We start from the raw sequence: 110,808 nt of genomic DNA, 5'->3' as shown, positions 1-110,808 counted from the left end.
CGTCGGCGGCGCCGCTTTCCACCAAGGGCAGCGCCTGCATGGCCTTGCAGGCCGAGCGCGGAAACACCGGGCGATCGATTTCACCCAGCGAGAACACGACCTTGCCCTCGCCATCGACCACAGCGACCATGCCGCGATGGCGGCTCTCGACGAGATCGCCGCGCGTGACGTCCACCAACACCGGATTGGTCATGATTCCACCCTCAGAAAGCCGAAATTCACTTGGAAAACTAAACTCGCGTGAGGGCATGGCAAAATTTGAAGGGGAAATCAACGCGGATGAGAGGCCTCAAGCATGTGTCGCTCGCAATCGCCGCGCTTTATCTGCTGCCGAGCCTGGCTTCTGCCGGCTATTGGGCGGCGCGAGAGCGACCCGCCAACTGGCGCGCGGCCGATTGGGGCGCGAGCGGCGTTCTCCCCTCGCCCGCAAGCGACGCCCGCGCCCGCGTGGCGGTGCTGGCGGCGCGAACCGGCGGGCTCAAAGGCGCTTTCGCCGTCCATAGCTGGATCGTGGTCAAGCGCGAGGGCGCGGACGCCTATGACCGCTACGACGTGGTCGGCTGGGGCAATCCGGTCAGGAGGAACGGCTATCCCGCCGATGGGCGGTGGTATTCGAATGCGCCCGACATCGTCTGGCAGGCCGAAGGCGATCGCGCCGAGGCGCTGATCCCGAAGATCGAGGCGGCGATCGCCGCCTATCCGCATGCGGCAGCCGGCAGCTATCGGCTGTGGCCCGGGCCGAACTCCAACACCTTCGTGGCGGGAATCTTACGCTCTGTGCCCGAGATCGACGCGGTGTTGCCGCCCAATGCCGTGGGCCGGGATTATCTGCCCGGCGGCGATTTCATCGCCTATGACGCCGCCGGCGACCTGCATTTGACGCTTTACGGGCTCGCGGGACTATCGGTGGGCGTCAAGAGCGGCGTGGAACTGCATCTTTTCGGGCTGGTGGCGGGGCTCGATGTGATGAGGCCGGGGGTGAAGATCCCGGCGTTGGGTCGAATTGGGGTTTGATCGTCTTCCCGTCGCGCTTTGCTGCTCATGAGATATATTAGTGCACAAAGTGCACTCTTCTTGGTCGGAAAACGCGGCTCAATGAGCGATGACAGGATCCGGATAGGCGCGCCGTTGCCGCGCATCATCAAGGCGCATCCCATCGAGGGGCGTGAGGTTGAAATCACCTTCGACGGCGGCCGGCCCAAGCGCGTCGACCTCAGGCCAGTCCTGGAGAGCCGGAAGTCCTTCATTCCGCTCCGCAACGACGATGACGCCTTTCGACGTTTCAACGTTTCCGACTATGGCGATGCCCTGGAATGGCCCGATGGCGTCGAGCTCAGCGCGCTTTGGCTCGAGCGCCTGCCGGATATCGACTTCAGCAACGCGGATTTCCGCCACGCCATGCAGCGGCTCGGGCTCAGCCTCGGCGGCATGGCGGCAGCGCTCGGTCTCTCCCGTCGTCAGATCGCCCATTATCGCGACGACAAGCACATTCCTCGCCATGTCGCGCTCGCGACACGCTACCTGATGGAGCGCGCGGGAGCAGACGCGGCGGAGTAACCCGCAATCTGGCCGCTACGCTGCGGCTACTCCGGCGATCTGAAGCGGCGCAGTTGCGGCGCGGGCGCGGCTGGTGAGCGTTTTCAACGCCACCGCGCGTTCCAGACCCTTGATGTGGAATTCGCCGCAATGGGCGGCTTCGGCGTGATCGGGCAAGGAAGCCAGCGCCAGCGCATCCTCGGTGACGAAAATGCCGGGGCCGAGCGGCTTGATCTCGCCTTCGAGCTTGCCGACCATGTTGATCGTGTCGCCGAAATAGGAAATCTTGTGATGGTCGACGCCGATTTCGGCCCGCACCACCGGTCCCGCATGAATGAGGATGCGGACTTCCGGCGCCTGTCCGAAGCGGCGAACGGTGTCTGGCGTATGTTTGTCGAGCTTGCGAATCACATCGAAGGCGCATTGCAGGCAGCGGGCGCCATTGAGCGGATCGCGCATCGGCCAGGACACCAGCGCGGCGTCGCCGATATAATCGTCGATCGCGCCGCCCCAATCCTGCACCGGCTCCGACATGATCTTGAAGATGCGGCCGATATAGCTCGCCGCCGCCGTCGGGCCGTTGCGCTGGGCATAACCGGTCGAGCCGGTAACGTCGAGAAAGAGGAAAATGCGATCCTCCTCCACCGGCCGCCGGTAGCGGCCGAGCACGATATCGGTGAAGATGCCGCGCCCGAGCAGTTCGCGCACCCTCAGCGCCGCGCTGAGCACCAAGGCCACGACCATGCCGTACAGCCAGGCCGTCAAGGGCGGCGCGTGCTGACGGATGCTGATACGCGGATCGGCCCCATCGATCCACCAATGCAGCAGCGAGGCGCAACGCGAGCCGATGATGAACAGGACGGTGAAGAACAACACTTTGGTCAGGACATAAGCGGGCGTCGACAGCGATGTCGTCCATTGCCTGAGGCGATTGAGGAACATGCCGCGTTCGAAGAGAATAGTCGGCATGATGCTGAAGGGCGCGTAAAGCGCCCCCATCATCAAGTTATTGAACGCCACATAGCTGTAGAGCATGCCGGCCAGCGCCGTGCCGACAAGGCCGATCACCCAGATCAGCGCTTCCCTGTGAAGTCTTTTCGGAGGCGTAATGTCCATGATCCCCTCGCGCCGGCTCCCTGGGCTGGCGCTCTCCTTTCCGTCGCGCTCCGCTATTTCGGCGAACGCAGGCGTCGGCGATGTGCTTCCGCGCAGCAAAGCTTGTACGGAAATCCGAAACCGCGTCAACTCGGCGACTTGATCAGAACCTGTTTGTCCAGATCGCGCTTAAGGCATGATCTGGCCGCCGTTGACATCAATGGTCTGGCCGGTGACATAGCCCGACAATAGGGCGGAGGCGAGGAAGAGATAGGCGCCGACGCAATCTTCCGGCGCGCCCGGACGTCCCAACGGCACGGCGGCGGCGACCTTCTCGCTCTGGCCCGGCAGCGCGTATTTTTCCTGGAACGGCGTTTCGATGAAGCCGGGCGCGACCGCATTGACGCGCACGCCATATTTGCCGAATTCGAGCGCCAGCCCCTTGGTGACTGCGCCGACAAAGGCTTTCGACGAACCGTAGACGCCGGAGCCTGCCGTGCCGCCGGTGCGGGCGGCCACCGAGGTGGTGTTGACGATGAAGCCGCCGTCTTTCTTGAGATGGGCGATCGCCGCCTTGGAGGCAGACACCACGGAACGGGCGTTGAGATCCATCACCGCGTCATAATAGTCGTCGGTCATGTCTTCATAGAGCGTGCGGGCGACCATGGCGCCGGCATTGTTGATCAAACCATCCAGACGGCCGAAGGCGCTTGCGGCTTCGTCCACGACGCGGGCGATTTCCGCTGATTTCGAGGCGTCGCCGCGCGCCAGCGCCGCCTCGCCGCCCGCCGTCCTGATATCAGCGGCCACGCGTTCGGCCGCGTCGGCGCTCGAATTGTAATGGACGATCACCTTGGCGCCCTGCGCGCCAAAGGCGCGGGCAAGCGCCGCGCCGATGCCGGTCGATGCGCCGGTGATCAAGACCGCCTTGCCGGCGAGATCGGGTATAGTCAGCATGGATTTCCTCCCTCGGCGGCCACGCCGCATCCTCTGCGGCCCATAGGTAGGCGCAGAGAAAGGGCCTGTCCAGAGCCAATGAGGAACGTCCCTCAGGCGGAAGCGCATGGACGCGGCCCAGGCCAACATCAAGGAACCGGCGAAATCCGTCAGGGCTTGGCGGCTGATGTGCCCGCTTCGGCGGCCTTTGGGGTCGGGGCCTTGGCGAGCAGCGGCTCATAGCGCTTGTCGGTCAGCGTCTTCAGGAAGGCGACAAGCGCATCAATGCGCTTGTCGTCGAGGCCGGGGCCGGTCTCCAGTTCCTTGGTCGCGAGATTGCCGGCGATTTCGGGGTCGGCCCAGCGCTGACCGGTTTCGGGATTGATCTGTCGGCTCTTCTTCTTGGAATTATACTTGTTGTAGAACAGGATGACCGTGCGGAGATCCTTGAAGACGCCATTGTGCATATAGGGGCCTGTGACCGCGATATTGCGCAGCGTCGGAACCTTGAACTTGCCCTTCTCAGCCGGATCGCCGGCCACTTCGGGATTCGCGGCCAGGCCGATATCGACATAGCCAGGCTTCACGCCGTTCCTGGCGCGGGCGGCGGTGTTGGCGGGCACGCCGATGTTGAAATATTTGTGGCTCGAAAAGGTCGAGCTCTCATAGCGGCCGTCCATGCCCTTGATGTCGTGGCAGAGGCTGCAATTGGCGAATTGGGTGGAGAAGAACAGCGTGCGGCCAAGCTCTTCTTGCTCGGTGAACTTCTCCTCGCCGCGCAGATAACGATCATAACGGGAATCGAAGGGCGAAACGTCCTTGGTGCGCTCGAAGGCGGCGATGGCGCTGGTGACCGAGGCGAAGGCCTTGTCATCCGTCGACAGCGCGTCCTTGCCATACAAGCGCTTGATGGCGTCGACATAGCCTGAATTTTCCTGGATGCGGGCGGCGACGGTCTTCTTGTCGGGCATGCCCATTTCGATCGGGTTGAGCGGCGGCCCGCCGGCCTGATCCTCGAGCTTGCCGGCGCGGCCATCCCAGAACTGGCCGCCCTGCCAGACGCCGGTCGCCTTGTCCTTGTGGAAGGCGGGGCTGAAGGCGGCATAGGCCACCGAAGGCGCATTGCGATCGCCGAAGGACTTGCTGTCGTCGCCGCGCGAGACGGCGGCGCCGCCCGGCTCGTTGTGATCGGTGAAGCCCATATCGGGCATATGACAGGTCGAACAGGCCTGCGTGCGGTTAAACGACAGGGTCTTGTCGTGAAACAGCGCCGCGCCCAGGCTTTCCGGCGTCGGATAGGCGTTGGCGCCGGCCATGCGAAGCGCGACTGCGCCAACGGGCAGCGAGAGCAGAAGAGCGACGGAAAGGATTTTCAGTTTACGCATGATGATCGTGCCGCAATGAGAAAACGCCCGTCGTTACCGCCGACGAACGGCCCTGTCCCTGACAACGGTCAAGGAACCAAGAAGATGAGCGTCTTTCTCACATTTTTGCGGCGGCGCGAAGACCTCACAGCGGATGATAGCAGAAAAACCGGTGCGACGCCTCGCCGCTCTCCGCCGGGAAGGCCTGACGACATTCATCGGTGGCGCGCGGGCAGCGCGGATTGAACGGACAGCCCGGCGGCGGATTGAGCGGTGACGGCAATTCGCCGGTCAGCTGGATGCGGGTCTTCTTGCGAGTGGGATCGGCGATCGGCGTGGCCGACAGCAGCGCCGCCGTATAGGGATGGCGCGGATGGGCGAAGACATCCTCGACCTTGCCGATTTCCACCGGCTTGCCGAGATACATGACCATGACGTCGTCGGCGATGTGACGAACCACCGACAGGCCGTGCGAGATGAACAGATAAGCGAGCCCCATCTCCTTCTGCAGGTCCATCAGCAGATTGAGCACCTGCGCCTGGATCGACAGATCGAGCGCCGAGACCGGCTCGTCGAGCACCAGCACCTTGGGCCTGAGCATCAGCGCGCGGGCGATGGCGATGCGCTGGCGCTGGCCGCCTGAGAACATATGCGGATAGCGATCGTAATGTTCGGGGCGCAGACCAACGCGGGTCATCATGTCCACGGCCTTGGCCTTGCGGGTCGCCGCGTCGTCGCTCGTGTTGATCTTGAGCGGCTCCTCAAGGATCGCGCCGATCTTCTGGCGCGGATTGAGCGAGGCGTAGGGGTTCTGGAAGACGATCTGCACCATGGCGCGCAATTCGCGATCGGCGGCGTTGGCCGGGCGGCCGGCGATTATCAGTTCGCCTTCGGTCGGCGTTTCGATCATGGTCACGAGCCGGGCGAGCGTGGACTTTCCGCAGCCGGATTCGCCGACGACGGCGAGCGTCTTGCCTTCTTCGAGCGAGAAACTCAGGCCATTCAGCGCCTTGACGGTGGCAGGCTTTCTGAATGCGCCGCCGCCGACTTCATAATAGCGCTTGAGATCGGTACCCTGGATGATGGTCATGCGAAGGCCTCCTCCTTGCTCGGATGGCCCTGAGGCATGCCGTGGATGAGCGGATAGTTGCAGAGCGCCGAGCCGAGTTCCGGCCCCTGGCGCTTGGCGGTCTGGCGACAGAGATCGGTGGCGAATTTGCAGCGCGGCGAGAACAGACAGCCCGTGGGCCTGTCATGCGCGCCGGGCACGACGCCCGCGATCGACGGCAGGCGTCCGCCGGCGACGGCGCGTTCCGGCAGCGCCGACAAAAGCGCCGCCGTGTAGGGGTGATGCGGATCGGCGAAGAGCTCGATCACCGGCTGCTCCTCGACCTTCTGACCGGCATATTGCACCTGAACGCGATGGGCGGTTTCAGCGACCACGCCCATGTCATGGGTGATCAACACCAGCGCCATGCCCTCTTCCTCCTGCAGGCGCACGAGGAGATCGAGGATCTGCGCCTGAATGGTCACGTCGAGCGCGGTGGTCGGCTCGTCGGCGATCAGCAGTTTCGGATTGCAGGCCAGCGCCATGGCTATCATCACGCGCTGGCTCATTCCGCCCGACATCTGATGCGGGAAATTGCCGAGCCGGCTTTCGGGCGCGGGAATGCCGACCTTCTTGAGAAGCTCGATCGAGCGGGCGCGGCGTTCGGACTTCGACAGGTCCAAATGGGTCTTGAGCGCCTCGTCCAGCTGGAAGCCGACGGTGAAGCACGGATTGAGCGAGGTCATCGGCTCCTGGAAGATCATCGCCACATCCTTGCCGATGATCTTGCGCCGCTCCGCCGGCGTGAGCGAGCGCAGGTCCTTGCCGTCAAACAGCATGGCGTCGGCGGAGATCCTGGCCGTCCACGGAAGAAGCCCCATCACCGCGAGCATGGCCACCGACTTGCCCGATCCGGACTCGCCGACCACCGCGAGGATCTCGCCGCGATCACAGGCAAGCGACACGCCGTCGACGGCGCGAAACAGGCCCGACGTCGTCTCGAACTCGACGGTGAGATTTCGTATGTCTAGCAAGGGCATTGTATTCGCCTCTTTCAGATATTATTATTCCAAGTCTAACAGGAGCAGGCGCCATGCGTTCATACACGCCGAAACCATCGAAGCCGATCCCGCCCTACAACACGACACCCCTTGATGGCCCGACAGGGCCCCAGCCCGGCTACTGACGCCGGGCTGTGAATTCGAGGGACGCTTCCAGCACATCGCGCGCCGCCCGCGCCAATGAGTGCTCCACTTTCTTCATATTGATGAAGTCAGCATACATCTTCATCTGCAGTTCCTTGTCGCGTTTGGCGAAGTCATCGCCCCTGATGTCATCGACGAACAACTCGATCGCCGTCTTCTGTCGAACATAGAGTATGACCGCGTCGATGACCCAAGACGGCAGCAATTGAACATCCGACTTCAGCAGCCCCTCCAGAAGCAAGGGCGGAGACCGGCTCGGCTTGGGGACATAGCCCGGTATCGTCCGATAACGCTCCATCACCAGTTCCAGATGCCCGTCCAAATCGAAGAACCTGAGATTGTGGATGTCGGCGCGGATTTCCGCCAACAGGGCAATCTGCACGTCCCTGACCTTTTCCAGCCGCCGGGTCCGGTCCAGTCTGAGCGTCAGCCAGGCATTGAGGTAGAGGCTCAAGACGCCGATGACGCTCGATATCGCCGCTGCGACAATGGCCGGACCGACCCAGGCGTTCATGCCATCACGACCTCTTCAGCTTGGGATCGAGCGCATCGCGCAGGCCGTCGCCCATCAGGTTGATTGCGAGCACCGTGATCAGGATCGCGAGCCCCGGGAAGGTGACCACCCACCAGGCGCGCTGGATGAATTCGCGGGCTTCGGCGAGCATGGTGCCCCATTCCGGCGTCGGCGGCTGCGCGCCCATGCCGAGAAAGCCGAGCGCGGCCGCATCCAGGATCGCCGCCGAGAAGGCGAGCGTGGCCTGGACGATCAGCGGCGCAAGACAGTTGGGCAGGATGGTCAGGAACATCAGCCGCGCCGTGCCGGCGCCCGCAACCCGCGAGCCGACCACATAATCCTTGCCGCGTTCGATCATCACCGCAGCGCGCGTCAGGCGCACGAAATGCGGCTGGTTGACGAGCGAGATCGCGATCATGGCGTTGACGAGGCCAGGCCCCAGCACCGCCACCAGCACCAGCGCGAGCAGCAGCGACGGAAACGCCAGGATGATATCCATGATCCGCATGATCACCGTGTCGACCTTGCCGCCGAAATAGCCGGCGACAAGGCCGATCAGCACGCCAGAGATCACCGAGATCGACACCACGACCACGCCGACGAACAGCGAGAAGCGCGCGCCGAAGATCAGCCGCGAAAGGATATCGCGGCCGACAGCGTCGGTGCCGAGAAGGAAGAGCGAAGAGCCCTTGTCCATCCACACCGGCGGCAGCAGCAGGACCGAACGATCCTGCGCATCCGGCGCATGCGGGGAGACCCATGGCGCAAAGATCGCCATCAGCAGAATGATGGTGAAGATGATGAGGCCGATGACCGCGCCCTTGTTGCGGGAGAAGTAGAACCAGAATTCGCGGAGCGCCGAAGGCGGCGCGGCGGCGATGGTCTTTGTGTCTGTCAAAGCCATGTCCCCTCTCCTATCTCGCGATGCGCGGGTTGAGGAAGCCGTAAAGCAGGTCGACGATCAGGTTGACCAGCATGATCACGGCGGCGATGAGCAACAGCCCGCCCTGAACGACGACATAGTCGCGCTTGAACACCGCATCGACCATCCATTTGCCGATGCCCGGCCAGGAGAAGATCGATTCCGTCAGGATCGCGCCGGCCAACAGCACGCCCACTTGCAGGCCGATGGTGGTGACGACGGGGATCATCGCGTTTCTGAGCGCGTGCACGCCGACCACGCGGAAGGGCGTCAGCCCCTTGGCGCGGGCGGTGCGGACATAATCCTCGCCCAGAACTTCCAGCATGGCCGAGCGCGTCTGCCGCGCGATCACCGCGAGCGGGATCGTGCCGAGCACGATGGTCGGCAGGATGAGATAGCTGACGGCGGACTGGAACGCGCCTTTCTGGCCCGACAGCAGGCTGTCGATCAGCATGAAGCCGGTGACCTGCGGGAAGAAATACATCAGCGAAATGCGGCCCGACACCGGCGTCCATTGCAGATAGCCGGAGAAGAAGATGATCAGCAGCAGGCCCCACCAGAAGATCGGCATGGAATAGCCGATCAGGGCGACCCCCATTACCGACTGGTCGACCCAGGTGCCGCGCTTGATGGCGGCGACGACGCCGGCCGGCACGCCGATGGCGACCGCGAGCAGGATGGCGCAGAGAGAGAGTTCGACGGTGGCCGGAAACAGCGCGAAGAACTCATCGAGCACCGGGCGCTTGGTGACGATGGAGGTTCCGAGATCGCCGGTGACGACGCCGCCGAGATAATCGGCGAATTGGGCGTAGAAGGGCCTGTCGAGGCCGAGATCCTGCATGATCTGGGCGTGCCGTTCGGGATCCATCACACGCTCGCCCGACATCAGCATCACCGGATCGCCGGGCAGAAGACGGATGAAGGAGAATGCGATCAGGGCGACGCCCACGAAAGTGGGGATCAGCACAGCCAGCCTGCCGATAAGAAACCGCAGCATGGGCTCTTTCCATTGTTCGAAAGCGGGGAGGCTTACGCTTCCCCGCTCATCGCCCTCCCGTCATGGGAGGGCAGTTTCAATTGTGACGAATTATTCCGCGATGTCCACGCCGTCGAAACGGTGGATGCCGAGCGGATCCATCTGGTAACCGGAGACCTTCTTGGACACGGGCGTGAAGCCGACCGAATGGTCGATGGTGGCCCAGGGCGCCTCGCGCTTGAAGACGACCTGCGCCTCTTCATAGAGCTTGGTGCGCTCGGCGATGTCGGAGGTGATCTTGGCCTTCTTCACCAGATCGTCGAACTCCTTGTTGCACCACTGAGCGCGGTTGTTGCCGCCCACGGCGTTGCAGCCGAGCAGAGTGTCGAGGAAGTTGTCCGGATCGCCATTGTCGCCGGTCCAGCCGAGCATGACGGCGCCGTCGCGGTCCTTGGCCTTGGACTTGTCGAGATATTCGGCCCATTCATAGGAGACGATCTCGACTTCCACGCCGATCTTGGCGAAATCGGCCTGCATGATCTCGGCCGCGCGGCGGGCGTTGAGCATGTAGGGACGCGACACCGGCATGGCCCAGATCTTCATCTTCAGACCCGTGACGCCAGCCTTTTCGAGCGCGGCCTTGGCGGCGTCGACGTCGTATTTGTCGTCTTCGACCTTGTCGTTATAGGACCACATGGTCGGCGGGATCGGGTTCTTGGCCGGCTGGGCCGCGCCCTGGAACACGGCGTCGACGATCGCCTGCTTGTTGATCGCCATGTTCAGCGCCTTGCGCACTTCAGGCTTGTCGAACGGCGCCTGGGTGGTGTTGTAGGCGAGATAGGCGACGTTCAGGCCTGGCTGTTCGATGACGTTGAGATTCGGATCAGCCTTGAGGTCCGCGACATCGGCGGCGTTCGGATAGGGCATCACATGGCATTCGCCGGCCTTGAGCTTCTGAGCGCGCACGGCGGCGTCGGTGGTGATCGCGAAGACGAGATCGTCGATCTTTTCCTTGCCCTTGAAATAGGTGTCGTTGGCCTTGTAGCGGATCACGGCGTCGGCCTGATAGGCCACGAAGGTGAAGGGACCGGTGCCGAGCGGCATCTGGTTGAGCTGGCCCATCTTGCCATCGGCCTGCAGCTTGTCGGCATATTCCTTGGACAGGATCGAGGCGAAGTCCATGCCGAGATTGGCGAGGAACGGCGCTTCCGGCTTGTTCAGCACGAATTTGACGGTGAGGTCGTCGACCTTTTCAACAGCCTTGACATTCTCGGGCAGGCCCATGCCGGCAGCGTATTCCCAAGCCGCGCCTTCGACATATTTGTGCCAGGGATGATCGGCCTTGAGCTGGCGCTCGAAGGAGAAGATCACGTCATCGGCGTTGAGGTCGCGGGTGGGGGTGAAATATTCTGTGGTCTGGAACTTGACGCCTGCGCGCAGCTTGAAGGTGTATTCAAGGCCGTCGGGCGAAATGGTCCAGCTTTCGGCGAGGCCGGGCTCGAGTTCCGTGCCGCCATGCTTGAATTCGACGAGGCGGTTATAGGCGGTGCGCGAAGAGGCGTCGAAGGTCTGGCCGCCGGTGTACAGCGCCGGATCGAAGCCTTCCGGCGACGCTTCGGAGCAATAAACAAGCGTCTTGGCCTGGGCGGCGAGCGCAAAAGTGGACACGAGAGCGGTCGCTGCAAGCAGCGTGGCGAGCTTCTTCATCTTGGTTTTCCCCTTTGGTTTATCCCCGCCAGCACAAACCGGCGTGGTTGAGGCAAAAATGAGCGTATCCTTTTCTAAAATGCAAGCGGTTCCGAGAAATTATTTTCCAAAAGGTCAAAAAGCATACAATTCCAGCAAGCCCGATAAATTTCCGCGGGCAATTGAAAATTCCCGTTCCGTTTTGCACAGGCTCGCGCTAGAGCGAAACCGCAGCAAAACAGCGCGCGCCGCGGACTCCTCCCCTGATTTTCATCCCGCGTCGCCCAGTTCAAGGACATCGAGCTCAATGACCCTCCGCCTCGCGTTTGCCGCCGTCGTCACGGCGCTTCTCGCATCCTGCACCACGACCGGCGTCGTCTCTTCCGATCCGCTTTCCCAACGGTGGGTTGGCGCCGAAGCCGGCAAATTCTTCGCCGCCTACGGCCCGCCCGCTAGCGACGAAGACAGCGGCTCGACCTCGACCTATGTGTGGAAGGGCGGCTACAAGACCGTGCGCGTGGCCGCACAGGGCAAGGCCAAGAAGAAGACGACCACCCGCTACCTGTCCTGCACGGTCAGGCTGACGGTCAATGATTCCTACAAGATCAAGTCGATCACCGCGATTTCGGACCGCGCCGGCCTCGACGGCCAGCCGAGCTGGTGCGCGCAGTTCCTGGACGCCGGTCCCAAGAAGGGCTGACCGGGCCAGACGTCGACCAAACAACGCTCGCCGCATGGCGGGCGTTGTTTTTCGGAACCATTTGCCGCGCCCTTGATTTTCTTTGGGGGAATCAGGCGCGCGCGCAGTCTCGCCATATTCCGCTGTTAAACTTCGCATCTCATGGAGATGCGGGCGTTGGCGGCGCCGATGAGAGGGGGGCTGATATGCGGTATCTACTCGACGGTCAGGACATCGGCATGTTCGGCCCCGACGATATGGACCGGTTGGCCCAGGCTTATGCAAGTCTTTGCGGCGAGCATCACATTTCCGACAATGAAGAAGCCTGCCAGCGTCTCGCCCGCGCCCTCATCCAGCTCTATCGTCACGGCGTGCGCGAACCGGGTCAACTGGTCACCGCGCTGCGGATGAGTCCCGCCGCCTGATCCCTGACAGACGCGCCAGATCCCCTCGCCTCCTTCCTGCGTAGGAAGGGGAAAAGGAGACCGGCATGGCGCGATTTCTTATCATCGCCGCATCGAGCGGCATCGGACAGGCGACCACAGGACTGCTCAGCGCGGCTGGGCACGAGGTGGTGACCACTGCCCGCGATTCGACCAAGATCACCCCCGACATCATCCTCGACGCCAGTGATTTCGACGCCGTCGACCGCGCGTTCCAGACGGCGGGCGACATACAGGGCGTCGTCAATTTTTCGGGCTCGCTTCTTCTCAAGCCCGCGCATCTGACCACCCGCGAGCAATATGACGCGGTGATCTCGGCCTCGCTGACCACCGCTTTCGCCACCATGCGCGCCGCCGGCAAGCATATGAAGCAGGGCGGATCGGTGGTGCTGGTCTCCTCGGCCGCCGCTATGGAAGGGCTTGCCAATCACGAAGCGATCGCCGCCGCCAAGGCCGGCGTGATCGGCCTGACGCTGGCGGCGGCGGCGAGCTATGCCGGACAGAAATTGCGCGTCAACGCCGTGGCCCCCGGCCTCACTGAGACGCCGCTGACGGCGGGCGTGACCGGCAACGAGCTGTCGCGCAAGGTGTCGGAGGCCATGCATGCGCTGGGCCGGATCGGCACGCCCGGTGATGTGGCGCGGGCGGTGGTGTTCCTGCTCGACCCCGCAAACGACTGGATCACCGGTCAGACTCTGGCCGTCGACGGCGGCCTCTCGCGCGTTCGGCCAAAGATGAAGGCATGAGCGCTCTCCGCCTGATCCTGGGCGACCAGCTCAGCCGGTCGATTTCCAGCCTGGTTGGCGCCAACAAGGGCGCCGACACGGTGCTGATCGCCGAGGTGATGGAGGAAGCCAGCTATGTGAAGCATCACAAGAAGAAGATCGCCTTTCTCTTTTCCGCGATGCGCCATTTCGCCGAAAGCCTGAAGGCGGAGGGGTTTAAAGTCCGCTATGTCAAGCTCGACGCAGCCGGCAACAGCGGCAGCCTGGGTGGCGAGGTCGAGCGGGCGCTGAAGGACACTCACGCCGATCGGATCGTGATCACCGAACCCGGCGAGTTGCGGCTGGGCCGCGAGATGCGCAGCTGGAAGGATCGCTTCAAGACCGAGGTCGAGATCCGCGGCGACGACCGCTTTCTCTGCAGCCATCGCGAATTTCGCGATTGGGCGGCGGGCCGCAAACAGTTGCGCATGGAGTTCTTCTACCGCGACATCAGGCGAAAGACCGGCCTGCTGATGGAGGCCGACGGCGAGCCTGCCGGCGGCCAGTGGAATTACGACAAGGACAATCGCAAGCCGCCCAAGGAAGGCCTGCGCTTTCCCAAACGCATCGCGCATCAGACATCGCCGATCACCCGTGAGGTTCTCGATCTGGTGTCGGAGCGCTTCGACGATCATTTCGGCGATCTCGAACCGTTTCACTACGCCGTCACCCATAACGAGGCGATGATCGAGCTTGATCATTTCATCGAGACCTGCCTGCCGCGCTTCGGCGACTATCAGGACGCGATGGTATCGGGCGAACCCTATCTCTATCACTCGCTCATCTCGTCCTATCTCAATGCCGGCCTGCTGACGCCGATGGAGATCTGCCAAAAGGCCGAAGCCGCCTATCGCAGGGGCCACGCGCCGCTCAACGCCGTGGAGGGCTTTATCCGCCAGATCATCGGCTGGCGGGAATATGTGCGCGGGATTTACTGGCTGCATATGCCGGATTACGCAACACGCAACCATCTCGACGCCAGCGAGCCGCTGCCCTGGTTCTACTGGTCGGGCGAGACGCGAATGCGCTGCATGGCCGAAGCGATCGACCACAGCCGCAAGCACGCCTATTCGCACCATATCCAACGGCTGATGGTCACCGGCAATTTCGCGCTGCTGGCCGGACTGCTGCCGAGCGAGGTCTGCGACTGGTATCTCGCCGTCTATTCCGACGCCTATGACTGGGTGGAATTGCCCAATACGCTGGGCATGGCGCTTTATGGCGATGGCGGGCTGATGGCGAGCAAGCCCTATGCGGCCAGCGGCGCCTATATCAACCGCATGAGCGACTATTGCGGCGGCTGCGCCTATGATCCCAAGGAGGCGCTGGGCGATAAGGCATGTCCCTTCAATGCGCTCTACTGGGATTTCCTCGCCCGCAATCGGGACCGGCTGAAAGCCAATCCCCGCATGGCCATGCCCTACAAGAACTGGGAACGCTTCTCTGATGACAAGCGCAAGGCGCTGCGCGGCAAGGCCAGGGAAACGCTCGACGCAATGCGCGAGGGCCGGCTGTGATGGCCAAGATGAAGAAGAAGCAGGATCTGCCGACCAAGACCTGTCCCCGATGCCGGAAGCCGTTCGCCTGGCGCAAGAAGTGGGAAAAGGTCTGGGACGAGGTGAAATATTGCTCGGAGCGCTGCCGGCGGGGGTAATTGACATTCGCTATGCTTGCCCGTGTGCCGAGCATCTACCGCCGAAATTGGCGAGAATTCCGGGCCAAAGCGCCCTGTGTAGACCCTCGGGACAAGCCCGAGGGTGACGATGCCAGAGGAGAGACATCCGCGAAAAGCGAGCGTCTTACTTCTTCCCCTTCTTCGCCGGCTTCTCCTTCTCCTCGTCCTCATCGTGCTCGTCATTCGCCTGGACAGGATCCAGCCGGTGCTTGATGGCCAGCGCGTAGATGGCTTCGAGGATGGCGGCGTCCTTGAGGTCGGGGTCGGAGAGAGCGAGCAGCGAGGCGCGGACGATTTTCTTGCTGGAGGCCTTGGAGCACTGGTCGACGACATAGGCGTAAAGCGCCTGATCCTTGAGCCCGTCGCGCGCGCCCTCGAGCAGGGCCTCGTAGATTTTCTTGCGTCCGCTCATACGTCCAATTTCCTTGCTTTACAAATTTTACACCAACCAAGGATTTGAGGTCGCTGGCGTTTTACGCCGCGTTCACAGAGCCTCGGGTTCACGCAAGGGGAAGCGGAGCCTGATGTCACAATCAAGCGTCATATTATGACAATAAAAAAGCGCGGTTTGTGACAGGTCAGACGGGCATGTCGAGTTTCAAAGTGACGCGATCCGCCGCAAAACAGGTTACCGCGTATTGTATCGGCGCGCCGTCTGGCAAAGCATTGACGGCGCGGGCCTCCATCACCACGGCGCCGGGCTTCAATTCCAGCAACAAACGCTCGCGTTCATCGGCGAGGCGGGCGGTGAGATCGGTGGTCAGGCGGATATAATCGGTGACCCCGAGCATGGCGTAGGCGCGGGTGATCGAGCCGGTTTCGCGCACCGCCGCCGCCATGCCGGAGAAACGCGCGGCGTTGAAATAATTGATCGAGGTGGAGACGGGCACGCCGTCGGCGCGCGACACCAGCGTGAGCTTCAGAAGCTCTGCGCCCGGCTCCAGCGTGAGCGCCGCAGCGATGACAGGATCGGCTTTGATGCGCTCTTCCGCCACCAGACGGATGTCGCGGTCGCGCGACTGGCCAGCCAGGCCTTCCGAAAAGCGCGTGCGGCGGGTGATCGGGAAGGTGAAGCGGGTCTGGCGACGGATCAGCGTGCCGCGGCCCTGGACGCTTTCGAGCAGCCCCTCCTCGACCAGCGCGGCGATGGCCGCGCGCACCGTATGCCTGTTAACGCCAAAGCGGGCGGCGAGCGCGATCTCGCCCGGCATCATGCCTTCGTATTCGCCATCGGCGATCGCTTGCCGGATGGCGTCGGCGATCTGCCGCCAGAGTGCGACGCCCGAGCGGCGCTCGACCGCGCCCGATGATTTTTCCTCGCTCACCCGTCTCTCCCGTCACAAGCTTGTCATGGTGCAAGGATACACAGCGCTTATCGAACTTGTCTAGTTAAATAGACAAATGGAGAGCGATCCATGACACAATCCCCAGCCTCACCGGCCCATGAAGCCCAGACGGCGCCGGCGCGCAAGCGGCGAATGGAGGCGCTTGCCCGCGCCCGCCGCGACGAGCTCGAACACTTTCTGTCAGAGCATGCCGGCGATGTCACGGTCTCGCCGGTGCGCGGCCCTGAAACCGGGCTGGTGATGGTGCGCGGCAAGATCGGCGGCGGCGGCTCGCCCTTCAATCTCGGCGAAGTGAGCGTCAGCAGGGCGAGCGTCCGGCTGTCGACCGGCGAAATCGGCCATGGGCAACTGCTCGGCGGCGACAAGGCGCATGCGCGGCTCGCGGCGATTATCGATGCGCTTGGACAGCGCGACGAGTTTTCCGCCGCGGTGGATGGGCTGGTCGCCACGATCGAGGCGCGCACAGCGGAAGAGGACGCGGCGCTCGCGGCCGAGACGGCGGCGACGAGAGTGGATTTCTTCACGCTGGTGCGTGGGGAGGATTGAGATGGGCTTTGCGAGAGCAAGGATAAAGATCCCCTCCCCAACCCCTCCCCACAAGGGGGAGGGGCTCGAACGCAGCGCCGTTTTGCCTCCATCAGGCATCCCCACACGCGACAACGCTTCGGTCTCGCTCAGAGCAGGCGCCGGGGTAAGCCCCTCCCCCTTGTGGGGAGGGGTTGGGGAGGGGTTCTTAAACCACGTAACAGCATCCGAAGGGGCGCAATCATGACAACCGCCACAGACACCTACACCGGCGCCTTCACAGACCCCGTGCTCGATGCGCAATCGGCGTTTCGCGTGGTGATGGACTGCATGGCGCGGCCCGGGACGATCGGTTGGATCGAGGGCGAGGCCAAGGGGCCGAAGCCACTGGGACGGGCACAGAGCGCGATTGCGCTGACACTCGCGGATCAGGACACGCCCGTCTATCTCTCGCCCGCTCTCGTGAAAGCTGGCGCAGCAGCCTGGCTGGGGTTCCAGACCGGCGCCGCCGTGACCGACATCAAGAGCGAGGCGCGGTTTGCGTTCGTCGAGGCTGGAGCGCCCTTTCCGGCGCTCGCCTCCTTCGCCCGCGGCAGCCAGGAGTATCCCGACCGGTCGACCACGGTGATCGTGGAGCTGGACAAGCTCGAAGGCGGCGAGGAACTGACGCTCATTGGCCCCGGCATCCGCGACCGCATCGCCATTTCGCCCAAGGGCCTGCCGAGCCTGTTTCCGGCGCTCTGGGCGGAGAACCACGCGCTCTATCCGCGCGGCGTCGACCTGATCCTGACGGCGGGCCGCGCCTGCCTTTGCCTGCCGCGCTCCGCGCGCATCCTCGCCGCCACGCCCGTTACGAATGGGGAGAAAGCCTGATGTATGTCGCCGTCAAGGGCGGGGAAGCCGCCATCGCCAATGCCCATCGCCTGCTCGCCGACCGCCGTCGCGGCGATCGCAGCCTGCCCGGCGTGACGCTCGAGCAGATCATCGCCCAGCTCGGCCTCGCCGTCGACCGGGTGATGGCCGAAGCGTCGCTGTATGACCGGACGTTGGCCGCGCTCGCCATCCGCCAGTCGCGCGGCGACATGATCGAAGCGATCTTCCTGTTGCGCGCCTATCGCACCACGCTGCCGCGCTTCGCCTCCTCCGTGCCGGTCGACACCGGCGCGATGAAGATCGAGCGTCGCGTATCCGCGACCTATAAGGATCTGCCGGGCGGCCAGTTGCTCGGGCCAACCTTCGATTACACCCATCGCCTGCTCGATCCCTCGCTCGCAGAAGACGGCGCCGTCGAGGCGCCGGCGCGGCGGGAGGCGTCGCCCGAACGGGTGATGCGCGTTTCCGACATTCTCGACGGCGAAGGGCTGATCGAGGGTGACGGCGATCTCGGTCCTGACCATGTCGCGGGCGACATCACCCGCGAGCCGCTGGAATTCCCGATGGCCCGCGATATCCGCCTGCAGGCGCTGGCGCGCGGCGACGAGGGCTTTCTTCTGGCGCTCGCCTATTCCACCCAGCGCGGCTACGCCCGCACCCATCCCTTCGTCGGCGAAATCCGCATCGGACTGGTGGAGGTCGAGATCGACATGCCGGAACTGGGCTTTGCCGTCTCGCTCGGCCGCATCCGCGTCACCGAATGCCAGATGGTCAACCAGTTCAAGGGTTCGGCCAAGCAGCCGCCGCAATTCACGCGCGGTTACGGCCTGGTGTTCGGCCAGTCCGAGCGCAAGGCCATGGCCATGTCGCTGGTCGACCGGGCGCTTAGGGCCCAGGAATTCGGCGAGGACGTGGTCGCCCCCGCCCAGGATGAGGAATTCGTGATTTCCCATTCCGACAATGTCCAGGCGACCGGCTTCGTCGAGCACCTGAAACTGCCGCATTACGTGGATTTCCAGGCCGAACTCGGCCTCGTGCGCCAGATGCGCGCGGAATACGAGGCCCGCTCTGTGGACCAGACCGAGATGATGGAGGCCGCGCAATGACGCCCGATATCGCCACATATAATTTCGCCTATCTCGATGAGCAGACCAAGCGGATGATCCGCCGGGCGATCCTGAAGGCCATCGCCATTCCCGGCTATCAGGTTCCCTTCGCCTCCCGCGAAATGCCGATGCCCTATGGCTGGGGCACCGGCGGCGTGCAGGTGACGGCGGCGATCATCGGGCCGGAGGACAGGCTCAAGGTCATCGACCAGGGCGCCGACGACACGACCAACGCCGTCTCCATCCGCGCCTTCTTCGAGAAAGTCGCGCGGGTCGCTGTGACGACGAAGACGCGCGAGGCGACGATCATCCAGACGCGGCATCGCATTCCCGAGGAGACGCTGACCTCAGGCCAGATCCTCGTCTATCAGGTGCCGATCCCTGAGCCCCTGCGCTTCCTGGAGCCGCGCGAGACCGAGACGCGGATGATGCATGCGCTGGAAGAATACGGCCTCATGCATGTGAAGCTCTATGAGGACATCGCCCGCAACGGCCATATCGCCACGACCTATGCCTATCCGGTGAAAGTGGCGGGCCGCTATGTGATGGACCCCTCGCCCATTCCGAAATTCGACAATCCGAAGATCGACAATTCCGAAGCGCTGCAACTGTTCGGCGCCGGGCGCGAAAAGCGCATTTATGCCGTGCCGCCCTATACGCAAGCGACCAGCCTCGATTTCGAGGATCATCCCTTCGAAATCCAGCGGTTCGAAAAGCCCTGCGCGCTGTGCGGCTGCACCACGTCCTATCTCGACGAGGTGATCCTGGACGATCGCGGCGGCCGGATGTTCGTCTGCTCCGACACCGATTTCTGCGAGGACCGCCGGGCGCAGGGGCATGTGGGCGATCAGAGCGGGTTGGAGGCGGCGGAATGAGAGGCTTATTCAAAGTCGCGCCGTCGACTGGGACGCCAATTCCCCCTCTGGCCTGCCGGCCATCTCCCCCACAAGGGGGGAGAAGACTCGCCGCGGACGACTGCCTCGATTGGGCCAAAGCGGAGCGGCAGGTTAAGCCCCTCCCCCTCGTGGGGAGGGGTTGGGGCGGGGTCTTTTCTCCCTTCGCAATTGCCGCCGCCATAGCGATCAAGACATCAGGAGCCCTGGCATGACCGATCTCCCTCTCCTCAAAGTGCATGGCCTGTCGAAATTCTATGGCGGCCGCATCGGCTGCTTCGACGTCAATTTCGATCTCTGGCCGGGCGAAGTGCTCGCCATTGTCGGCGAATCCGGCTCCGGCAAGACCACGTTGCTCAATTGTGTCTCGACACGGCTGTCGGCGCCGGCCGGATCGGTGGAATACCGGATGCGCGACGGGCAGTTCCGCAATCTCGCCGATATGGGCGAGGCCGAGCGGCGGTTCCTGATGCGGACGGACTGGGGTTTCGTGCATCAGAACCCGGCTGACGGCTTGCGCATGACAGTGTCGGCCGGCGCCAATGTCGGCGAGCGGTTGATGGCGATCGGCAACCGGCATTACGGCAATATTCGCGAAACGGCGTTTGACTGGCTCTCCCGCGTGGAAATCGGCGCCGACCGCATCGACGATCAGCCGCGCGCCTTCTCAGGCGGCATGCGGCAGCGGCTGCAGATCGCCCGCAATCTGGTGACCGCGCCGCGCCTCGTCTTCATGGATGAGCCGACCGGCGGGCTGGATGTGTCGGTGCAGGCGCGGCTGCTCGATCTCATTCGCGGCCTCGTCTCCGATCTCGGCCTGGCCGTGATTATCGTCACCCATGATCTGGCGGTGGCGCGGCTCTTGTCGCACCGGATGATGGTGATGAAGGACGGCCGCGTCATCGAGCATGGGCTGACCGACCGGGTGCTGGATGATCCGCGCCAGCCCTATACCCAGCTCCTCGTCTCCTCGATCCTGCAGGTGTGACATGACCACTCCCCTCATCGTCCACGAGGTTCGCAAGAGCTTCACCATGCATCTGCGCGGCGGCATCGAGCTGCCCGTCGTCAATGACGTGCATTTCTCGCTGAAATCGGGGCAATGCGCCGTGCTCGGCGGCCCCTCGGGCGTCGGCAAGTCGTCGATCCTGAAGATGCTCTATGGCAATTACGGCGTCGATTTCGGCCAGATCCTGATTACCCATAAGGGCCGGACCGTCGATCTCGCCACGGCCAGCCCCCGCGAGATCCTCGACATCCGCCGCCATACGCTGGGCTATGTCAGCCAGTTCCTGCGCGCGGTGCCGCGCGTGGCGGCGATCGATGTGGTCGCCGAGCCGCTCGTCTCGCTCGGCGAAAGCCATGCGGCGGCGCGCGACAAGGCCGCCGGACTGCTGGCGAAACTCAATCTGCCCGAGGCGCTGTGGAGCCTGCCGCCCGCCACCTTCTCCGGCGGCGAACAGCAGCGCGTCAACATCGCCCGCGGCTTCATCACCGATCATCCGGTGCTCTTGCTCGACGAGCCGACGGCGTCGCTGGACGCCACGAACCGCGCCGTGGTGGTGGGCATGATCCGCAGCAAAAAGGCCGAGGGCGTCGCTCTGCTCGGCATATTCCACGACGAGGATGTCAGGGCCGAGGTGGCCGACGAGATCATTGACGTGTCGCATTTCTCCACCCGAAAGGCCGCGTGATGACCAAGCTCTCTGTCGAACCGATGATCCATGCGACTGCGCGCGTGAGCGACTCCAGGCTCGGCCGCTACACCGAGATCGCCGAGGACTGCCGGATCTCCGAACTCGAGATGGACGACTATTCCTATATCGAGCGCGGCGGCCAGGTGTGGTGCGCCACGATCGGCAAATTCGCCAATATCGCCGCGAGCGTCCGCATCAACGCCACCAATCATCCGACCTGGCGGCCGACGCTGCATCATTTCACCTATCGCGCCGGCGATTACTGGCCGGACGCCGAGGATGAGACCGAGTTTTTCGAATGGCGGCGGGGAAACCGCGTCGTGATCGGTCATGACGTGTGGCTCGGCCATGGCGTGACTGTGCTGCCGGGCGTGACGATCGGCAACGGCGCCGTGGTCGGCGCGGGCGCGGTGGTCAGCCGCGATGTCGCGCCCTACACGATTGTCGGCGGCGTGCCGGCGCGACTGATCCGCGAACGCTTCGACAAGGCGCTGGCGGAAAAATACGAAAAGCTCGCCTGGTGGGACTGGGACCACGACCGGTTGCGCAATGCGCTCGATGATTTCAGATCCATGACAGCCGAAGAATTCGTCGCCCGTCACGTGCGCGTCTGATCGACCTCAAGCGCCTGAAACTCTCGGCCCTCCGTTATGTCAGAAAATTGTCATTTAACTGACATTCAGCAGTCAAGCAGCGGGCCTAGAGAAGGGGAAGATCTTAAAAAATCATAAAATGGGAAAGGCTGGCCGCATGTTCGAATTCAGGCATGTCACCAAGCAGTTTGGCGCAAAGACAGCAGTGCGTGACGTGACGCTCGACATACCCAGCGGCCAGATGGTGGGCATCATCGGCCGCTCCGGAGCCGGCAAATCGACCTTTCTCCGGATGATCAACCGGCTTGGGGCGGTCAGTTCGGGCTCCATCCTGTTCGGTGAACAGGAAGTCTCCAGCCTCAAGGGCGAGGCGCTGCGCCGCTGGCAACGCGACTGCGCGATGATCTTCCAGCAGTTCAATCTGGTGCCCCGGCTCGACGTGCTGACCAATGTTCTGCTCGGCCGGCTGAACCATCGCTCGACGGTCATGTCGGTGCTCGGCCTGTTCTCCCGCGAGGAGCGGATCATGGCGATCGCCGCGCTGGAACGTCTCGGCATCGAACAGACGGCGCTGCAGCCCGCCGGCACGCTGTCGGGCGGCCAGCAGCAGCGCGTCGCCATTGCGCGGGCGCTGATGCAGGAGCCGAAAGTGCTGCTCGCCGACGAGCCAATCGCCTCGCTCGATCCGCTCAACGCCAAGATCGTCATGGACGCGCTGCGCGACATCAACGAGCAGGACGGCATTACCGTGATCACCAATCTGCATACGCTGGATACGGCGCGGCACTATTGCGAACGGATCATCGGCATGGCCGACGGCGCTGTCGTGTTCGATGGCCCGCCGGAGGCGCTGACGCCCGAAGCCGTCAAACAGATCTACAACACCGAGGACGGCATCGACGAGACGATGACCTCGACCGCCATTTCCAGACCCGCCCGTCATGAGCGCCCGCTCGAGCCCATCGCGCTCGCCGGCGTCTGAGGCGTCAACAGTTCGCCCGCCCGCGTCAAAGGCAAAAACCGCATCAACATGGCCGGATGATCCGGCTCAGGGAGACGATCAATGTTCAAGAAAGTCCTGTTCGCGTCCGTCGCGCTTCTGACTGTCGCCACCGGCGCAATGGCCGAAGACCTCAAGGAATTCCGCATCGGCATCCTCGGCGGCGAAAACGAAGCCGACCGCCTGAAGAGCTACCAGTGCATGGTCGACAAGCTGCCGTCCGTGCTCGGCGTCGAAAAGGTTTCGCTGTTCCCGGCCGCCGATTATGACGGCGTCGTCCAGGGCCTGCTCGGCGGCACGCTCGATTACGCCGAACTCGGCGCTTCCGGCTACGCCAAGATCTACCTCGCCAACGCCAAGGCCGTCGAGCCGATCCTGACTACCGTGCAGACCGACGGTTCGATGGGCTATCACTCCGTGCTCGTCGCCCGCAAGGACAAGGGCTACAAGACCCTCGAAGACCTCAAGGGCAAGAAGCTCGGCTTCGCCGATCCGGACTCCACCTCGGGCTATCTCGTCCCGAACGTGACGCTGCCGGAAGCTCTCGGCATGCCGGTCAAGGAATTCTTCGCCTCCACCGGCTTCGGCGGCGGTCATGAAAACCTGGTTCTCGAAGTGCTCAAAGGCAATTTCGACGCTGGCACGACCTGGGCTTCGGGCGTGGGCGAATTCAAGGACGGCTACACCTCCGGCAACCTGCGCAAGATGGTCGACAAGGGCATCCTGAACATGGACGACCTGGTGCAGCTGTGGGAATCGCCGCTGATCCCGAACGGCCCGATCGTTGTCCGCAGCTCGATGGACCAGGGCATGAAGGCCAAGTTCAAGGACTTCATGATGGGCCTGCCGAAGTCCGACCCGGCCTGCTTCTCCGCCATCCAGGGCGGCGACTTCAAGAGCTACACCGAAGTCAATGTCGACTTCTACAAGCCGATCATCGACGCCCGCAAGGCCGTCATCGGCGGCTGATTTAAGCCTGATCCGCGCCGGCGGACCCCAAGTCCGCCGGCGCATTCTTTTCTGACGACGGCCGCAGATGAACAGCGGGCGTAAACGACATGCGGGAACAGGCGGCCATGGCTCTCAGCAACACCCATCCGGTTTTGTCCGATAGCGGACGGCTCGTCGAACAGCATTGGCGCGAACTCGCCGCCCGCCGGCGCCTCTATACGTTCATTGGGCTTGCCGCTTTTCTGATCGCCATGGGCGGATCGCTGTGGTTCGCCAACGAGACCAATTCCGGCAAGTTCTTCGACCGCCTGCCCTATTTCTTCGATTTCCTGCATGAGCTTCAGCCGCGCGATCCCTTCGAGATCATCCGCGCGCTGTTCGACCTGCCCTCGCCCTATGACGACGGCAGCCTGAAATACAATTATCCCGAAGGCCGCTATTACCTGACCGACAGCGTTTACCTGCCGGAATATATCTACAAGATGATCGAGACGATCAATATCGCGCTGATCTCGACCGTGATCGGCGTGGTGTTCGGCTTCATGCTGGCCTTTCTCGCCGCCAAGAACATGATGCCCAATCCGTGGATCCGGGCGCTCGCGCGGCGCTATATGGAAATCCTGCGCGCCTTTCCCGAAGTGGTGATCGCCGGCTTCTTCCTCGCCATTCTGTCGCTCGGTCCGGTGCCCGCCATCATCGCGGTCAGCCTGCACACGATCGGGGCGCTCGGCAAACTGTTCTATGAGGTGATCGAGAACGCCGACATGAAGCCTGACGAAGGCCTGCGCGCCGTGGGGGCCAACTGGTTCGAGCGGGTGCGCTTCGGCATGGTCCCGCAGGTGCTGCCGAATTTCACCAGCTATTTCCTGCTCAGGCTGGAGATCAATGTCCGCGCCTCAACCATCATCGGCGCTGTCGGCGGCGGCGGCATTGGCGAGCTCTTGCGGCTGTCGATCAGCCAGAGCCATGCGGCGAAGACCATCGCCATCGTCGGTCTGCTGCTCGTCACCGTCATCGCCGTCGACCAGTTCTCCGCCTGGCTGCGCAAGCGGCTGGTGGGCGAACAGGCTTTCACCCCAATCGGCTGAGGAGAGTGACCATGACCCGCATCGCCCGCCCCGACATGGACGCCATCGTCGCCCGCCACCCGGAAATCTTCCAACGCAGCGCCTGGCAGCGATTCCGAGGCCCTGTTTTCACCGGCCTGTTCCTGTTCTATCTGGTGTTCTGCGCCTGGTTCTTCCATATCGGCGCGGTGTTGTCCGGCGCCAATTGGGGCATCGCCGGCGCTTATCTCGCCGACTGGGTGTCCTATGAAAGCCGACCCGACATCGAGATCGGCAAGGACGGCAAGCTGCGCGTGGTGTTCAACCGCGCCGACCCCGCCGGGCTGAACGATCCCCGGCCCGACTGGCTGATCGCCGATTTCAGCAGCCAATCCAAGGCCGCCCCCGAGGCGCGAACCGCGTCCGACGCCTCCATCGCGCCGCAGAAGAAATCGACGATCAGCTTCATGGCGCCGCCGAAGGCGGCGGAACCTGCACCTGCGACCGATGTCGCGGCGGTCACGGGCGAAACAGAGCAAGTGGCGAGCAAGGTCACCGTCAACTTCTCCTCCTCGACCTCGATCGAAACCACGCCTGACCGCGTGTTGGTGAAACGCGGTTCCGAAACGCTGACCGTGCTTTTGGACGGTTCTGGCGAAACGCGGCTGACCGAGCCCCTGCCCGCCTGGGCCGAACAGCGGTCGCCGGGCGGCAAGATCACCGTGTCGCTGGGGCTATCAGGTTGGGCGGATATCGAGGACGACAGGGTGCGCATCCGCAACCGCTTCTTCGGCTGGCCGAATTTCTTTTTCGACACCAATTCCGCCTTTTTCGGCAAAAGCGTCAGTGAGGTCATCAGCCTGATCGCCTCAGGCCCCGAGTTGAAGCCGGGAACCAGCAATCTGTCGCTGGCGCTTGACGATTTCCTCTATAATCCGTCCTGGCAGCATCTCGATGTCTGGATCAAGCTGATGCAAACCATCGTGATGGCCTTTGTCGGCACGGTGCTGGCGACGCTGATCGCCTTTCCCTTGTCCTTCCTCGCAGCCCGCAACATTACCGGCAACCGGCTGACCAACCAGCTGATCAAGCGCTTCTTCGACTTCCAGCGTTCTGTCGATATGCTGATCTGGGCGCTGTTCTTCACCCGCGCTTTCGGCCCCGGACCGTTGGCCGGCATGTCGGCGATCTTCTTCACCGACACCGGCACGCTCGGCAAGCTCTATGCCGAGGCGCTGGAAAATGTCGACCAGAAACAGCCGGAAGGCGTGCGTTCGGTGGGCGCCTCGCCGATGGCCGTCAACCGCTTCGGCGTGCTGCCGCAGGTGATGCCGGTGTTTCTATCGCAGGCGCTGTATTTCTGGGAATCCAACACGCGCTCGGCCACCATTCTCGGCGCGGTCGGCGCCGGCGGCATCGGGCTGAAATTGTGGGAAGCCATGCGCACCAACAGCGACTGGGAAAATGTCGCCTATATGGTGATCCTCATCCTTATTGTCGTCTTTGTCTTCGACCACATATCCAATGCGCTGCGCTCGCGCTTGATCGGTTCGGCCGGATCGACCATCATCCTGCCGCGCGCCGGCGCGCCCGCCTCTCCAAAGAAAGCAGTCTCCGCATGACCGAAGAGCTCATCATCCGCAACGCCCGCATCGTCCTTGAAGACGAGATCGTCACCGGCTCGCTTGTCGCGCGCAATGGGGTGATCACCGATATCGACACCGGGCCGACAACGGTAGGCGAGGATTTCGAGGGCGACTTCCTGATCCCGGGCCTGGTGGAGCTGCATACCGACCATCTCGAAAGCCACTATTCGCCCCGTCCCGGCGTGCGCTGGCAGATGGTCTCGGCCATCCAGGCGCATGACGCGCAGGTGGCTTCGTCCGGCATCACCACGGTGTTCGATTGCCTGCGCATGGGCTCGGACGAGGATGGCGGCTTTGCGCCGGGCGAGATGCGCGAGATGGCGGATGCGCTGAAGCGCGCCCAGGAAGAGGGACGGCTGCGCGCCGACCACCTGATCCATCTGCGCTGCGAAGTCTCGGCCGCCGACGTGCTTGACCATTTCGACGCTTTCACCGATGTCACCGAAGTTCGGCTCGCCTCGCTGATGGACCACGCGCCGGGGCAGCGGCAGTTCCAGACGATGGATCAGTACACGCTCTACTACAAGACCAAGCGCGGTCTCTCCGACGAAGCCTTCGCGGAATTCGTGGCGCGTCGGCAGGAAGCCTCGGCGCTTTACGCCGACAAACATCGCCGGGCGATCGTCGATCATTGCCACCAGCGCGGCATCACGGTGGCCTCGCATGACGACGCCACGCTCGACCATGTCGAGGAGGCCAAAGGCTTCGGCGTCAGGCTGGCGGAATTCCCCACCAGCCTCCAAGCCGCCCAGGCCTCGCATGAAGCCGGCATGAGCGTGCTGATGGGCGCGCCCAATATCGTGCGCGGCAAATCGCATTCCGGCAATATCGCCGCCCGGGATCTCGCCGACTATGGCGTGCTCGACGTGCTCTCTTCCGATTACGTGCCGCTGAGCCTGATCCACGCGCCTTTCGTGCTGGCCGACGAGGACAATGGCATGGACCTCTCCCAGGCGATCCGCATGGTGACGTCGACGCCCGCCAAGACCGTGGGCCTTGACGATCGCGGCCGCATCGCTTCAGGCCTGCGCGCCGATCTCGTGCGCATCCGCCGCGACCATGGCGCGCCGGTGGTACGCTCTGTCTGGCGGCAGGGACGACGGGTGGCGTGATGGATCTGGCGATCAAGCCTGCGCTGTCGACGCGCGGCCGGCTGGTGGTGATCGTCGGCCCCTCCGGGGCCGGCAAGGACACGCTGATCGATTACGCCTGCCGGGCGCTGGCGGACCGGCCCGAATTCGGCGTGGTGCGGCGGGTGATCACCCGGCCTGAGGAGGCAGGCGGCGAAGCCCATTGCGCGGCCGGGCTCGACGATTTTGCGCGCATGAAAGCCGAAGGGGCTTTCTGCGTCGACTGGGGGGCGCATGGCCTGTGCTACGGCGTGCCGGCGGAGCTTCGCCAGGACATCGCCTCGGGCGCGGTGCGGCTCGTCAATGGCTCGCGCCGGGCGCTGCCTTTGTTTCGCGCAGCCTTCGCAGATGTCGAGACCGTGCTTGTGACGGCCGCGCCCGAGGTTCTGGCCCGACGTCTCGCGGCGCGGGGTCGCGAAAGCCTCGACGAGATCAAGGCGCGACTGGCGCGACTGGTGGAAGACAGGCCGGAGGATTATGATCTGGTGATTTCCAATGACGGCGCGGTGGAAGAGGCCGGGGAGAGACTGGCGGCGTTTTTGCGGGGGTGAGCGACTAAGGAGCTCGGAGAATGCAGTTGTGTGCTGAGTCGCGCGTCGCATGTAAAGTATTGCCGATCGCTTCCCCCTTTTTCGGCACTGCGTGAGCAACCCTCAATCCACACGCTCTACCCGCGCCACCGTAAACTCGCCGCGATAACTGTAGATCTGGCCGAGCCAGGGATGCAGCACGCGCATCTTCATCCGAAACCGATCCTCGTCGATCGCCTCCTCCTCGGCCTCGACCCGACCGAACAGATGGTCGAACGGCAGAGGAAGCAGGCGGCCGAACAGCGGCAGAAGATAGCCGCGATGGCGGATAGCGATGCGGGCGCCGTCCCAGTGGTAGCTGGCGCGCCAGGCGAAGCCGGCGGGCATATATTCCACCATCTCATCGCTGAAATAGGGCGTGAGGCGCGAGCGGAAGCGGTGCGTGCGGCCATCCGGCCGCATGAAGGAGCGATCGAAATCGCAGGCCTCGGCGCCCGCCTCGCCGCAGAAGCGGATGACGACAGGGATATTCTCGCCGGAAAACGGCGCGAGCGTGCGCGACAATTTGATCAGCGGCGCAAGCTTTTCGAACCAGGGCGCCATGGTGATGGTCAGCGCGCCTTGCAGCAGCACCAGATCCCGCGAGCCGGCGCGCGGCGCATAACGCCTGCGCAAAACCTGCGGCAAGGCTGCCCAATCCGCGCCGAACACCTTTTCGAACAAGGATGGCCGATCCATCAGCGACCGCCGAGATTGTCGATCTTGCCCGCGCCGAGCATGCGGATCAGAAGATTGCGGACAGCGCGCATGGCGGGATAGGTGAAGCGGGCGAGCGCCGGCGAGCGAAACATGAGCGCGTTCATGCGATTGAACCAGCCATGTTGGGAGCCGATGAGGCCCATCAGCGTCAGAGCTTCGGCGCCATGATAGAGACGGTCGCCATAAGAGAGCACCATGCCCTGATCGAGATCGAGACCGGCCTGGTTGATCTTCGCCATCAGCGGATGGCCGCGCTCCACGCGCGCATCGACGAGATGCAGATTGCCGACTGACTGGCGGATGCGCAACGCCTGCGCCGCGACCCGGCAGAGCGGGCATTCGCCGTCATAGACGAACCAGACATCGCCTTGCATAACGCTCTCCCATTGTTCCCCGCCGCATCGGTAGCATTCCGACCGGACGGGCGCAAAAGGGCAAAGTGGCGCAGTTTTGTCAGGCGCGGGCGCCCACCGCCACCAGGCAGATCCCCGCAATGATCACCGCCACCCCGAGCGCGGTCGGCCAGCTGATCTGTTCGCCGAGCACCACCACGCCGGCAGCCGTTGTCAGCGCCATGCCCAGCGCGACGAAGGGATAGGCCGAGGACACCGGCAGTTTCGACAGGACCAGCAGCCAGAGAATGGCGCCGAGACCATAAAGGCCGAGCCCGCCGATCACATAGGGCGACAGGACGACGGCGCGCGCCAGACCCGCGACATCGACCTTGTCGGAGAGCGCCGCCTGGACATCGGGCCTGGTCATGCCATGGCGCAGGATGATCTGGGAAACAGCGCTGATTGTGACGCTGACGAGAATGAAAAGATAGTTCATCACGAATCCTTGCCGGAATAGATGCAGAGCCATGCCCGCCGGAACAGCGGTTCGGACGTCGAGGCGGTGGCGCAGGGAGCGGCGACGTAATCGACGCCGTGGGCGCGCGCATAAGCGAGGCGGGCTTCGAGCGACCCGAGCGCGGTGACGGCGCGATAGCGCGCCTCGAAGATCGGGAAATAGGACGGCGACCACATGACGGCGGCTCCGTATTTGCCCTGGATCCAAATGGAGCGTTTCGACGTCTCGACAAAGCCGATGGAGGCGGCGACGAGATCGACCGAAGCAGGCTTGCCGTCGACGGCTTCATCGACAACAGGAAGAAGGAACACGGCGTTGGGCGCGGTGTTGGCGCGCGCCCAGTCGCCGGCCTCGGCCCAGAGCGAAATCTGGCTGGTCGTCGCCAGGGACCGGCTGACGGCCGCAGATCCGGCCCAGACCACAATGCCCGCCGCGAGAAGCGCGGCAAACGCCTGCCCGAGCAACGCCAGACGGCCGTGGCCGGGAATACGGGCGACAAGACGCGGCGCAAAGCGGTCGAGCGCCAACAGCAGAACCAGGGCAGGCAAAGCCAGCCGCGACAGCGCCATGGCTGCCGTCATCAGCAATGCAAGAGCGTTGTCGCTCCGCGTCCTGGCGTCCGCGAGGCGACTGGCGACCAAGATCGCCGCGCCCACGCCGACCAACAGCTGCAACACGACAGCCGATCGCATCAGATGCAGATTGAGAAGAAACCGATCATCGCTGACATGCGGCAGGATCGCGCCTATCGCCAGCACAGCGCAAGCGCCAAGCGCGAGCGCGGCGAAACCCGCGCGCTTGCGCCCCATCGCAGCAGAGATCACCCCCAGGGCGGCGAGCAGGAAAGCCAGGAAGGCCAAATCCTTGCGGGAAAAGCTCTCCACGAAAAAATGATAGGGATAGAATCCCCACAGGAAATCCTCGTAGGGAATGGGGGTCGTCCGCCCCGCCTCGGGATTGCCGAGCACGCTCGCCAGAACGGGAGCAACGACAGGCGCACCCGCCGCCACTCCCGCCGTTACGCGCAGGATCAAAACCCACAGGCCAATCTGACGCTGCGCGAGCGCCAACAGCGCGGCCAGCGCGAGCGGAGGCAGCATCCAGACCGCCATGAAGGCGTTCAAGAAAAAGGTCACGCAGACCACAAAGGCGGCAAGGCCGAAACGGCCCGCCAAAGCGGCGGCGAAACCCGTCAGCAGCGTGGCGTTGGCAAGCTCCGAATGGCTGAAATAGTCAATATTCAAGGCGCCTTCGCCGATGGTCGCTCCACGCAGCAGACTGGACGCCGCCAAGAGCCCGGCAAACAGGACGTTGACGCGCAGACCGCGATAGCCGAGCGCCGCCGCAACCGCAAAGCAGGCCATGAAAAAGGCGATGCGAGACAACGCGAAACACATGCCGAGGAAAAGGCGCGGCTCCACCCACTGCCCCACGCCGGCCACGCTGAGCCAGAAACCCGACGAAAAATAGCGAAGCGACTGAACGAAGGCGTCGGCAGCGAATTCCGGCTTGGCCCAGGCTTTTTCGAGGATCGGCAGATGATAGATATTGTTGCTGTAGACGGGCAGATAGCCGGTGAACAGGACAGAGATCAGCGCCGCCAGAACGGCCAACGCCAGAAGTTCGGCGATCGTCGCTGGCCGGTCCGATGCCAGGACGATCGAGCGTGATGGCGTGAAAGCCGGTTCCGCAACCATGTCAGAGCGCTCCGAACAGCACGACCAGGCATCCGGCCCCGACCGCCCAACTGCGCCGGTCGCGGATGGCGAAGACGATCGGATCGTCATGCATCAGCCGACGATGCGCCATCAACAGCATCCGCGCCACCCAATAGAGCATCAGCGGGCAGAGACCCCAGAGGATCTCCGGACGCGAATAGAGCGCCGCGACATTGGGCGAACTGACATAGAGGGCGAGAACGGTGATGGCGTTCATGCCGGCGGCGGCGGCCAGGGCCGCGATCACCTGCAGGTCGCCAATCCGGTAGTTGCGATTGGACGGATCCGGCAGGCCGGCGTCGAGCCGCATCGACAGTTCGACATAGCGCTTGACCAAGGCCAGCGCCGTGAAGATCAAGGTCGAGAAGGCGAATAACCAGGGCGACAGCGCCACGCCGATGGCGATGGCGCCGGCGATGACGCGAATGGTGTAGAGCATCGCCAAGGTGACGACATCGACCACCATCTTGCGCTTCAGCGAGAAGGAATAGGCGGTGGTGAGGGCGAGATAGACGCCGAGCACGACCGCGAAGGCCGGCGACACCAGCGCCGCAAGACCAAAAGCAAGCACGGTCAGCAGGGGGAAAAGCATGACGCCTGTGGCGATCGACACGTCGCCGGACGCAAAAGGCCGCCGGCGCTTGCTCGGATGCGCCCGGTCGGCCTGGATGTCGAGAAGATCGTTGAGAATATAGACGCCGGAGGCGCAGGCGCAGAAGGCCGCAAAGGCTGTCAGCGCCAAAAGCAGGGAGGCGAAATCGAAGCTGTGCGAGGTGACGAGCGGGATGAAGATCAGCGCGTTCTTGGCGTATTGATGCACCCGCAGCAGCCGCGCCAGGAGCTTTGCGGAGACAGCGCGTCCCTGCAGGTGGTCGAAATCCGGATGCAGACGCCTGAGAGCGGATGTGGTCGTCCGCGACGCTTCGACGGCGACGGCGCTGCGGGCGACGCGCCAGATGGCCAGATCTTCAGAGCCATTGCCGACATAATCGAAACCGCCTTCGCCGAAGGCGCCGACCAGCGCCTCGGCCTTGTGGGGGCCGCCGAGATTGACGGCGTCATCCGAGCAGAACACGCCGTCGAACAGGCCGAGATGGGCGGCGACGCCTTCCGCATGGCGCCGGGCGGCGGCGGTGGCGAGATAGACCGGCCGTCCATTCTGTTTGGTCGTCACGATCAGCGCCAGCACATCCTCATTATAGGGCAATGCGGCGTAATCGATGTCGGCGAGATCCGCGAAATGCCGCTTGATGGCCTGTTTTCGCAGATCGCTGAACAGCGAGCGGCCCAAAGCCCTCGCGCCATGGCGAGACAAAGCGTCGAACACCGATTCATGCAGGAGGTCGGAACGCACCAAGGTTCCGTCGAGGTCGACCACTATCGGGGTCGTGTCGATATCGACTATCTGCAACATGACGCCTCTCCTGCTTGCGGGGAGACGTTAACGCCATTTTTACGTTTGGAAACCTGCGTAGGGAAATGAGAGTTAACACCGCCCCGTTCAGGCGAATTTCGTCCGTTTCTGGGATGTGATCAGCGCGCGAAAGGCCCCATGGTGACACAGGCGCGTCAAGGCGGGACGCTCCCGCCCTCGACACTTGCGATCACAGCCAGACGTCGTCGCGGCCGATCTCCTTGAGGGAGACGCCGAGGATGGTCGCCGTCTCGCCATTGTCGAAATCGATGACCACATTCTTGCCCTTCTGGGTCATGTGGTTGTCGACGAGATCCTTGTAGTCGTGGATGGCGGCGATGCCGGAGAGGTCGAGAATGTCGTGATCGCCGCGCCTCTCGTTAAAGTCCGTGACGGTGTCGGAGCTGAAGCGATCGAACACGAAGCGATCGTCGCCCACTCCCCCGGTCAGCCGGTCATCGCCCTTGCCGCCGATGAGGACATCGTCATTGCCGGAACCATTCAATATATCCCTGCCGGCCCGGCCGTTCATGCGGTCGCCGAGCGCAGTTCCGGTGACCAGATTGTTCTTGTCGTCCAGATCGTTGGCGAATGTGGTGTTCAGCTTCATCTTGAATGTGATGAAAATATAGCTGTGGCTGGTGGTCGCGACACCGCCGAGATCGATGTAAAGCGCATCCTCGCCTTTGGCATTGCCAGAGGTGACGCCATAGGCATGGGTGAGCTGGATGTCGCGCTCGTTCAGGCCGCGGATATTGGTGTTGAGCGTGAAGCCGGCGATGCGCTCCAGCGCGCCATATTTGTCGGCGAACATCAGACCGTTGAACACCCGCTCGGTCCAGACGGCGCTGGCCTTGAAATCGACGAAGAAGCCTTTTTCATAGAGATCGATCTGAAACAGCGTGGCGTTCTTGCCGATTTCGACATCGTCGCCCACGGTGACGTCGCCGCTATAGAGGGAATTCTTGTCGAGATTGCCCTCATAACCGGTGTATTTGTTGGGATAGTAATAGGCGTAATAGAGTTTGCGGCCAGTCCAACTCATGTGATGTCCTGAGATTTCAGGCGCGCCGACGCGCCGAATCACGAAAACCACATAGGACTCCGCAAAGCTTTCGCGGGCCGGGAGGCGCGGAGTGGACCCCCGCGCCCCGGAGCTTTCGTTGTGCTCAGCTGCCCTTGGCCATGGCGGCGGCGATGAGGTCGACATTGTAGCGGAACATCGTCTCATAGGTCGGCGCGACGCCGTCCTTGTCCGACAGCGATTCCACATAGAGTTCGCCGCCGGCGCTCGCGCCGGTCGCCTTGGCGATCTGTTTGACGAGGCGCGGATCGTTGGAGTTTTCGAAGAAATAGGTCTTCACATGCTCGGCCTTGATCGGGTTGATCAGTCTGGCGACATCGCCGGCCGAGGCTTCCGTTTCGGTCGAGACGCCGATGGGAGCGAGGAACCGCACCTTATATTCGCGGCCGAAATAGCCGAAGGCGTCATGGCTGGTCAGCACCTTGCGCGCGCTTTCCGGAATGGGGTCGATGCGGGAATGGGCGTAAGCGTCCATGGCGTCGAGCTTGTCGAGATAGGCCCGGGCATTGGCCTTGTAGGCCTCGGCGTCGGCGGGGTCGGCCTTGATCAGCGCCGTCTCGATATTCTTCACCCACACCTTCACATTCACGGGGCTGTTCCAGACATGCGGATCGGTGACGGTCTGGCCGTCTTCCTCCATCTTGCGGGTCTTGACGCCCTGGGAGACGGTGACCGGCTTGCCCTGATAACCCGAGGCGGTGATCAGCCTGTCCATCCAGCCTTCCAGCCCTTCGCCCGAGACGAAGACCACCTTGGCAGATTTCAGCGCCTTGGCGTCGGCGGGCGACGGTTCGAATTCATGGGGATCGCCATTGGGGCCGACGAGGCTTTTGACCGTGACATGGTCGCCGCCGACCTGTTTGGCGACATCGGCGAGCACGGTGAAGGAGGCGACGACGGGGATCTCATCGGCAAAGGCCGGGGCGGCGAAAGCGAGGATCACAGGCAGGGCAGACGCGTAGAGCAGGGTTTTCTTCATGGCAGGCTTCCTTTCGGGATGATCGAGGGGTTCAGCCCTCGAGATGCGGACGGGGAAAGAGTTTCGGCAGCCAGCCCGACGGGGCGATGGCCAGCGAGATGACGAAGAACAGCGCGGCCGCCATGATGATGGTCGGGCCGGAGGCGAGCTCGAGATGATAGGAGGCGATGAGGCCGAGATAGCTGGCGGCGGCGGCCGACACTGCCGAGATCAGCATCATCGCCGGCAGGCGGTCGGTCCACAGCCGGGCGATGGCGGCCGGCAGCATCATCAACCCCACCGCCATCAGCGTGCCCAAAGCCTGGAAACTGGCGACCAGATTGAGCGCGACCAGAAACAGGAACAGCGCGTGATGGATGGGGCCGCGCCCGCCAACGGCCCGGAGAAAGCCGGGATCGAAGCATTCCGCCACCAGCGGCCGGTAGATGACGGCGAGCGCCAGAAGCGTGAAGGAGGCGATGGCCGCGATCTGCGTCAAGGCTTCGGCGTCGATGGCGAGGATCGTTCCGAACAGCACATGCAGGAGATCGATGTTCGAGCCCTTGAGCGAGACGATCAGCACGCCGAGCGCTAAGGACGCCAGATAGAAGCTCGCGAAACTCGCATCTTCGGGGAGCGTCTTGCCGCGGCTCACGAGACCCGCAAGCAGCGCCACCGACAGGCCGGCGACGAGACCGCCCAAGCTCATGGCGGAGACCGATAGCGTTCCCGCGGCGAGATAGCCGATCGCGGCGCCCGGCAGCACGGCATGGCTCATGGCGTCGCCCATCAGGCTCATGCGCCGGAGCATCAGGAAGACGCCGATAGGGCCGGAGCCGACCGCAAGACACAGCGAGGCGACCAGCGCCCGGCGCATGAAGCCGAAATCGGCGAAAGGCGCGATTAGAAGATCATAGGCCGTCATGCCGCGACCTCCGGGCGGACGCAGACGCCGGCCGTCTCATCCCAGCTTTCCGACATGGCCCGGGCTTTCAGGAGATTGTCCGGCGACAGCGCTGCAGCGGTGGGACCCCAGGCGACCTGTTCGCGGGCGATCAGCAGCGTCTGAGGAAAATGCGTGCGGATCTGCTCGACATCATGCAGCACCGCCACCACCGTGCGGCCCTCGCCATGCCAGCCGGCCACCAGCGCCAGGAGATCGGCGGTGGTGCGGGCGTCGATGGCGGTGAAAGGTTCGTCGAGCAGGATCACCGGCGCATCCTGCAGCAGCAGCCGGGCAAACAGCGCCCGCTGGAACTGCCCCGCCGACAACTGGCCGATCGGCCGGCGTTCGAAGCCCGTCAGCCCGACGGCGGCGAGCGCCTCCTCGGCCTTGACGAGATCGGCGCGCGTCATGCGCCCGAAGGCGCCGGCCCGGCCCCAGGCGCCGAGCATCACCGTTTCGATCACCGAAATCGGAAAGCGCCGGTCGATCTCGGCGGCCTGCGGCAGATAGCCGAAATCATGGCGCGACAGTCGATGTTCGATACGCCCCTCGACCGGCCGGATCTCGCCCATCAGCGCTTTGAGCAGCGTCGATTTCCCCGCCCCATTCGGCCCGGCGATGGCGGTGAGGCTGCCAGAGGCAAACTCGCCCGAGACATGATGCACCGCCGGATGCCGGCGATAGGCGAGCGTGAGATTGGACATGCGGATGGCGGCGCTCATGGCAGCGCCACCGCCCAGACCACGGCCGCCCAGAGCCCGGCGACGACGACGAGCGCGAAGGCGACGCGCAGGAGAGAAGACTGGCCGAGAAGGCCCGGAGAAACAGAAAATTCGCGCCGCATCGGGTTTCCGAAAGTTAATGTAATAACATAACGTGATGTGGCGATACAATAGTGGCGGAATATTGGCAAGGGGACGAGTGGGATCTGATCGTCTGCGGGTTCGGCGTGGAAACTCAAGGCGGCGCGTGCGGCGCCCCCCTCTGGTCTGCCGACCATCTCCCCCTCAAGGGGGGAGATTGGCAGGCGGGCCGGCCATCGCCCGGCCATTGACGTCGAGAGAGCGGAAACCGCCGCCCCATCCGATCTCCCCCCTTGAGGGGGAGATGTCCGGCAGGACAGAGGGGGTAGCCGCGGCCACTGCGTTAGTGACCCATGTCCTGCCTGTTGGACGCTATCGCTGCGTCCAAGGATCGCTCACAACTCATGCACCCTCACCCCCGGGCATACCTGCATGGCCATGTCGCGGATATGCTGGTGATGGGTGAGATAGATGACCTGGCCGGAGCGGGCCATGGCGGAGAGTTGGGTCAGCGCTTCTTCGGCGCGCATGTCGTCGAAACTTTCCATGATGTCGTCGGCGATGAAGGGCGCCGGCATGCGGGCGGCGGCGTATTCGCCGTAGCCGGCGATGCGCAGCGCCAGATAGAGCTGATATTGCGCGCCCTTGGAGAGATCGCCCGCCTGTTTGGAGCCGCCGTCGGCGGAGAGCGCGATCAGCGTTTCCTGCTGGCCGTCGCGCTGGGCGGCGAGACCGCGATAGGCGCCGCGGGTGAGTTGGGCGAAGGCGTCGGAGGCGCGGCCCATCATCGAGGAGCGGTGGCGGTCGCGATAGAGCCTCAGCGCCTGTTCGGCGGCGAGCGCGCCGAGCCGGAGTTCGAGCGTGCGGCGCGCGCCTTCCTCGATGTCGAGCAGCACGGTGCGGCGGGCGGAGATCAGCCGGGCGACGCGGTCGTCGCCATCGATTTCCTTGAGCTTGGCTTCGGCCGCGCTGGCGACAGCGTAGAGGCGCTGGGTTTCGAGATCGCGCGCTTCGGCGGCGGGTCTGGTCTCCTCGATCTCGGCCAGCAGCGCGTCGCGGTCAAGGCCTGTCAGTTCCTGTTCGGCCGCCGCGATATCGGGGGCTGCGAGACTGTCGCGGAGATCGGCGGCGAGATCGATAATAGTGCGATCGAGCTCCGCGCCGCGCCGGATGAGCGCCAGCGCCGCCTCGACGCCATCGAGACCTTCGACGCCGAAATGATCGGCGAGACGGGCGGTCTCAGCGGCAAGCGCATCGCGCGCCGCCTCGATCTCGGCCCGCTCCTCGACAAGCTTCGACAGCCGCGTCTCGGCGTCGCGGCGGCGGGCGAAATCCTCGCGGGCGTCGCGCAGGCGGCGCTCGAAATCGCGGTGGATCTGCAAGGGCGCGAGTGTATCGTCAAAACCATAGTCGTCGGCGAGGCTGCGCATGGCGTCGGTGAAGAGGTCGATGTCGCGGTTCATCTTGTCGATGCGATCGACGGTGACGGCGCGGGCCGACAGCGCGCTGTCGAGCGCCTGCAGCTGGTCGATCAGTTCGCCGACGACGGCAGGCGTCGGGGGTACGAGTCCCTCCCCCGTCTCCATCAGCCAGGAGGCGGCCAACGCCTCGCGCCAAGCGGTGTCCCAGGCGGCGAGTTCGGATTTGGCCTCAGCCTCGGCTTTGCGGCGACGGAGGAGATCGGCCTCGCGGGCCGCGTAAGCGTCGGTCAGCGCGGCGCGGCGGGTTTCGGTGTCAAGAAAGCGGCGGCCGGTGAAGGTGAGCGCATCGAGCTGGGCGGAGGCGTCGACGCGCAGACCGCAGGCGGCGAGCGCCTGGGCCAGCCGCTCGCGGGCGGCGTCGAAAGCGGTGACAGCCTCGTCGCGGGCGCGCTCGGCGTCATCGAGGGCGGTGAGCGCTTCGAGCGCGGCGTCGGCGTCCTGGCGCCAGGCTTCGAGGCGGGCGATCTCGGGCTCTACGCCCGGAGCGATCTCTTCGACATAGGCGGCGAAGGTCTCGCGGAGCGCGGCGAGCGCTTGCGCAGCGTCGGCGCGCTGGCGCGACAGCGCTTCGGTCTGCGCGTCCAGCCGGGCGAGCGACTGATCGAGACCGGCAAGGCGCGCGGCTTCGGCGGCCTGGGTCATGCGGCGGGCGCGATAGGCGTCATCCGTGTCGAGCGCTGTGCGGAAAGCGTCGGCTGTGTCCGGGGAGAGGCTGGACCGATGGGTGGACCAGGCGGCCTCGCGAGCGGCGCGGGCGTCCGTGAGCACGGCGTCGGAGACGACGCCCTGCTGATCGGCGAGGCTCGCGCGTTCGGCGAGCAGACCGGCGCGTTCGGGATGAAGGCGGCGGAGATCGGCTTCGAGGCCGGACAGCGTCTTGTCCGCCTCTTCGAGGCGCCTGCGCCAGTCGGCGAGTTCGCGGACCGGCGGCAGGCGGAGGTCCGTGAGATCATCGCGGCGACCGCGCCAGGGGCGGAGTGCCGCGAGCCGGCGGTCGAACTGGAGTTTGGCGGCCTCGACATCGCGCTCCAGCCGCTGGATGCGGCCGGTGAGATCGACGCCCCGGCTTTCGGCGAGGCAATCGGAAAGCCAGGCGAGCGCTGCAGCGTCCGCGCCTGCCCCGGCCTCTTGGTCGATGGCCTCCTGGGCGGCATCCAACGCCTCCTGGGCGGCGCGGGCTTCGCGGATGGCGGCAGCCCGGCGCTCAGTGAGCGGCGCATGCGCCTTGATCAGCGGCTTGATGGCGCCGAGCCTGATAGCAGGCAGAGGCAGCCGCGCCGGGTCCTCTTCATCGGCACGGCCGAGACGGACAAGACTGTCGGCGACGCGGCGGTCGGCCTCGCGCAATTCATTTTCCCGGCGCGGCAGATCCTGGGCTTCGGCGCGGGCGCGGGCGGCGAGATCGGCCAGTCCCTCGAAACGGCTTTCGGCATTCAGGATGGGATCGACGGGCTGTTCGTCCTCGCCGCCCGCGAGAGCCTGCTGCTCGCGGATCAGCCGCGCAAGCGCGGTCTCGGTTTCGAGCGCGCGGCGGCGGAGCGCGGCGACATCGCGGTCCCAGCCTTCTGGCGGCGCGGGCGGCAGGGAGAGAGCGGCGCGCTCCATGCGCAGCGCGGCGAGACGGGCGGCTTGCGGCAGGGCGCTCAGCCGCTTTTCAGCGCGGTCGAGCTTGACGCGGAGCGCGGCGCGGTCGCGATTGGCGGTCTCATAGGCCGTGCGGGCGCGGTCGCGCTCAGTGGTCAACCTGCCGTGTTCGCTGGCGGCGATATCGATGCGGTCGCGCTCGGCCTTCAACTCTTCGAGCCGCCGCTTGAGATCGGCGAGCTCGGTCTTGGAGGCGCGTGGTTTGTGGAAGCCGTCGGTCTCCGAGCGGATCGCCTCCAGCTTTTGCGCCAGTTCCGACAGGCCGGCGCTGGCCGAAAACAGCAATTGTCCGAGATCGCCCTTGCTGTCGAGAATGGCGCGGCCGCCCTCCTCCAGCGTCGTCTCGTCGAGCGAGAACATGGTGCGATAGGCGTCGCGATCGAGCCCGCCGAGATCGCCGAGCAGCAGGTGATCGCCGACCGGCTGGTCGGCTTCATCGAGTAGGCTCGCTTGCGGTTTCTTGATGCGGGTCAGCAGGCGCGGGCCGGCTGCCGTTTCCAGCCGCGCCGAGATCCGCATGGATTTGTAGTCATGCAGGAAGGCATAAGGCGAACGCGGGTCGATGCCATAGAGAAAATCGAGCCAGGCGGAAAACAACGTCGACTTGCCGGCCTCGTTGGGGCCATGGACGATGTGAAAGTCCGGGCCATTCTCAGGCTTGTCGCCGAAATCGAGGCTGCGATCGGTGAATTTGCCGTAACGGATAAGATCGAGCGAACGGATGCGCATCAGGCCTCTCCTCCCTCGCGCAGCCGCGCCAAGACAGTGTCGACGCCGTCGCGGGCGAGCGCGTCCAGCCTCTGGGCGAATTCCGCCTCGTCCTGCCCGAACAACCCGCGCAATTCCGGCGGCAGGCCCTTGATCAACTCGTTGGCGGCGTCCATGGCGAGATCGCGGAAGGCGGGACCGGAAAGCACGTCGGTGTCGATCAGGCCGGCAAGCTCGGCGACCGGATCGCCCGAGGCTTCAGTCTTGGTCTCCAGCGGACGGCAAGCGCTTTCGACCTGCTCGACAAACAGGCGGCCCAGCCGGCCGGCGGTGAGCTCGGCCTCGGCCTTGACGAGATCGAGTTCGCGGCGCAGGCGCCAGGCGAGCGGCGTGGAACCCGTCAGTTTCAACCTGACGACGCCATGATGATCGCCTGCCGTCTGCGCCTCTAGAGAACGGGCGATGCGGGCGACGGCGTCAGACCAGTCGAAAACGCCGGCGAGATCGACCTCGACGCGGTCGAAACGGGCGCTGGCGACGCTGCGCTCCTGAACGGTGATGTCTCCGTCATCAGTGACAGTGACGAGGCTCACAGACTTCGCGCCGGCCTCGTTGATGTCGCGTCCCTGGGGGATGCCGGGCATGACCACGGTGGCGGCGCCAGTATATTCGGCGCGCTGGTGGATATGGCCGAGCGCCCAATAACGGAAGCCCGAGGACTGGAGTTCCGGCAGGCTGACGGGGGCGTAGGGGTCGTGGCTCAGGGAGCCTCCGAGGCTGGTATGCATGAGGCCGATATTGACGGTGCCCTCCACCGGCGGCTTGTAGCTCGGCAGCAGGCAATCGGGCGCGCGCGGCTCGCGGAAGCTCAGGCCATGGATAACGATGTCGGGACCAGAGGCGCGGGCGAGCGCAACAGCCTCGGCGCGGCCGCCGAACAGCTTGACGCTGTCGGGCAGCACCAATTCGCGGGTGATCTTCGACAGCGCGTCATGATTGCCGCGGATAATATAGGTGGGAATGCCGGCCTCGTGCAGGCGGCCGAGTTCGCGAGCGAGAAACAGCGCCGTCTTCATAGACGTTTGGTCGCCGTCATAGAGATCGCCGGCGATCAGCAGCGCATCGACCTGCTCAGTCAGGCAGAGATCGACGATGCGGGTGAGCGCTGAGCGGCTCGCCGCCCCGATCACCTCTGCGAGGTCCTCGTTCTTCAGCGCCAGCGAGCGCAAGGGCGAATCGAGATGAATGTCGGCGGTGTGGACGAAGCGGAAGGGCAAGCGAACATCCGTTGTCTGGGAGGGGCAGGCTTCTGTTGCCCAGAGCATATGGACCGGCGGGCGTGAAAATACAACCTTCGAGCGGGCGCGGCTGGTCGGGGAAAAGCCGCCGTGGCGGTTTCCCCGGCCCGGCGGATCAGATAGAGCCGAGGGCGCGACAGAATGGGCGGGACCGGGATGATGGACAGAGGCGACAAGCCGGAAAAAAGCGCCGAAGAGCGCCTCGCCAAGCTCATGAAGGCCTGGAACAAGGCGCCGGATGAGGCGCGGCAGGCTTTTCTCACTGCGATCGCCGGTGATCTGCATCCGGGGCGGGCGCCGATCGCCGATGGTCGTTACCTGACGCCAGCCGGTATCGCCCGCATCGAGGAGGCGCTGAAACGCCGACGCCTGCGCCCCGAACAAGCGATGGCCGAGATGGGTTTCGGGCCGCGCGACAAGGCGCTGTCGCGCGCGCTGGCGCTCGGTTACGGCTTGCGATTGTCGGTGATTTCGGCGCTCACGGACTGGCTCGACAAACAGGATTGATCCGCACAGACGCATCTTCCGCGTCAAGACTTTCTTCACTTGATAATCTACGTATTTTCGTATATACGATATATAATCATGAGGAGGAGACATCATGGCGAAAATCGCAGTGCTCGGCGCCGGCCTCGGCGGCTCGATCATGGCCTATGAATTGCGCGACCAGGTGGGCCGCGACGACGAGATCATTCTGATCAACAGGGGCTCGATCTATTCCTTCGTGCCGTCCAATCCGTGGGTGGCGGTGGGATGGCGCGAGCGGGAGGATGTCGAGATCGATCTGGCGCCCGCCTGCGCCAAGCGCAATATCCGGCTGAGACCGGAAGGCGCGGCCCGGGTGATCCCGTCGGAAAACCGCGTAGCCATGCTCGACGGCTCCTCGGTGGAGTATGACTATCTGGTGATCGCCACCGGCCCGGAACTGGCTTTCGACGAGATCGAGGGTTTCGGGCCGGAGGCCAAGACGCAATCGGTCTGCCATATCGATCATGCGCTGATGACCAAGGCGGCCTTCGAGCGACTGGTCGCCAATCCCGGCCCGGTGGTGATCGGGGCGGTGCAAGGCGCCTCCTGCTTCGGGCCGGCCTATGAATTCGCCTTCATTCTCGACAAGGCCTTGCGCGACGCCAAGGTGCGCGACCGGGTGCCGATGACATTCGTGACATCGGAGCCCTATATCGGCCATCTCGGCCTCGATGGCGTCGGCGACACCAAAGGCCTGCTCGAAAGCGCGTTGCGCTCCAAACACATCAAATGGATCACCAATGCGCGGGTGACAAAATTCACCAGCGAAGAGGTGCTGGCCGAGGAAATCAACGACGACGGGACGGTGAAGGCGGCCCATGCGATCGCCTCGCGCTTCACCATGATGCTGCCGGCCTTTCGCGGCGTGGCGGCGGTGCGCGACATCGAGGGGCTGACCAATCCGCGCGGCTTCATCCTGGCCGACAAGCATCAGCAGAACCCGACTTTCAAGAACATCTTCTCGGTCGGCGTCTGCGTGGCGATCCCGCCGATGGGCAAGACGCCGGTGCCGGTGGGGGTGCCCAAGACCGGCTTCATGATCGAATCCATGGTCACCGCCACCGCCCACAATATCGCCCGGATGATCGAGGGCGGCGCGCCCAATGCGCAGGGCACCTGGAACGCCGTCTGCCTCGCCGATTTCGGCGATGGCGGTATCGCGTTTGTGGCGCAGCCGCAGATCCCGCCGCGCAATGTCAACTGGTCGTCGCAGGGCAAATGGGTGCATGCCGCCAAGATCGGCTTCGAGAAATACTTCCTCTACAAAGTGCGGCAGGGCAAATCCGAGCCCTTCTACGAAAAGCTCGCGCTGCAGGCGCTCGGCATCGACAAGCTGAAGGCGGTCAGCTTCGATTGACATCCGGGCGACACGGCAAACCGGCCGCGCATCCCCGCGGCCGGTTTTTTCACGTCATGATGTTTTCAGGCGAAGAGCACTGAGCCGCTGCGATAGAGAACATAGAGCGCGACGACAGCGACGATGGCCGCGAACAGGCGGTTGAGAAGCGTCTTGCCAGCAGAGAGTTTTGTGGCGAGCGCCATGCCGGCCAGGCCGCCCAGAACGCCGCCGGCGATGAAGTTGAGCGCCACGGGCCAGTCGACCAGGCCGGACCAGGCGTAACTCAGCGCTGTGGCGAGGCCGAAGGTTCCGACCGACAGCAGCGACGTGCCGACCGCCTTGATCATCGGCATGCGGGTGGCGGCCATCAGCGCCGGCACGATCAGGAAACCGCCGCCAATGCCGAAAAATCCGGACGCGGCGCCGGCGAGCGCGGCGATGGCCGCGGTGCGCAGACAGGTGGAGCGGTCGGCGGGCCGCTCCAGATCCGCCTCCTGCCCGCGCGGCCTGAGCATCAAAGCCGCAACCGCCAGCATCAGCAGGCCGAACAGAAACAGCAGCGACTGGCCATCGACCGCCTTGCCGATCAGCGAGCCCAAAAGCGCGCCCGCCACGCCGACTGCGGCGAAAACAGCGCCGCAGCGCCAGCGGACATTGCCCCGAAGCGCATGTCCCGCCAGATTGGCGTAGGCGTTGACCGCCACGGCCACCGCGCTGGTGCCAATCGCCATATGCGGATCGCGCACGCCCACGACATAGAGCAACAAAGGGGTGGCGAGAATGGAGCCGCCTCCGCCGATCAGGCCGAGCGTGAAGCCGACCGCGCCGCCGGAGACGAGCGCCAGGAACGTCATTTGCCGCCGACCGCCTGATAGGCCGCCGCGCAACGTCCGCCGGAGGCGCAATAGGCCAGAATGCGGCCATCGGCGCCCTGAAGGACCGCCTTCAGCTCCGCGCCCTGCTCCGGCGTCATGCGGCCGGGAATGACGGGGATATAGTGAATGTCGAGGCCGGCAGCCTCAGCCGCCTTGGCCATATCGGCGAAAACGGGCTGGCCGAAACCTTCATTGTCGGGCCGCATGCAGATCACCGTCTTGTAGCCGAGGCCGGCGATGTCCTGCAGATGGCCGGGCGACAATTGCCCGGTGACATGGAAATGATCGTCGATGGCGCGAATGCTCATGGGTCTCTCCTTTTTCGCCGGTTCAGGCCGGCTGTGATGGATGGCTCGGGGTCAGAAGGCGTCCAGCGGCACTTTCAGATAGCGTTTGCCGTCGTCCTCGGGCGCCGGCAGTTCGCCGGCCTTCATATTCACCTGGATCGAGGGAATGATCAGCCGGGGCATGGCCAGCGTCTCGTCGCGGGCGGTGCGCAGGGCGACGAATTCGTTCTCGCTGACGCCGTCGCGGACATGGATATTGTGGGCGCGCTCTTCGGCCACCGTGGTTTCCCAGCGGATCTCGCGGCCATTGGGGCCATAATCATGGCACATGAACAGCCGCGTCTCGGGCGGCAGCGACAGCACCTTGTGAATGGAACGGAACAGGATGCGGGCGTCGCCGCCGGGAAAATCGGCGCGCGCCGTGCCGCCATCGGGCATGAACAGCGTGTCGCCGACAAAGGCGGCGTCGCCGATCACATGCGTCATGCAGGCCGGCGTATGGCCCGGCGTGTGCAGGGCGCGCGCTTCGAGCCCGCCGATCGCGTATGTGTCGCCGTCGGCGAACAGGCGGTCGAACTGGCTGCCGTTCCGCTCGAATTCCGTGCCTTCGTTGAAGATCTTGCCGAAGGTATCCTGCACTTGGGTGATCTTGTCGCCGATGCCAATCCGGCCGCCCAGTTTCGACTGGATATAGGGCGCGGCCGACAGATGATCGGCATGGACATGGGTCTCGATCAGCCATTCCATTGACAGGCCATAGGCGCGGATGTGATCGATGACGCGGTCGGCGGAGGCATAGGAAATCCGGCCAGCCGCATAGTCGAAATCGAGCACGCTGTCGATCACGGCGCAGGCGTTTGAGCCGGGATCCCTCACGACATAGCTCACGGTGTTGGTGTCGGCGTCGAAGAAGCCGGTGACATCGGGATGGGATTGCTGGGCGAGTGCGGTCATGCGCGCCTCCATTAGATACGATATTTCGTATATATGTATATTTATCCTATCGTCAAGGGCGCCGGGAACCTGGAGACGGGCGGTGATGTTGTTGACGCCAAGCGGGCCAATCCCGCGGGAGTTGCGACATCAGGGAGGACGCCATGCCCGTGACCGAAAAAGCGCTGATCTCCAAGATCACCTGGCGCATCATGCCGTTTCTCGGCTTTCTCTACCTGATCGCCTATATCGACCGGCAGAATGTCAGTTACGCCAAATTGCAGATGGTCGATGCGCTCGGGCTCAGCGAATATGCCTATGGGCTGGGGGCGTCGCTGTTCTTCATCGGCTATTTCCTGTTCGAGGTCCCGAGCAATCTGTTTCTCGAACGCTTCGGCGCGAGCCGTTGGTTCGCCCGCATCCTGATTTCCTGGGGCGCAATCACCATCGCGCTGGCCTATACCCAGAACGCCACGATGTTCTATGTGCTCAGGTTCCTGCTGGGCGTGGCGGAAGCCGGCTTCTTTCCGGGCGTGCTCTATCTGCTCACACTGTGGTTTCCCCGGGATTATCGCGGCCGCATGGTGGGGCTGTTCATGATCTTCAGCGCGTTTGCAAACGCCATCGGCGCGCCGCTCGGGGGCGTATTGCTCGATCTCGACGGCTTCCTTGGCTATGCCGGCTGGGAATGGGTGTTCCTGGCCACCGGCGTTCCGGCGGTGATCGCCGGCGTCGTGACGCTGTTCTATCTGCCCGACCGGCCCGAAAAGGCGCATTTCCTCTCCTCCGACGAAAAGGCCTGGCTGGCTGAGCGGCTGGCGCGCGAAAACGCCGGCATGAGCGCCGAAGCCGACAACGGCTTCAAGGCGCTCGTCAATCCGCGCGTGCTCCTGATGGCGCTGTGCTATGTCGGCTTTCCGCTGGCCGCCTATGGGCTGAGCTACTGGCTGCCGACCATCGTCGAGGGATTCGGCGTGACCAACACCGTCAACGGCTTGATCAACATCATCCCCTGGCTGATCGTCGCCGCAGCACTTTACATTGTGCCCGCCATGGCCGACCGGACGGAGAACAAGACGCCCTATATCGTCGGCCCGGCCTTTGCAGGCGCGATCTTCCTCGTTCTGTCAGCCGTGGTGACCAATCACACGCTGCAATTCGTGTTTCTGTGCGTGGCGGCCGCCGGCATCTTCGCGGGCCAGCCGGTGTTCTGGAGCCTGCCGGGCCGCTTCCTGCGCGGTGCAGGCGCGGCGGCGGGCATTGCGGCCATCAACTCCGTCGGCAATCTCGGCGGCTTCGTCGCTCAGAATGTCGTGCCCTGGATCAAGGACGAAACCGGCAGCACGATTGCGCCGATGTTCTTCCTCGCCGCCTGCCTGGCTGCGGCAGGGGTTTTGGTGATCGTGGTGGGACGATATGCGAGGAGCCTGGAGCGTTTGGGCGGTCCGGTCCCCATGCCAGGACCAGACAAGTTGATCACAAAGAAATAAACGACGACACTAATTTAAAACGCAGCTGGCGATATCCTTGAACAAAGCGTCGATCGAGGAAGCCGCATTGGACCTAAATTCTTCAACCCTACGTCTCTCATCTTGAGAATAGGGTTCAATATCGAGGGGGCCATCGAATTGAAATTCCTTGTTTGACAAACCAATTTCATCAAACATCGCTTCTGTCTTGTGGCTATTGCTTGGCGTATACATCACGCTACAGCCAGAAATAAGAGCCAGGCAAGCGCCATGGTAACGGCCGGTAACGACGGAACGATAGTCGCCGAATTCTTCCCCCGTGGTCGCCACCATTGGCAAACGCCGGTCCGCCTTCAACATGGCGAATACGTTTTTGTAATAGGCGCCCATTACCCAGTAATCCTTGCCGGATTCGATCGCGAGCTCCATCAACTTGCGACCCTTGTCTTCATAGATGCAGTCGATGATCGCAACATCCTTGCCTGGCGCAGACTTTCTCGCGAAGGAGCAAGACCACGTCATGTCCGGGTTGTACGACACTTGAGTCTTGCGGCTTATCTCCGACAGGCTCCTCTGATCCCGAACGGAAATCATGTCGAAGCCCTCGAGGACTTTGGTCATAAAGGCATTGTTATTTTGCCATAGGCCATTGATGAAGATAATTTTCTTGTTGAAATGAGATTTAAGCTTTTCGCACAGCAACAACAGATTGATGGAGCGGGGCGCATTGTCGTGGAACGTGCCCTCGCCGTTGATGACAATGGCGTCCACGCCGTCCAAATTCGGATCCACTTCCAATACGGAATTGAAGCCAATCGTTTCGTTCACCCAGCCGACGACCTGCATGCCATGCCGAACGAGATGCGCGTTGATCTGGGACATAACCAGTTTGCATCCCGCGTGATGCTTGTTTATTTCCAGTTTCTCGGTGTTGTTGACAATCAGGATACGACCAGGCCCATCCTTGATGGAATATTCGTATGTCGGCCCCGAAAACTGATGGCTTGTGGGCTCGGCGCGCATGCCCCTGCTGTTTTTCAGATATTGCTTGGCCAGCGGCCTGGGAAACAAGGGGCTTTTTGATCCCAGTTCATCCAGAGCCGCGGTGTCGTTGAGCACCCACCACAGGTTAGGATTTCTGAACTGCGCATTTTCGATGAATCGCTTTGCCAAGCCATGTTCGCCGGAGCGCCAGAATGCCTTTCCGATATCGAGCATCTGCCTCGGAGCCGGCAAAGAAAAATCATAATCGTCCCTGAAAATTCGCTCAAAAGCAGCGGCAACCGAGAGCTGCGCTTCCGGGCCGCCGTCAAGAAAGGTGATGGCTTCCTGCTTTTTGAGCAGCAATTGCTCCAGATCGAAATTGTGCCCGATCCACCCGCCGCCGTTAAAATCGCCCGTAAATCCGACCAGCGTCACCTTGTGCCCCTGGAGGGCGGCATACATGGCGACCTGATAGCCGATAGACGGGGTAAAGCCGAGCTTCTGCAGGTCATATGGTCCGAGAAAGTCGGAAAAGCACATGACCGTTCCGCCGAAAATGTCCTGGATCTGGTCAATGAAGTGATTGTCATGCCGTTCATTGACGGCGAAATACAACGTCCCGCCCGAAACATCACAGGGCGCGTCGCCGACACGGCTGAACCCGTGCGGCATGCCCTCGGTGGGAACATTGAACACAAACCAGCGTTCGACATTCAGCCCTTCAACAAGATGATTGTTCACGCATTTGTTGAACTGGACAACGACCGTGTCCTCGCCAACAGAAACAGGCAACGCATCGATTTTGAACTCCGCGTTGGCCACCAGAACAAAATGCATTTACCGTTTCCTCGATCCGTTGACCCTAGTTGCGACCACATAGCGCAAATCCCCATGCAAGCGATAGAGGCGGCTCGACCCTGGATCCGCAATCGGCGCCTGTAGCTGAGGATAAGTTTCGTGCGGCAAACGATGATGGAGCTGGGTTTCGTGATTGAGACGCGATCTTGGAAAGCGGCTCCACTCACACAACCGAGATCTCCAGCCCCTTGGCGCGATAGTCGGAAAGATCCGGCGACGCGCCATCCTCCGCGCCGACCAGAACCCCTGTCACCGCATCGAGCGGCAGCACGAGACAGGGAGAGACGGCGTCGAGCTTGGCCGATGTCAGCAATGTCCAGGTTTCCGCCGATTGGCCGGCGATGCGGCGCTTGATCGCCGCTTCCTCCGCATCGCCCGTGGTCAGGCCATGGCGCGGATGCAGGCCGGTGACGCCGAGGAAAAACAGGTCGGGCCTGAGATTGCCGATCTGCTCGGCGGCGAGCGCGCCGGTCGCCACCATGGAATGCTTGTAGAGTCGGCCGCCAATCAGGATGACGTCGGCGGTCGGATGATCCCCCAGTTCCGCGGCGATAGTGGGGCTGTGGGTGGCCACCGTGAAGGCAAATGTCCGGGGCAGCGCGCGGGCGAGCGCGGCGTTGGTGCTGCCGCCATCGAGAAAGATCAGTTGGTCGGACTGCACCAGCCTCGCCGCCTTTTCGGCCAGCCTCGCCTTGACATCGGCGGCGATCGCCCTGCGGGCGCCGAGATCCGGCAGATCTGGGGCAACAGGCAAAGCGCCGCCATGAACGCGGCGCAGCAGGCCTTCAGCGGCGAGTTCGCGCAGGTCGCGGCGGATCGTGTCTTCCGAAAGCTGGAATTCCTCGGCGAAAGCCTTGGCCACGATGCGGCCCTCGGCCTTCAGCCTCTCGATGAGCACCGCCTTGCGCTCCGTCGTCAACATCCGCCATTCCCCCGGTCAATTCTTGCGACGGCCTTATCGCATGGGGAGGACGCCAGCGAAAGTCTCAGCCATGCGCCGCAAGCCGTTCGACCGAAACGCTATGGGTCGCCGCGCCGGTGTCGCGAAAGGCGACGATGTTGCCGAGCGTGGTCTCGGCGATATTGTCGAGCGCCTCGTGGGTGAAGAAGGCCTGGTGGCCGGTGATCAGAACATTGGGAAACGTCAGGAGGCGGGCGAAGACGTCGTCGCGCAGCACCTGGCTCGACAGATCCTCGAAGAACAGATCCGCCTCTTCTTCATAGACATCGAGGCCGAGCGCGCCGATACGGCCCGATTTCAGTCCGTCGATGACGGCGCGGGTGTCGATGACGCCGCCGCGACCGGTGTTGATCAGCATGACGCCGGGTTTGAGGAGCGGCAGAGTGTCTTGGCGAATCATATGCCGCGTCTCCGGCGTCAGCGGGCAATTGAGGCTGAGAATATCGGACTGGCTGAACACGTCCTCAAGCGATCCATAGACCATGCCCAGCGCCTCGCAGGCGGGATTGGGCGTGGGGTCGAAGCCGAGGAGACGGCAGCCGAAGCCCGCCAGAATCCGCGCCAGGACTTCGCCAATCTTGCCGGTGCCGACCACGCCGACCGTCTTGCCGTGCAGATCGAAGCCGAGCAGGCCGTCAAGGGCGAAATTGCCCTCGCGCACCCGGTTATAGGCGCGGTGGATCTTGCGGTTGAGGCCAAGGATGATCGCCATCGTGTGCTCGGCCACCGCATGCGGCGAATAGGCCGGCACCCGCGCCACCGTGAGCCCATATTCACGCGCTGCGGCGAGATCGACATTGTTGAAACCGGCGCAGCGCAGCGCCACCAGCCTGACGCCGAGCGCGTCGAGCCGGGCGAGCACCGGGGCCGAGAGATCGTCATTGACGAATGCGCAGACCGCGCCGGAGCCATCGGCGAGCCCGGCCGTTTCCAGCGACAGATGCGCCTCGGTATAGCGTAGCGACAGGCCGCTCGCTGCGCCGCGATCGAGAAAATGCCGGTCATAGGGCTTTGCGCTGAACACCGTTACCTGCATGCCATATCTCCCTGTTGCTGATCGCCTCGACGATGGCACGGCGCGCGCGGGCGGTCCACAGGCCAAACAACTCTTCCGCGCCATGACTGAATATGGATGATTGACATGACAGGATCGTGCTATAAACGCGCCCTGACGGCGAAGGCAAAGACGGGGGCTCCCCCCCGCCGAGTACCGAGGTCCAGGATCCCCGATGCAAGAGAGACCCCCGAAGCGCGCGCGCCGACGGGAATTGAACCGCCATGAAGCCCCTGCCCGCCTGCCAGGCCAAACCCATTCTGCGCGCATACGAAAGCCTGACGCGCGAAAACTGGTTCAACCGCAACGCGGTGACCGAGCGCGAATTGCTGAAAATGCTGTTTACGCTGCGCGGCGACGGCTCCGGCCCCGAAGACGCGTTCTATAAAGCGGCCGAGGACGAGGCGAGACGGCGATTTTCGAAGATGCGGTAGGGCAGCGCACTCTTTTCACAGCAGCGTCGACGTTATATATAAAAGTGCGCGAGGACGACCTCGCTCGATGACGACAGACGGGACGGCCCGAACGACAGGAGGCCGTCATGGCTTGGTTCTATCTCATCTCCGCCGGACTTCTCGAAGTGGTCTGGGCCTATTTCCTCAAGCAATCCGACGGGTTCACCCGTCCCCTGCCGACGCTGATCACCGTGGTCGCGCTCGCCGCCAGCCTCGGGCTCTTGGCGCTGTCGCTGCGCAGCCTGCCGCTCGGCCCTGCCTATGCGATCTGGACCGGCATCGGGGCGGTGGGCGCCTATGGCGTCGGCATCCTGTTGCTCGGCGACGCGCTGACGCCGATGCGGGCCTGCGCATCATTGATGATCCTTGGCGGCATCGTGCTGATGAAACTGTCGACGGAGGCTTGACGGCGAACCGCCCCTTCAGGACTTCAGATCGGAGAGCGTCGAGATCACGGCGCTCCAGCAGGCCGGCTTGTGAAACAGCGGGCGCAGGCGTTCCGGCGGTGGAATGACGCCTGCGCCATATCCGGTCATGAACACATAGGGAATGCCGCGCGACGCCAGGGCTTCCGCGAGCGGAAACACTGTCTCCTCATCCAGGCGAACATCGAGCAGGGCCGCCGACGGCGCTTGGCGTCCCTCAAGCAAGGCCATCGCGAAGGCCACCGAGGTGGAGGGCCCAAGAATCTCCGCGCCGCCTTCGCGCAATTGCGCCTCGGCCTCGGCGGCGACGAAATAATCATCCTCCACCACCAGGATCAACGTGCCCGACAACGGCTGAGGCGGGGCGAACTTTCGCCGCGCCGCGACCAGGGCTAAGGCCGACAACCGATCCGGCGCCACCAGCCCGCGCTGGTATTGGGCCAAAAGATACGCCGCGAATTCGCGTTGCCGGTCCAGATCCCTGGGGAACCAGGCCTTGGCGCTGATCTCATCGAAAATTTTCTGCAGCAAGGCGATATCGGCAGGCGTCAATACGCCGGCGGTCAAATGCGGTATCAAGAACTGCATCTGCCCCACGCCCCTAACGTCAATCGATGGATTGCTTTACCGTCAATTGTCTTAAACACGCAGGACACCTGCGGGTTCCATCATCCTGACACAAAATTTAAACGTGGAATGCCGCCGAATCCGCGCGGCAGTGTCACAATGCCGTTTCGTTTCGCGTCGACGCCATTGCCTCACAAAGGCCGATCCCGACAAAGAGTGCTCGGAAGGCGAGCAACGGCAAAAGCTGCGCCGGCTCGGCGGACACAGCCGGTCAGCGCCCCGGATCTGCAGAGGAATTCCGTTACATGCCGCCACAACCATGCTATCGGGGAAAAATCTCTTCCACCGGCCGCGCCGGCCCCGCACGCGACAAGAGGAGCGCCCGAGCATGCCCCATTTCCACGCCGAGGACGGCGCAAAACTCGCCTATCGCGACGAGGGACAGGGTTTGTGCGTGCTGGCGCTCGCCGGCCTGACGCGCGACGGCCGCGATTTCGACTATCTCGCGCCGCATCTCGGCGACATCAGGCTGATCCGGCTCGACAGTCGCGGCCGCGGCGGCTCGGATTGGACGGGGCACGCCAGCTACACCGTACCCAGGGAGGCGGCCGACGCGCTGGCGCTTCTGGACCATCTCGGCATCGACCGAGCGGCCGTGATCGGCAGTTCGCGCGGCGGGCTGATCGGCATGTTCCTCGCCGCCACCGCCAGGCAGAGACTGTCCGGCCTGTGCATGAACGATGTCGGCCCCGTGCTGGAAAAGGCCGGGCTCGACCGTATTGTCGGCTATCTCGGCGTCAGGCCGCAGGCGAAGACGCTGGAGGCGATCGCCGCCGCCCTGCCGCTCGCCAATCCCGGTTTTTTCAACGTGCCGGCATCGCGCTGGCGCGAAGAGGCGGAGCGGCATTTTCGCGAGACCGAGACCGGCGTGGAGCTGACCTATGATCCCGAACTCCGCCAGAGCTTCGAGACGGCGGTCTCGGGCCCGGCGGTCGATCTCTGGCCGCTGTTCGATGCGCTGAAAGATCTGCCGATCGCGCTGATCAGGGCGGAGAATTCCGATCTGCTCAGCCGCGAGGCCGCCCAGGCCATGCAGGCGCGCCGGCCCGACATGATCAATGCCGAAACGGTCGATCGCGCTCATATTCCCTTTCTCGACGAGCCGGAAGCGCTTGCCGCCATCAGGATCTGGCTGGACCGGGTGAAAGAAACGGCATGAGCACCGTTATTGCGGCGCTTGCGCGCTCTGGCTGTCGTTTTCATAGAGACGGGTGAGCGTGAAAAACACCGCGCTCTGGAAATCGGCGACCTCGTGGGACACCTCGTCCTCATCCACGCCGGCCGCGCGCAATTCGGCGGCCATGCGGCGGGCGCGGCTCTTCCACCACGCCTGCGCCTCCCCTGTGGAAAGACGCTTGATGACCAGCGCCGCCTCCTGAACCTCGGAAGCGCGGGCTGCGGCGGGAAACGCGACGATCTGACACGATGAAGCACTCATGCGGCCCTGTGTAAGCCAACATGCCTAATGTGCGGTTAATGGCGGAGCGGAGTGTGAGCGGATATGGGATATGGGGTGGGCGCCGCCGCCGGCGTCACGGCGCCGACAGCCCTAGCAGCAGAGCGACGAGTTCAGGCTGACGGTTGGAGCCCGTCTTGGCGAAGATACTTTTGACATGCGTCCGGACCGTCTCGACCGTCACATTGTGCAGGGTCGCGATCTCCTCGAGAGATTTCCCCCGCGCCAATTCGCGCGCCGCCTTGCCTTCGGCGGGCGTCAGATCGAAAAGACCGGACAAGACCCGCATATCGGGCGCCGTCTTTTTCCCAGGCGTGGTCACGATCAGCAAAGCCAGACCGCGACCAAAAACGTCATGGGCCGATCGCCGCACCGGCAGGAGATGCAGGATGAGCGGCTCCAGCCCGTCAGACGACGTCATGGGGAAGGATTGGACGGCGCCTTTGGCCGAAGACGCCAGAGCGGAGAACGCCGTTTTGATCAGCGCGGTCGTCGCCTTGTTTTCCAGGACCAGCCGATCGAAGGGTCCGGCGCAAATTCGCGGAGCCAACGCCGCGGCCTCCTCGTTCATCGCCAGGACAGTCATGCCCGCTCCCAAAACCACGGCCGCCAGTCCCAGCGAGGACAAGGTGGTCGCCATGGCCCTGGCTTCGGAAAAGGCGAGCCGGGAGGCCAGAAACACCGAACGCGCAAGATCCGGCTTCAACGCATTCAGATGGGCGATCTCGGCGTCGCTGTAATGGTCCATCCCCATTCGACGAAGAAGATCGAACATGATCATGTGCCCCGTGGGCTCCTGGAAGGCGCAACCGACCGACCAGTTCATACCCGCAGGGCGAATGAATTCGTTGAGGACCACGTCCTGCTCCAACTCTTCCATTGTCAGGAGGGCGAGTTCGCGGGTGAAGGTGAACGGAAACCGCTCGAGTGCGCGTGCGGGGCGAGGATTTTCGAGCCGCCGCGGATCCGTCGAGAACCGCAGGATGCCCTCGCGGATATTGGGCGTGCAGACGAAGTGATGGCCGCCATGTTCGTCAATCGCGAAAATTGTCGCCGTCGTCGCGTTGACCTCTTTGGCGAGCGCCTCGCAGGCGGTGGGCCAGAGCTCAGGCAGCAAAGCCGCCTCGTAGAACTGATCAATCGTTTGCAGCAGCATCGTTCAGAAGCATCCGATCCAGTATCAAAACACGCTCAACACCTCGCTTATACGTCAGATCTTGACCAGAGATAAGGCGATGTCGCCGGTAATTACGAAACTTTTGGCGCATCACGATCACGCTGATCGATTTGGAATAATCCTCGTGATAACTGAGCGTTTCGATAGAAGATTTAATGTTTCGGCAGGCAGATCGCAGCGGTATGGCCGGTTGGGTCGAGGCCAGTTCGCCAATTGGACCAAGATGGAGGTAACAGCATGACTAAATCCTGGATGGTCCGCGCCGAACGAAACGGACGGCTTTACGACGCGTTCAAGGAGTCCGGAGCCGTTGCGATCGGTTGGCATGAGATCGGCTCGCTCGATAGTCTCCGAACACGGGAAGCCATAGCAGAGCGAATCAAGGCGACCTGGCCTGAATGGAAGGCCCAAGCCGTTGCAATGGCAACGGGACAGATCCATCGGTTCCGCAACGAGATCCAGGTCGGCGATCCCATCGTCACCTACGATCCGAGTCGACGCGTCTATCTGATTGGGGAGGTCACAGGCGAGTATCGGCGAGACGAAACATTCGACTCGAATGACATGAATGTGCGTGCGGTGCGCTGGGAGGGGGAAGTCTCTCGCGATCTTCTTGGGGTTGAGAGCAAGAATACACTTGGCTCCATTTCCACCCTTTTTCTTCTTCCAGACGCAGTCATTGCCGATCTGCGCAGAGCGCTGCGGTCCAAGGCTCCGCCTCTCGCCATCGCGTCAGCGCCAGCCGGGGCCACTGCTGCTGCGGAGGAGGAGGACGTTTTCAGAAACATCCAATCCAAGGCCCTCGAATTCACCAAGGATCGCGTCTCAGCGCTCGATTGGGAGGAGATGCAGGAGCTCGTGGCCGGATTGCTCCGGGCCATGGGCTACAAGACTCAGATTTCGCCGGCCGGTCCCGATCGTGGCAAGGACATCGTCGCTTCGCCCGATGGGTTTGGCTTCCAGGCTCCGAAAATCATCGTCGAGGTCAAACATCGCCAGGGCGCGATCGGCGCGCCAGCCGTCCGAAGCTTCATCGCTGGACATCGCCACGCACAGGACCGGGGCCTCTATGTGTCCACCGGCGGGTTCACCAAGGAAGCCTATTACGAGGCGGAGCGCTCCAACGTTCCGCTGGCGCTGATGACCATCGACGGCCTGGTGGAAGCTTTGATCGAACATTACGACCGACTCGACATCGAAACCAAGCAGCTCTTGCCGCTCAAACGCATCTACTGGCCGACGTGAGATAAGGCGCCATGTGAGCAGGATATCCTGCTCTGCTGCCGACTACCGAGTGTTAGACCCAAGAGACAGTAAATCGAAGCCACTTCTAAATTAATTTAAGTGTCTGCTTTTATTGGATATTACAAGTATGGCTGGGGCGCCTGGATTCGAACCAGGGATGGCGGTACCAAAAACCACTGCCTTACCGCTTGGCTACGCCCCAGCAGGGCCGGCCACTGATCGGGGCCGACGAAGCGAGGCCTGATTAGCAAAGCGCGGGCCGCGCCGCAATCGGGTCTGACGGTTTTTTTTCGACCGGCGCGTGACACAAGCTCACGGCCCGGTTGCCGCCGGCATAGACGGGTTTTTCGGATTTCGGGGAACGAAGCGGCGTCTGGGGAATTTCAAAGGGACGGAGCGACAATGTCGACGGCCGCGCCGATTGCGGGCCGTTCGTTCGGCGCCGGGCGCGATTCGTCTGGCCCGGCATCCGTGCAATCGCTCCGGAGCGCCCTTGGCGGCGCTCGTCATCTGAAAGTTTCAAGGAAAGGAAACAGCCCATGGCTTCGATCAATTCCGCCCGCATCCTCATTCTCGCCACCCATGGCTATGAGCGCTCCGAGTTGCGCAAGCCGCTCGAACAGCTGAAAGCCGAGGGAGCCGAGGTCAAGATCGCCTCGCTCAAGAAGGAGCCGATCAAGAGCTGGGACGACAAGAACTGGGGCGACAGCGTCGATGTCGACCTGACGGTTGCGGATGTCCGCGTCGCGGATTTCGACGCGCTGGTCATCCCCGGCGGCCAGATCAATCCGGACATTTTGCGCGCCGATCAAGCATCGGTGACGCTGGTGAAGGATTTCGTCGCCTCCGGCAAGGTGGTCGCCGCCGTCTGCCATGGCCCCTGGCTGCTGGTCGAGGCCGATGCGCTCAAAGGCCGTCGCGTGACCTCCTACCATTCGATCAAGACTGACGTGATCAATGCCGGCGGGCAGTGGGAAGACAGCCAGGTCGTCACCGACCAGGGCATCATCACCGCGCGCAATCCCGGCGATCTCGACGCCTTCGTGGCCAAGATCGTCGAGGAAGTCGAGGAAGGCAAGCATCAGCGCCGTGCGGCGTGAGCGAATGGCGAAGAGGCAGTAGCCAATAGGCAATAGCCAATAGCCAATAGCCAATAGCCAATAGCGAGTAGGCCGGCAGGCGATGGGGAGGCAATCTCCATCGCCTGCTTTTTTATGCCTCTTGCCTCTTGCCTCTTGCCTATTGGCTGCCGCCTATTGCCTATTCGCTATTCGCTATTCGCTATTCGCTATTCGCCTCATACTTTTCAGGAGCCACCGATGTCGACCTTCAGAGCCCGTCCGCCCGCCGAACCCACCGTGCTGCTCGACGACGCCGCCGTGCGCGTGACGCGCTGGGATTTCGTTCCCGGCGCCGACACCGGCCATCATGTGCATGGCATGGGCTATGTGGTGGTGCCGATGACCGACTGCCATTTCCTGATCGAGGACAAGGACGGCGCCCGCGAAGTCGATGCCGCCAAGGGGCAAGTCTATCGCCGCGAGGCCGGCGTCGAGCACAATGTCGTCAATCGCGGCGACAGTTTCATGAGCTTCATCGAGATCGAGTATAAGTGAGCATGGATACCGCGGAGTTCGACCGCGCCTTCGAGCCGCGCCATGGCGAAGCCGTGGCCGTCGCGCCAGGCGTCGAGCGCGTGACGGTCAACAATCCCTCGCCCTTCACCTTCCATGGCACCAACAGCTATATCGTCGGCGACAGGTCGGTGGCGGTCGTGGATCCCGGCCCGGAGAATGAGGCGCATTTTCAGGCCCTGATGATGGCGCTCCGGGGCCGCGAGGTCAGCCATATCCTGTGCACGCATACGCATCGCGATCATTCTCCGCTGGCCCGGCGGCTGAAAGAGGCGACCGGAGCGCTGATCGTGGCGGAAGGACCGCATCGGCCGGCGCGGCCGCTGCATGCCGGCGAGGTCAATCCGTTCGCCGAAAGTTCCGACATCGACTTTGTCCCGGACATCGGGCTTGCCGATGGCGCGACGATAGAGGGCGACGGATGGCGGCTGACAGGCGTCGCCACGCCGGGGCATACCGCCAACCACATGGCGTTTGCGCTGGATGCCGAAGGCGTGCTGTTCTCAGGCGATCATGTGATGGCCTGGGCAACCTCCATCGTCGCGCCGCCGGATGGCGCCATGGCCGAGTACATGGCTTCGCTCGACCGGCTGCTCATGCGCGACGACCGGATCTATCTGCCCGGCCACGGCGGACCTGTGCGCGACACCCTCGCCTTTTGCCGGGGCCTGCGCACCCACAGGCGCATGCGCGAACGGGCGGTGCTGGAGCGCATCCGCGCGGGCGACCGGCTGATCCCGGACATGGTCCAGGCGATCTATCGCGACACAGATCCGCGCCTCTATGGGGCGGCGGCGCTGTCGGTGCTCGCCCATATCGAGGATCTCGTCGAAAAAGGCGCTGTCGTCACCGATGGTCCGCCGCTGTTGAGGGGCATTTACTGGATATACAATGGCTAGTTAAGGCCCTTTCCTAAGCGAGATGGCCCACCAATTCCGAAAAGTTATCACCGGGAGTAAACGTGAAGACTGATGCCTGTGCCCCCACACGTGTTCCCATAGCCATACCGGCACGCTCAATTTTTAGGTAGCCTCGTCGTGCAGCCTCATGAATAAACTCTTCAAATGGCTGATCAAAACTAGCAGGAACAAGAATATCATCTGCGAAAGACCCAGAAAAAATCTTAACCGACAACTGAGGATTCCAAACGAAGAGCTGCTTCATCCAATCCAATATCAACCTCTGCAAGCGAATGCGATCTGTTATTGAATGGTAGCGTTTAGATCGCTCATCGAAGTCGATGGCAGGCGCCCGACATTTCAGAGACTGTGAAACTAGACTATAAAGATGCTCAAGATGTTCAGGATCCCAGAGATTTAAAGCTTGAAATGAAGAAATGGGAGCTGGGAGTTGACCTCTTTCCAAACCAGAATGGCAAACCGGTATTGTGGGAATGCCCCGTATCCAGCCAGCCCCGAATTCGCAATAAACCCATGGCCTTTGAAGTGCTACCGGTGAAAGAAGCCCTACAAGTATGGAGCACTTTTCCAAGTTTTGCTTAATTACATTCGCCCATTCATGTCCAGCCTGGATGCTATCGAGATTTGAAGAAACAAATATTTCACATAAACCCAAAAAATCTGCAGTAATGTCATTTTTAAATTCGCGTGCAATTTCCTTATCAACAGCGGCATGGCTGACAAAAACAAGCGACATCGATTGGCCCCCAGCGCATCAATTCAATTAGGCGAGACGTGGTTTTATCTCAACCCCTGATCAATGCAACTTATTCGAGACAATATACTGAGGTTTTTGATGTGGTCTATTTTACAGGCTCAGGAAAGGCCTGCGGGCTAGACCCGGAGAAAGACCGGATCCGGAGCTAAGGCTTGCCCACGCCCTATTTGTCCATCTGCGTTCCCTCGCGGAACCGGCAGCGCTATTTCAAGGAGCTGATCGCTTCGCTCCTGGCCTCTCCGCGCGCCGATGTGCAATTCGTGCTGGCCGACAATTCCGACGACGCCGAGGATATGGCTGCGTTCGTCGCGGCAAGGCCAGATCCGCGCGTGACCTTCCTGCCGTCAGCCGATCGCGTGCTGTCGATGCAGGAAAACTGGGAGCGGGCGGTGGAAGCTGCTTCAGGCGACTGGGTGAGCGTCATCGGCGACGACGACCAGATCGATCCCGAACTCGTCGAGGCGCTGAAGCTCGCCGAGGCTCTGAAGCCGGGGCTGGACGCCTTCGCCTGGACCAATCTGCATTACGCCTGGCGCAGTCCCGGAACGCCGCGACGCAATGTGCGGCTGCCGGTCAAGGCGACGTTTCACGACATGCCCGCCTGGTTCGTGCGCCGCCGCGCCTTCGGCTGGGCCGACGCCTCGTCCACCATCGTCAGCGGTTTTTCGATCTATCACGCGGCGCTATCGCGCCGGCTGCTCAGGCGCATCCGCAAGCGGTTCGGCGATGTCTGGTTCGGCCATCCGATCGTCGATTACGACGCCGCCTTGAAGACCGCCGCCGAAGGCGAATCCTTTGTCTATTGCACGCGGCCGTTTTCGACCTTCGGCGCCTGTCCCGAGGCCAATTCGGCGGCGCTTTACGATGTGAAGCGGCTGCGCGAGGCGCATGACCGTTTCGACCGCGAGACGGGCCGCGAGACCGACCGCGATCCCTGGCTCGCCGACTTCCCGTTTCCGACCACGCTCGGCCTGCCGGCGGCGGTGGGCCAGGTGCAGATGTGGCTCGCTCACGCCCATGGCGTGGCGATGGAGCCGGGCTGGGAGGCGAATTTCGCCCGCGCCTCAGCCGCTTACTGCCGGGGCTTCACCGACAAGGCTGATTTCGAGGCGATTACGGGTGAATTGCGCACGGTGTTTTCGCGCTGGCGCGGCGGCGCTTTCGCCTCAGCCTTTCAGCCGGAATTCCACCCACCGGTCGCGGGCGACGTCTTTACCGGACTCAATGGCGATGGGCTTTATGTGGCCGACGATATCGGCGGCGCTCATTCGCCAACGGAATTCTACAGGCTGGCGAACGGACTGCTGGAACGACCCTCGGAGCTCAAGCCGGAACTGCGCTCGGCGGGACGTGAATTCGCGCTGCTGAACACGCTCTGAGCCTCAACCGCCGGCAAGGCCGAGAAGCGCTGCGTCGAGCGCTTTGAGATAGGCGGCGATCAACGCGGCGCCGCCGCCGAGATCGTGGCGGCCGTAGCGGGCGGCGACGCGGACATCGACCAGCGTCGTCTCCTCTTCTTCATGCAGACGGATGACGATGTCCTGCCGGAAGCCGAACAGCATGGTGCGATGGGCGCCCTGGATGAAGGCGTCCTGCGGCTGGGCGGCGGCCAGCAATTCGTCGATGCCTGGACGCGGCTCCGGCACCGGCACGATATCGGGGGCATCGGCGGCCGGCTCGTTCGGATGGCCAGACGGCAAGGCCCTGAGATCATCGCTCGGGCCGCCCTTTTCCATGGTGATCCGCACCCCCATGTCCAACGCCACCTGACGGGCGGCAGCATAGACGCGGTCGAGCCCGCCCTCATAGCGCCGGCCTGTGAGCCCGGGATAGCTCGCCTGCTGCAACAGCCGGTCGGCCTCGCCCGGCGGCAGGCGCGGCCCGAGCCAGGATTGATCGACCCGGATCTCCTCGAGCCATTGCGGCGCGCGGGAGAGATCGGTGGTGACGTCGTAGATCGGCGGCGAGTCGCTATAGTCCTGCGCCATCCAGGCCGTCGCGGCGAGAATGGGCAGCGAGACAAGAATGGCCTGAGCCGAGGCCGCCCCGCCGCGCGCGCCATGCCGCCAGAGCATGGAAAGTCCCAGCAGCGCCATCAATGTCGCGACGCCCGTCACCGCCGCGGCCACCGCCGCCACCGCGAGAAACTGCGGCGTCTCGAAGCTTCCGAACCGGTGAAGCACCAGGGCGACCACGAAAAACAGCAGTGAAAACAAGGCAAGACGGCGAGACGAATAGGCCGAATGGGAAACTGGACGTTCATACCGGACCGGCATTCGGGCTCCTCGACAGCAATGTGCAAGCCGACATCTCAGACATCCGACATAGGCCGTTTCGCGAAAGCGGGCAATGGCGACGGCGACGCGCTCCCCATGTTCCGGCGAGCACCCGCCTCAAATCCGCCCAGCTTTGCCGAAAATGTAGGTGACGGCGGGGACGACGAACAGGAGATCATCATGCAAACCTCTTCTCAGGCCGCCCTGCCGGCGCCCGTGTCGATCAATGGCCCGAGCCCCCACACGCCGGAGCCGATCGAATTCACCGAACTCGCGCTGACCGTCGACCTGCTGCTCGAAAGCCATCCGGTGTTTTCAGACGCGGTCAAGGCCGCGCTTCTGCCGCTCGGCGGCGAATTCCTGTTCGACCTGCCGCATGCGGAGAAGCCCGGCGGCAAAGGCCGCGTGGCGGCAGTGCGCATCCGCTACGCCGGCGCGCAAGACGCCAGGCTCGCCTTCGTCTTTCTCTCAGACGACGCGATGGATGCGCGCGTGTCCCCGCCCGATCGCGAACTCGACCACCTCAAGAGCTTCGCCGAGAGTTTCGTCGGCGTGCTGGAAAAGATCGCCGACTGAATTGCTTGCGCGCCCGCGGACGTCGCGCTAGAGGCAGGCCATCCCCGCCCCTCGCGCCAGAAGCGACATACGCCCGATGACCCCGATTTCCGCAGACGAGAGCCGCCGCCGCGCGGATTTTTCCATCGGCCTCACCGCCATGATCGCCGCTGCGCTGGCGATGAGCATTTCGCCGAGCCTGGTGCGGTTCGCCGATGTCGGGCCGCTCGCCAGCGCTTTCTGGCGGGTCTTTCTGGCGCTGCCGGTGCTCTATGCCTGGATGAAGGCCGAGGAAAGAAGCGCGGCCCAAGGCAAGGGCAAGAGCTGGTCGTTGCCGATCCTGCTGTCGGGCCTGGCTTTCGCGGGCGATCTGCTGATGTGGCATCTCGCCATCATGAAGACCACCATCGCCAACGCCACCTTCTTCGCCACCATGGCGCCGCTCTGGGTGGTGATCTTCGGCTGGCTGCTGTTTCGCCACAAGGCGGAAAAGACGACGCTGATCGGGCTGGCGCTCTGCCTGTTCGGCGGCGGGGCGCTGGTCTATCAGAGCCTGTCGATCAATCCCGCCCATATGCTGGGCGATGCGCTGGGCATCGGCACCGGCGTGTTTTTCGGCCTCTATTTCCTCGCCGTCGGCGCCGCCCGCAAAGGGTCTGGCGCGGCGCGGGTGACGTTTGAGATGAGCATCGTCACCATCGTGGTGCTGCTGGCGGCCGCGCTGGTCATCGAGGGCGACATTCTGCCCAAGACGGGCTTTGGCTGGGGCGTGCTGTTCGCGCTCGCTTTTGTGAGCCATGCCGGCGGCCAGGGATTGTTGTCGGTGGCGCTCGGCCGGCTGCCGACGGTGTTTTCCTCGCTGGTGATCCTGCTCGAAGCCGTGGTGGCGGCGGGCTTCGCCTGGCTGTTGCAGGGCGAACCCGTCTCGCCGCTGCAGGCGGTGGGCGGCGCGATCATCCTCGCCGGCATCTGGGTGGCCAGACCCAGAGGCTGACGCGTGGCCGGCGAGCGCCGCTGAGCAAAAAGCCGCGCCCTCAAGCCGCTCTTCTTACAGTCCCGGCTGCCTGTTCGACCTGGAAATGGGACAGGAGTTCGCTCAGACGAGCGCTTTCCTGCGCCAGCGCCGACCCCGCCGCCCGCATATGCTCGACCATGGCGGCGTTTTGCTGGGTGCCCTGATCCATGTGGTTGACCGCCACATTCACCTCCGACACGCCGGCCGACTGTTCCTGAGAAGCCGTGGCGATCGCCTCCATATGGTTGTTGGCGGAAATGACGAGATCGGCGATCTCGGTCAGGCATCCGCCGGTGTCGCCCACCAGCTTGACGCCGTCGCCGACCGCCTCCGCCGAATCCGTGACAAGCTGGCGAATTTCGCGAGCGGCTTCCGAGGAGCGCTGGGCGAGCCCGCGCACTTCCTGGGCCACGACGGCGAAGCCCTTGCCGGCATCGCCTGCCCGCGCCGCCTCGACGCCGGCGTTGAGCGCCAGCAGATTGGTCTGAAAGGCGATTTCACCGATCACGTCGATGATTTGACCGATGCGCTCAGACGCGGTCTCGATGCGCTCCATCGCCACGATCGTGTCGTCGACGACCTTGCCCGACATGTCGGCCTTGGCGCGCGCGCCATGCACCGTGGTTCGCGCTTCGCTGGTGCGCAAGGCGGTGGATTTGACATTGGCGGTGATCTCTTCCAGCGCCGCCGCGGTTTGCTCCAGCGATGCGGCCTGCTGCTCGGTGCGCTGGGCGAGATCGTTCGACGCCAGCGATACGTCCTGGGCGCCCCTGGTGACGATGGCGACGGAAGCCGCGACATCGGCGAGCACGCCGCGCAACTGGCGGACGGAACTGTTGAAATCCTGACGGAGGGGTTCGAGCTGCAATGAGAACGGCGTGGCGATCTCGCACATCATGTCGCCCGACGACAGCCGTTGCAGCCCCTGCCCCAGCGCCGACGTCGCCTGGTTCAGCCGCTCCTCGGCCTGCGCTTCGGCGAGACGCTGCAGTTCAACGCGCTCCTTCTCGGCGCGCGCGCGGCTCGCCGCCGCATCCGCCTCAAGTTCCTGATTGCGGATGGCGGCGTTGCGGAAGACTTCCACCGAGCGCGCCATGCCGCCGATCTCGTCGCGCCTGATGACGAAGGGAACGGTGATGGCGAAATCGCTGTCGGCCAGACGACGCATCACACTGGTGATCTGTTCGATCGGCCGGACGAATCTGGTCGCCGAAACGAAAGCCGCCAGAAGCGCGACCGCCAAAATGCCCACGGCGATCAGCAGCATCTGATTGCGCGCCGACGTCGCGCCCTCGACCATGGCGCTTTCAGGCGCCGACAGAACGAGAAGCCAGGTTTCCTCGATACCGGGAAACGCCACCGGAATGGCGGCCTGATAGACGCCGCCGTCCAGAATCCGCTCGGCGACGCCCTCACGCCGGGCAAGCTCCGCCAGTTGCAGCACAGACGGATCGTCAGCTTTTTTGCCCAGGAGTTGTCCGTCTGGATTGGCGAGCCATTGGCCGCTGCCATCGATCAGCGACACCGAACCGGTTTCAAACGGCTTGAGCGCGCCGATCGTCGTGGAAATATGCGCCAGGGCGAAATCGACCCCCGTTGCACCGATCACCTTGCCGTTGAGCCTGATCGGCGTGGCCACGGTGGTGATCAGCGTCTCGCCGCCGCCGATATTGTCGCTATAGGATGGCGTCAAAAGGGTGCGGCCGGCGTCGCGCGGTCCGACATACCAGACCTTGGCGGCAGGATCGGTCATGTCGAGCTTTTCGACGCCGATCTTCTGTTTGTCGTCGCGGTAGACATAGGTGGCGAAGCGGCCGCTATTGGCCTCGGCATAGGGGTGGCCGGCAAAGTCCGCGTCACGCCCGTCCAGCGCATTCGGCTCGAACACCAGCGTCATGCCGAGAAGATCGGGATTCTCATCCACGAGACCGGTGACCACCCGTCCGAGATCTTCGCGGCTCTTGTCCTTGGATCCCGCAAGCGCCTGCGCCGTGGTGGCCAAATGTCTGGCGAGGCCGGCGGCGCGGACGATGTCCGCCCGGATGGCGTTGGCATATTCCCGCAGCAAGCCCTGAGCGGCGGCCGCCGCGTCGGCCCGGCTCGACGCCGACATGATCGTCGATCCCGCCAGAGTGACCGCCACGAGACCGATGGTGAAGCCGACCGCCGTCAGAATGAGCAAGCGGCTGCGCAGGGAATGGAACAGGGTCATGAAATTTACCAGCTGAGGCCCCGGTCATGCGAAACACTGGGAGCCTTGAATAAATAATGGAAAATGGATCGCGATGTGTTGGATCGTGTGAACAATGACGACATCAGCAATGGGGCGACATTCGGCAACTCCCTGGAGACGCGGATCGAGGCTGATCCAACCCACGTTAATCAAACGCCGCTCGGCGTCATTTCGAGCCTGAAATGGCTGCGACGGGATATGACGCCCGGCGCGGCCAAAACCATGGGTCAAAGACGGTTAACAATCAGGAAAGAAGAGATTTTTCCGTGAATTTTGTTGGCGCGGGCGATCGACGACGCGGTAGTCCTCGGCGGAATTTGAGTGACGCGGCAGCCAGGGAAATGCGTGCTGTTGACGATTTCCGGGGCTATGGCATGATGAACGTAGAGCGAAGGAGTTGCTATGAGCAAACATGTATTCAGAAAAATCAGCAAGGGTCTACAAGAAGCGCTTGAAATCTCTCTCAAGGCCGAAAAAATAAATATAGCGAACACAAATACAAATACATCAAACAGTCGAAAACCATTCACAATCGTTTATAATGCTAACAACAAAAAAACAAACATAAATAATAATAATTTGTATTTTATATACACATCCAAAACACTCCACACAAAAGGAAGTGGATGTGAGTGATATTTACAAAACCATAAAGCCATATATACTCGCCAACCTGCCATACAAAATTGGAGATCCGGCGACAGCTCGCTGTCTGCAAACAAAAAGCACTGAAGAACTGCTTATAATGTTCCTCAACTGGTTTTTTCGGCAAATCCCTCCGCGTCCCCGTACAGTTTTCCCGTCGAAAGAAGTGACAAATAAGATAAATCAAGACGAAAATCGGCACGAAATTCTGAGCCTTATATCAGACATCAAGACTGGAAAATCCTTAAAATCGCGATTATCGAAAGCAGTAAACCAGGGGTTTGTGCTCACGAAAAACCAACGTCACAAGCCGCTCAGCACCTCGAAGCGCCCGGATTTCGATCTTCTCCTGAACGACTGGGGCATTCATCACCTCCATCTTTCGAACACGGTCGAAAACGACGGTTTCACGACGCGGACGAAAGGCGTCATGTTCGCAATATTCACCTATGAAGAAGCCTATTTGATCGACACTTTTGATCACAAGAGTTGGAGTTCAAAACAAGCAGTCAGGAAGGTGATAAGCAATTGGCCGGATAGTAATTTTTTTCTTGAGGTAAAGGGCTTAGGGGTACGGCACGATGATTCTGATTGCTTTGATGAACAAGAACTGCAGGGGCTTCGAACTGCGGGAATGTCGTGCCCAATTGTTATCGATCAGAAAATTTACATACCAAGACAAATGCTTAGCCACTACGGCACAAACACAAATCATACACGCATTGCGACATTAATATTAAGAAAAACTAACTTAATCGAGGAAACGTTAAAAAACACCCCTGCCGTTCTAGATAGCCACTTCAAAGCTAATGGCACTATTAGACCGGAGCGTCCCGAGTTCAGGTTTGAGGTATTCGCAAATAGTTTCGGCATTTATGAAACCAGTACCGACACTGCTATAGGCTTGGTGCCGTTTCAGTAGCATTTACAATCTTTTCCTCCAGCACCTTCTGAACCCAGCCGTTCAAGGACAGACAGACAGACGTCTCTCAGCCGCTCGCATCGCTGCCTTTCAATGAAGCTCCGGCGGAATGCGGACATTGAAACTTCCCTTGAAGGGTTTGGACGGCTCGCGGCCAGCCTCGGCGCAATCGGCCAGATAGGCTTCGACAAGGTCCTCCAGCACTTTCGACGCATCGCGTGCGGCATCGCATTCGCCGATCAGGAGATCGTCGAGATGCAGAACCTTGACGAACAGCGTCCCGTCGTCGAATTCGACCGAGGCCTGATATTCCTTGTAACTCAAAGTGTTCACAGCAGGCCTCTTTCCAGGAGGATGGCGCGGATCTTTCGCAGGAGTGCAGTCATCCTGTCGTGAGCTTGCAGTGTAGCCTCAAATTTCAGTCACGCCTACCGCTTCTTCCCATTCCTGATCGTCGCCTGCGCCGCCGCAAGCTTGGCGATCGGCACGCGGAAGGGGGAGCAGGAGACGTAGTCCAGGCCCCATTGTTCGCAGAAATTGATCGAGACCGGGTCGCCGCCATGTTCGCCGCAGATGCCGAGTTTCAGGCCCGGTCGGGTGCGGCGGCCGCGTTCGGCGGCGATCTGGATCAGTTCGCCGACGCCGTCGAAATCGAGATTGACGAAGGGATCGCGCTCGATGATGCCTTTCTGCATATAGGTCGGCAGGAAGCTCGAAGCGTCGTCGCGCGACATGCCGAAGGTGGTCTGGGTCAGGTCGTTGGTGCCGTAGGAGAAGAATTCGGCGACTTCGGCGATGACATGGGCGCGCAGCGCGGCGCGCGGCAGTTCGATCATCGTGCCGACGAGATAGTCGATCTTCAGCCCGCTCTCGGCGATCACCGAGCGGGCGACCTCGTCGATTCGGGCCTTGACGTAATCGAGTTCCGACTTCAACCCCACCACCGGCACCATGATTTCCGGCACCACGGCCTCGCCCGTCTTGCGCGCGGCTTCCACGGCGGCTTCGAATATGGCGCGGGCCTGCATTTCAACGATTTCGGGATGGGAAATATGCAGCCGGCAGCCGCGATGGCCGAGCATCGGGTTGAACTCGTGCAGCGCCTCGATGCGCTCGCGGAAATGGATCGGCTCCATACCGAGCGTGGCCGCGACCTCGTCGATTTCCTCTTCGGATTTCGGCAGGAATTCGTGCAGCGGCGGATCAAGCAGGCGGATGGTCACGGGAAGGCCATGCATGATCTCGAACAGCTCGACGAAATCGGCGCGTTGCATCGGCAGAAGTTTGTTGAGCGCGGCGCGGCGCTTGTCGACCGTTTCGGCGATGATCATTTCACGCATGGCGGCGATGCGGTCGCCTTCGAAGAACATGTGCTCGGTGCGGCAGAGACCGATGCCTTCGGCGCCGAAAGCGCGGGCAGCGCGGGCGTCTGATGGCGTTTCGGCATTGGTGCGCACCCGCATGCGCCTGATACGGTCCGCCCAGGCCATGATGCGCTCGAAATCACCTGACAATTCCGGCTGCAGCATGGGCTGGTAGCCCTTGAGCACATGGCCCGAGGAGCCGTCGATGGAGATGATGTCGCCTTCGCGGAGCTTGACGCCGGGCGCGATCAGCTCGCGATTGCGCATGTCGACGCGCAGCGAACCGACGCCACAGACGCAAGGCAGGCCCATGCCGCGGGCCACCACCGCCGCATGGCTGGTCATGCCGCCGCGGGTGGTGAGAATGCCCTGGGCGGCATGCATGCCGTGAATATCCTCGGGGCTGGTTTCGGTGCGCACCAGGATGACCTTGCGGCCTTCCTTCTCGGCGGCCACCGCGCCTTCGGAGGTGAAGACGATTTCGCCCGAGGCTGCGCCCGGCGAGGCCGGCAGGCCCGAGCCGATGACGTCACGCCGGGCGGCGGGATCGATGGTCGGATGCAGGAGCTGGTCGAGGCTGGCGGGATCGATGCGGTCGACCGCATCCTCGGCGGAGATCAGCCCCTCCTCCACCATGTCCACGGCGACCTTCAGCGCCGCCTTGGCGGTGCGCTTGCCCGAGCGGACCTGCAGCATCCACAATTTGCCGCGCTCGATGGTGAATTCGAGATCGAGCATATCGCGATAATGCGCTTCCAGCCGGTGGCAGACCGAGACGAAGTCGCGATAGGCCTCCGGCATCAGCTTTTCGAGCGACGGCTTTTCCGAACCGGTGTCGATGCGGGATTTTTCGGTGATCGATTGCGGCGTGCGGATGCCCGCCACCACATCCTCTCCCTGGGCATTGACCAGGAATTCGCCATAGAGCGCGTTCTCGCCGGTGGAAGGATTGCGGGTGAAGGCGACGCCGGTGGCCGAGGAATTGCCCAGATTGCCGAACACCATGGCCTGGATATTGACCGCCGTGCCCCAATCGGAAGGAATATTGTGCATCAGCCGGTAGGTGATGGCGCGCGGGTTCATCCAGCTTGAGAAAATCGCGCCGATCGCGCCCCAGAGCTGGGCCATCGGATCTTCCGGAAAGCTCTCGCCGACCTCCTCGTCCATCATTTCCTTGTAGCGCGCCACGACGCCGCGCCATTCCTCGGCTGTCACATCCGTGTCGAGCGCGCGACCCAACCGGGCCTTTTCATCTTCGAGGATCTCTTCGAATATGTCATGGCCCAGCCCCATGACCACGCCGGCATACATTTCGATGAAGCGGCGATAGCTGTCCCAGGCGAAGCGCGGATCGCCGGAATCTTCGGCCAGCGCCTCCACAGCGGCGTCGTTGAGGCCGAGATTGAGCACGGTGTCCATCATGCCCGGCATGGAGACGCGACTGCCGGAACGCACGGCGAGCAAGAGCGGGCGCTTGGCGGCGCCGAACTTGCGGTCGGTCAGCCGCTCCACCACCTGCAGCCCCTCGACCACGGCGGCCTTGAGACCATCGGGAAAGGCGCGGCCATTGGAATAATAGAAGGCGCAGGCCTCCGACACGATCGTCAGGCCGGGCGGCACAGGCAGGCCGATGGCGCTCATCTCCGCGAGATTGGCGCCCTTGCCGCCGAGTTTTTCCACCATGTCGGCGCGACCATCGGCGCGGCCGCCGCCAAACGCATAGACCCATCTGGTCATTCCGACCCCTCCCGGCGGAATTCACAATCCTGTTATGGTGATAGCTATCTCATTCGAACCGCTTTGCAAATGGGGGCGAGGCAGATTGTTGCTGCAACGCAGCATGCGGTGGCGCGGCTTTGCGACGACAAGTGATCATGCTAGATTCATGACCTCAAACTGTGAGGCGACAATGGACGGCAAGACAATGCTGATCAGCATCGACGAGGATCTGGCGGAGATCGTCGACAAGCGCATCCGCCAGAGCGCGCGCTTCGACACCGCCAATGACTATATCCGCGCCTTGATCGAGCGCGACGCCGAAACGGATGAAGAGGCGCGCGGCTTACTCGCCAAGGAACTGACGCCGGGCGCCGGCGCCGAGGAAACCGCATTCGTAGAGGTGTCGGCGGAAGAGGTCATACGCCGAAATCGCGCCCGCCGGCAGGCATGAGCCGCTATGTGTTCTTTCCCCCGGCAGATCGGGCGCAAGACGAGATCTGGCAATACACAGCCGATGCCTGGAACGAGGATCAAGCTGACGCCTACATTTTTGGCCTCCATCGCCATCTTGCCATGATCGCGGACCATCCCGCGCTTTGGCGACCGTTGCCCAAACCTATTCAGCAGAAACTCAACGAGTTACCTGAAGTGTTCGTGACGCGCTATGAACGCCATCTCATCTTCTTCAAACAATTGTCCTCCGACCGGATCGGAGTGATCAGCATCCTTCACGAGCGAATGAATTTGCCAGCTCGCCTCTTCAAGGACTTTAGAACGCTCGACGAGTGATGCGCGACAGCACCCCTCACGCCACATCCACCAGCCGCTCCGCTGTCTGCAGGTCGACGCTGACCAATTGGCTGACGCCCTGTTCGGCCATGGTGACGCCATAGAGGCGGTTCATGCGGGCCATGGTGATGGGATTGTGGGTGATGACGAGGAAGCGGGTCTGGGTGGTCCCGGCCATCTCGTCGAGCAGGTTGCAATAGCGCTCGACATTGTGGTCGTCGAGCGGCGCGTCGACTTCGTCCAGCACGCAAATCGGCGCCGGATTGGTGAGGAAGACGGCGAAGATCAACGCCATCGCCGTCAGCGCCTGCTCGCCGCCCGACAGAAGCGTCATGGTCTGCGGCTTCTTGCCCGGCGGACGGGCGAGAATTTCGAGGCCGGCTTCAAGCGGATCGTCGCTTTCGATCAGTTGCAACTCCGCTTCCCCACCGTTGAAGAGATGGGTGAACAGCCGCTTGAACTGCAGATTGACGGCGTCGAAGGCCACCATCAGCCGTTCCCGGCCCTCGCGATTGAGATTCTGGATCGCCGAGCGCAATTTGCGGATGGCGTCGATGACATCGTCGCGTTCGCGGATCAGGTTGGTGAGCTTTTCGGTGAGTTCGGCCTGTTCCTCCTCAGCGCGCAGATTGACGGCGCCCAGCCGCTCGCGCTCCATCTTCAGTCGCTCGACCTCGATTTCGATGCCGCGGATCTCGGGCAGCTTGTCGCCGCTCGCAAGCCCGGTCAGCCTGAACACCTCATGCGGGGCGACGTTCAGCGTTTCTCGGATGCGGGTCTCCTGCGCGATCCGCATCTCACGGGTCGACAGCAGCCGTTCTTCGGCGCGGCCGCGTTTTTCGCGCGCATCGGCAAGGGCCGCCAGCGCCTGGCTTGCGGCGCGGTCGGCGTCGCGTTCGCGATTTTCCTGCGCTTGCAACTGATCGGCGGCGGCCTTGCGCGCGGCTTCCGCCTTCTGCAATTCACTGAGCAGAGCGCGCCGGCGATCCTCGAATTCCTCGGGCGCCTGCAAGAGATCCTCAAGCTCGATCCGCGCCTCTTCCTCGCGCGTCTCCAGCGTCTCAATCTGGGCTGTGGCGCTCTGTTCACGGTCGCGCCAGAGCCGACGTTCACCTGATATGGCGGTGAGGCGGCGGGCGCGGGCGTCGTTGTCACGGGCTTCGCCGTCATGGGCGGCGCGGGCTTCAGCCAGCCGGGCGCGATGTTCGGCCACAAGGGCCGTCTGTTCGCGAAGCGCCAGATCAAGCGCGGAAAGATCCGGCGTTTCGGCCAGCGTCAGTCGCGCCTCTTCCTCCTGGACCGCGAGATCCTCGATCTGGGTCTCGTAGCCAGCGATCTGTTCGGCGCCGAGATCGCGGAGCCGCGTCAGATCGGCGCTGGCTTTTTCCGCCGCCGACAGCGCCTCGCGGGCCTCGGTCAGCTTGCGCGCGAGAAGGCGAGCCATGTCACGGGTCTGTTGCAGGCGGGTCTCGGCCGATTGCAAAGCCTCGCGCGCCGCCTCATGCGCCGCCTCGCAATCTTCCAGCCGGAAGCGGGCCTCTTCGATCTCGTCCTCAAGGCTGGAGAGCCTGTTTTTCTGGGTCAGGCGCAGCGCCGCCGCACTCGGCGCGCCGGCTTCCGTCACATGCCCGTCCCAGCGCCAGAGCGCGCCCGAACGCGACACCAACCGCTGGCCGGCGGCGAGCGACGGCATCAGCCGGGGGCCATCATCCTCGGACACGACGCCGATCTGGGCGAGGCGACGGGCGAGTTCCGCAGGCGCAGTGACATGCCGTGACAGCGGCTCGACGCCGGCGGGAAGTACTGGATCGCCGGCGCCGGGATTGAGCCGCCAGTATTTGGCCGCCGCCGCATCGAGCGGGGAATCGAGATCGTCGCCGAGGGCTGCGCCCAGTGCAGTTTCCCAGCCCGAGGCGGCTTCGATCAGTTCGGACACTGGCGTGGCCGCGCTTTCGCCGCCGGCTGCCAGCATCTTGCGGATAGTGCGCGCCTCGGTCTCCAGCATTTGCAGCGCCGAGCGCGCCTCTTCGAGCGGACGCCGGCTCGCGGCTTCCTGCAGGCGCGCGTCGGAAAGCCGTCTTTCCGCGGTTAAGGCTGCCTGCTCGCCATCCTCATGGGCAATTTCGGCCGCTTCCAGAGCTTCCCGCTTTTCGTCGGGGTCGGGGAGTGCTGCGAGCTTGGCCTCGATGGTTTCGAGATCGCGTCTTGCGTCCGCCGCCTGCCGTTCCAGCCTCAGACGGCGCTGGGCGATATCGGCCAGGAAGCGTTCGGTCTGCTGGCGGCCGGCGGCGGCTTCGGCGCGTTCGGCGGTCAGTTCCTGCATGCGGCGCTCGGCGTCCGCGACGTTTTCCGCAGCTTCCGCCAACTGCTCTTTCAGCTCCTGGGCGCGGATCAAAGCGTCCTCGGCATGCGCCCGCAGCTCCTCCTCTTCCTCGTCGAGACGAGCGAGGATTTCGGCATTGCCGGCGATCATCTGCTTTTCGCGGGTGATATCGGCGGAAAGCTGGGCGATGCGGCGTTCGAGTTCCTGCCTTCGCTGGTCGAGCCGGCGGAAATCCTCGTCGAGCTGGCTGCGGGCGATGGTGAGACGCTGCAAAGCGGCGGCGGCCTGAACCTCGGCGTCGCGCAGTTCCGGCATGCGCAAACCCTCGATGGCGTGGGTCTTGGCCGCCTCCATCTGCGCCTGCGCACGCTCGGCCACCAGATTGGTGGTCTGGTTGAGCTGGCTGTCGGCCTCGGCCTCCGCCGTCTTGGCTTCGGCCCAGCGGATATGCAGCAGCTTGGCCTCTTCGGCGCGGATCGAGGCCGAGAGCTGCTTGAAGCGATTGGCCTGCCGCGCCTGGCGCTTGAGGCTTTCGATCTGGGCGGTCAGCTGGGCGGTCACATCCTCCAGCCGTTCGAGATTGGTTTCGGCGGCCTTAAGCCTGAGTTCGGCCTCGTGGCGGCGCGAATGCAGACCGGAAATGCCGGCCGCCTCTTCCAGCAACTGCCGGCGCGCCTGGGGCTTGGCCTGGATGAGTTCGCCGATGCGGCCCTGGCCGACCATGGCAGGCGAGCGCGCGCCAGTCGAGGCGTCGGCGAACAAGAGCTGCACATCGCGGGCGCGGGCTTCCTTGCCGTTGATGCGGTAGACCGAGCCCTGTTCGCGCTCGATGCGGCGGCTGACCTGCAATTCGTCGGCGTCGTTGAATGCGGCTGGCGCGGTGCGGTCGGAATTGTCGATATAGAGGCCGACTTCGGCGGAGTTGCGCGCCGGCCGCTGGCCGGACCCCGAAAAGATCACGTCATCCATGCCCGACGCGCGCATATTCTTGTATGAATTCTCACCCATCACCCAGCGCAGCGACTCCACCAGATTGGACTTGCCGCAGCCATTGGGCCCGACCACGCCGGTCAGCCCCGGCTCGATGAGAAACTCCGAGGGCTCGACGAAGGATTTGAAGCCGGTGATGCGCAGCTTGGTGAATTTCATCGCGCGTTCCCCAGCGCCGACAGAACGATAAACACCGAAACGGGCGACAGCGCGAAGCTGTCGCCCGTTTTGATGAACGGTCGTGTCTGGTTATTCAGCGGCGTCAATGAGAGCCGACATTTCCGCAACGCTCATTTCCCCGGCGTAACGCTTGCCATTGATGAAGAAGGTCGGGGTGGAATCCACTCCGAAATCCTTGGACGCCTTTTCGCGCGTGGCGTTCACATCATCCAGAAGCTTCTGGTTCGTCAAGCAGGCTTCGAAGCTCTGCTCGGAGAATCCGGCGAGTTTCGACATCTGCAGCAGTGCGGCGCGGCCGTCTTCGGCGGTCGCCCAGGTCATCTGGCTCTTGAACAGCGCCGACACCATCGGGAAATATTGTTCCTTGGGCGCGCAACGGGCCAGCATGATGGCGGCGGCGGCGCGGTTGTCGAGCGGGAATTCGCGCAGCACGAAGCGCGCTTTGCCGCTGTCGATGTATTTCTGCTTGATCTCTTCGAAGACCGAATTGTGGAAGCGGGCGCAATGCGGGCAGGTCATCGACATATATTCGACGATCGTCACCTTGGCGTCGTCCTTGCCGAGCGCGACTTCCGGCAGCGGACCGGGGGCCATCAGCGCGGCGACATCGACTTCGCCGTCCGGGGTCGGCAATTGCGCCGGCCTCGTGGAGGCGGTGGTCTCCGGGCTCACGGCGGGCACTGCCGGGGTCGCGGCGGGCGCCGATTGCGCGGTTTCCGTCTGGACGGCGGGCGCGGCCGTCTCGGCCTTCTTCTCCTCGCTGCAGGCTGCAAGCGCCAGGCTCGCGGCGGTCAGAAACGCGACGGACATCAAGCGCGGCGACGCGCTCTTGAACAGGTGGGACATAAGTGCTCCTCGATAAGGCCAATGTGGTATTGTCGATATACCGCAGGCTCTTACGCCGCAAGTATGACGGATGGTCCGGCGTTCAAACAAATGTGAGGCGCGGAAAGAGGCGGCGACATCATCCGGGAAGCAAGCTGAAAAGTCTTGGGCGCCTGTTGGGTGAATGGTATGATACTGTCAACACGAGGAGATATCCCATGGCAGCCAGACAATCGCTTACCGTCAGTCTCCCCGCCGAGATGGCCGACATGGTCAGGGAGAAAGTCGCTTCCGGCGAATATGACAGCGAGAGCGCGGTGATCGAAGAGGGACTTCTCACTCTCTCCGAGCGCGACGAAGCGCTTGAGACTTGGCTGCAGGAAGAGGTTGCGCCGACTTATGATGAAATCAAGGCTCATCCCGAGCGGACCGTTTCTCTTGACGAGGCGTTTGAGGGCTTTCGCCAGCGCGTCAAGACGAACGCAGGCGGCGCGTGATTTACGCGGTCCGCCTCAGTTTTCAGGCGCAACGCGACATTGACGCCTTGCTCGATTATCTGAAGCCTCTTGCCGGCGAGCCTGCAGCTTTGGCCTATCTGGCGCGACTAGAGCGTTTTCTCCGACGGTTTGAGACATTTCCCAAGCGCGGCAGCGTCCGCGATGACACACGCGACGGACTGCGCGTTATTGGCTTTGAGCGCAGCCTGAGCATAGCCTTTGTTGTTGAACACGATACGGTTCACATCTTGCGCATCTTGCCCAAGGGCCAGCAACTGCATCTCTACGATGAATGATTGAGGCGCTGCTTGGCAAGCGGTCCATCACCGCCCCGCCGCTCAATCGCCCTCGCCCCAAACGTTCCCGCGACGCTTTAGCGTCTCGTTTCTGACGGCCCAAACGTCTTCTTGAGCCAGATGCAAGAATGGCCCGGCGGAAAATCATCGATCCGAGCAAAGTCCTCATAGCCGTTTCGTCGGTAAAAATCCGGGGCCTGGAAACTGAATGTATCGACATAGGCGCCGATGCAGCCGCGCAAACGCGCTTCCGTTTCCGCCTTGCCGAGAAGTTCGGCCCCTAAGCCACGGCCTCGCACGTCAGGCGAAAGCCATAGCCAATCGATAAAGAGCCATGAATAGGCAGTTCGGCCCTTTAGCCCACCTTGGACATTGTGTTGATCGTCGCGCGCGATGACCCAAACATCTTGTTGACCGTCGGGGCCAGCCTTCTGCGCATTAAAAACATCGAGACCGGTGTCGATCAGTTGCTGCACATCCAGGCTGGGCGCAGGCTCTATCTCAATCTTGAAACCCAATCTCTCGCCCACCTTCCCAAACAACCCTTTTCCAGTCACGAGCAGGGGCGGTCTGCCCTACGGCGTTCACTTCACCCGCCGCCCCATCACGCCGCGCCCCAATCGCTCCAGCGCCGCCTTGAGCTTCTCGTTGTCGATATCGGCGGTCATGTCGGTCAGTTTGGCCTGCTGGTCGCGGGTCAGCGGCCGTGGTTTCGGGCGATGCTTGTGGCCCATGGATACGGGTTTCTGGACGATGCGCACCTGGCGGATGGCGGGGTAACCGAAGAAGCCGTTGATGCGCTGGATGAGTTCGCCCTGGGCATGGGCGAGAAACAGCGCGCGCGCGCCTTCGCAGGCGATTGTCAGCACGCCGGGCTCGACGCCGCCGGCGTCGCCATAGCGATCGGCATTGGCGCGTGGCCAGGTGATCTTTTCCGGCCGGGTGCATTCGGCGAAATCGGCGCCGGCGATCTCGTCCCAAGAGCCGATCAAGGCCGTGTTGATGCCGGCCTTGCGGGCGAGCACCGGGTCGATCAGCCGGTTGGCGGCTTCGGCGATCTGAAGCTCGCCTTTTCTCTGGAAGGAAGACATCGTCTCTTCGGGCCCGTGCGAATAAGTGATAGAGAATCATAGCTTTCATATGCCACGGCGGCAACCGCCGGGACCTATGTATAACGGCTGGCGCGGCAAAGCGTTGCCGGCCACCAGAATGGGATCAATAAGCAGACATGCCGGAACAGCCTGACGCGGCAAGCCTTCTCGCCTGGTATGACCGACATCACCGCGATTTGCCCTGGCGGGTCTCTCCGCCGATGCGGGACAAGGGCGTGAACCCCGATCCCTACCGGATCTGGCTGTCCGAGGTGATGCTGCAGCAGACCACGGTGCAGGCCGTGCGCGCCTATTTTCTGAAGTTCCTCGAATTATGGCCTGAGGTGAGTGATCTCGCCCGCGCCGACAATGAGGATGTGATGAAGGCCTGGGCCGGGCTCGGCTATTACGCCCGCGCCCGCAATCTCAAGAAATGCGCCGAGGCGGTGGCGTTTGAGCATGGCGGCGTGTTTCCCGATACGGTGGACGGCCTGCGCGCGCTGCCCGGCATCGGCGATTACACTTCCGCCGCCGTCGCGGCCATCGCGTTTGATCGGCGCGCTTTGGTGATGGACGGCAATGTCGAGCGGGTGCTCACCCGGCTCTTCGCGGTCGAGGATCCGCTGCCGGGCGCCAAGCCGAAACTCAAAACGCTGCTCGACACGCTGACGCCGAACGAGAGGCCCGGCGATTTCGCCCAGGCGATGATGGATCTCGGCGCGACCATCTGCACGCCGCGCCGTCCGGCCTGTTCGCTCTGTCCCTGGCGTGACGCCTGTCGTGCTTTTGCAGAGGCAGATCCTGAAAACTTCCCCGTCAAGGCGGCCAAGAAAGCCAAGCCGGCGCGCAAGGGGGCGGCTTTTGTGGCTGTGGATCCCGAGGGACGCGTGCTGCTGCGCAAGCGGATCGACAGCGGCCTGCTCGGCGGCATGACCGAGCCGCCCGGCACCGGCTGGACCGCCTCGCGCGATGGCGCGGATACGCCTGAGGCCGCGCCTTTCGCCGCCGACTGGCGTCTCACAGGCGTCGTCACGCATGTCTTCACCCATTTCGAATTGCAGCTCAGCGTTTTCAGGGCTGATCTCGACGCCGCGCCTGATACGCCCGAAGGCTGGTGGGAGCCGATCGAGACGCTTGCCGATCAAGCCTTGCCGACTGTCATGAAAAAGGCGATCGCCGCCGCTATACCGGACGCGTTCAAGCCCAAGAGGAAACCGCATGCACGCTGAAACAGCTACACCCGAGATCCGCCACATTGTCTTCGACATCGGCAAGGTGCTGATCCACTACGATCCCAACCTGCCCTATGCGCGGCTGATCCCGGACGAAGAAGAGCGCAAATGGTTCTTCGAGCATGTCTGCACCCATGACTGGAATGTCGAGCAGGATCGCGGCCGCACCTGGCTGGAGGCGGAGGACCTGCTTCTGGAGAAATTTCCCGATCGCGAAGAGCATATCCGCGCCTTCCGCCAATACTGGCATGAAATGGTGCCGCACGCCTATGATCGCTCGGTCGCGCATCTCGAACGCTTCATCGCCGAGGGTCGCGACGTGACGCTGCTGACCAATTTCGCTGACGACACATTCGACCAGGCGCAGGAGATTTTCCCCTTCCTCAAAGCGCCGCGCGGCGTGACGGTGTCGGCGCGGGTGAAACTGATCAAGCCCGATCCCCGCATCTATGACAGCCACACCAAGACCTTCGGCCTCGACCCGGCCGCAACGCTGTTCATCGACGACGCGCTCGCCAATATCGAGGCGGCCCGCGCCTATGGGTGGAACGCGATTCATTATGTCGGGGCGGATGAACTGGATGCGGAACTCGGGCGCTATGGGTTGATGAAATAAACAAACAACCAAAAATATTTTTAACGAATACTCACTAGACTTCCCGCGAATAAGCGGGAGATCTGAAGTGAAAGACCTGGTTATACGCACAGTTCCCAAGGTTTTGCCGGCGGCGACATCCGCATTCGGAGCGTTTGTCGCCTATGCGCGAGACGTGGCAAAAAACGGCATTTTCATCAGTCTCTCGTCATTTGCGCTGATCGCGCTTGTATGGAAACCTGACACCTATTTGCAGCTTTTTGGACACTATTCCCAGCTCGTCCTCGGAATTAATTTTATCGTTATTGTCATGCTGGTCATTCGGGGAATAGTGCTTTTTCCCTTAGCTCCACTCTCCGGTTTGATCGATGGAGTTCGCAAGCTGACGCTCGAGCATGTCGCCATGATTCCGCTCGTCATTCTCTTCCTGTCGGCGTACACCACGCTCAAAGTGAACATCCCCAACCTAGCGCCGTATTACGCGGATCCACTGCTCGCGACCATCGATCACTGGCTGCACGGAGACGATCCCTGGAAATATGCGAGGATGGCGCCTGCGGAAACGAGCATCGTCATCGATTTCGTCTACTCGAAGCTCTGGTTCGCCGTCGCGCTTTTTTCGCTCGTTCACGCCGCCGTGCTGCGCCCCGGACCGGAGTTCAAGCGTCTGGCGATGGCGAGCCTTCTGGTTTACATCGTTCTGGGCTTTATTCTTGCGACCGCGCTTTCTTCGGTTGGTCCGATTTTCTATGATCGGTTCTACCCCGAGCCGCGATTTATGGAATTCACCGCCATGCTGGCTACAGATGTCTATGCCACGCAGCAGAAATTGTTCGTCGATTATCTCTATACGGCGGCCACGACCAATACAGCTTTGATTGGAACTGGTATTTCGGCGGCGCCGAGCATCCATGTCGGCGTGGCCGTAATCGCCGCGTGGTATATGACCTCGCAAGGCCGCATCAGCATGATCGTCGGCTGGTGTTTTGCCGCGACCATCCTGTTCGGTTCGGTCTATACCGGCTGGCATTATGCGGTCGACGGGTATCTGTCGGCGATTGCGGCGACGTTGTTCTGGTGGATGGCCTCACGCCGGTCCGGCCTGGGAATGACGACAGGGCGACAGGGGCCTAAGCCTCTCGGCGACGGCGCAAAAATCTAGTCCGAAACCGATCTGGCGCGGCGGGGCCGAGGCGCTCCATCGGTTCCGTGACGCCCCAGAAAGCCGCATAGTCGCTCCGCCAGGGCCGCATCGTCCTTCATCTCGCATTCCCACACCGTCAGCGCCCACCAGCCGGCTGCGGCGAGCGCCTCTTGATGCGCCGCGTCGCGGGCGCGGTTGCGGGCGATCTTCTGCGACCAATAGTCGACGTTGGTTTTCGGCGCGCGGGCGCCACGGGCGCAATCATGACCGTGCCAGAAGCAGCCGTGGACGAAGATCAGCTTGCGCCGGCCCGGAAACACCAGATCAGGTTTTCCGGGCAGGTCGGCGCGGTGGAGACGGTAGCGGTAGCCCAGCGACGTCAGGAGCTTGCGCAACTTGAGTTCGGGAGCGGTGTGCTTGGATTTCACCTTGCGCATCACCGCGCTGCGCTGTTCGGGCGTCTCGCTCACGCCGCCCGTCTCCCGATTTTCAACGCGGCGAGAAGCGGCTCGAACAGATGCCGTGCGAGATGGCGGACGACGGGGACGGCGACGCCGTCGCCGGTCAGGTGATAGGCCTCGGTATACGAACGGGGCAGGACGTAAGCGTCCGGCAGTCCCATCAGCCGCGCCGTCTCGCGCGCCGTCAGCAGACGGGCGGCGAGCCTGTCGCCCTCGACGATCAGGATCGATTGCCGGCTGGAGCCGCCGGCGGGAGTGCGCAGGCAGCCGGCGAGGCCATCGAAACGGATTTCGGCGCGCTGGACCTTGCCGCCCTGGCCATCAGGCCGCGTGCGCTTGTAGAGCGCGCCCACCCGGCGGACGCCATCGCCCTTGGCAGCGTCGATCTTGGCGCGGTTGTTGGCGTCCATCATGGCGAGCAGCGCCTCGAGACGGTCTTCCGACAGCCAGCGAGCATCCCTGGGATCGGTTTCGACAAGGTCGATCAGCGCAATGTTGCGGCGCGCCGGCGCGGGCAGGCGCCACCACAGCCAATGATCGGCGGCCGAAGGCGACAGGCGCGCATGAGCGGCGATGAGCGCCGGCGTATGCCAATCCGGGGACGGAGCGGAAGAGACGCAATCCGCCGGTAGATCGAGCCCCTGTTTCACCGCGACAATGAACAGCCGCGGTCGCGACTGGGGCAGGAAGGCGGCGGCGTCGACGACCATGGCGCCGAAGCGATAGCCGCCTGCGGCCAAGGCCTCGCCGAGGGCGGCGAAATCGCGACCGCCATGCGAGGTCAGCGCGCCGCAGACATTTTCAAGCGCGATGATGGAGGGCGCCCGCCCCTCCGCCTTCAGCGCCTGCATGAGACGCCAGAAGGTCCAAAATGTCCCCGATCGCGCGCCGCCGAGGCCGGCGCCCGCGCCGGCCAGCGACAGATCCTGACACGGAAAGGACGCCCAGGCGAGATCGGCGCGTCCAGGCAGGTCGGCTGCGGCGAGACGGTTGATATCCTCGAGTTTCAGCCAGTCTCCGCCCCAATTGGCCCTGTAGGCGCGGGCCTTGCCGGCGTCGAGATCATTGGCGAACAGGCAGGACCAGCTGTCGCCGAGCCCCGCGCGGACCATGCCGCCGCCAGCGAAAAATTCGTAATAGCCAGGTGATTCCGTCTTCTGCATGCGCCATCCTATTCCATGTCGACGCGACGCGCAGCGCTTTTGCAGCGATATCGCCGCCACCGGCGCCCCCGTCTTTACGAAATCTATACGGCCCCCCACCGCAATTTTACGCCGCCCTTATGCGCCCTGCCCTATAGGCTGAAGGCCGCCATGCGCGGCGTATATCAAAAAGGCCTCGCATCATGCATGCTCCCACTTCCCAGCCAGGCTCGCCTCCCAAGCTCGGCCGCCTTCTCGCCCTTTCGCTTGGTTCGATCGGCGTGGTCTATGGCGATATCGGCACATCCCCCCTCTATGCGTTCCGCGAAGCGCTGCGGCCGGTGGCGGGCGACGGCGTTACCTCCGACGAGGTGATCGGCATCATCTCGCTGATGCTGTGGACGCTGACCATCATCGTCACCGTCAAATATGTCGTCTTCCTGCTGCGCGCCGACAACAAGGGCGAAGGCGGCACGCTGTCCCTGCTCGCGCTGCTGTCGAGCAAGCTCGAGGGCCGGCATGGCCGCGTTCTGGTTCTGCTCGGGCTGATTGGCGCGGCGCTGTTCATCGGCGACGCCATGATTACGCCGGCGCTGTCGGTGATGTCGGCGGTCGAGGGCATGAAATTCGTGGCGCCCGATCTCACCCGCTTCGTGCTGCCGGTCAGCGTGGTGATCCTGATCGCGCTGTTTGCGGTGCAATCGCGCGGCACCGGCGCGGTGTCCAAGGCTTTCGGCCCGATCACGCTGGTGTGGTTCGCGGCGCTGGCGGCGGCGGGCGTCGCGCATATCGCCGACGATCCGCGCATCTTCGCGGCGCTCAATCCGATCAACGCGGTAACTTTCCTGATCCATGGCGGCTTTTCGGCGCTGATCGTGCTTGGCGCGGTGTTCCTGACAGTGACGGGCGCGGAAGCGCTTTACGCCGATCTCGGCCATTTCGGCCGCAAGCCGATCCAACTCGCCTGGCTCGCGGTGGTCTATCCGGCGCTGACGCTGAATTATCTCGGCCAGGGCGCGTTTGTGCTGAGCGATGCGCGCGCCATTGAGGATCCATTCTATCTGATGTTTCCGGAATGGTCGCTGATCCCGGTGATCCTGCTCGCCACCGCCGCCACCATCATCGCCAGCCAGGCCGTCATCACCGGCGCGTTTTCGCTGGTCAGCCAGGCGATCCATCTCGGCTTCCTGCCGCGCATGGATATTCACCACACCTCGCATACCGACACCGGCCAGATCTATCTGCCGATGGTCAACACCTTCCTGCTGTTTGGCGTGATGATGCTGGTGCTGATCTTCCAGACGTCGGAATCGCTCGCCACCGCCTATGGCATTTCGGTGACCGGGGCGATGGTGGTGACCACCATCATGTTCTTCGATTTCCTGCGCATCGAATGGAAATGGTCGCTCGGGGCGGCGCTGTCGCTCGTTGCGCCTCTCGCGGTGCTGGAACTGGTGTTTCTCGGCGCCAATCTGATCAAGATCCATGACGGCGGCTATGTGCCGATCGCCATTGCGGGCCTTGTGGTGCTGGTGATGTGGACCTGGCGGCGCGGCTCCTCCATCGTGTCCGATAAATCGCGCCGCAGCCATGTCGCGCTGCGCAGTTTCGTGAAATCGGTGGAAAAGGAAAGCGCCCATGGCCCCCATCCCATTCCCGGCTGCGGCATATTCCTGACCTCGGAGCCGGAAGCCACGCCGTCGGCGCTGTTGCACAACATCAAGCATAACCGCGTGCTGCACCAGCAGAACATCATCCTGACTATCCGCACGGACGCGGCGCCCACGGTGCCGGCGTCTGAGAGGGGCAAGATGGAGCGGATTTCCGAGCGTTTCTCGATCCTGACGCTGACCTTCGGCTTCATGGACACGCCGAACGTGTCGCAGGCGCTGGCGCAGATGCGCAAGGAGGGGCTGAAATTCGACATCATGTCGACCACCTTCTTCGTCGGCCGCCGCAAGCTGGTGTCCGATCCGAATTCCGGCATGCCTGCCTGGCAGGACCGGCTGTTCATCGGGCTCGCCGGCATGGGCACCGACCCGTCAGACTACTTCCGTCTGCCGGCGAACCGGGTTATCGAACTGGGATCGCATGTCAGCGTCTGAGTCATGACCGAGAGATCCCGCCGCATCACCGCTGGTTCCGCTAGCCGCCCCGAGACGTCGGGGCGGGCCTATCTCTGGGCGGCGGCGATGGCGGCGGCGGCGACGCTGATCGCCCTGCCCTTCCGCTCGCTGACCGATCCCGACACCCTGACGCTGGTCTATATGACCGCAGTGGTGGCCACCGCGCTGCGGCATGGGTTCGGACCGTCGGTTTTCGCCTCGATCCTGGCGGTGGCGGCGTTCAACTTTGTCTTTGTCGAGCCCTATTACACATTCGAGGCGTTGAGCGCCGAGGCCTATTTCACCTTCGCCATCATGTTCGCGACCTCGCTGATCGTGGCTGCGCTGACATCGGGCCTGTCGCGGCGCATGTCGAATGTCGGGCGCGAACAGGCGCGCACCCGGCGGCTTCTCGACTTTTCCCGAGACCTGTCGCGCGCCACCAGCCCGGCCGAAATCCACGCCGCCGCCGTAGCGCATCTCGCCCGGGATTATGATGCAGCCGTCAGCCTGCATCTCGCCGATGCACAGGAGACGCGTTTCTGGCAAGGACCGGAGCGCGACAGGGCGCGCGTCACCGAGGCGATCCGGATGAATTCCGCCGCCAATCTTGCTGCGGAAGACGACATCTGGATCGCGAGGCTAGAAGCGGCGGGCGAAACCGTGGGATGGCTGGCGCTGGAGCGGGCCGAGGCCGGCGCGCCCTCCGGGGAAGCGTCGCTGGAGCTCGAAACACTGGCCGCGCTGATGGCTGGCGCGGTAGCGCGGGCGGAGAAAACCGAGGAAGCGGCCCATGCCGAGGCCGCACGCGAGGCCGAGACGCTGCGCAATGTGCTTTTGTCGTCGCTGTCGCATGATCTGAGAACACCGCTCACCGTGCTCAGCGGCACCATCGGCGCGCTTGCCCGCATGCGGCGCAAGCTGCCGCGCGAGGCTATGGAGGAAGTCGCGAGCCTGTCGCGCCAGATCGCTTATCTGCAAAAATTCACCGGCAATCTCCTGAAAATCTCGGCGATTTCCTCGGGCGACCTCAAGCTCAACCGGCAGGTCTACACGATCCAGGAAATCGTCGGGGCGGCGCTGGCGCGCATGTCCGAGCGCAAGGGCGAACGCACCATCCGCACCGCGATAAGCGGCGACATTCCGCTGGTGGAGATCGACGGGGCGCTGATCGAGCAGGTCGTCGCCAATCTGCTCGAAAACGCCATCGAGCACACGGATGAAGACGGCGAGATCGCGGTGGAGCTTGCAAGCCGCGGCCAATTCGTCCAGATCTCGATCTCCGACAATGGCCCCGGGCTGGGGCCGGGAGACGAAGACATGGTGTTCGAACGCTTTCGCACCGGCAGCCATATCGGCTCCGATCGCAAATCGGCAGGCGCTTCGGGCCTCGGCCTCGCCATCTGCCGGGGCGTGGTGGAGGCGCATGGCGGCCGTATCGACGCCGGCAACAATCCCGGCGGCGGCGCGCGCTTCTATTTCACTCTGCCCGCCTTCGAGACGGAAACCGCCTGATGGGCGTCTGCGTGCTGATCGTGGAAGACGAACGAGAAATCCGCCGGCTGGTGTCGGCGGCGCTGACGCTCGCCGATTTCGAGACGATCGAAGCCGAAACCGGCAAGGCTGGTCAGCAGGCGCTGATGTCCAAGCGGCCCGATCTCGTGCTCCTCGATCTCGGCCTGCCCGATATGGATGGACAGGACTGGATCCTCAGCGTGCGCGAATGGTCCAAGACGCCGATCCTCGTGCTGTCGGCGCGCGACCAGGAAGGCGAAAAGATTGCGGCGCTGGAAAACGGCGCCGACGATTATCTCACCAAGCCGTTTTCCTCCGGCGAATTGATCGCCCGCATCCGGGTGGCGCTGCGGCATGCGCATGGCAAGGACGGCGCGACAGAGCCGATCCTCCGCTTCGAAGACCTCGAGATCGACCTCGCCGCCCGCCGCGTAAACCTCGGCGCGGACGAGGTGCGGCTGACGCCGATCGAATACAGACTGCTGATCACGCTCGCGCGCCATGCCGGCAAGGTGCTGACCCATGGGCAATTGATGAAGGAAATCTGGGGCAAGCGCGCCACCGACAACAATCAGGGGCTGCGCATCCACACCCAGCATCTGCGCGAAAAACTGAAGGACGACCCGCTGTCGCCGCGCTTCATCATCACCGAACCGGGGATCGGCTACCGGTTCAAGGGGTGACCCCCTGCCGGTGGGATCTACTTTCTCGGATGCAGGATGCCGGCGCTGTGGATCGTGCGGTTCAGCGCCGCTTCCAGCATCATCAGCTTGGCGATCTGATAGGAGAGATATTCGTCGAAGAAATTCTGTGAAATCCATAGCGGCGAGCGGCCTGGTCGACCGGTCCAGCCGATGCTCTCCAATCGCATGGCCTGGGCGAATTTGCGGCTGAGATGGGTGACGGAAAGGCCCGCGAGCTGGGCGAGGCTGGCGATGGAGTGATGGCCGCTGGTGCGCCAACGCGGGTCGCTGTTGTCAGGCGGTAGAATTTCGGAAAAGATCCGGTCGAGAATGACGCTGCCGTCGTCGATCCAGACGAACAGCGAAAAGGTCGGCGCGGCCTGGCTGATCCCAATCGATTTCATCAGCGTTTCGCAGACCAACGGCTGGACTTCGTCGAACAGGCCGGGTTCGGCGCGGAAGCGGGTGCCGCGCTCACCGCCATCCAGCGCATCCAGCGTCTCGAAATGCACGATATGCCAGTGGCGGGCGAGGTCCAGCGTCTCCTGGGTCAGCACAACCGGCTTGAGCCGTTTGTCGCTCGGCGACACCTTGCGCTCGATGATGCGGTAATGCTCCATTTCCTTGATGAAGGCGTCGGCGGTGTTGCGCGAAACGATGCCATGCTGCTCGACCGCATCGAGAAAGGCGGCGACATGGATGCCTGTGCGGCCGGACCGGACATACATCGACATGGCCAGATGCGCCATCAGATAGCGCTGATGCGTCGCCATGATCGAGGCGGCGCGGGGATGGGTCTGCGCCGTCGCCAGCAGTTTGCAGGCTTGCGCCCGTAACGCATCGATCAGCCCGGGATGGCTGGCCAGACTGGAGAACAGACTGCTCTTTGCGAAATCCGCCTCATGCGCGGACAAGATCTTATGCACAGCTACGATCCCGGTTTTTTGCCCGCTCGCGGCGGTCGATTACGAGCCACATGGCTCGTGATCATAACGGGCGCATAATAGAAAAAATTCTCATCCTTTACAATAAATCGGAAGGCGGGCGCTTGCGCGCCCGCCGGCAACCTTGCGGGGAGAAGATGGGGGCGCAGTCGGCTGCTGGAGGTCAGCCGGCCGCGTCCCCCATTCCTTTGCGGACGACAGCCCGGAGATCATCGATCGGGCGCAGGGTGGAGCCCTCCTCGAAGTGCCAGAACGTCCATCCGTTGCACGCATCCAGCCCCTGGACCTTGGCGCCCAGGCGATGGATGGATCCTGCTTCGCCGCCCGAGGCGAGCGTGCCGTCGGCGCGAACAATGGCGGCGTGGCGGCGCTTGGCGTCGGTCAGCACCGCGCCCGGCTTGATGAGGCCGCTTTCGACCAGCGTGTTGAAGGCGACGCGCGGCTCCTGCTTCTTGCCGGTCATCACCGTCAGTTCAGCCGAGCCGAGCGGCTCGACGGCGGCGATGCGGGCGGACGCCGCGTCGATGTAATCCTGCTCGCGCTCGATGCCGACAAAGTTGCGGCCGAGACGCTTGGCGACGGCGCCGGTGGTGCCGGAGCCGAAGAAGGGATCGAGGATCACGTCGCCGGGCTTGGACGAGGCCATGATCACGCGCGCCAGCAGCGCCTCCGGCTTCTGGGTCGGATGCACCTTCTTGCCGTCGTCGCCCTTCAGGCGCTCGCCGCCCGAGCAGATCGGGAACAGCCAGTCCGAGCGCATCTGCACATCGTCATTGGCGGCCTTCATGGCGTCGTAGTTGAAAGTGTAGCTCTTGGCGTTCTGGTCGCGCGAAGCCCAGATCATCGTCTCATGGGCGTTCTGGAACCGGCGGCCCTTGAAATTCGGCATCGGATTGGTCTTGCGCCAGACGATGTCGTTGAGGATCCAGAAATTCATGTCCTGCAAGGTCGCGCCGACGCGGAAGATGTTGTGATAGGAGCCGATCACCCAGATCGTGCCATGCGGCTTGAGCACGCGGCGGCAGGCGAGCAACCAGGCGCGGGTGAAGGCGTCATAGGCCTCGAAAGAGGCGAACTGGTCCCACTCGTCGTCGCAGGCGTCGACGAGGCTCTGGTCGGGACGATGCAGCGCGCCGCCGAGCTGAAGATTGTAGGGCGGGTCGGCGAAAATCACGTCGACGGATTTATCCGGCAGCGCCTCGAGCGCGGCCACGCAATCGCCCTTGATGATGGAATTGAGCCAGGAATTCGACTGGACGCCCGAACGAGCTTCCCGGAGCGACAGGACTGATGCCATTTTTCAAACTCGCCAATACGCGTTACGCCTTTAACTGTCCGTTATGGTTACCGAGTTTGGTTACCAAATGCTGAAACCCATCCGGAAAAAGCGATATTTTTCGCTGCGCCGAGCGACGCCGGCGCGCGCCGATGGCGTCATTTCACCGCCAAGAACCTGGGAAATCAGGATATTGACGCGGCCCCGGAGCCCGGGACGAAAGCTGACAGGGCGCGTTAGGCGGCCCAGCTTCACGCCAAAGGGCAACCGAGCAAAAACCTGCCCTTTGCGGCAAACATCGCCAATTTTCCGAACGATTGTTGCCTTTCCTTAATCAATCATCGCTAGATTCTTACATTGTCGCCCCGGCCCGCGATTTCGCTCCATGCCGACGCGTCACCACTGTTTTGGGAGGGAAAAGCGCATGTGCCTGGATTGCCTGCCGACGCGGCTCAGCCGCCGCAACATCATGAAATTCGCGGGCCTCGGCCTCGCCGCCGCCGCCAGCATGCCGATCATCGCTTCGGCGTCGGAAACCAAACACGCCGCCCAGCATGAGGAAAAGCCGGCGGATCAGCACCATGCCGCCGCCGCCCCCGCCCTATCGCCCAACGAGGCGCTCGAGCGGCTGAAAGAGGGCAATAGCCGTTTCATCAAGGACGCCAACGCCTGCGCCGCCAACCTGGCGGGACGCCGCGAGGAACTGGCGGGCGGCCAGCATCCCTGGGCGATCATCCTGACCTGTTCGGACAGCCGCGTGACGCCGGAACTGGTGTTCGGCGGCGTGACGCTCGGCGAACTCTTCGTGATCCGCAACGCCGGCAATGTGCTGGACACCGGCGCGCTGGGCACGATCGAATATGGCGCGGAACATCTGCACGCGCCGCTGGTGGTGGTGATGGGCCACAAGAAATGCGGCGCGGTCGCGGCGGCCTGCGACGTCGTACAAAAGGGCACCCAACTCGAAGGCTCGATCGGCAAGATGGTGCAACCGATCCTGCCGGTGGCCTTGAACACGCTGTTCAAGTCTCCCGACTTCGTCAATGAAACCGTGGCCAACAACGCCATCAGCGGCGCCCATCGCATCACCGAAGAAAGTCATATCGTCGCCCATCTGGTCGAACAGGGCACCGTCAAGGTCGTGTCCGCCGTCTATGACATCGAAAGCGGCAAAGTGGATTTTCTCGACGCCGCCTGAGAACGCGCCGCCGCCCCTCCCCGTTTCCCCCGCGTCCGGATTCGCTGGCGCGGGGACCGGCGATCAAAAATGCTGATGGCGGACTTCGCGCTTTTTGATTGGACCGCTCCCGCCGCGCCATGCTGAATGGCGCGACGAATGGAGAGCGGTTTCATGCTGACAATCTACGGCGTTTATCAATCCCGCGCGTCGCGCGTCTACTGGGCCGCCCTCGAACTTGGCCTCGATTTCGAAAGCGTGCCGGTGATCCAGAGCCGGCGGCTGCCGCAGCCCATCGCGCCGGACGCGCCTATTCACACCCATGCGGCCGAATTCCTCGCCATTCATCCCAATGGCCATATCCCGGCAATCGACGATGACGGGTTGGTGATCGACGAGTCGCTCGCCATCACCCTGTATCTCGCCCGCAAGCATGGCGGATCTCTGGCCGCGCAGACCCTCGCCGAAGAAGGCGCCATCCTGTCGTGGAGTTTCTGGGCCGCCACCGAGATCGAGCCGCAGACGGTGAAGATCGTGCTGACCTACGACACTGGGCTGGAAGCGACCGATGGCGGACGCGAGACGATTGCGGTGGCCCGACGGATGTTGAAGCGCCCGCTGCAGCGGCTGAACGATCATCTGGGCAAAAGCGATTACCTGACCGGCGGCCGCTTCACCATGGCCGATCTCAACATGGCGGAGATCATCCGCTACGCGCTGAGCGAGACGGATTTCATGGCCGATTATCCCCACATCCTCGCCTGGATGGACCGCTGCCACCACAGGCCGGCGTTCCGCGAGATGATGGCGCGGCGCAAAGCCGAGGGCTGATCGTGTCTCACCCTTGCCGAAAGCGCCCGGTCGGTCCGCCCCTGCCCGCTTTCGGATAAACGGCCGCGCGGCGCAAAGCCCGCGGCCGTTCGTCTTCTCGATCAGAGAGCGACGATCGCCGTCATCTCGACCTTGTAGTTCGGGGTGGCGAGACGCGCTTCCACCGTGGCGCGGGCCGGCGGGTTGGCCTTGTCGACCCACTGGTCATAGACGCTGTTCATGGCGGCGAAATCGCCAACCGAGGCGAGATAGACATTGATCGACAGGATCTTGGCCTTTTCCGTGCCGGCTTCGGCGAGGATGGCGTCGATGGCCGCCAGCACTTCCTGGGTCTGCTGCTCGATCGAACCCTTTTCGTCGTCGGCCACCTGGCCGGCGACATAGAGAACGCCATTATGGGCGACGGCGGCGCTCATGCGCGGGCCGGGCTGGTAACGCTTGATCATCGGGATCTCCTTCAAAACATCTTGGCGATTGGGCCGGCTGTTTTCGTAGAGATTTGGCGGGGGCGAGCAAGCGAATTCGCACGCCTTGCGCTGAAGACGCCCCAGTTTTCCCCGCCTCGATCCGAAGATCAAGCGACGCCCGGAACGTCCTTCAGATCGAACCAGACGGGAATGCCGCGCTCGCGGGCAATGCGGACGTCATTGTCGGCACCTTTCGACGCGCCGGGCAATCTCAGCACGCCCTCGCATAGCGCCAGCAGGCGATGGGCGACGGGATGGAAGATCTGCTCATAGAGATCATCGCCCACCGTCTCTCCGCCCGCCGCCGCCCAGACCGGCAGCGCCACCCATTCGCCGATCATCGGCACGTGGCCAGCCTTGAACAGCGCGAAGGACGGCGCTTCGAGCGTCCTGAGATTGGCCGCCATCTTGGCGGGATCGTCATTGGTTCCGGAGCGATAAGGGCCGGCGATCAGAATGAGCATGGGATTTCCTTTGGTGTTGGTTGCTCGCCACTCAGGCGATTTCGTGCAATATCGTGCATTTTCGCGACATGTCAAGCCGGTTTTGACAAGGCCAGGGCGGATCACTTTCGTTCAATATCAACGAGCAAGTATGACTGGCGCGGGCGCGGGCGCGCTGTTATGGAGGGCGATGATCGAAAACATCTGCGGGACCGACATGACGACGCGCGATTTCCGGCTTCTTTCTTCGAAAGCCGTCATTCTCTACGCCATGACCGCACTCGCGCTGACAGGTTGCGGGTCACGTCCATCGCCGGAAACGCTGGCGACCGTCGACACGCGCGGCATTCCCAAGCTCGCCACCGAACAGGTGTTCGCCATGACGACGCGCGGGCGCATCAAGCCCGACGAGAATATGTTCGACAATTCCAAGGCGATCGACGCCTCCTACGCCGCGTTCACGGTGTCGATTCCGCCCAATCACAAGAGTTCCGAGGTTGAATGGCCCGGCGCGAAAGCGGACCCGAAAAAGACCTTCGCCATAGCGGGCCAGAAGCGGCTCGACCAGAAGGAATTCATCGACGCCATCGATCACGCCGACCCGAACAGCCGCGATATCGGCATTTTCGTGCATGGCTACAACAACAGCTACCAGGAAGCGTTGTTCCGCATGGCGCAGATGGGGCATGACGCCAATATTCCCGGCGCCAAGATTGTCTTCTCCTGGCCATCACAGGCCGAGCTTGCCGGCTATGTGGCCGACAAGGAAGGCGCGACCTATTCCCGCGATTATCTCGCCCAACTGCTGATCGAGGCGACAAAACAGCGCAAGACCGGCGAAGTCTATGTCTTCGCCCATTCCATGGGCTGCTGGCTGACGGTGGAAACCTTGCGGCAGCTGAAGCTCGCCAAGCGCGACGACGTGCTCGACAAACTGAAAGTGGTGCTGGCTTCTCCCGACATCGACGCCGACGTGTTCCGGACGCAGATGCAGGTGATCGGGAAGATGAAACTGCCGATGACCATTCTGGTCGCGCCCGACGACCGAGCGCTGGAAGTGTCGAAACTCCTCTCCGCCAGCAGTCAGCGCCTGGGCGCGCTTGACGTTCATAATCCCCAAGTGCTGGCCGCCGCAGAACGCGTCGGCATCCAGTTCATCGACATCTCCAGCGTGAAGCCGCTGGATTCCACCAATCACAACCGCTTCGCCGACGTCGCCGTTCTCGCGCCCGCGTTGCGCGACGAGAAAAAAGCCGGCATCAAGGACGCCGGCGCCTTCGTCTTCAACGCCGCCGCCGCCACCGTGTCGAGCCCGTTCAGGATCGTGTCGGGGGTGTTGAGCCAGTAGCAGCAGGGGCATCCTGAGGCGAAGCAGACAGGCGTTTACCGATCGCTCACGTCCCAGCGCGGATTGATCCACGGCTCCTGGTTTGACCGAGCCAGCGGCTGCTTGCCGAGGATATGGTCGGCGGCTTTTTCGCCGGTCATGATCGAAGGCGCGTTGAGGTTGCCGTTGGTGATATGCGGGAAGATCGAGCTATCGGCCACGCGCAGGCCGTCGACGCCGATGACCCGGGTTTCGGGGTCGACCACCGCCATCGGATCGTTCCTGTCGCCCATCTTGCAGGTGCCGCAGGGGTGATAGGCGCTTTCGAGATGTTCGCGCAGGAAGTCGTCAATCTCGGCGTCGGACTGGACGCTCGCGCCCGGCTGGATTTCGCGTCCGCGATAGCGTTCGAACGCCTGCTGGCCGAATATCTCGCGGGTGAGGCGCACGCAGTGGCGGAACTTCACCCAGTCTTCCTCATGGCTCATATAGTTGAAGCGGATCGCCGGATCGGCCTTGGGATCAGAGGAGCGCAATGTCACCGCGCCCCGCGATTTGGAGAGATTGTAGCCGACATGGGCCTGAAAACTGTGGGCCTTGGCCGCCGCCTTGCCGTCATAGCGCACGGCGACCGGCAGGAAGTGATATTGGATATCAGGCTGCTTGACGCCTGGCGCCGAGCGCAGGAAGGCGCAGGATTCAAACTGGTTTGACGTGCCCAGGCCCTTCTTGAAGAACAGCCATTGCGCGCCGGCAAGGCCCTGCATGTACCAGGGCAGCCAGCTATAAAGCGACACCGGCTCCTTGCACTCCTGCTGGAAGTAGAACTCCATGTGATCCTGCAGGTTCTGGCCGACGCCCGGACGGTCAACCTTCACCTCGACGCCCAGCTGGCGCAGATGCTCGGCCGGGCCAATGCCTGAGAGCATCAAGAGTTTGGGCGAATTGAAGGACGAGGCGGAGATGATGACTTCGCGATTGGCCTTGACGACCTCGATCTGGCCGTTGCGCTCGATCTCGACGCCCGTGGCGCGACCATTCTCGATCACGATCTTGCGGGCGAGACAGCGGATCAGCTCGACATTCGGGCGCTTCAACGCCGGCTTGAGATAGGCGGTGGCGGCGGACCAGCGGCGGCCCTGCCAGCTCGTCTGCTCCATCTCGCCGAAGCCTTCCTGCTTCTCGCCGTTGTAATCCTTCGTCACCTCGAAGCCCGCCTCGCGGCCGGCGTCGATGAAGGCCTTGTAGAGCGGGTTGGGCGAGCCGCCGCGACGAACATGCAGCGGGCCGTCGGTTCCACGCCAGCCTTCTTCGCCGCCATGGGAATTTTCCTGGCGCTTGAAATAGGGCAGCACGTCGGCATAGGCCCAGCCGCGCGCGCCGAGCGCTTCCCAGCGGTTGAAATCCTCGGAATGACCGCGGACATAGACCATGCCGTTGATGGACGAGGAGCCGCCGATGACTTTCCCGCGCGGCGCCGTGATGCGGCGATTGTTGAGGTTCGGCTCGGGTTCGGAGAGATAGCCCCAGTTATACTGCTTCATATTGAGCGGCCAGGCGAGCGCCGCCGGCATCTGGATGAAGGGGCCGATATCGGTGCCGCCGAATTCCAGCACGATGACGCTGTTCTTGCCGTCTTCGGAGAGACGCGCGGTCAGCGCCGAGCCGGCCGATCCGGAACCGATGATGATGAAGTCTGCTTGCATGCTATTTTCCTCGGCCGCATTGTGGGACGCTGACTACGAAAAGCTCAATGTGAATAGCTATAAATTCGACACAGATATCGCCCAGAGCTATATTCTCATCATGAAGCAAATCGTCTATACTCGCGAAGCTGGAAAGAGCTTGGATCGCATGCAGCCCAAGCGAAAGGCTGCCATTCTCACCAAGCTCGAAGAGTATGCTCGTGGAGAGCCGGTCGACATCAAGAAGATGGCCGGCATGGAATATTTTCGCATCCGCGTCGGCGGAGATAGGGTCATCATCGATGATCAAGGCAGAGTTATCATGGTGATAAATGCCGGACCGCGCGGCGGCATTTACAAGGAGTAGCGCGAAATGGGCGAAATGCAGAGACTTACTATCGATGGCAAGAACTACGTTCTGTTGAGCGAAGACGACTATGAAGACCTTATCGACGGGTTGCGCGCGGATGTGATCATGGCCCGTGTCAGTGCAGGCGAAGAGACATGGCCACATGAACTGGTGAAAGAACTTTCTGAAACCGACAGCCGCATCCGCACCTATCGTCAGTATCGCGGCATGACCATGATGGAATTGGCCAAGGCGGCCGGCATCTCCCAGCCGCATCTGTCGGATATCGAAACCGGCAAGAAGACCGGCTCTGTCGATGCGCTGAAACGCATTGCGACGGCGCTGCGGGTGGATCTGGACGATTTGGTTCCGTTGCGAGACAGCGATTGAGCGGACATGACCCTGCCGACGAGAGGCTTTTGCCCCGCGTCCGCTTTTGGTCATGTGCGCCGCTGTGTTCATATCCTGGTCCTGCTTATCCGAGTTAAAGAGCCCCTCCCAACCCTCCCCACAAGGGGAGGGCTTAATCTGTGGCGACGCTCCCACGCCTCCCGTCCTCGCCGCATCTGGCGCGCCGTCGTGTTTGGACGGAGGCGGCGCGGCGGTTTAGGCCCCTCCCCCTTGTGGGGAGGGGTTGGGGGCGGGGTCCACTTAGTACGGCGCCTCGCATTTGCCCATCGCCACATAGACCGTCTTCAATTCGGAATAGTGGTTGATGGCGGCGAGCGAATTTTCGCGGCCGAAGCCGGATTGCTTGACGCCGCCGAAGGGGATTTCCACCGGGCAGAGATTATAGGTGTTGATCCAGAATGTGCCGGCTTCGATCTGGTCGGCCATGCGGTGGGCGCGGGCGATGTCCTTGGTGAACACGCCGCCGGCGAGGCCGAATTCGGAAGCGTTGGCGCGGGCCACGACATCCTCTTCGCCGTCGAAATCGAGCACGCACATAACAGGGCCGAAAATTTCTTCTCGGGCGATGGTCATGTCGTCGGTCACGTCGGCGAACACGGTCGGCTGGATGTAATTGCCCTCAGCCGGCACGTCATTGGGAATGGCGCCGCCCGTGATGAGGCGGGCGCCTTCGGCCTTGCCCTTGTCGATATAGGACAGGATCTTCTCGCGCTGGGCGCGGTTGATCACCGGACCCATCTGGGTCGCCTCATCCATCGGCTCGCCGATGACGATGGCTTCGGTGCGCGCCTTGAGGCGGGCGAGGAATTCGTCCTTGACCGCTTTGTGCACGAAGACGCGCGTGCCGTTGGAGCAGACCTGGCCGGTCGAATAGAAATTGGCGAGCATGGAGCCGGAGATCGCCGAGTCGATATCGGCGTCGTCGAACACGATCAGCGGCGACTTGCCGCCGAGCTCCATGGTCACATGCTTGAGATGACCGGCGGCTGCTTCCGCCACCTTGCGGCCTGTCGGCACGGAACCGGTCAGCGAGACCTTGTTGACATCGGGATGGTTGACCAGTTGCGGGCCGGTGGCGCGGTCGCCCTGGATGACATTGTAGAGGCCCTTGGGCAGGCCGGCTTCGATGAGGATCTCGGCGATCTTCAACGCGCCGAGCGGCGTATTCTCCGACGGCTTGAACACCATGGCGTTGCCGCAGATCAGCGCCGGCGCGCCTTTCCAGCAGGCGATCTGCTGGGGATAGTTCCAGGCGCCGATGCCGACGCAGACGCCGAGCGGGATGCGCTTGGTGTAAGCCCAGTCGCCGCCGAGCGGAATATGCTCGCCGTTGAGCGCAGCAGCCGCGACGCCGCCGAAAAATTCAAACGCGTCGGCGCCCGAAGTCGGATCGGCGACGATGGTTTCCTGGATCGGCTTGCCGGTGTCGAGCGTTTCCAACTCGGACAGCTCGCGGTTCTTGGCGCGCATGATGTCGGCGGCGCGCTTGAGAATGCGGCCGCGCGCGGTCGGGCTCATCTTCGCCCATTCCACCTGCGCCGCCTTGGCCGAGGCGATAGCGCGCTCGATGATGGCGGGCGTGGCGGCATGCAGCCGGGCGATCACTTCGCCCGTGGCCGGATAGACGCAATCGAAAGCCGCGCCGGCCGGATCTTCGATATATTCGCCGTCGATGAAATGGCTGGCTGGCGGTTGTGCGCGCATGATTTTCCCCTTGCCGGCAGGAGCCCCGGACATGCTGTAATTACACAAGCATATAACCAGCCTGCGACAAAGCGGTCTTGCTGGCGCCTCCCATTTTTGTCCCGATTGCGACATTCCCGCTTCGCAGGAACACCGATGGTTCGAAGAAACAAAAAAAGCGTCCAGTAGACCGGACGCCAATGAAACGGCTGAAACGTCAAAAAAGGAGAACGGCCGGCGCTGCTGGAGAGGGGGGCTTGGCGCGCCGACCGTTCGCGAGGTCAGATCAATTGACGACCGTGACCTTTTCCGCTTCGAGCTTCTTGCCGGCCTTCTGATAGGCAATCTTGACCTTTGCGCCGGCCTTGATGTCCTTGGCGTTGAAATTTTTGGGAAGCATGAACGTGTCGCCATTGGCGAGCGTCAACTGGTGATGGGAGCCGCTGATGGCCTTGACCGTGCCGGTCACGGTTTCGCTGGCGGCGAAAGCGAGCGGCGCCATGGCGAGCGAAGAAGCAACGAGAGCGGAAGCGAACAGAATACGCATTGTATAACCTCCAGGTAAAACGGACACATATAATTTCTGATGTCCGACTTACTTTCGGATCGTCCGGATTTGTCGCGTCGCGCCTTCTTGTTGTTCAAGCGCCGGCAAATTCCCGATCCGTGAGGACAATTGATATTCGGTTTCCGGAGAAACTCAAATTAATTCAAGGAAATGATTTCTAACGTCACTGTGTCGCGAATTTAATCCGGCTCGTAAGGATGGCGCCACGATTTCGCCTGGATCGAAGGCGGCTGCGCCAAAGCAGCCGCCTTCGGCTTCATCATTCTCCGCGCGGATAGCGCTTGTCGCCTTCGAGATTATCGAGGTTCATATGGTTGCGCATATAGCGCTCCGAGGCCTTTTGCAGCGGCTGATGATCCCAGGGATAATAAGCGCCGTTGCGCAGCGCCTCATAGACCACCCAGCGCCGCGCCTGGCTCTCGCGGACGTCCTTGTCGAAGGCGTCCATATCCCAGCGGGCGGCGACGCGGGCGCGGAAATCGGCAACGATTTCGGCGCAAGCGGGATCGGCGGCGAGATTGCGAAGTTCTCGGGGATCGGCATCGAGATCATAGAGCTGGTCTGGGTCTAGGGCGCAATGGATGAACTTCCACTTGCCCTCGCGAATGCCGACCAGCGGCGCGTAAGACGCTTCGGCGGCGTATTCCATCAACACCGGCGAGACGCGCTTGCCGCCGTCGATCACCGGGACAAGGCTTTCGCCATCGGTCCAGGGCAGGATCTCCTCGATCGACAGGCCGGCGAGATCGGCGATCGTCGGGGTGATGTCGAGATTGGAGACCGGAACGTCATGACGGCCGGCGGTGACGCCGGGGCCGGCAATCATCAGCGGCACGCGGGCGGCGCCCTCGAAGAAATTCATCTTGAACCACAGACCGCGCTCGCCGAGCATGTCGCCGTGATCCGAGCAGAACAGGATCATCGTGTCGTCGAGCTGGCGGGTGCGGGTCAGCGTATCGATCAGTTCGCCGACCTTCTCGTCGAGATAGGAAATGTTGGCGAAATAGGCGCGACGGGACCGGCGGACATTGTCTTCGGTCAGGTCGAAATTGGTGTAGTCGCAGGACATCATGATGCGCTGGGAATGCGGGTCCTGCGCGTCGAACGGGATGGGCGCGACCTCTGGCGCCAGATGCGCACAATCCTCGTAGAGATCCCAGAACTTGCGCCTGGCGACATAGGGATCGTGCGGATGGGTGAAGGAGACGGTGACGCACCAGGGGCGGCGGTCAGCGTCGTCATTCTCCCGGGCCAGATGATAGATCTTCTGATTGGCGAAGAAGGCGACCTCATCGTCATATTCCATCTGGTTGGTGATCTCGGCCACCCCTGCCCCGGTCACCGAGCCGAGATTGTGATACCACCAGTCGATGCGCTCGCCCGGCTTGCGATAATCCGGCGTCCAGCCGAAATCGGCGGGATAGATGTCCGTGGTCAGACGCTCCTCGAAACCATGCAATTGGTCTGGTCCCACAAAATGCATCTTGCCGGACAGACAGGTGTAGTAACCGGCCCGACGGAGATGATGGGCATATGTCGGGATGGAAGAGACATATTCCGCCGCATTGTCATAGACGCGGGTGCGGCTGGGCAACTGCCCGGCCATGAAGGAGGCGCGCGCCGGGGCGCAGAGCGGCGACGACGTATAGTTGTTGACGAAACGGGCCGAGCGGCCGGCGAGCGCCTTGAGATGGGGCGCATGCAGAAAATCAGCCGGGCCATCCGGAAAGAATGTGCCGTTCAACTGATCGACCATGATGATGAGAATGTTGGGCTTCTTGGCGGACATGGACCCCTCTTGGGCAATGGGTTTTCGGCGATGGCCGAAGTTAAGCCGAAGCGGATGCAACGAGCGGCGCAGGAGCCGCGTTTTATGTTCCGCTTGCGACAGAAACACGGCGCGCGCCACCCTCGGCAACTATTGATTTTATGAGGAAATAATCATTCGCGACAGTCATAAAACTATCATTCTTCAAAAAGGAAATATTCAATAATTTCAGACAGCTTATGCACGACTTCGATTGCTGGAGCCCTGCATGGCCGCCCTGACCAAAGAAATTTCCGCCTTTCCGCATACCTATGCGGGCGAAAAATTATTGACGATCGCCAAGCTTGTTCTCGACCCCGCTTTTCAGCCCGTGGTCGAGACCGCCACCGGCGCCGTGTTCGGGTACGAATCCTTGATGCGCGGCCATGACCAGATGGGATTTTCCTCGCCGATCGATCTGATCGACCGCATGGCCGAGACAGGCCAACTGGCGGCGCTCGACCAGATGATGGCGGGACGCGCGCTGGCGAAATTCTCGACCCTGCCGGATTTCCGTTCGTCGACCCTGTTCATCAATCTCGACTTTCGGCTGATCGCCGAAAGCGGACCCATGCTCGACGTGCTGACCCGTCATCTCAAGACCCATATGGTTCCGCCGTCGTCGATCTGCTTTGAACTGTCCGAACGGTTCGACAATATGACAGCGCCCGAATTCGGACCGCTGATGGCGCGGCTGCGGCGGTCGGGTTTCAAGGTCGCCATCGACGATTTCGGCGTCGGGCGCGGCGAGTATAAATTGCTGGCCGACCACGCCATCGACTATCTCAAGATCGACCAATATTTCATCCGCGGCATCGGCGACAGCGCCAAGAAGCAGCATCTGGTGCGCAATATCGTCGGCATGGCCCACACGCTGGGCATTCGCGTCATCGCCGAGGGTGTGGAAACCGAAGAGGAGTTCCTCGCCTGTCGGGAATTCGGGGTGGACATGGTGCAGGGCTATTATATCGCGCGTCCCTCGGTGAATGTGGACGACCAGAAGCGCAGCTATCCGCATCTGCGCGACAAATCGAAAAACCGCGCCGCGGGCCGCTCGCTCGACGAACTGCTGATCCGCAAGCAGGTCGAGCATATTCCGAGCGTCTATGAAAACGATTCGGTGGAGACCGTCTTCGAGATGTTCCGGCAGAACCCGGACCTGAGTTATTTCCCGGTGTTGAACGTCAACAACGAGCCGCGCGGCATCATCCAGGAAAAGGAACTGAAGGAGTATATCTATCACCCCTTCGGCCGCGACCTGTTGAAAAACCGCGACTATCTGCGTTCGATCTCCTATTTCGCCAAGGCCGCGCCGATCGTCAGCCTCGATTCAGGCACCGACGATCTGGTCACTGCATTCGCCAATATGGAAGGCTGCCATTGCGTGCTGCTGACCGAGAACATGCGCTACTCCGGCGCGATCTCGGCGGCGTCGCTGATCAAGATCCTCAATGAGAAGCAGCTCAAGACCGCGCAGGACCAGAACCCGCTGACTGGCCTGCCGGGCAATCTCGCCATTCTCGATTTCCTGCGCCACACCTCCAAGGACGGCGACGAACGGCGCTACTATTGCTATTGCGACTTCGATAATTTCAAACCGTTCAACGACCGCTATGGCTTTCATGCCGGCGACCACGCCATATCGCTGTTCGCCGCGCTGATGCGTCGCTACTTCTTCCACGAGAGCGAATTTATCGGCCATGTCGGCGGCGACGATTTCTTCATCGGGCTCACAGGCTATACCGAAGAGGAGATGATCCATCCGCTCGGCCGGCTGCTCAATGATTTCGCCTCCGAGGTCGCCGATCTCTATTCGGAAGAAGAGCGGACCCAGGGCTATATCATGGGCCATGACCGTCAGGGCGTGCAGCGCAAGATCGGGCTGATGCGCTGCTCGATCGGCGTGCTCGAAATCCCCGAAGGCGCCGTCATCAGCGATATCGACCGGATCAGCGCCGAGATCGCCCATGTCAAGGCGGGCGCCAAGATCAGCGACACCGGATTGTGCATCGCCCGCCTCGGAGAGATCGAGCGGGCCTGAACCGACTTTCCCCTAGAGGCGTTCTCCGGTAACACTCGCCGCAAACACGGAGAACGCCGATGACCGCTTCCCTGCCCGCCTCCATGCGCTATGTCGACCTGCCCGCGCCCGGCGGCCCTGAGGCCATGACGATCGCGGAGGGCCCCCTGCCCCAGCTTCGCGACGGAGAGATCCTGATCCGGGTCGAGGCAGCCGGCGTCAACCGGCCGGATGTCGCGCAACGTCAGGGAACCTATCCACCGCCGCCGGGCGCGAGCCCCGTGCTCGGGCTCGAAGTGGCCGGCGAAGTGGTCGCGATCGGCCCCAGCGTCAGCGCGCTTTCCCTTGGCGACAAGGTCACCACGCTCGCCAATGGCGGCGGCTATGCCGAGTATTGCGCGGTTCCCGCCACGCAGGCGCTTGCCTGGCCGAAAGGTTATGACGCCATCCGCGCTGCGGCGTTGCCCGAGACCTTCTTCACCGTCTGGGCCAATCTGTTCATGATGGCCGGATTGAAGGCGGGCGAAAGCGCGCTCATCCATGGCGGCTCCTCCGGCATCGGCACCACGGCGATCCAGCTCGCCTCTGCGCTCGGCGCCAAAGTCTTCGTGACGGTGGGCTCGGACGACAAGGCGGAAGCCTGCGTAAAACTCGGCGCTATCAGGGCCATCAACTACAAAAGCGAGGACTTCGCCGATGTCATCCGGGCCGAGACCGGCAAGGCCGGCGTCGATGTCATCCTCGACATGATCGGCGCGGCCTATTTCGACAAGAATCTGCAATGCCTCGCCAAGGACGGTCGCCTGTCGATCATCGCTTTTCTTGGCGGCGCGGTGGCGGAGAAGGCCAATCTTGCCCCGATCATGATCAAGCGCCTGCGGGTGATGGGCTCCACGATGCGCCCGCGCACGGCGGCGGAAAAAGCGGAGATCCGCGATCAGTTGCAGGCTCGCGTCTGGCCGCTGCTCGAAGCCGGCAAGGCTGCTCCCGTCATCCATGAAGTCTTCGACTTCACAGACGTCGTGGAGGCGCATCGGCTGATGGAATCAAGCGCACATATCGGCAAGATCATGCTGAGGATGTGAAGGCTGACTTGAGCCGCCGTATCCCGCGCAGCGAATGACCCGTCAAAGCAGCCATGCGCCGTCGCGCATTGCCTGACAGACGCCAATCATGTAGGCGGAGCCTATTCCAGACCAACATAGAGACCTCCCATGTCCGGCTTCGACCTCATCCTGTTTGACTGCGACGGCGTGCTCGTCGATTCTGAAATCATCGCGGCGGAAGTCGAATCCAAGCTGTTGCGCGACAATGGTTTCGAGATCACCGCCGAGGAGATGTGCATCCGGTTTGCCGGCATGGACTGGAAGAGCATTCTGATGACGATCGAAAAGGAAGCGGAACTGCCGCTTTCTGCCTCGCTGATCGACAAGTCGGAAGCGCTGGTCGATCGCGCTTTGTCGATCCGCGTCAAGATGATCGAGGGCGTGCGCACAGCGCTGTCGCGCCTGACCGAACAGCGCTGCATCTGCTCGAATTCGTCATCCAAGCGGCTCGATATGATGCTGACCAAAGTCGGGCTCAAGCCTTATTTCGAGGGCCATATCTATTCGGCCAAGGATCTCGGCCCCGATCGCACCAAGCCGAAGCCGGACATTTATCTGCATGGCGCCAAGCAGTTCGACGCCGATCCCGCCCGCTGCCTGGTGATCGAGGATTCGGTGCATGGCGTCCACGCCGCCCGCGCCGCCGGCATGCGGGTGATCGGCTTCACCGGCGGCTCGCACACTTATCCCACCCATGCCGACCGGCTGACCGACGCCGGCGCCGAGACGGTGATTTCGCGCATGACGGAACTGCCGCAGATGGTGGATGCGCTGAAGAGCTGGAGCGAATTGGCTTGATATCGAGGGCGGCGTCTGTCGCTGCTCGCTGGATAAGGTAATTTCGGTTGAGTTGACCGGCGTACACCGCCCCTCTTCCCCCCTGCCGGGACCTTCTCCCCGCAATGCGGGGCGAAGGAGGATTGAGCGGCGACCTTGCAACAATCGCCCTTCTCCCCGTTCTACGGGGAGAAGGTGGCGGCAGCCGGATGAGGGGCAAGCCGCGACATCTCATGCATCAAAATGAAGGACGACCAACGGCCGCCCCAAATCTCACTTCGTGCTATAGGGACCTTCATCGATGCCGGCGAACAGGCGGGTCAGGCCGGTCGCGCCCTGGCTGATGATCACGTCGTCCTTGGTGAACAGGAACTGGGTGGCGCCGAGATTGTCCGGCACGGTGACCGGGAACTTGGTCAGCTCCGAATAGAGCGTCGCATCGCCATCGGTGGCGGCGACCCGGATCGGCAGCGTGTAAGTTCCCGCCTTGCCGGCCGGGCCTGGAATGATGCGGCCCTGGACCACCACCGTCATCCTGAGGCCTTGATCGGTCTGGAAGCACTGGCGCGTGGTGCGCTCGAGCGTCGCCTGGAACACCAGCTTGCTCGGATCTGCCGAGCCATCCGGCCCCTTCTTGACGCCCCGCACATACTCGCGGAACACCGCCGTGCCTTCGCGCAGATAGATCTGCGGGCACTGGCCCTGGACGACGACGGGTGTCTGCGAGGCGTTGGCCGGTGCGGGCTCCGCCTTCACGGTCGGCGCAAAGCCGCGATTGCTGTCGGGATAGGATGGCGCCGTGCAGCTCGCCAGAGCCGTGAGCGCCGCGAAGGAAGAGATAAGTCCGAGAAGTCTCCGAGACACGTGCTACGCCCCACCCTGATGTGACCACGCCGCGCGATGCGGACGATTCACCACTGTTTTCTTTCTCTTTCGGACCTTTTCATGGCCCGGCGATGTGGTCTATACCAGCGACCAAACAAAAAATCGATTGGCCGGAATAAAGATTCAGCCATTTTCCGGGGCATTCCGGACGCAAAATGGACAATCGCGCGGAGCCTGCGCTGATAGGTTTCACCCGGCTCAAGCGACATCAGGAGAGGCAGCACGTGCGCTATGTTTCCACCCGGGGCGAGGCCCCAAAGCTCGGTTTCTCGGACGCCCTGTTGACGGGTCTGGCGCGTGACGGCGGCCTCTACATTCCCGAGGAATGGCCGCATTTCTCCAAGAAGGAGCTCCGTTCCTGGCGCGGCCTGTCCTATCAGGACATCGCCTTCAAGGTGCTTTCGCCCTTTGTCGGCGGCGAGGTCGACGACCAGGATCTCAAGCGCATGATCGACGAGGCCTACGCCACCTTCAAGCATCCGGCCGTGGCGCCGCTCGTGCAGTCGGGCCCGAATTCCTTCATTCTCGAACTTTTCCACGGCACCACGCTGGCCTTCAAGGACGTGGCGATGCAGTTGCTGGGCCGGCTGATGGACCATGCGCTGGCGGCGCGCGGCGAACGCGCCACCATCGTCGGCGCGACATCGGGCGACACGGGCGGGGCGGCGATCGACGCCTTCGGCGGCCGCGACCGCACCGACATCTTCATCTTTTTCCCGCATGGCAAGGTTTCGCCGGTGCAGCAGCGCCAGATGACCACCACCTCGCATAACAATGTGCACGCCATCGCCATCCAGGGCGACTTCGACGATTGCCAGAATCTCGTCAAGGCGATGTTCAACGACATCAAGTTCCGCGATTCCATGGCGCTCGCCGGCGTCAACTCGATCAACTGGGCGCGCATCATGGCCCAGATCGTCTACTACTTCACCAGCGCGATCGCCTTGGGCGGACCGGACCGCAAGATCTCGTTCACCGTGCCGACCGGCAATTTCGGCGATATTTTCGCCGGTTACGCCGCCAAGCGCATGGGCCTGCCAGTGGGCAGACTGGTGATCGCCACCAATGACAACGACATTCTCGCCCGCACGCTGAAAACCGGGCGCTACGAGATGAAGGGCGTCAAGGCCACCACCTCGCCATCCATGGACATCCAGATCTCTTCGAATTTCGAACGGCTGCTGTTCGAGGCCTATGGCCGCAAGCCCGAAAAGGTTCGCCGCGCCATGGACAGCCTCAAGCAATCGGGCGCCTTCGAGATCGAGGCCGAGGCGCTGGCCTTTATCCGCAAAGACTTCAAGGCCGGGCGCGCCACCGAGAAGCAGGTCGCCGAAACGATCAAAAACCATCTTTCGGAAACTGGCTATCTTCTCGATCCCCACACCGCCATCGGCGTGCATGTGGCGGCGAAATACGAGAAATCCAACGCTCCGATGGTGACGCTGGCCACTGCGCATCCGGCAAAATTCCCCTTGGCGGTGGAAACCGCTTGCGGTATTAATCCCGCGCTGCCATCGTGGCTTGCAGGTCTGATGCAAAGGGAGGAGCGCTTCGAAGTGCTGAGTGCGGACATCGAGACGGTGGAGAATTTCATCGCCAAACATGCCCGGATCAGGTCCTGACCGAGGCGTCTTGAATATTGGTCATGAAAGTTGAGTTCACCAGACTTCCTTCGGGATTGACTGTGGTTACCGAGGATATGCCGCATTTGGAGAGCGCCGCTCTCGGCGTGTGGGTGAAGTCCGGATCGCGCAACGAAGCCGCTGACGAACACGGCATCGCCCATCTCCTCGAACACATGGCCTTCAAGGGCACGGCGCGCCGGACGGCGCGCCAGATCGCCGAGGAAATCGAAAATGTCGGCGGCGAGGTCAATGCCGCGACATCCACCGAATCCACCTCCTACTATGCGCGCGTGCTGAAAAATGACGTGCCGCTGGCGGTCGACATGCTCGCCGACATCCTGACGGAATCGGCCTTCGAGGAAGAGGAACTCGAACGCGAGAAAAACGTCATCCTGCAGGAAATTGGCGCGGCCAACGACACGCCCGACGACGTGATTTTCGACAAATTTTCCGAGCGCGCCTATTTCGGACAGACCATCGGCCGACCGATTCTCGGCACGCCCGAGACGGTGATGACGTTTACGCCCGACCAGATCCGCCGCTATCTGTCGCGCAATTATGTCGCCGACCGCATGTTCGTGGTCGCCGCCGGCGCGGTGAAGCATGACGAATTCGTCGAACAGGTGGCGCGACGTTTCTCGTCTCTGCCGACGACGCCGTCGTCACCCATCATCATGGATCCCGCGCGCTATATCGGCGGCGATGTGCGTGAAGACCGCGACCTGATGGACGCGCAAGTCTTGTTCGGTTTTGAAGGCAAGGCCTATCACGCCCGCGATTTCTACTGTTCGCAGATTCTCGCCAATGTGCTCGGCGGCGGCATGTCGTCGCGACTGTTCCAGGAAGTGCGCGAGCATCGCGGTCTGTGTTATTCGATCTACGCCTTCCATTGGGGCTTCTCGGACACCGGCATTTTCGGCGTGCATGCGGCGACCGGCGGCGAGAACCTGCCGGAACTGATGCCGGTGGTGATCGAAGAATTGCGCCGCGCCTCCGAAAAGATCAAACAGGAAGAAATCGACCGCGCCCGCGCCCAGATCCGCGCTCAGCTGCTGATGGGCCAGGAAAGCCCGGCCGCCCGCGCCGGCCAGATCGCCCGGCAGATCATGCTCTATGGCCGCCCCATTCCCAATGAAGAGTTGATGCAGCGGCTGAACGACATCACCACGGACCGCCTGACCGATCTTGCGGGACGACTGTTCTTCGACACCGTGCCGACGATGTCGGCGATTGGTCCCGTCGAACAACTGGCGCCGATGGAAGACATCATGCGGGCGCTGAGCGGCTCTCGGGCTCCGGAACACAAATCCGCCGCCGAATGACGGCTGGCGGAATCCGGGGCGCGTCGCATGGCAAGATCAGTGTTCGGTTTCTTGTCGCGGCAGGGTTCGGGTGAGGATATTTCCGGGCCGGATCACTATCTCCGGCTTCCGCGCAACAGCGACTACAAGGCCTGGTACAAATTGCGCAGCGAGAGCCGGGCCTTTCTCGAAAAATGGGAGCCAGCCTGGGATCCCGACGCGCTGACCGAGAGTTCCTTCCGCACCCGCGTCAATCGCGCCAACCAGGAATTCGCCTCCGGCGTGGCCGTGCCGCTTCTGCTTTTCCACCGCGACACGGAAGACCTTCTGGGCGGCATCACCATCGGCCATATTCGCCGCGGCGCCTCGCAAAGCTGCATGATCGGCTACTGGATGGGCGAAAGGCATGCAGGAAAAGGCCATATGAGCCAGGCGATCGGCCCTGTCATCAGCTATATCTTCATCCGCATGAACTTGCACCGCATCGAGGCAGCCTGTATTCCGGACAACGACCGCTCTATCCGCCTACTTGAAAAAGCCGGATTTGAGCGCGAAGGCTATATGAAATCGTATTTGAAAATTCGGGGCGAATGGCGTGACCACCTTCTCTATGCGCTCGTCCCCAATAAAAACAACAGGTACGGGGCGTTAGGCATTTGAACCTTCTGATTGGAAATCCGGTTGCCGGCGGCCGGGCGGTGTTGTTTTGCCTGCTGACGCTCATGGCGCTCGCGGTCTCGACCCTGTCGGCGTTCGCGCTGGAGCCGGTAAAGATTTCCCGCGAGGACAAGGCGCTCGACCTCACCAGGATCGCCGAGATTTACGCCAACCAGGGCGAGGCCTTTCAGGTGTCGACCGCAGCCGGCACCGACGGCATTGTCCGCCGCATCGAGGTGCGCGCCTCCTCCCCCGGTCATAACGGCGACTGGGCGGTGTTCGCGCTCGCAAATGTGTCGGACGAACAGCTCGAACGGCTGATCGTCGCGCCGCATTATCGGCTGGTCAATTCGCATGTGTTCTGGCCGGATCTCGGATCGGACCGCATCCTGTCGATCACCCCGTCGGAAGGCTTCGCGCTCGATCGGGTGGCCTCCAACGACGCCGACGTGTTCGCCATCACGCTTAACCCTGGCGCGGTCATCACCTTTGTCGCCGAGATCACCTCGCCGGAACTGCCGCAACTCTATCTCTGGGAGCCCGAGGCCTATAAGGACACGGTCAACGCGTTTACGCTCTATCGCGGCATCGTGCTCGGCATCGCCGGCCTCTTGGCAGTGTTTCTCACCAATCTCTTCGTGATCAAGGGCACGTCGATGCTGCCGGCGACGGCGGCGCTGGCCTGGGCGGTGCTCGGCTATGTCTGCGTCGATTTCGGCTTTCTCGAACAATTGTTCGGCGACAACACGCTCGACGAGCGCATCTGGCGCGCGGGCGCGGAAGTGGCGCTGGCGTCGGGACTGGTGATTTTCCTGTTCACCTATCTCAATCTCAGCCGCTGGCACGCCAATCTGGCTTACGCTACGCTCGCCTGGGTGCTGGGCCTGGGCACGCTGTTTGGCGTGGCGATCTACGATCCATCCATCGCCTCGGGCATCGCGCGGCTGTCCTTCGGCCTCACCGCCGCCGCCGGCATTGCGCTGATCGTGTTTCTCGGTTTCCGCCGCTATGACCGCGCCATTCTGCTGATCCCCTCCTGGCTGACGATCATCGCCTGGCTGTTCGGCGGCTGGCTGGCGGTGACGGGACAGCTGGACAACGACATCGTGCAGCCGGCGCTGGCTTTCGGCCTGGTGCTGATCGTGCTGCTCATCGGCTTTACCGTGATCCAGCACGCCTTTGCCGGCGGCGCCTATCAGCAGGGACTGTTCTCCGATCTCGAACGCCAGTCTCTTGCCTTGACCGGATCCGGCGAGACGATCTGGGACTGGGATGTGAGCCGCGACCGGGTGACCACCATTCCCGACATCGCGCTCCGGCTCGGCGCCACGCCCGGCGCCCTGCATGGGCCGGCGCGAAACTGGCTGCCGCGGCTGCATCCCGACGACCGCGACCGCTTCCGCGCCACGCTCGATATTCTGCTCGCCCAGAAAAAAGGCCGGCTCTGCCATGATTTCCGCCTGCGCGCCGAGGATGGCCAGTATCACTGGCTGTCGATCAAGGCGCGGCCGGTGCTGGCCGGAAATGGCGAGATCGCCCGCTGCGTCGGCGTCGTGCAGGACGTGACCGAACAGAAGAACATCGTCGAGCGGCTGTTGTCGGATGCGCTCAACGACAATCTCACCGGCCTGCCGAACCGGCAGCTGTTCCTTGATCGCCTGCAATCGATCCTGGCGCTGACCGGGCAGGAAGAGAAGCTGCTGCCGACCGTGCTGACCATCGACATCGACCGCTACAAGCAGGTCAACGATTCCCTCGGCATCGCCGCCGGCGACAATATCCTGATCGCGCTCACCCGCCGCCTGCGACGGCTTCTGAAGCCGCAGGATACGCTGGGGCGCCTCGCGGGCGACGAATTCGGCATCGTGCTGGTGTCGGAAAGCGACCCCAAGCGCATCGCCGATTTCGCCGATGCGGTGGTGAAGGCGGTGTCGGCGCCCATCAATTTCGCCAATCAGGAGATCATCCTGACCGCCTCGATCGGCGTCGCTTCCTGGACCGATCCGTCGATTTCGGCGGAGGGGCTACTCAACGACGCAGAGCTTGCCATGTATCGCGCCAAGAAATCGGGCGGCGACCGCGTGGAGCCGTTCCAGCCCGCCTTCCGCATGGCGGTGTCGGACCGGCTGCAGCTCGAAAGCGACCTGCGCCGCGCCATCGAGCGCAAGGAACTGTCGATGGTCTATCAGCCCATCGTGCGGCTGGTGGACGCCGAAATCGTCGGTTTCGAAGCGCTGATGCGCTGGGACCATCCCAAGCGGGGCAATGTGCCGCCGGGCGAGTTCATTCCGCTGGCTGAAAACGCCAATTTCATCGGCGACCTCGGCCAGTTCGCCATCGAGCGCGCCACGAGCGATCTGTCGGGCTGGCTGACCCAGACCGGAGATGTGCCCTATTTCGTCTCCGTCAATCTCTCCAGCGCGCAATTGATCAACAGCGCGCTGACCGACGACATCCGACGCGCGCTCAACCGCGCCGGTTGCCCGCCGGAACGACTGAAGCTGGAACTCACCGAAACCGTGGTGATGGAGAATCCGGAGCAATCGCGGCTGGTTCTCGAAAAGATCCGCGATTCCGGCATTGGCCTGTCGCTCGACGATTTCGGCGCCGGCTTCTCCTCGCTCGGCTATATCACCCGCTTCCCCTTCGACACGATCAAGATCGACCAGGCCTTGGTGCGCGATCAGAGCGACAAGCGCGATGTGCTGTTGCGCTCGATCGTCTCTATGGGCGTGGAGCTCGGCATGACGCTGGTGGCCGAGGGCATCGAGAGCGAGGAAGACGCCATCAAGCTCGGCCAAATGGGCTGCCATTACGGCCAGAGCTTCCATTTCGGCCCGCCGATCGGCGCCGACGCTGTGTCGCGTCTGCTCAAGGAGCGGTTTCCGCTGACGCGGAAGGGTTAATGTTTTTCGTGAATTGAAGGCTTTGAGGCTTAGGTCGTGCCCGGCCCCTTGCATGTTGGATTTGCGCTTGGTGATGTATCTTGCGCTCGATCACCCGGGGGTGGCCACCCCCGGGTGATCGACGGGCGGGACCGTATG

111 protein-coding genes and 1 tRNA gene (1 of these 112 only partly in view) are annotated in these 110,808 nt (G+C 62.8%); 57 read left to right on the top strand and 55 right to left on the bottom strand.

Features of this window, described 5'->3' with window-relative positions; translation table 11 throughout:
- Nucleotides 1-193: the beginning of an asparaginase gene (locus M2360_RS19730; protein WP_280777015.1), read on the bottom strand. 809 nt of this gene lie to the left of the window's left edge; the window shows 193 of its 1,002 coding nt (coding positions 1-193); the start codon lies at nucleotides 191-193; its stop codon lies beyond the left edge, outside the window.
- Nucleotides 194-279: 86 nt separating this feature from the next.
- Between M2360_RS19730 and M2360_RS19725 the strand changes: the two genes are divergently transcribed.
- Both M2360_RS19725 and M2360_RS19720 read left to right on the top strand, forming a co-directional pair.
- Nucleotides 280-1,014 (top strand): DUF3750 domain-containing protein, encoded by a 735-nt coding sequence (locus M2360_RS19725; RefSeq protein ID WP_280777014.1) that lies wholly within the window; start codon nucleotides 280-282, stop codon nucleotides 1,012-1,014.
- A gap of 81 nt (nucleotides 1,015-1,095) precedes the next feature.
- Nucleotides 1,096-1,557, top strand: coding sequence for a DUF2442 domain-containing protein (locus M2360_RS19720; RefSeq protein ID WP_280777013.1), 462 nt, complete (start codon nucleotides 1,096-1,098; stop codon nucleotides 1,555-1,557).
- A 15-nt stretch (nucleotides 1,558-1,572) separates the two neighbouring features.
- Here the strand turns inward: M2360_RS19720 and M2360_RS19715 are convergent, their stop codons facing one another.
- From M2360_RS19715 to M2360_RS19675, 9 genes are all read right to left on the bottom strand, one after another.
- On the bottom strand, nucleotides 1,573-2,652 hold the full coding sequence (locus tag M2360_RS19715) for an adenylate/guanylate cyclase domain-containing protein (protein WP_280777012.1): 1,080 nt from the start codon (nucleotides 2,650-2,652) through the stop codon (nucleotides 1,573-1,575).
- A 168-nt stretch (nucleotides 2,653-2,820) separates the two neighbouring features.
- Nucleotides 2,821-3,588, bottom strand: a complete 768-nt coding sequence (locus tag M2360_RS19710; protein ID WP_280777011.1) for an SDR family oxidoreductase — start codon at nucleotides 3,586-3,588, stop codon at nucleotides 2,821-2,823.
- A 149-nt stretch (nucleotides 3,589-3,737) separates the two neighbouring features.
- Nucleotides 3,738-4,952, bottom strand: a complete 1,215-nt coding sequence (locus tag M2360_RS19705) for a cytochrome c peroxidase (RefSeq protein WP_280777009.1) — start codon at nucleotides 4,950-4,952, stop codon at nucleotides 3,738-3,740.
- Nucleotides 4,953-5,076: 124 nt separating this feature from the next.
- Nucleotides 5,077-6,021 (bottom strand): dipeptide ABC transporter ATP-binding protein, encoded by a 945-nt coding sequence (locus tag M2360_RS19700; RefSeq protein ID WP_280777008.1) that lies wholly within the window; start codon nucleotides 6,019-6,021, stop codon nucleotides 5,077-5,079.
- Nucleotides 6,018-7,019 (bottom strand): ABC transporter ATP-binding protein, encoded by a 1,002-nt coding sequence (locus M2360_RS19695; protein WP_280777007.1) that lies wholly within the window; start codon nucleotides 7,017-7,019, stop codon nucleotides 6,018-6,020. Before M2360_RS19695 ends, M2360_RS19700 begins: the two co-directional genes overlap by 4 nt.
- Before the next feature lie 139 nt (nucleotides 7,020-7,158).
- A complete protein-coding gene (locus tag M2360_RS19690) occupies nucleotides 7,159-7,698 on the bottom strand; it encodes a hypothetical protein (RefSeq protein ID WP_280777006.1) in 540 nt (179 codons plus the stop codon).
- Between the two features lie 4 nt (nucleotides 7,699-7,702).
- Nucleotides 7,703-8,602 carry an ABC transporter permease subunit gene (locus M2360_RS19685; RefSeq protein WP_280777005.1) on the bottom strand — a complete coding sequence of 300 codons (900 nt, stop codon included), beginning with the start codon at nucleotides 8,600-8,602 and terminating at the stop codon, nucleotides 7,703-7,705.
- A gap of 10 nt (nucleotides 8,603-8,612) precedes the next feature.
- Nucleotides 8,613-9,617 carry an ABC transporter permease subunit gene (locus M2360_RS19680; protein ID WP_280777004.1) on the bottom strand — a complete coding sequence of 335 codons (1,005 nt, stop codon included), beginning with the start codon at nucleotides 9,615-9,617 and terminating at the stop codon, nucleotides 8,613-8,615.
- Nucleotides 9,618-9,707: 90 nt separating this feature from the next.
- Entirely contained in the window at nucleotides 9,708-11,303 is a 1,596-nt protein-coding gene (locus tag M2360_RS19675; RefSeq protein ID WP_280777003.1) for an ABC transporter substrate-binding protein, read from the bottom strand.
- 286 nt (nucleotides 11,304-11,589) lie between these two features.
- Between M2360_RS19675 and M2360_RS19670 the strand changes: the two genes are divergently transcribed.
- From M2360_RS19670 to M2360_RS19650, 5 genes are all read left to right on the top strand, one after another.
- The gene (locus M2360_RS19670; protein ID WP_280777002.1) at nucleotides 11,590-11,982 is read left to right on the top strand and encodes a hypothetical protein; all 393 of its coding nucleotides are present in this window, start codon (nucleotides 11,590-11,592) and stop codon (nucleotides 11,980-11,982) included.
- A gap of 185 nt (nucleotides 11,983-12,167) precedes the next feature.
- On the top strand, nucleotides 12,168-12,386 hold the full coding sequence (locus tag M2360_RS19665; protein WP_280777001.1) for a hypothetical protein: 219 nt from the start codon (nucleotides 12,168-12,170) through the stop codon (nucleotides 12,384-12,386).
- A 65-nt stretch (nucleotides 12,387-12,451) separates the two neighbouring features.
- Complete coding sequence (locus M2360_RS19660) at nucleotides 12,452-13,150, top strand: SDR family oxidoreductase (RefSeq protein WP_280777000.1); 699 nt, start codon at nucleotides 12,452-12,454, stop codon at nucleotides 13,148-13,150.
- A complete protein-coding gene (locus tag M2360_RS19655; protein ID WP_280776999.1) occupies nucleotides 13,147-14,685 on the top strand; it encodes a cryptochrome/photolyase family protein in 1,539 nt (512 codons plus the stop codon). Before M2360_RS19660 ends, M2360_RS19655 begins: the two co-directional genes overlap by 4 nt.
- Entirely contained in the window at nucleotides 14,685-14,822 is a 138-nt protein-coding gene (locus M2360_RS19650) for a DUF2256 domain-containing protein (protein ID WP_280776998.1), read from the top strand. The genes M2360_RS19655 and M2360_RS19650 overlap by 1 nt, the downstream gene beginning before the upstream one ends.
- Before the next feature lie 145 nt (nucleotides 14,823-14,967).
- On the opposite strand, the gene M2360_RS19645 is transcribed toward M2360_RS19650, so the two are convergent.
- Nucleotides 14,968-15,255, bottom strand: coding sequence for a hypothetical protein (locus M2360_RS19645; protein WP_280776996.1), 288 nt, complete (start codon nucleotides 15,253-15,255; stop codon nucleotides 14,968-14,970).
- A 166-nt stretch (nucleotides 15,256-15,421) separates the two neighbouring features.
- A complete protein-coding gene (gene phnF, locus M2360_RS19640; protein WP_280776995.1) occupies nucleotides 15,422-16,168 on the bottom strand; it encodes a phosphonate metabolism transcriptional regulator PhnF in 747 nt (248 codons plus the stop codon).
- A gap of 90 nt (nucleotides 16,169-16,258) precedes the next feature.
- Between phnF and phnG the strand changes: the two genes are divergently transcribed.
- From phnG to phnN, 13 genes are all read left to right on the top strand, one after another.
- Nucleotides 16,259-16,735, top strand: coding sequence for a phosphonate C-P lyase system protein PhnG (gene phnG, locus M2360_RS19635; RefSeq protein ID WP_280776993.1), 477 nt, complete (start codon nucleotides 16,259-16,261; stop codon nucleotides 16,733-16,735).
- Nucleotides 16,736-16,957: 222 nt separating this feature from the next.
- Complete coding sequence (phnH, locus tag M2360_RS19630) at nucleotides 16,958-17,587, top strand: phosphonate C-P lyase system protein PhnH (protein WP_280776992.1); 630 nt, start codon at nucleotides 16,958-16,960, stop codon at nucleotides 17,585-17,587.
- Complete coding sequence (locus M2360_RS19625) at nucleotides 17,587-18,693, top strand: carbon-phosphorus lyase complex subunit PhnI (RefSeq protein ID WP_280776990.1); 1,107 nt, start codon at nucleotides 17,587-17,589, stop codon at nucleotides 18,691-18,693. Before phnH ends, M2360_RS19625 begins: the two co-directional genes overlap by 1 nt.
- Entirely contained in the window at nucleotides 18,690-19,568 is an 879-nt protein-coding gene (locus tag M2360_RS19620; protein WP_280776989.1) for an alpha-D-ribose 1-methylphosphonate 5-phosphate C-P-lyase PhnJ, read from the top strand. The genes M2360_RS19625 and M2360_RS19620 overlap by 4 nt, the downstream gene beginning before the upstream one ends.
- A 229-nt stretch (nucleotides 19,569-19,797) precedes the next feature.
- The gene (gene phnK / locus M2360_RS19615; RefSeq protein ID WP_280776988.1) at nucleotides 19,798-20,574 is read left to right on the top strand and encodes a phosphonate C-P lyase system protein PhnK; all 777 of its coding nucleotides are present in this window, start codon (nucleotides 19,798-19,800) and stop codon (nucleotides 20,572-20,574) included.
- Nucleotide 20,575: 1 nt separating this feature from the next.
- The gene (gene phnL / locus M2360_RS19610) at nucleotides 20,576-21,280 is read left to right on the top strand and encodes a phosphonate C-P lyase system protein PhnL (protein WP_280776986.1); all 705 of its coding nucleotides are present in this window, start codon (nucleotides 20,576-20,578) and stop codon (nucleotides 21,278-21,280) included.
- A complete protein-coding gene (locus M2360_RS19605) occupies nucleotides 21,277-21,897 on the top strand; it encodes a DapH/DapD/GlmU-related protein (protein WP_280776985.1) in 621 nt (206 codons plus the stop codon). Before phnL ends, M2360_RS19605 begins: the two co-directional genes overlap by 4 nt.
- Nucleotides 21,898-22,033: 136 nt before the next feature.
- Entirely contained in the window at nucleotides 22,034-22,858 is an 825-nt protein-coding gene (gene phnC / locus M2360_RS19600) for a phosphonate ABC transporter ATP-binding protein (protein ID WP_280776983.1), read from the top strand.
- A gap of 81 nt (nucleotides 22,859-22,939) precedes the next feature.
- On the top strand, nucleotides 22,940-23,845 hold the full coding sequence (gene phnD / locus M2360_RS19595; RefSeq protein WP_280776981.1) for a phosphonate ABC transporter substrate-binding protein: 906 nt from the start codon (nucleotides 22,940-22,942) through the stop codon (nucleotides 23,843-23,845).
- Between the two features lie 107 nt (nucleotides 23,846-23,952).
- Complete coding sequence (gene phnE / locus M2360_RS19590; protein ID WP_280776980.1) at nucleotides 23,953-24,915, top strand: phosphonate ABC transporter, permease protein PhnE; 963 nt, start codon at nucleotides 23,953-23,955, stop codon at nucleotides 24,913-24,915.
- 11 nt (nucleotides 24,916-24,926) lie between these two features.
- A complete protein-coding gene (phnE, locus tag M2360_RS19585) occupies nucleotides 24,927-26,495 on the top strand; it encodes a phosphonate ABC transporter, permease protein PhnE (protein ID WP_280776978.1) in 1,569 nt (522 codons plus the stop codon).
- Complete coding sequence (locus M2360_RS19580; protein ID WP_280776977.1) at nucleotides 26,492-27,631, top strand: alpha-D-ribose 1-methylphosphonate 5-triphosphate diphosphatase; 1,140 nt, start codon at nucleotides 26,492-26,494, stop codon at nucleotides 27,629-27,631. The genes phnE (M2360_RS19585) and M2360_RS19580 overlap by 4 nt, the downstream gene beginning before the upstream one ends.
- A complete protein-coding gene (gene phnN / locus M2360_RS19575; protein ID WP_280776976.1) occupies nucleotides 27,631-28,200 on the top strand; it encodes a phosphonate metabolism protein/1,5-bisphosphokinase (PRPP-forming) PhnN in 570 nt (189 codons plus the stop codon). The genes M2360_RS19580 and phnN overlap by 1 nt, the downstream gene beginning before the upstream one ends.
- Nucleotides 28,201-28,302: 102 nt before the next feature.
- Here phnN and M2360_RS19570 read toward each other — a convergent pair whose 3' ends face one another.
- From M2360_RS19570 to M2360_RS19515, 12 genes are all read right to left on the bottom strand, one after another.
- Nucleotides 28,303-28,917 (bottom strand): DUF4166 domain-containing protein, encoded by a 615-nt coding sequence (locus M2360_RS19570; RefSeq protein WP_280776975.1) that lies wholly within the window; start codon nucleotides 28,915-28,917, stop codon nucleotides 28,303-28,305.
- Nucleotides 28,917-29,312, bottom strand: coding sequence for a DCC1-like thiol-disulfide oxidoreductase family protein (locus M2360_RS19565; protein ID WP_280776974.1), 396 nt, complete (start codon nucleotides 29,310-29,312; stop codon nucleotides 28,917-28,919). The genes M2360_RS19570 and M2360_RS19565 overlap by 1 nt, the downstream gene beginning before the upstream one ends.
- 79 nt (nucleotides 29,313-29,391) lie before the next feature.
- The gene (locus M2360_RS19560) at nucleotides 29,392-29,769 is read right to left on the bottom strand and encodes an EamA family transporter (protein ID WP_280776973.1); all 378 of its coding nucleotides are present in this window, start codon (nucleotides 29,767-29,769) and stop codon (nucleotides 29,392-29,394) included.
- On the bottom strand, nucleotides 29,769-31,487 hold the full coding sequence (locus tag M2360_RS19555; protein WP_280776972.1) for a hypothetical protein: 1,719 nt from the start codon (nucleotides 31,485-31,487) through the stop codon (nucleotides 29,769-29,771). The genes M2360_RS19560 and M2360_RS19555 overlap by 1 nt, the downstream gene beginning before the upstream one ends.
- A 1-nt stretch (nucleotide 31,488) precedes the next feature.
- A complete protein-coding gene (locus M2360_RS19550) occupies nucleotides 31,489-32,922 on the bottom strand; it encodes a UbiA family prenyltransferase (protein WP_280776971.1) in 1,434 nt (477 codons plus the stop codon).
- A gap of 190 nt (nucleotides 32,923-33,112) precedes the next feature.
- Entirely contained in the window at nucleotides 33,113-33,967 is an 855-nt protein-coding gene (locus M2360_RS19545) for a hypothetical protein (protein ID WP_280776970.1), read from the bottom strand.
- A 124-nt stretch (nucleotides 33,968-34,091) separates the two neighbouring features.
- Complete coding sequence (locus M2360_RS19540) at nucleotides 34,092-34,985, bottom strand: metal ABC transporter substrate-binding protein (RefSeq protein WP_280776969.1); 894 nt, start codon at nucleotides 34,983-34,985, stop codon at nucleotides 34,092-34,094.
- A gap of 31 nt (nucleotides 34,986-35,016) precedes the next feature.
- Complete coding sequence (locus tag M2360_RS19535; protein WP_280776968.1) at nucleotides 35,017-35,889, bottom strand: metal ABC transporter permease; 873 nt, start codon at nucleotides 35,887-35,889, stop codon at nucleotides 35,017-35,019.
- The gene (locus tag M2360_RS19530; RefSeq protein ID WP_280776966.1) at nucleotides 35,886-36,632 is read right to left on the bottom strand and encodes an ABC transporter ATP-binding protein; all 747 of its coding nucleotides are present in this window, start codon (nucleotides 36,630-36,632) and stop codon (nucleotides 35,886-35,888) included. The genes M2360_RS19535 and M2360_RS19530 overlap by 4 nt, the downstream gene beginning before the upstream one ends.
- Nucleotides 36,629-36,754, bottom strand: a complete 126-nt coding sequence (locus tag M2360_RS19525; protein ID WP_280776964.1) for a hypothetical protein — start codon at nucleotides 36,752-36,754, stop codon at nucleotides 36,629-36,631. The genes M2360_RS19530 and M2360_RS19525 overlap by 4 nt, the downstream gene beginning before the upstream one ends.
- 354 nt (nucleotides 36,755-37,108) lie before the next feature.
- Entirely contained in the window at nucleotides 37,109-40,567 is a 3,459-nt protein-coding gene (locus M2360_RS19520) for an AAA family ATPase (protein ID WP_280776963.1), read from the bottom strand.
- A complete protein-coding gene (locus M2360_RS19515) occupies nucleotides 40,567-41,823 on the bottom strand; it encodes a DNA repair exonuclease (protein WP_280776962.1) in 1,257 nt (418 codons plus the stop codon). Before M2360_RS19515 ends, M2360_RS19520 begins: the two co-directional genes overlap by 1 nt.
- Before the next feature lie 177 nt (nucleotides 41,824-42,000).
- Here M2360_RS19515 and M2360_RS19510 point away from each other — a divergent pair, with 177 nt between their 5' ends.
- Together M2360_RS19510 and M2360_RS19505 are read left to right on the top strand one after the other, a co-directional pair.
- Nucleotides 42,001-42,351 carry a hypothetical protein gene (locus M2360_RS19510; protein WP_280776961.1) on the top strand — a complete coding sequence of 117 codons (351 nt, stop codon included), beginning with the start codon at nucleotides 42,001-42,003 and terminating at the stop codon, nucleotides 42,349-42,351.
- A gap of 94 nt (nucleotides 42,352-42,445) precedes the next feature.
- Entirely contained in the window at nucleotides 42,446-43,729 is a 1,284-nt protein-coding gene (locus M2360_RS19505) for an FAD/NAD(P)-binding oxidoreductase (RefSeq protein ID WP_280776960.1), read from the top strand.
- A gap of 65 nt (nucleotides 43,730-43,794) precedes the next feature.
- Here M2360_RS19505 and M2360_RS19500 read toward each other — a convergent pair whose 3' ends face one another.
- The 3 genes from M2360_RS19500 to M2360_RS19490 are packed head-to-tail and all read right to left on the bottom strand — an operon-like array spanning nucleotide 43,795 to nucleotide 45,827.
- On the bottom strand, nucleotides 43,795-44,565 hold the full coding sequence (locus tag M2360_RS19500) for a sulfite exporter TauE/SafE family protein (RefSeq protein WP_280776959.1): 771 nt from the start codon (nucleotides 44,563-44,565) through the stop codon (nucleotides 43,795-43,797).
- On the bottom strand, nucleotides 44,562-44,894 hold the full coding sequence (locus M2360_RS19495; RefSeq protein ID WP_280776958.1) for a TIGR01244 family sulfur transferase: 333 nt from the start codon (nucleotides 44,892-44,894) through the stop codon (nucleotides 44,562-44,564). Before M2360_RS19495 ends, M2360_RS19500 begins: the two co-directional genes overlap by 4 nt.
- A gap of 51 nt (nucleotides 44,895-44,945) precedes the next feature.
- Nucleotides 44,946-45,827 carry an MBL fold metallo-hydrolase gene (locus M2360_RS19490; RefSeq protein ID WP_280776957.1) on the bottom strand — a complete coding sequence of 294 codons (882 nt, stop codon included), beginning with the start codon at nucleotides 45,825-45,827 and terminating at the stop codon, nucleotides 44,946-44,948.
- A 143-nt stretch (nucleotides 45,828-45,970) separates the two neighbouring features.
- Between M2360_RS19490 and M2360_RS19485 the strand changes: the two genes are divergently transcribed.
- Nucleotides 45,971-47,296, top strand: a complete 1,326-nt coding sequence (locus tag M2360_RS19485) for an MFS transporter (RefSeq protein WP_280776956.1) — start codon at nucleotides 45,971-45,973, stop codon at nucleotides 47,294-47,296.
- A gap of 9 nt (nucleotides 47,297-47,305) precedes the next feature.
- On the opposite strand, the gene M2360_RS19480 is transcribed toward M2360_RS19485, so the two are convergent.
- The 3 genes from M2360_RS19480 to M2360_RS19470 form a co-directional block, all read right to left on the bottom strand.
- On the bottom strand, nucleotides 47,306-49,096 hold the full coding sequence (locus tag M2360_RS19480) for a polysaccharide pyruvyl transferase family protein (protein ID WP_280776954.1): 1,791 nt from the start codon (nucleotides 49,094-49,096) through the stop codon (nucleotides 47,306-47,308).
- 184 nt (nucleotides 49,097-49,280) lie between these two features.
- Entirely contained in the window at nucleotides 49,281-50,039 is a 759-nt protein-coding gene (locus tag M2360_RS19475) for a DeoR/GlpR family DNA-binding transcription regulator (protein WP_280776953.1), read from the bottom strand.
- A 64-nt stretch (nucleotides 50,040-50,103) separates the two neighbouring features.
- Nucleotides 50,104-51,114 (bottom strand): 2-hydroxyacid dehydrogenase, encoded by a 1,011-nt coding sequence (locus M2360_RS19470; protein WP_280776952.1) that lies wholly within the window; start codon nucleotides 51,112-51,114, stop codon nucleotides 50,104-50,106.
- Between the two features lie 242 nt (nucleotides 51,115-51,356).
- On the opposite strand from M2360_RS19470, the gene M2360_RS19465 reads away from it, so the two are divergent.
- The gene (locus M2360_RS19465; RefSeq protein WP_280776951.1) at nucleotides 51,357-51,566 is read left to right on the top strand and encodes a hypothetical protein; all 210 of its coding nucleotides are present in this window, start codon (nucleotides 51,357-51,359) and stop codon (nucleotides 51,564-51,566) included.
- Between the two features lie 107 nt (nucleotides 51,567-51,673).
- Nucleotides 51,674-51,994, top strand: coding sequence for a multidrug efflux SMR transporter (locus M2360_RS19460; RefSeq protein WP_280776950.1), 321 nt, complete (start codon nucleotides 51,674-51,676; stop codon nucleotides 51,992-51,994).
- A gap of 15 nt (nucleotides 51,995-52,009) precedes the next feature.
- On the opposite strand, the gene M2360_RS19455 is transcribed toward M2360_RS19460, so the two are convergent.
- Nucleotides 52,010-52,600, bottom strand: coding sequence for a hypothetical protein (locus M2360_RS19455; RefSeq protein WP_280776949.1), 591 nt, complete (start codon nucleotides 52,598-52,600; stop codon nucleotides 52,010-52,012).
- A gap of 367 nt (nucleotides 52,601-52,967) precedes the next feature.
- Between M2360_RS19455 and M2360_RS19450 the strand changes: the two genes are divergently transcribed.
- On the top strand, nucleotides 52,968-53,798 hold the full coding sequence (locus tag M2360_RS19450) for an alpha/beta hydrolase (protein ID WP_280776948.1): 831 nt from the start codon (nucleotides 52,968-52,970) through the stop codon (nucleotides 53,796-53,798).
- Nucleotides 53,799-53,804: 6 nt separating this feature from the next.
- Here M2360_RS19450 and M2360_RS19445 read toward each other — a convergent pair whose 3' ends face one another.
- The gene (locus M2360_RS19445; protein ID WP_280776946.1) at nucleotides 53,805-54,077 is read right to left on the bottom strand and encodes a DUF6074 family protein; all 273 of its coding nucleotides are present in this window, start codon (nucleotides 54,075-54,077) and stop codon (nucleotides 53,805-53,807) included.
- 94 nt (nucleotides 54,078-54,171) lie between these two features.
- On the bottom strand, nucleotides 54,172-55,251 hold the full coding sequence (locus M2360_RS19440) for a helix-turn-helix transcriptional regulator (protein ID WP_280776944.1): 1,080 nt from the start codon (nucleotides 55,249-55,251) through the stop codon (nucleotides 54,172-54,174).
- 258 nt (nucleotides 55,252-55,509) lie between these two features.
- Here M2360_RS19440 and M2360_RS19435 point away from each other — a divergent pair, with 258 nt between their 5' ends.
- A complete protein-coding gene (locus M2360_RS19435) occupies nucleotides 55,510-56,517 on the top strand; it encodes a restriction endonuclease (RefSeq protein ID WP_280776942.1) in 1,008 nt (335 codons plus the stop codon).
- A gap of 128 nt (nucleotides 56,518-56,645) precedes the next feature.
- On the opposite strand, the gene M2360_RS19430 is transcribed toward M2360_RS19435, so the two are convergent.
- Both M2360_RS19430 and M2360_RS19425 read right to left on the bottom strand, forming a co-directional pair.
- Nucleotides 56,646-56,719 (bottom strand) — tRNA-Gln (locus tag M2360_RS19430).
- 42 nt (nucleotides 56,720-56,761) lie between these two features.
- Nucleotides 56,762-57,070 carry a hypothetical protein gene (locus M2360_RS19425; RefSeq protein WP_280776941.1) on the bottom strand — a complete coding sequence of 103 codons (309 nt, stop codon included), beginning with the start codon at nucleotides 57,068-57,070 and terminating at the stop codon, nucleotides 56,762-56,764.
- On the opposite strand from M2360_RS19425, the gene M2360_RS19420 reads away from it, so the two are divergent.
- From M2360_RS19420 to M2360_RS19410, 3 genes are all read left to right on the top strand, one after another.
- Entirely contained in the window at nucleotides 57,057-57,617 is a 561-nt protein-coding gene (locus tag M2360_RS19420; RefSeq protein ID WP_280776939.1) for a type 1 glutamine amidotransferase domain-containing protein, read from the top strand. The genes M2360_RS19425 and M2360_RS19420 overlap by 14 nt on opposite strands.
- Nucleotides 57,618-57,836: 219 nt before the next feature.
- The gene (locus M2360_RS19415) at nucleotides 57,837-58,133 is read left to right on the top strand and encodes a cupin (RefSeq protein WP_280776937.1); all 297 of its coding nucleotides are present in this window, start codon (nucleotides 57,837-57,839) and stop codon (nucleotides 58,131-58,133) included.
- 2 nt (nucleotides 58,134-58,135) lie between these two features.
- Nucleotides 58,136-59,050, top strand: coding sequence for an MBL fold metallo-hydrolase (locus tag M2360_RS19410; protein WP_280777061.1), 915 nt, complete (start codon nucleotides 58,136-58,138; stop codon nucleotides 59,048-59,050).
- Nucleotides 59,051-59,063: 13 nt separating this feature from the next.
- Here the strand turns inward: M2360_RS19410 and M2360_RS19405 are convergent, their stop codons facing one another.
- A complete protein-coding gene (locus tag M2360_RS19405) occupies nucleotides 59,064-59,807 on the bottom strand; it encodes a toll/interleukin-1 receptor domain-containing protein (protein ID WP_280776936.1) in 744 nt (247 codons plus the stop codon).
- Nucleotides 59,808-59,980: 173 nt separating this feature from the next.
- Here M2360_RS19405 and M2360_RS19400 point away from each other — a divergent pair, with 173 nt between their 5' ends.
- Complete coding sequence (locus M2360_RS19400) at nucleotides 59,981-61,207, top strand: glycosyltransferase family 2 protein (protein WP_280776935.1); 1,227 nt, start codon at nucleotides 59,981-59,983, stop codon at nucleotides 61,205-61,207.
- Nucleotides 61,208-61,210: 3 nt separating this feature from the next.
- Here M2360_RS19400 and M2360_RS19395 read toward each other — a convergent pair whose 3' ends face one another.
- Nucleotides 61,211-62,104 (bottom strand): DUF1499 domain-containing protein, encoded by an 894-nt coding sequence (locus tag M2360_RS19395; RefSeq protein WP_280776934.1) that lies wholly within the window; start codon nucleotides 62,102-62,104, stop codon nucleotides 61,211-61,213.
- Nucleotides 62,105-62,284: 180 nt separating this feature from the next.
- Between M2360_RS19395 and M2360_RS19390 the strand changes: the two genes are divergently transcribed.
- Entirely contained in the window at nucleotides 62,285-62,680 is a 396-nt protein-coding gene (locus M2360_RS19390; protein ID WP_280776933.1) for a hypothetical protein, read from the top strand.
- Nucleotides 62,681-62,756: 76 nt separating this feature from the next.
- Complete coding sequence (locus M2360_RS19385; protein ID WP_280776932.1) at nucleotides 62,757-63,653, top strand: DMT family transporter; 897 nt, start codon at nucleotides 62,757-62,759, stop codon at nucleotides 63,651-63,653.
- A 40-nt stretch (nucleotides 63,654-63,693) separates the two neighbouring features.
- On the opposite strand, the gene M2360_RS19380 is transcribed toward M2360_RS19385, so the two are convergent.
- A complete protein-coding gene (locus M2360_RS19380; protein ID WP_280776931.1) occupies nucleotides 63,694-65,886 on the bottom strand; it encodes a methyl-accepting chemotaxis protein in 2,193 nt (730 codons plus the stop codon).
- Between the two features lie 63 nt (nucleotides 65,887-65,949).
- On the opposite strand from M2360_RS19380, the gene M2360_RS19375 reads away from it, so the two are divergent.
- Both M2360_RS19375 and M2360_RS19370 read left to right on the top strand, forming a co-directional pair.
- Nucleotides 65,950-66,177: a hypothetical protein gene (locus tag M2360_RS19375; protein WP_280776930.1), complete on the top strand. Its 228-nt coding sequence runs from the start codon at nucleotides 65,950-65,952 to the stop codon at nucleotides 66,175-66,177.
- Between the two features lie 358 nt (nucleotides 66,178-66,535).
- Nucleotides 66,536-67,474: a hypothetical protein gene (locus tag M2360_RS19370; RefSeq protein ID WP_280776929.1), complete on the top strand. Its 939-nt coding sequence runs from the start codon at nucleotides 66,536-66,538 to the stop codon at nucleotides 67,472-67,474.
- Nucleotides 67,475-67,564: 90 nt separating this feature from the next.
- Here M2360_RS19370 and M2360_RS19365 read toward each other — a convergent pair whose 3' ends face one another.
- Nucleotides 67,565-67,807 carry a toxin-antitoxin system HicB family antitoxin gene (locus M2360_RS19365; protein ID WP_280776928.1) on the bottom strand — a complete coding sequence of 81 codons (243 nt, stop codon included), beginning with the start codon at nucleotides 67,805-67,807 and terminating at the stop codon, nucleotides 67,565-67,567.
- Between the two features lie 95 nt (nucleotides 67,808-67,902).
- Nucleotides 67,903-70,575 carry a pyruvate, phosphate dikinase gene (gene ppdK, locus M2360_RS19360; protein WP_280776927.1) on the bottom strand — a complete coding sequence of 891 codons (2,673 nt, stop codon included), beginning with the start codon at nucleotides 70,573-70,575 and terminating at the stop codon, nucleotides 67,903-67,905.
- 172 nt (nucleotides 70,576-70,747) lie between these two features.
- Between ppdK and M2360_RS19355 the strand changes: the two genes are divergently transcribed.
- Together M2360_RS19355 and M2360_RS19350 are read left to right on the top strand one after the other, a co-directional pair.
- Complete coding sequence (locus tag M2360_RS19355; RefSeq protein ID WP_280776925.1) at nucleotides 70,748-71,008, top strand: transcriptional regulator; 261 nt, start codon at nucleotides 70,748-70,750, stop codon at nucleotides 71,006-71,008.
- Nucleotides 71,005-71,346, top strand: coding sequence for a type II toxin-antitoxin system RelE/ParE family toxin (locus M2360_RS19350; RefSeq protein WP_280776924.1), 342 nt, complete (start codon nucleotides 71,005-71,007; stop codon nucleotides 71,344-71,346). Before M2360_RS19355 ends, M2360_RS19350 begins: the two co-directional genes overlap by 4 nt.
- 16 nt (nucleotides 71,347-71,362) lie before the next feature.
- Here the strand turns inward: M2360_RS19350 and M2360_RS19345 are convergent, their stop codons facing one another.
- Both M2360_RS19345 and M2360_RS19340 read right to left on the bottom strand, forming a co-directional pair.
- On the bottom strand, nucleotides 71,363-74,818 hold the full coding sequence (locus M2360_RS19345; RefSeq protein ID WP_280776922.1) for a chromosome segregation SMC family protein: 3,456 nt from the start codon (nucleotides 74,816-74,818) through the stop codon (nucleotides 71,363-71,365).
- A gap of 90 nt (nucleotides 74,819-74,908) precedes the next feature.
- Nucleotides 74,909-75,685: a DsbA family protein gene (locus M2360_RS19340; RefSeq protein WP_280776921.1), complete on the bottom strand. Its 777-nt coding sequence runs from the start codon at nucleotides 75,683-75,685 to the stop codon at nucleotides 74,909-74,911.
- 197 nt (nucleotides 75,686-75,882) lie between these two features.
- Here M2360_RS19340 and M2360_RS19335 point away from each other — a divergent pair, with 197 nt between their 5' ends.
- Together M2360_RS19335 and M2360_RS19330 are read left to right on the top strand one after the other, a co-directional pair.
- A complete protein-coding gene (locus M2360_RS19335) occupies nucleotides 75,883-76,161 on the top strand; it encodes a type II toxin-antitoxin system ParD family antitoxin (RefSeq protein ID WP_280776920.1) in 279 nt (92 codons plus the stop codon).
- Complete coding sequence (locus M2360_RS19330) at nucleotides 76,158-76,457, top strand: type II toxin-antitoxin system RelE/ParE family toxin (protein WP_280776919.1); 300 nt, start codon at nucleotides 76,158-76,160, stop codon at nucleotides 76,455-76,457. Before M2360_RS19335 ends, M2360_RS19330 begins: the two co-directional genes overlap by 4 nt.
- A 77-nt stretch (nucleotides 76,458-76,534) precedes the next feature.
- On the opposite strand, the gene M2360_RS19325 is transcribed toward M2360_RS19330, so the two are convergent.
- A complete protein-coding gene (locus M2360_RS19325) occupies nucleotides 76,535-76,975 on the bottom strand; it encodes a GNAT family N-acetyltransferase (protein ID WP_280776918.1) in 441 nt (146 codons plus the stop codon).
- Nucleotides 76,976-77,041: 66 nt separating this feature from the next.
- Nucleotides 77,042-77,548, bottom strand: a complete 507-nt coding sequence (locus M2360_RS19320) for a DciA family protein (RefSeq protein ID WP_280776916.1) — start codon at nucleotides 77,546-77,548, stop codon at nucleotides 77,042-77,044.
- Nucleotides 77,549-77,685: 137 nt separating this feature from the next.
- Here M2360_RS19320 and mutY point away from each other — a divergent pair, with 137 nt between their 5' ends.
- From mutY to M2360_RS19305, 3 genes are all read left to right on the top strand, one after another.
- The gene (mutY, locus tag M2360_RS19315; protein WP_280776914.1) at nucleotides 77,686-78,777 is read left to right on the top strand and encodes an A/G-specific adenine glycosylase; all 1,092 of its coding nucleotides are present in this window, start codon (nucleotides 77,686-77,688) and stop codon (nucleotides 78,775-78,777) included.
- A complete protein-coding gene (locus M2360_RS19310; protein WP_280776913.1) occupies nucleotides 78,767-79,396 on the top strand; it encodes an HAD family phosphatase in 630 nt (209 codons plus the stop codon). The genes mutY and M2360_RS19310 overlap by 11 nt, the downstream gene beginning before the upstream one ends.
- Before the next feature lie 67 nt (nucleotides 79,397-79,463).
- Nucleotides 79,464-80,537 carry a phosphatase PAP2 family protein gene (locus M2360_RS19305; RefSeq protein ID WP_280776912.1) on the top strand — a complete coding sequence of 358 codons (1,074 nt, stop codon included), beginning with the start codon at nucleotides 79,464-79,466 and terminating at the stop codon, nucleotides 80,535-80,537.
- On the opposite strand, the gene vsr is transcribed toward M2360_RS19305, so the two are convergent.
- Nucleotides 80,534-80,989: a DNA mismatch endonuclease Vsr gene (gene vsr / locus M2360_RS19300; RefSeq protein WP_280776910.1), complete on the bottom strand. Its 456-nt coding sequence runs from the start codon at nucleotides 80,987-80,989 to the stop codon at nucleotides 80,534-80,536. The two genes, M2360_RS19305 and vsr, sit on opposite strands and share 4 nt — an antisense overlap.
- On the bottom strand, nucleotides 80,986-82,143 hold the full coding sequence (locus tag M2360_RS19295) for a DNA cytosine methyltransferase (protein WP_280776909.1): 1,158 nt from the start codon (nucleotides 82,141-82,143) through the stop codon (nucleotides 80,986-80,988). The genes vsr and M2360_RS19295 overlap by 4 nt, the downstream gene beginning before the upstream one ends.
- Before the next feature lie 182 nt (nucleotides 82,144-82,325).
- Between M2360_RS19295 and M2360_RS19290 the strand changes: the two genes are divergently transcribed.
- From M2360_RS19290 to M2360_RS19280, 3 genes are read left to right on the top strand one after another with little or no spacing between them, the layout of a single operon-like run.
- Nucleotides 82,326-84,227: a potassium transporter Kup gene (locus M2360_RS19290; RefSeq protein ID WP_280776908.1), complete on the top strand. Its 1,902-nt coding sequence runs from the start codon at nucleotides 82,326-82,328 to the stop codon at nucleotides 84,225-84,227.
- Nucleotides 84,228-84,230: 3 nt separating this feature from the next.
- On the top strand, nucleotides 84,231-85,742 hold the full coding sequence (locus M2360_RS19285) for an ATP-binding protein (RefSeq protein WP_280776907.1): 1,512 nt from the start codon (nucleotides 84,231-84,233) through the stop codon (nucleotides 85,740-85,742).
- Nucleotides 85,742-86,425 carry a response regulator gene (locus tag M2360_RS19280; protein WP_280776906.1) on the top strand — a complete coding sequence of 228 codons (684 nt, stop codon included), beginning with the start codon at nucleotides 85,742-85,744 and terminating at the stop codon, nucleotides 86,423-86,425. The genes M2360_RS19285 and M2360_RS19280 overlap by 1 nt, the downstream gene beginning before the upstream one ends.
- Nucleotides 86,426-86,442: 17 nt before the next feature.
- Here the strand turns inward: M2360_RS19280 and M2360_RS19275 are convergent, their stop codons facing one another.
- Both M2360_RS19275 and M2360_RS19270 read right to left on the bottom strand, forming a co-directional pair.
- Nucleotides 86,443-87,351, bottom strand: coding sequence for a hypothetical protein (locus M2360_RS19275; protein WP_280776905.1), 909 nt, complete (start codon nucleotides 87,349-87,351; stop codon nucleotides 86,443-86,445).
- Between the two features lie 181 nt (nucleotides 87,352-87,532).
- On the bottom strand, nucleotides 87,533-88,666 hold the full coding sequence (locus tag M2360_RS19270) for a site-specific DNA-methyltransferase (protein WP_280776904.1): 1,134 nt from the start codon (nucleotides 88,664-88,666) through the stop codon (nucleotides 87,533-87,535).
- A 403-nt stretch (nucleotides 88,667-89,069) separates the two neighbouring features.
- On the opposite strand from M2360_RS19270, the gene M2360_RS19265 reads away from it, so the two are divergent.
- Both M2360_RS19265 and M2360_RS19260 read left to right on the top strand, forming a co-directional pair.
- Nucleotides 89,070-89,843, top strand: coding sequence for a carbonic anhydrase (locus M2360_RS19265; protein ID WP_280776902.1), 774 nt, complete (start codon nucleotides 89,070-89,072; stop codon nucleotides 89,841-89,843).
- Nucleotides 89,844-89,996: 153 nt separating this feature from the next.
- Nucleotides 89,997-90,653 (top strand): glutathione S-transferase family protein, encoded by a 657-nt coding sequence (locus tag M2360_RS19260; RefSeq protein ID WP_280776901.1) that lies wholly within the window; start codon nucleotides 89,997-89,999, stop codon nucleotides 90,651-90,653.
- 101 nt (nucleotides 90,654-90,754) lie between these two features.
- On the opposite strand, the gene M2360_RS19255 is transcribed toward M2360_RS19260, so the two are convergent.
- Together M2360_RS19255 and M2360_RS19250 are read right to left on the bottom strand one after the other, a co-directional pair.
- Nucleotides 90,755-91,099, bottom strand: a complete 345-nt coding sequence (locus M2360_RS19255; protein WP_280776899.1) for a RidA family protein — start codon at nucleotides 91,097-91,099, stop codon at nucleotides 90,755-90,757.
- Nucleotides 91,100-91,227: 128 nt separating this feature from the next.
- Complete coding sequence (locus tag M2360_RS19250) at nucleotides 91,228-91,584, bottom strand: DUF4406 domain-containing protein (protein ID WP_280776898.1); 357 nt, start codon at nucleotides 91,582-91,584, stop codon at nucleotides 91,228-91,230.
- Between the two features lie 130 nt (nucleotides 91,585-91,714).
- Between M2360_RS19250 and M2360_RS19245 the strand changes: the two genes are divergently transcribed.
- Complete coding sequence (locus tag M2360_RS19245) at nucleotides 91,715-92,911, top strand: alpha/beta hydrolase (protein WP_280776897.1); 1,197 nt, start codon at nucleotides 91,715-91,717, stop codon at nucleotides 92,909-92,911.
- A gap of 35 nt (nucleotides 92,912-92,946) precedes the next feature.
- Here M2360_RS19245 and betA read toward each other — a convergent pair whose 3' ends face one another.
- Nucleotides 92,947-94,596, bottom strand: a complete 1,650-nt coding sequence (gene betA, locus M2360_RS19240; protein ID WP_280776896.1) for a choline dehydrogenase — start codon at nucleotides 94,594-94,596, stop codon at nucleotides 92,947-92,949.
- Here betA and M2360_RS19235 point away from each other — a divergent pair.
- Together M2360_RS19235 and M2360_RS19230 are read left to right on the top strand one after the other, a co-directional pair.
- Nucleotides 94,577-94,942, top strand: coding sequence for a hypothetical protein (locus M2360_RS19235; RefSeq protein ID WP_280776895.1), 366 nt, complete (start codon nucleotides 94,577-94,579; stop codon nucleotides 94,940-94,942). The two genes, betA and M2360_RS19235, sit on opposite strands and share 20 nt — an antisense overlap.
- Before the next feature lie 6 nt (nucleotides 94,943-94,948).
- A complete protein-coding gene (locus M2360_RS19230) occupies nucleotides 94,949-95,314 on the top strand; it encodes a helix-turn-helix transcriptional regulator (protein WP_280776894.1) in 366 nt (121 codons plus the stop codon).
- A 261-nt stretch (nucleotides 95,315-95,575) separates the two neighbouring features.
- On the opposite strand, the gene betB is transcribed toward M2360_RS19230, so the two are convergent.
- The 3 genes from betB to betC form a co-directional block, all read right to left on the bottom strand.
- Nucleotides 95,576-97,039 (bottom strand): betaine-aldehyde dehydrogenase, encoded by a 1,464-nt coding sequence (gene betB, locus M2360_RS19225; protein ID WP_280776893.1) that lies wholly within the window; start codon nucleotides 97,037-97,039, stop codon nucleotides 95,576-95,578.
- A gap of 265 nt (nucleotides 97,040-97,304) precedes the next feature.
- Entirely contained in the window at nucleotides 97,305-97,565 is a 261-nt protein-coding gene (locus M2360_RS19220; protein WP_280776892.1) for a DUF1344 domain-containing protein, read from the bottom strand.
- A gap of 280 nt (nucleotides 97,566-97,845) precedes the next feature.
- Complete coding sequence (betC, locus tag M2360_RS19215) at nucleotides 97,846-99,375, bottom strand: choline-sulfatase (protein WP_280776891.1); 1,530 nt, start codon at nucleotides 99,373-99,375, stop codon at nucleotides 97,846-97,848.
- A gap of 247 nt (nucleotides 99,376-99,622) precedes the next feature.
- Between betC and M2360_RS19210 the strand changes: the two genes are divergently transcribed.
- The 3 genes from M2360_RS19210 (at nucleotide 99,623) to M2360_RS19200 (ending at nucleotide 103,317) form a co-directional block, all read left to right on the top strand.
- Nucleotides 99,623-101,434: a bifunctional diguanylate cyclase/phosphodiesterase gene (locus tag M2360_RS19210; protein ID WP_280776890.1), complete on the top strand. Its 1,812-nt coding sequence runs from the start codon at nucleotides 99,623-99,625 to the stop codon at nucleotides 101,432-101,434.
- 59 nt (nucleotides 101,435-101,493) lie between these two features.
- Complete coding sequence (locus M2360_RS19205; protein ID WP_280776889.1) at nucleotides 101,494-102,498, top strand: NAD(P)H-quinone oxidoreductase; 1,005 nt, start codon at nucleotides 101,494-101,496, stop codon at nucleotides 102,496-102,498.
- Between the two features lie 129 nt (nucleotides 102,499-102,627).
- The gene (locus M2360_RS19200; protein ID WP_280776888.1) at nucleotides 102,628-103,317 is read left to right on the top strand and encodes an HAD family hydrolase; all 690 of its coding nucleotides are present in this window, start codon (nucleotides 102,628-102,630) and stop codon (nucleotides 103,315-103,317) included.
- A gap of 252 nt (nucleotides 103,318-103,569) precedes the next feature.
- On the opposite strand, the gene M2360_RS19195 is transcribed toward M2360_RS19200, so the two are convergent.
- Nucleotides 103,570-104,160 carry a hypothetical protein gene (locus tag M2360_RS19195; protein WP_280776887.1) on the bottom strand — a complete coding sequence of 197 codons (591 nt, stop codon included), beginning with the start codon at nucleotides 104,158-104,160 and terminating at the stop codon, nucleotides 103,570-103,572.
- A gap of 245 nt (nucleotides 104,161-104,405) precedes the next feature.
- Between M2360_RS19195 and thrC the strand changes: the two genes are divergently transcribed.
- From thrC to M2360_RS19175, 4 genes are all read left to right on the top strand, one after another.
- Nucleotides 104,406-105,803 (top strand): threonine synthase, encoded by a 1,398-nt coding sequence (thrC, locus tag M2360_RS19190; protein WP_280776886.1) that lies wholly within the window; start codon nucleotides 104,406-104,408, stop codon nucleotides 105,801-105,803.
- 23 nt (nucleotides 105,804-105,826) lie between these two features.
- Nucleotides 105,827-107,128 carry a pitrilysin family protein gene (locus tag M2360_RS19185; RefSeq protein WP_280776885.1) on the top strand — a complete coding sequence of 434 codons (1,302 nt, stop codon included), beginning with the start codon at nucleotides 105,827-105,829 and terminating at the stop codon, nucleotides 107,126-107,128.
- Between the two features lie 27 nt (nucleotides 107,129-107,155).
- Complete coding sequence (locus M2360_RS19180; protein WP_280776884.1) at nucleotides 107,156-107,767, top strand: GNAT family protein; 612 nt, start codon at nucleotides 107,156-107,158, stop codon at nucleotides 107,765-107,767.
- Nucleotides 107,768-107,829: 62 nt separating this feature from the next.
- The gene (locus tag M2360_RS19175; RefSeq protein WP_280777059.1) at nucleotides 107,830-110,670 is read left to right on the top strand and encodes an EAL domain-containing protein; all 2,841 of its coding nucleotides are present in this window, start codon (nucleotides 107,830-107,832) and stop codon (nucleotides 110,668-110,670) included.
- The last annotated feature ends 138 nt before the right edge of the window (nucleotides 110,671-110,808 follow it).

The sequence above is a fragment of the Rhizobium sp. SG_E_25_P2 genome (assembly GCF_029892285.1).
In the GTDB taxonomy this organism is placed as follows: Bacteria; Pseudomonadota; Alphaproteobacteria; order Rhizobiales; family Rhizobiaceae; genus Rhizobium_E.
This window is presented reverse-complemented; position numbering and strand designations above follow the sequence as displayed.

What these genes read in the sequence shown, in the direction of transcription:
- M2360_RS19725 (WP_280777014.1), top strand. Translation starts at nt 280, where the DNA reads ATGAGAGGCCTCAAGCATGTGTCGCTCGCAATCGCCGCGCTTTATCTG.
- M2360_RS19720 (WP_280777013.1), top strand. Translation starts at nt 1,096, where the DNA reads ATGAGCGATGACAGGATCCGGATAGGCGCGCCGTTGCCGCGCATCATC.
- M2360_RS19715 (WP_280777012.1), bottom strand. Translation starts at nt 2,652, where the DNA reads ATGGACATTACGCCTCCGAAAAGACTTCACAGGGAAGCGCTGATCTGG.
- M2360_RS19710 (WP_280777011.1), bottom strand. Translation starts at nt 3,588, where the DNA reads ATGCTGACTATACCCGATCTCGCCGGCAAGGCGGTCTTGATCACCGGC.
- M2360_RS19705 (WP_280777009.1), bottom strand. Translation starts at nt 4,952, where the DNA reads ATGCGTAAACTGAAAATCCTTTCCGTCGCTCTTCTGCTCTCGCTGCCC.
- M2360_RS19700 (WP_280777008.1), bottom strand. Translation starts at nt 6,021, where the DNA reads ATGACCATCATCCAGGGTACCGATCTCAAGCGCTATTATGAAGTCGGC.
- M2360_RS19695 (WP_280777007.1), bottom strand. Translation starts at nt 7,019, where the DNA reads ATGCCCTTGCTAGACATACGAAATCTCACCGTCGAGTTCGAGACGACG.
- M2360_RS19690 (WP_280777006.1), bottom strand. Translation starts at nt 7,698, where the DNA reads ATGAACGCCTGGGTCGGTCCGGCCATTGTCGCAGCGGCGATATCGAGC.
- M2360_RS19685 (WP_280777005.1), bottom strand. Translation starts at nt 8,602, where the DNA reads ATGGCTTTGACAGACACAAAGACCATCGCCGCCGCGCCGCCTTCGGCG.
- M2360_RS19680 (WP_280777004.1), bottom strand. Translation starts at nt 9,617, where the DNA reads ATGCTGCGGTTTCTTATCGGCAGGCTGGCTGTGCTGATCCCCACTTTC.
- M2360_RS19675 (WP_280777003.1), bottom strand. Translation starts at nt 11,303, where the DNA reads ATGAAGAAGCTCGCCACGCTGCTTGCAGCGACCGCTCTCGTGTCCACT.
- M2360_RS19670 (WP_280777002.1), top strand. Translation starts at nt 11,590, where the DNA reads ATGACCCTCCGCCTCGCGTTTGCCGCCGTCGTCACGGCGCTTCTCGCA.
- M2360_RS19665 (WP_280777001.1), top strand. Translation starts at nt 12,168, where the DNA reads ATGCGGTATCTACTCGACGGTCAGGACATCGGCATGTTCGGCCCCGAC.
- M2360_RS19660 (WP_280777000.1), top strand. Translation starts at nt 12,452, where the DNA reads ATGGCGCGATTTCTTATCATCGCCGCATCGAGCGGCATCGGACAGGCG.
- M2360_RS19655 (WP_280776999.1), top strand. Translation starts at nt 13,147, where the DNA reads ATGAGCGCTCTCCGCCTGATCCTGGGCGACCAGCTCAGCCGGTCGATT.
- M2360_RS19650 (WP_280776998.1), top strand. Translation starts at nt 14,685, where the DNA reads ATGGCCAAGATGAAGAAGAAGCAGGATCTGCCGACCAAGACCTGTCCC.
- M2360_RS19645 (WP_280776996.1), bottom strand. Translation starts at nt 15,255, where the DNA reads ATGAGCGGACGCAAGAAAATCTACGAGGCCCTGCTCGAGGGCGCGCGC.
- phnG (WP_280776993.1), top strand. Translation starts at nt 16,259, where the DNA reads ATGACACAATCCCCAGCCTCACCGGCCCATGAAGCCCAGACGGCGCCG.
- phnH (WP_280776992.1), top strand. Translation starts at nt 16,958, where the DNA reads ATGACAACCGCCACAGACACCTACACCGGCGCCTTCACAGACCCCGTG.
- M2360_RS19625 (WP_280776990.1), top strand. Translation starts at nt 17,587, where the DNA reads ATGTATGTCGCCGTCAAGGGCGGGGAAGCCGCCATCGCCAATGCCCAT.
- M2360_RS19620 (WP_280776989.1), top strand. Translation starts at nt 18,690, where the DNA reads ATGACGCCCGATATCGCCACATATAATTTCGCCTATCTCGATGAGCAG.
- phnK (WP_280776988.1), top strand. Translation starts at nt 19,798, where the DNA reads ATGACCGATCTCCCTCTCCTCAAAGTGCATGGCCTGTCGAAATTCTAT.
- phnL (WP_280776986.1), top strand. Translation starts at nt 20,576, where the DNA reads ATGACCACTCCCCTCATCGTCCACGAGGTTCGCAAGAGCTTCACCATG.
- phnC (WP_280776983.1), top strand. Translation starts at nt 22,034, where the DNA reads ATGTTCGAATTCAGGCATGTCACCAAGCAGTTTGGCGCAAAGACAGCA.
- phnD (WP_280776981.1), top strand. Translation starts at nt 22,940, where the DNA reads ATGTTCAAGAAAGTCCTGTTCGCGTCCGTCGCGCTTCTGACTGTCGCC.
- phnE (WP_280776980.1), top strand. Translation starts at nt 23,953, where the DNA reads ATGGCTCTCAGCAACACCCATCCGGTTTTGTCCGATAGCGGACGGCTC.
- phnE (WP_280776978.1), top strand. Translation starts at nt 24,927, where the DNA reads ATGACCCGCATCGCCCGCCCCGACATGGACGCCATCGTCGCCCGCCAC.
- M2360_RS19580 (WP_280776977.1), top strand. Translation starts at nt 26,492, where the DNA reads ATGACCGAAGAGCTCATCATCCGCAACGCCCGCATCGTCCTTGAAGAC.
- phnN (WP_280776976.1), top strand. Translation starts at nt 27,631, where the DNA reads ATGGATCTGGCGATCAAGCCTGCGCTGTCGACGCGCGGCCGGCTGGTG.
- M2360_RS19570 (WP_280776975.1), bottom strand. Translation starts at nt 28,917, where the DNA reads ATGGATCGGCCATCCTTGTTCGAAAAGGTGTTCGGCGCGGATTGGGCA.
- M2360_RS19565 (WP_280776974.1), bottom strand. Translation starts at nt 29,312, where the DNA reads ATGCAAGGCGATGTCTGGTTCGTCTATGACGGCGAATGCCCGCTCTGC.
- M2360_RS19560 (WP_280776973.1), bottom strand. Translation starts at nt 29,769, where the DNA reads ATGAACTATCTTTTCATTCTCGTCAGCGTCACAATCAGCGCTGTTTCC.
- M2360_RS19555 (WP_280776972.1), bottom strand. Translation starts at nt 31,487, where the DNA reads ATGGTTGCGGAACCGGCTTTCACGCCATCACGCTCGATCGTCCTGGCA.
- M2360_RS19550 (WP_280776971.1), bottom strand. Translation starts at nt 32,922, where the DNA reads ATGTTGCAGATAGTCGATATCGACACGACCCCGATAGTGGTCGACCTC.
- M2360_RS19545 (WP_280776970.1), bottom strand. Translation starts at nt 33,967, where the DNA reads ATGAGTTGGACTGGCCGCAAACTCTATTACGCCTATTACTATCCCAAC.
- M2360_RS19540 (WP_280776969.1), bottom strand. Translation starts at nt 34,985, where the DNA reads ATGAAGAAAACCCTGCTCTACGCGTCTGCCCTGCCTGTGATCCTCGCT.
- M2360_RS19535 (WP_280776968.1), bottom strand. Translation starts at nt 35,889, where the DNA reads ATGACGGCCTATGATCTTCTAATCGCGCCTTTCGCCGATTTCGGCTTC.
- M2360_RS19530 (WP_280776966.1), bottom strand. Translation starts at nt 36,632, where the DNA reads ATGAGCGCCGCCATCCGCATGTCCAATCTCACGCTCGCCTATCGCCGG.
- M2360_RS19525 (WP_280776964.1), bottom strand. Translation starts at nt 36,754, where the DNA reads ATGCGGCGCGAATTTTCTGTTTCTCCGGGCCTTCTCGGCCAGTCTTCT.
- M2360_RS19520 (WP_280776963.1), bottom strand. Translation starts at nt 40,567, where the DNA reads ATGCGCATCCGTTCGCTCGATCTTATCCGTTACGGCAAATTCACCGAT.
- M2360_RS19510 (WP_280776961.1), top strand. Translation starts at nt 42,001, where the DNA reads ATGATGGACAGAGGCGACAAGCCGGAAAAAAGCGCCGAAGAGCGCCTC.
- M2360_RS19505 (WP_280776960.1), top strand. Translation starts at nt 42,446, where the DNA reads ATGGCGAAAATCGCAGTGCTCGGCGCCGGCCTCGGCGGCTCGATCATG.
- M2360_RS19500 (WP_280776959.1), bottom strand. Translation starts at nt 44,565, where the DNA reads ATGACGTTCCTGGCGCTCGTCTCCGGCGGCGCGGTCGGCTTCACGCTC.
- M2360_RS19495 (WP_280776958.1), bottom strand. Translation starts at nt 44,894, where the DNA reads ATGAGCATTCGCGCCATCGACGATCATTTCCATGTCACCGGGCAATTG.
- M2360_RS19490 (WP_280776957.1), bottom strand. Translation starts at nt 45,827, where the DNA reads ATGACCGCACTCGCCCAGCAATCCCATCCCGATGTCACCGGCTTCTTC.
- M2360_RS19485 (WP_280776956.1), top strand. Translation starts at nt 45,971, where the DNA reads ATGCCCGTGACCGAAAAAGCGCTGATCTCCAAGATCACCTGGCGCATC.
- M2360_RS19480 (WP_280776954.1), bottom strand. Translation starts at nt 49,096, where the DNA reads ATGCATTTTGTTCTGGTGGCCAACGCGGAGTTCAAAATCGATGCGTTG.
- M2360_RS19475 (WP_280776953.1), bottom strand. Translation starts at nt 50,039, where the DNA reads ATGTTGACGACGGAGCGCAAGGCGGTGCTCATCGAGAGGCTGAAGGCC.
- M2360_RS19470 (WP_280776952.1), bottom strand. Translation starts at nt 51,114, where the DNA reads ATGCAGGTAACGGTGTTCAGCGCAAAGCCCTATGACCGGCATTTTCTC.
- M2360_RS19465 (WP_280776951.1), top strand. Translation starts at nt 51,357, where the DNA reads ATGAAGCCCCTGCCCGCCTGCCAGGCCAAACCCATTCTGCGCGCATAC.
- M2360_RS19460 (WP_280776950.1), top strand. Translation starts at nt 51,674, where the DNA reads ATGGCTTGGTTCTATCTCATCTCCGCCGGACTTCTCGAAGTGGTCTGG.
- M2360_RS19455 (WP_280776949.1), bottom strand. Translation starts at nt 52,600, where the DNA reads ATGCAGTTCTTGATACCGCATTTGACCGCCGGCGTATTGACGCCTGCC.
- M2360_RS19450 (WP_280776948.1), top strand. Translation starts at nt 52,968, where the DNA reads ATGCCCCATTTCCACGCCGAGGACGGCGCAAAACTCGCCTATCGCGAC.
- M2360_RS19445 (WP_280776946.1), bottom strand. Translation starts at nt 54,077, where the DNA reads ATGAGTGCTTCATCGTGTCAGATCGTCGCGTTTCCCGCCGCAGCCCGC.
- M2360_RS19440 (WP_280776944.1), bottom strand. Translation starts at nt 55,251, where the DNA reads ATGCTGCTGCAAACGATTGATCAGTTCTACGAGGCGGCTTTGCTGCCT.
- M2360_RS19435 (WP_280776942.1), top strand. Translation starts at nt 55,510, where the DNA reads ATGACTAAATCCTGGATGGTCCGCGCCGAACGAAACGGACGGCTTTAC.
- M2360_RS19420 (WP_280776939.1), top strand. Translation starts at nt 57,057, where the DNA reads ATGGCTTCGATCAATTCCGCCCGCATCCTCATTCTCGCCACCCATGGC.
- M2360_RS19415 (WP_280776937.1), top strand. Translation starts at nt 57,837, where the DNA reads ATGTCGACCTTCAGAGCCCGTCCGCCCGCCGAACCCACCGTGCTGCTC.
- M2360_RS19410 (WP_280777061.1), top strand. Translation starts at nt 58,136, where the DNA reads ATGGATACCGCGGAGTTCGACCGCGCCTTCGAGCCGCGCCATGGCGAA.
- M2360_RS19405 (WP_280776936.1), bottom strand. Translation starts at nt 59,807, where the DNA reads ATGTCGCTTGTTTTTGTCAGCCATGCCGCTGTTGATAAGGAAATTGCA.
- M2360_RS19395 (WP_280776934.1), bottom strand. Translation starts at nt 62,104, where the DNA reads ATGCCGGTCCGGTATGAACGTCCAGTTTCCCATTCGGCCTATTCGTCT.
- M2360_RS19390 (WP_280776933.1), top strand. Translation starts at nt 62,285, where the DNA reads ATGCAAACCTCTTCTCAGGCCGCCCTGCCGGCGCCCGTGTCGATCAAT.
- M2360_RS19385 (WP_280776932.1), top strand. Translation starts at nt 62,757, where the DNA reads ATGACCCCGATTTCCGCAGACGAGAGCCGCCGCCGCGCGGATTTTTCC.
- M2360_RS19380 (WP_280776931.1), bottom strand. Translation starts at nt 65,886, where the DNA reads ATGACCCTGTTCCATTCCCTGCGCAGCCGCTTGCTCATTCTGACGGCG.
- M2360_RS19375 (WP_280776930.1), top strand. Translation starts at nt 65,950, where the DNA reads ATGGATCGCGATGTGTTGGATCGTGTGAACAATGACGACATCAGCAAT.
- ppdK (WP_280776927.1), bottom strand. Translation starts at nt 70,575, where the DNA reads ATGACCAGATGGGTCTATGCGTTTGGCGGCGGCCGCGCCGATGGTCGC.
- M2360_RS19355 (WP_280776925.1), top strand. Translation starts at nt 70,748, where the DNA reads ATGGACGGCAAGACAATGCTGATCAGCATCGACGAGGATCTGGCGGAG.
- M2360_RS19350 (WP_280776924.1), top strand. Translation starts at nt 71,005, where the DNA reads ATGAGCCGCTATGTGTTCTTTCCCCCGGCAGATCGGGCGCAAGACGAG.
- M2360_RS19345 (WP_280776922.1), bottom strand. Translation starts at nt 74,818, where the DNA reads ATGAAATTCACCAAGCTGCGCATCACCGGCTTCAAATCCTTCGTCGAG.
- M2360_RS19340 (WP_280776921.1), bottom strand. Translation starts at nt 75,685, where the DNA reads ATGTCCCACCTGTTCAAGAGCGCGTCGCCGCGCTTGATGTCCGTCGCG.
- M2360_RS19335 (WP_280776920.1), top strand. Translation starts at nt 75,883, where the DNA reads ATGGCAGCCAGACAATCGCTTACCGTCAGTCTCCCCGCCGAGATGGCC.
- M2360_RS19320 (WP_280776916.1), bottom strand. Translation starts at nt 77,548, where the DNA reads ATGTCTTCCTTCCAGAGAAAAGGCGAGCTTCAGATCGCCGAAGCCGCC.
- mutY (WP_280776914.1), top strand. Translation starts at nt 77,686, where the DNA reads ATGCCGGAACAGCCTGACGCGGCAAGCCTTCTCGCCTGGTATGACCGA.
- M2360_RS19310 (WP_280776913.1), top strand. Translation starts at nt 78,767, where the DNA reads ATGCACGCTGAAACAGCTACACCCGAGATCCGCCACATTGTCTTCGAC.
- M2360_RS19295 (WP_280776909.1), bottom strand. Translation starts at nt 82,143, where the DNA reads ATGCAGAAGACGGAATCACCTGGCTATTACGAATTTTTCGCTGGCGGC.
- M2360_RS19290 (WP_280776908.1), top strand. Translation starts at nt 82,326, where the DNA reads ATGCATGCTCCCACTTCCCAGCCAGGCTCGCCTCCCAAGCTCGGCCGC.
- M2360_RS19285 (WP_280776907.1), top strand. Translation starts at nt 84,231, where the DNA reads ATGACCGAGAGATCCCGCCGCATCACCGCTGGTTCCGCTAGCCGCCCC.
- M2360_RS19280 (WP_280776906.1), top strand. Translation starts at nt 85,742, where the DNA reads ATGGGCGTCTGCGTGCTGATCGTGGAAGACGAACGAGAAATCCGCCGG.
- M2360_RS19270 (WP_280776904.1), bottom strand. Translation starts at nt 88,666, where the DNA reads ATGGCATCAGTCCTGTCGCTCCGGGAAGCTCGTTCGGGCGTCCAGTCG.
- M2360_RS19265 (WP_280776902.1), top strand. Translation starts at nt 89,070, where the DNA reads ATGTGCCTGGATTGCCTGCCGACGCGGCTCAGCCGCCGCAACATCATG.
- M2360_RS19260 (WP_280776901.1), top strand. Translation starts at nt 89,997, where the DNA reads ATGCTGACAATCTACGGCGTTTATCAATCCCGCGCGTCGCGCGTCTAC.
- M2360_RS19255 (WP_280776899.1), bottom strand. Translation starts at nt 91,099, where the DNA reads ATGATCAAGCGTTACCAGCCCGGCCCGCGCATGAGCGCCGCCGTCGCC.
- M2360_RS19250 (WP_280776898.1), bottom strand. Translation starts at nt 91,584, where the DNA reads ATGCTCATTCTGATCGCCGGCCCTTATCGCTCCGGAACCAATGACGAT.
- M2360_RS19245 (WP_280776897.1), top strand. Translation starts at nt 91,715, where the DNA reads ATGACTGGCGCGGGCGCGGGCGCGCTGTTATGGAGGGCGATGATCGAA.
- M2360_RS19235 (WP_280776895.1), top strand. Translation starts at nt 94,577, where the DNA reads ATGATGAAGTCTGCTTGCATGCTATTTTCCTCGGCCGCATTGTGGGAC.
- betA (WP_280776896.1), bottom strand. Translation starts at nt 94,596, where the DNA reads ATGCAAGCAGACTTCATCATCATCGGTTCCGGATCGGCCGGCTCGGCG.
- M2360_RS19230 (WP_280776894.1), top strand. Translation starts at nt 94,949, where the DNA reads ATGGGCGAAATGCAGAGACTTACTATCGATGGCAAGAACTACGTTCTG.
- betB (WP_280776893.1), bottom strand. Translation starts at nt 97,039, where the DNA reads ATGCGCGCACAACCGCCAGCCAGCCATTTCATCGACGGCGAATATATC.
- M2360_RS19220 (WP_280776892.1), bottom strand. Translation starts at nt 97,565, where the DNA reads ATGCGTATTCTGTTCGCTTCCGCTCTCGTTGCTTCTTCGCTCGCCATG.
- betC (WP_280776891.1), bottom strand. Translation starts at nt 99,375, where the DNA reads ATGTCCGCCAAGAAGCCCAACATTCTCATCATCATGGTCGATCAGTTG.
- M2360_RS19210 (WP_280776890.1), top strand. Translation starts at nt 99,623, where the DNA reads ATGGCCGCCCTGACCAAAGAAATTTCCGCCTTTCCGCATACCTATGCG.
- M2360_RS19205 (WP_280776889.1), top strand. Translation starts at nt 101,494, where the DNA reads ATGACCGCTTCCCTGCCCGCCTCCATGCGCTATGTCGACCTGCCCGCG.
- M2360_RS19200 (WP_280776888.1), top strand. Translation starts at nt 102,628, where the DNA reads ATGTCCGGCTTCGACCTCATCCTGTTTGACTGCGACGGCGTGCTCGTC.
- M2360_RS19185 (WP_280776885.1), top strand. Translation starts at nt 105,827, where the DNA reads ATGAAAGTTGAGTTCACCAGACTTCCTTCGGGATTGACTGTGGTTACC.
- M2360_RS19180 (WP_280776884.1), top strand. Translation starts at nt 107,156, where the DNA reads ATGGCAAGATCAGTGTTCGGTTTCTTGTCGCGGCAGGGTTCGGGTGAG.
- M2360_RS19175 (WP_280777059.1), top strand. Translation starts at nt 107,830, where the DNA reads ATGGCGCTCGCGGTCTCGACCCTGTCGGCGTTCGCGCTGGAGCCGGTA.